The following is a 115,343-nucleotide window of genomic DNA, read 5'->3' on the forward strand; positions in this document are numbered from 1 at the left end:
GCCCTGCGCGCTCAACCTATATCGAACGGCTGGTGATCGCTTTGGAGGATGCGGGGCTGTCCTTGATCGAACGCTTGGTGTGGGCCAGCAATAAAGCACCCGGACCTGTTCAGTGGGCAAGCAAGACACGACAGCAGCTCAACGTCGGATATGAGCCGATTATCATTATGTGCAAAGATCCTTTGAAATTCAAGGGAGACAACAGGCGAGTTCTTGAACCGCACACGGATCGGCACCTAAAGCTGGTTGCTGCTGGCGGCGAAAAGCGAGCCACTTGTTATGCGGACGGAGCGTACCGCCTGCGTGTAGGAAGCTTCGGAAACCATACAGAAGGGCGTATCCCCAAAAACGTGCTCTCTCGCGGACTTCGCTGTGCGTACGGAAACCAATATCGAAAGGCTGCAGAAGGGTTGGGTTTGCCAATCCATGGAGCGGGCCAGCCATGGAGCGTGGCTGAGTTCCTAATACGCTGGCTCACGGATGAGGGAGATGTAGTTGCAGATCCATTCGCTGGCAGAAACATGACTAGTTTAGCCGCGGAAATGCTGGGTCGCATGTGGATCAGTGGCGAGCGCGCACTTCAGTATGTTAGAGGTGGAGCTGAGCTGTTCCGCGATCGGCCAGGCTTTCATTTGAACCCACAGCTTGAACACGCATTTGCTGGCGCTGGCCAGTTTTAAAGGATTTTTGTGACTGCACTCAACATCAGGTTTTTCCCGGACTATTTCCGCGCTTACAGCTGGGCCAACGTGAATCATGAGGCTCGTGGCTACCCGGGGGACACATTCCCTACATTCCCCTGGATCAAATCCCTTGAAGATCGCGGCGCATGGATTGCCCAGCAGCCTGTTGTCAAATCTGCTCCGGCCGACTACGTACGGGAGATCCTGTCTTGGGGCGCGGGAAAGAATGACCCCCGAATGCGATTCGAGGCTGGCCTTGGTAATGTCTCGTTGCTGGCGCTTGTCCAGCCGGTCATCCTGAATATTGACGATCCCCTCAAAGCAATCACAGCGGCTCTTCAGTTGCCCGGCTGTGGTCTCACCTACGCATCGAAGCTGTTGCGGTTTCTGAATCCCACCCTGCATGCGAGTCTGGATTCCCGGATTCGCGAGGCGTTGCTCAAAGCCGACTTGCTGCCGAAAATCCACGACAGCAACGAGTCGTCGATGGCGAAGGGGTATGTCCGGTTCCAGCAACTCTGCAACGAGCTTATCCAGCAACTCGAAAGTGCAGGAATTGCTCGCCCAGAATGTAGCCTACCCGCGGCTTCGTCGAGTACTGGGTGGCGAATAGCTGATGTCGAAATGGCGTTGTTCGTTTGGGCAGATCGCACGCTTCTGGCACGCGGCAATGGTGCTTAAGATCGTTGAAATGATGCTGCGTCAGTGACTGACATCATTCTTAAGATCCAGCGCCCATTGCCTATACAAAGGTTTGAACGATGAAAATGATCCATGGCCAGCAACTTCCACTGTCGAGCGTCGGTATCACTGATCGCCTGGAATTCTCGCTTTACCTTCGGGGACCATTTCAAATCGATTATGCGTGCTTTGGCGTGGACAAAAAACAGAAACTCACGGACGACCGATTTGTAGTTTTCTATAACCAGCCCAGCTCGCCGGCGGGTGCTATTTGGACGCTCAGCCACGATCCCTCCACCTTCACGATTAACCTTACCGCTTTGCCCTCGAGCATTGATCGACTCGTATTCACTGCTTCGATCGACGGCGAAGGGTCAATGAAGGATATCGGCCCCTCATCAATTGAGTTGACGACTTGTGGCGAGGTTGTAGCCACGTGCGAAATTTCGGGGAGCATGTTCGGCAAGGAAGCTTCAGTTATCGTTGCGGAAATCTATCGTCAAAAGGGGAAGTGGTGGGTCAGCAACACTCTGAAGGGGCATCCAGGCGGGCTTGCGTCATTGGTTGAGATGTTTGGCGGAGGCGTTGAAAACGAGCCGGCCTCGACCCCTGCTCCGAGCAGATTCTCGACATCCCTTGAGGACCGGGTCTCTGCTGTGGCCCCTAGCCTCAAAAGTCATTGCAAGAAGGCGCAAGTCAGCCTCGAGAAGAAAGGCCTGACTGAAGTGGAGGCACGAGTTCTGCTTGTTCTCGATGCATCGACGTCCATGCGACAACTTTACGAGAACGGACGAGTGCAAGAGGTGTTGACGCGTGTTCTGCCTTTAGCAGCCGCCTTTGACGATGAAGCCCGCGTTGAGGTTTTTGCTTTCAACGTGAAGGCTACTCGACTCTCGGAAGCCTGCCTGCGCACATACCGAGACTTCATCAATCTTGAGGCTGGCGGCTGGCCAGAGTGGGACGTCGGTGACGGTACGATCGATCACTCTAATGTGGTCAATGCGGTCATGGATTACGTTGGCAGTAGCAAAGATAAAACGCCGACTTTCGTCTTGTGTCTTACTGCTGGCGGTGTAAGCGAGAGCTCGGACCTACCAAAGCTCATGAAACGGGCTTCATCCTTGCCTGCCTTTTGGCAGTTCATCGGGCTTGCTGGCAATAGCTACGGTGGCTTGGAAAAGCTGCCTGATATCACTGGGCAAGCTGTTAAGAACTGTGATTTCTTTGACGTTGACGACCTCGATGAATTGCGAGGTAAAGCATTCTATGACCGGATCATGGACAAATTCCCAAGATGGCTGGAAGAGGCCGAGGCAAAAGGCATAATTGAGCTCGAGGACTGACCAAGCAGCGGTTAGTGTCGCGCATCAATCATCCAGGCGCGCTGGTTTCCCTGCAGGTGTGCTCGGTCATTCCACATCGTTCATTGCGATAGCGGTTAGGGGCGCATTCGACCCCTGACGCCGCCACCTCTCAGTCTCGGCCCGAGTATCTAGATGTCTTTCTTTTCCAATCTGTACTCCTACAAACAATCCCTTCAACGGGGCGCATTCGAGGATTTCCTGACGGAACTCCTAGCTGAGTGGCTCCGGTTAGCGGACGTTAGCGGCTACAGCGAGCGAGTGCTGGTACGGATCTTCAAGCTATCACCTGACCAGCTACCTTCTGGCCCCATCACCTGGTCGACACAGCATGTGATCCCAAGGGGATACGGAAAAGCCTCCAGACGCAAACCTGATCTTGCAGGCTCAGCACCTGGTTTTTTGTTTTTGATTGAGAACAAAGTAAGTGCAGGATTCACCTCACATGTCGATGATCTGGCTGGGGAGGAGACTCCACAGCTTGACCTCTACCAGAGCTATCTCGATCTTAGAGCTGAGAATGGAATCAAGGAAACCGGAGGGCTTTGCCTCCTTACCTTCGCTACACCTGCGCCTAAAGGTTGGGCCGGCCGGGTTTCATACTGGAGCGAGTTCGGCAGGGCTTTACGGTCTGACCTGCACCAGCGATGCATTGACCCCAATTCAGCATTCGGGTACCTCACCCGGGAATTAATCGCTTTTCTGCAGGAACAAGGTATGGGAAGTATCGAGCTGCACGAGGGTGATATGGTCGCAATGCCGGCTGTTCGTCGGCTTGAGAAAGCCTTTGGACAGTTAGCTGGACTGGCTGTCCGGGAGGCTGCAGGCGTTCTCAGCCTGAACAGGCTCGAGGTGCCTTTAGAGCCCTGTGGAAATACAATTGGTGATCGCGGCGACTTTCGTGCCCCTTGGTTCTATGGCGAAGTCCTGACGAAGGATGGTGCGCCATTCAATTCTTCTGCCTTTGTGGCCTGGGCAGGCGTGATGACGGCGGATGTCGATTGGATCTCGCCGTTGAACGATGACATTCCTGAAGTCACTGTCGGGCTCGCGATATGGTGTGATCGGGCTTCGTTTGACGGGCCTGACGATCTCCATCTGGAGGCATTTGAATTCGAGGTGAAGAAATTGTGCCCGGGCGAATGGAGTTGGCAACGCTTAGGCCGTACGGAGAACGGACCGGTAATGATTTTCTCGATTCGGATGCCGTTCAATGAAGTCTGGAGTGAGGCTCAGCTGATCAGCTGGGACGAATGGTCATCGCAATTCTTCAGATCACATCTGACAGCGCTGCTAACAGCCTTGAATTCTCCTTTCCAGAGTCGAACCTTCGGCGCGGTCCTCGAAGAGTGGATACACCGCTCCTAGATTCTCAGATGAAAGCCGGCCTCCGAATTTGGAGGCTGTGTTCTGGCGTGACTCCCCCATTCGCCTGTGATTATCTAAACAGCAGGAGCACAAGTAGCCCCTCGCGATCTTAAAGTCCGCTTGGTCTACCGGTTTTGTCATACAAAGCAACACTTTAACCGGTGTTACTGTCCGTTTGACTTACTGCAACCGCACCTGCCCCAGCCTCATAATGACCGCTCCTTGAACCTCAACGTTGCGCCGTTACTATGCGGGTGCGGGGATGGGCAATGCGTCCGTTGTTCGTTGGCTCACTCAATTTTCAAGGAACATCCATGATCTGGTTTTTAGAAGGGCAGGCTTCGCAGCGCGACATCATCCTGGGAGCCATCGAAGCTCTCCCTTCGTCTGTTCAAGTGTTGGCATCCCATCGTCGGGACCGACCTGAGATCACAGGTGTTGCGCACCTAAGCTTTGTTGAGCCCGAGGATCGCAGTGAGCGAATCGAGTGGGTCATCCGCACCGCGCTTGAACACTCAGTCAAAGTTGTGCTCGCCGGGCGTGTGGGCGGAGCCTATGAAGCACATCGGGCTGAGTTCGAGGCGGCAGGGCTTACACTGGTTACCGGCGGCGTGAGTACTCGAACTTTTGACCTCGTGGACGACAAGGCTCGATTCACGGCAGAAGCGGAGCGTGTTGGGCTTCCTTGCATTCCAGCAATCACTGTGAAGACGGCGGCTGAGTTGCGCGCAGCCTATGACGCTTTCAGCCCGAGCGGAGAAGTGTGCATTAAGCCGGTGGTTGGCATTTACGGGCAGGGCTTTTGGCGCTTCAAGGAAGGTGTTGATCCTTTCAGATGCTTTGCAAACCCAGATGCCCGCCAGGTTGAATTCGAAACCTATCATCGGATTTTTGGTGCTACCCCAGCGCGCGAACCAATGCTGATCATGCCGTATCTGCCGGGAAGTGAGTGTTCTGTAGACATGGTATGCGAGGGCGGCAAAGTCGTGGCCTTCGTAGGTCGGCGAAAGTCTGATGTCCACCAAACCTTTGAGCGTTTCTCCCCTGCAACCGACTTGGCGATCGCCGCGGCCGAGCATTTTGGCTGCGACGGCATCGTCAACGTTCAAACCCGTGACGATGCGGGCGGTAATCCGCACCTGCTGGAAATCAATCCTCGCTACTCAGGTGGGATCGGGTACACCCGCGAGACGGGTATCAATCTGCCAGGCATTTTTGCGACTCGCCGCCTCGGCTTGCCTGAGCCTTCCCAGAAATGGATCAGCGGTGTTCGCGTGAAAGCGATATCGGTTGCCGTTCCAGTGCCTTACTGATATTAAAATGCCTGTTAATTTTTTGGTACATTGTGTACCCAATTCTCTACATCTAGAATCGGCCAACTCAGGGAGCGAGACATGCTGACGCCAGGCGCGAACATTGCACTTAGTGCGCCTTCAATTTCTTGGACGTTGGAAAGCTCGCTCACTACTGCCTTTGGTTCGACGGCGGCTGTGGCTTTGATCCCTGTAGACGATAAGCGCAACTCGAAGGGCGAAGCAGCTCTGTTTCAAGTTGAGCAGTCTAAATGGATGTACTGGAGTGGAGATCCTTCCTCCATAGGCAGTACCGTCCATTTGGATCGATTGCCCATAGGTAGCGACCGGGTCCTTCTGGTCGTTTATCGCTACTCGAACCTCGGCCCCATCGGGGAGCTCAAAGCTCTCAAGTTGACTATCGATCAGCGCACCACATACGAACTGGATGTCAGCAAGTATGGCGACTCGGCCCTGGTGCTCGGCGAATTCTACGCGCGAAATGGTCAGTGGAAGTTTCGTGCGCTGGCCGAAGGATCCGCCTATGGGCTTTCAGCATTTGGCCGGAACATAGGGCTGGCCATCGACGAGTCGCACCCTGATCATCCTGCGACCGGCAGTGATAGTTCTCGCTCAGGTGGCTCCCCCTCTGGCGCTACGGGTACTGGTTTCGCCGTTTCCGAAACATCCATCATCACCTGTGCACATGTGATTGAGGGCATGTCCCAGATCGAGATCAACTCGTTCAACGGCCGTTACCGGGCAGAACCGGTCATGGTCGACGTGCGGAATGACATTGCACTGCTGAGGGTGCAGGGCGTGCAGTTGACGCCAGTCCGTTTTGCTCCAACGCCTCTCTGTTCTCTCGGTGATCCGGTTACAGCAGTCGGTTTCCCAATGTCAGGATTTGCTGGCGGCGGAGCTCATGTCACTCAAGGGGGCGTGTCAGCACTGTTTGGGCTGCGCAATGACGCCAGCCTCATGCAATTCACAGCTGCAATCCAGCCTGGCTCATCCGGTAGCCCATTGTTCGATTCACACGGAAGTGTTGTAGGCATGGTCACGTCGACAGTGCCCGATGCGCAAAATATGAACTTCGCAGTGAAGTCGAATTTGCTCGTTGCCTTCATGGACGCCTGCCACATCTCCATTTCACGTAATGAAGCGCATACCACTCTTACCGCAGCCGACATAGCAAGGGGCGTTCAGCCGTCGCTATGGAAAATCGAAGCTCGCAGCTAAGCCAAACCGACTCATTGAAAAATTCAGGGTGGGCGTTAGGTTCTTTTCTAACGTCCACAGGAACCTAGACATGGAACATATTGTAGTGAATCAAGAGTCGACCAAGCTCAGCGCATCTTTGATGCGAGGAGTGCTTGAAGTCGACGTGCATCTTTCTTCTGTATCACCAGAATCACTTTTCGGTTTTGCCGAACGCCGCAATCCAAAGCGCGCCTTTCTTTTCGTCTCCCGGGTCTTGGGCAAGCATATCCCTGTTAAGCCGTCGGTTATGGAGTTCACATACGAAAGCTTGGCGGCGAAGATTCCAGCCGACCTTCCCGGTCCGGTGCTGGTTATCGGCATGGCAGAGACCGCCGTTGGTTTGGGTGCAGGCGTTCACCGCTCCTATGCCAAGACTCGATCGGACACGATGTACCTCGTGAGCACTCGCCACCCAGTTGGAGACGAGATCTTCGCAAACTTTGTAGAAGAACACAGTCACGCGGCCTCCCACATTATTCACGTTCCGCGCGACCCAGAACTTCAGACGCTGATGCGAGCCGCTCGATCCCTGGTTCTGGTTGATGATGAAGCCTCCACCGGTAAAACTTTCGTTAACCTCCATCGAGCCTTGGCTGATGCCGGCCTGCGCAATCTGGAACGCGTCGTCACATGCGTACTGACGGACTGGTCAGCCGGAGCTGTTTGCTCGAATTTCGGTGGCGCTGCAGATCAGATTTCCCTGCTCAGCGGCGCGTACAAGTTCACTGAGGACCCAGAGGCACTGCTTCCAGAAATGCCCGATACAGGCGTTGTAGCGGTGGGCGACTGGCCAATCAACCCAGCCAATGACTGGGGGCGTTTGGGTGTGCGTGAGGTCGCTGATACCTTGGGGCGAGACATCCAGGTGAAGCCCGGCGAAAAAATCATCGTATTAGGCACCGGTGAGTTCGTTTGGAAGCCATTTCTGCTTGCAGAACGACTGGAGCGTGCGGGCGCAAACGTTCACTTCAGCTCCACCACTCGCTCCCCAATCGCGTTGGGACACTCAATCGAGCACGCCCTCAGCTTCTCTGACAACTATGGCCTTGGCATCGTCAATTTCCTCTACAACGTGGCACCAGGGCAGTTCGATCGTGTGCTGATCTGCAGCGAAACGGATGCGCAGGCCGTGCCTCAATCTTTGATTGATGCACTGGGCGCTGAGGTGATCGTCGATGGCATTTAATCGACCTCTCGTATTGATCGACCTCGACGACACCCTCTTCCAGACTGCACGCAAAATGCCTGAGGAGGATCAACTGCGCTATCCGGCGTCGTACGACGTCAACGGTGGCGTGAGCGGCTATCAAACACAGGTCCAGAAGGACTTTCTTGAGTGGCTGCTGCAAGTTGCTGACGTCGTGCCTGTCACTGCTCGCAGCGCCGAAGCTTTCGGCCGTGTGCGCCTCAACTTCACCGCAGGTGCAATCTGTTCCCATGGTGGCTTGATTTTGAATCCTGATCGCAGCGTCAATGAAGACTGGCACGCATTGATGAGCGACAAGCTGGCCAGCTATCACGACCGGCTTCCTATGCTGTGTGAAGCAGCGCTGGACCTGGGCTCTCAAAACGGCATCTCTCTGCGCGGCTGGGTCGTTGAGGAAGCGAACCAACGTCACTATGTGGTCGTGAAGCACAACACGGGCTCAGATGAGCACCTGACATTCGTGCTTGAACAGCTGCGCAGCGCAGGCCTCTTGGATGGGCTGCACACGCACACGAACGGAAACAACCTCGCCCTCCTGCCGGTTGGTCTTTCCAAACGGGCTGCCGTCGAGCACTACCTCACCATCGATCACGGCGAAAATGCTGTGCGCCCTGTTTTGGGTTTTGGGGACAGCATCACCGATCTGGGTTTCATGAACCTTTGCCACTTCTGGTCGACGCCTGCAAAGAGTCAGCTCGCCGCATTGGTGGAGGAGGCGATCAATGTTTAATCCAGCCCTGGCATCGCTAACAGTCGGCAGCGGCAGCTATCTGCACGACGACGTCCATTTTCTTTTGAGACCGGTCCAGATCGGTCTCACGGACGTTCTCGAAAAGGAACGACTGATCCAGACCAATCAAAAGCACTATTCCGAAATGATCAGCCAGGAGAGCGCACCTTCCAGCACCCACATGGCGCTGTATGAGCGCGCCATGGGCCAGAATGCTGTGCGCATGGCAGAGGACGTCCAAGCGTTGGCGTTGGCGCTTGAGGAGCGTTACTTGGGCCCTACGATCGCGCTGGTGTCGTTCGTTCGAGCAGGGTTGCCCCTTGGCGTGCTTCTACGCCGCGCACTGCTGGGGCTGGGCCGGGATGTCCATCACTACGGCATCAGCATTGTTCGTGATCGTGGAATCGACATGGTCGCCCTCGAGAGCATCATCGCTGAGCATGGTGCCGAGAATATCGTTTTCGTAGACGGTTGGACCGGCAAGGGCGCGATTTCTGGGGAGATCAAGCGTTGCCTCGCGGGAGACAACCGTTTTCCCGCTGAACCGCGACTGGTAGTGCTCGCTGACCCGTGCGGTCGTGCCTGGCTGGCGGCGTCGGCAGATGACTGGATCATCCCATCGGGCATCCTTGGTGCAACTGTCTCTGGACTGGTTTCTCGCTCTATCTGGCCGGCAGAGGGTGGGTTGCACGGATGTGTGGTGTACGACCACCTGCAGGAGCATGACGTCACCCGACAGTTTATTGATCGGATCGAGGCAGCTCGCACTTCTGTCGAGGTAAGCCCCGCGGCGCCCTGGACACCAGAGGAAGCGCTGGCACTTCAAGCGAGTGCTCTGGGTGTTGTCGATAGCCTCGCCGCTCGCTTCGGTGTAACGAACATGAATCGTGTGAAGCCAGGCATCGCTGAAGCTACACGCGCTGTGCTGAGGCGTGTCCCTGATCAGGTGCTAGTGCGTGACCGCGCTGACGCGGATGTTCAGTTGCTTATGCATTTAACCGACAGGGCAGGTATCGAAGTGCAGGAAGCGGGTGATGCCTTGGGGCCTTACCGTGCTGTCACGATCATCCGGAGTGTGAACTGATGACCCGCACATCTCCATACGCTCTCGGCGCTACGCTCTACATGCCCGCGACACGCCCGGACATCCTTGATGTGATTCGTGGAGCAAAACTGCCCGGCCTGCGTTCGGTGGTGGTGTGCTTAGAGGACGCCGTGGCGGCTGTTGACGTCGATGCGGCTCTACACCATCTGCGGGGGGTGTTGAGGGCTGTCGATGTTGACGGAGAGGTCAGAGGCTCTGGACCACTCGTTTTCGTGCGTCCCCGCGATTCGGAAATGGCCGCAATGCTGAATGACTGGTCTGAAACCAGTGCAATCGACGGATTTGTCCTCCCCAAATTCACTTTGGCGTCAATGCGTCAGTGGGTGGATGCGGTAACAAATCCTGAGTTTCTGCTGATGCCTACACTAGAAACCGCTGACGTTTACAGCCCTCAGGCGATGGTCGACCTGGGTGCGGCCATGCGGGCGGAGTTCGGTGATCGCATTCTGGCGCTTCGAATCGGCGGCAATGACTTGATGGGATGCCTGGGGTTGCGCCGCAATCCGTCAGCGACGCTTTACAAGACACCTATGGGCTATGTGATTCCAATGCTAGCCGGCGTGCTTGGTGCTCAGGGGTTTGCTTTGACTGCTCCAGTGTTTGAGCAGCTTGCAACCCCCGAGTTGCTCGCCGAGGAGCTGGATCTGGATATCTCTCATGGGTTGGTAGGCAAGACAGCCATCCACCCTTCCCAGATCGCCCAAATTCACGACGCCTTTCGAGTCTCTATCGAGGATCTCAACTGCGCAAAGTTAATCGTCAATGATTCGGCGCCGGCGGTGTTCAAGCACGATGATGCAATGGTTGAACCAGCAACCCATCACAACTGGGCTGTGAAGATCATCGAGCGCGCTCAATGGCACGGCGTCAAACCAGCCGACGTCCGACTGGCAGAGCCTGTGCGCCTCGCGGAGGTAGCGGGATGACCCAGGAGATGCTTGAGGCCGGACCCGCTTCGGGTCAGGTGCTCTCTGTCTTTGACTTCGACGGCACGCTCACTCGCCGGGACAGTTTTGTTCCCTTCCTGAGGTTTGCATTCGGGACGCGGACATTCACTCTTCGGATGATTCGCATGCTCCCGGACGCGGTTCGTTACCTCGGTAGGGGCATGACCCGGGACGAGTTGAAGGCGGTACTGATCGCCAAATTCCTTAAAGGTGTCCAGGTCGACTGGGTCGAGCAACGGGCGAGTGAATTTCGGAAGGCCTACTGGAGCCGGCTCATGCGCCCAGCCGGTTTACAATCGGTCGCGGCAGAGGTCGCCAGCGGTGCACAGGTGACGATTTGTTCCGCTTCTCCACGATTGGTTTTAACACCCTTCGCAGAGGAGTTGGGGATCAAGCTCATTTCAACAGAGCTTGAGGTTATCGACGGAAAGCTGACAGGCAAGATCAGCGGTAGTAACTGCCGATGCGAAGCCAAGGTACTTCGACTCGAATCCGTATATGGCCCGCTCGAAAAATTCAGGCTGCGTGCCTGGGGTGATACGCGTGGGGATCATGAGCTGTTGGCCGCAGCGCAAGAGCCTCACTGGCGTCACTTTCACCCGCGCTGGCAGCGCGGCCGGATGAAGATAGAAAAGATTGAAGCTCGCGTTCGTCAGGGCGAGGGTCACAAGAATTCAGTAACTGGCACTGCTGCCGACAAGCAGTAGACCAACGATCAACAAGGAGCGTAACGATGGCACTTACCCTTTCAAAGAACCAATCCATCAGTCTTGAGAAAACCGCAGGTGCGGGTCTGACCAAGATTTCCCTGGGCCTGGGTTGGGACCCGATGAAGACTGGCCTGATGGGAAAGCTTTTCGGTAAAAGCGGGGATATCGACTTGGACGCGTCCTGCATCCTGTTCGACGCCAATCTCAAACCAATGGATCTGGTCTGGTTCCGTCAGTTGAAATCCAAGGATGGCTCGATCCGGCATTCTGGTGACAACCGTACTGGCGAGGGTGATGGCGACGACGAAACCATTTTTGTCGACCTCGCTACTCTGCCGGCAGCGGTCACCCACCTGGTATTTACAGTCAACAGCTTCACCGGCGAGAACTTCGAGCGCATCGAGAATGCCTACTGCCGCATTGTTGATTCTGGAAAGAACAACGAATTGGCGCGTTTCAACCTTTCCGAACAGGGCGCACACACTGGCGTGGTCATGGCGAGCTTGACCCGCGGCGCTAGCGGCTGGGACTTCAAGGCCATCGGTAAAACCACTCGCGGCCGCACTGCTGATGACTTGGTCAGCTTGGCAGTCGAGGCGGTGCGAGCATGACGAGCCTGGTCCCGGGCGGTAATGCGCCGGTCGCCACCGGCTCTATCACTGTTGAAATCGTCTATTCGCCAATCCCCGGCGCTGATATCGACGTCTCTGCTTTTGCCCTTGCTGAATCCGGCAAGGTTCGCAGTGACAACGACATGTGCTTCTACGGTCAGCCGAATGTGCTGGGCGGGGCGGTACAGATGGCGGATGCATCGAACGGTCGTGCAGTCTTCAATGTGGACTTGAGCCGCCTTGAAGCGGCCGTCGATAAGGTTGCGCTGACTGCAACCATCCACGAGAACAAGGCCAGCTTCGACCGAGTGGCCAGCTTGAAGGTGACCGTCAGTGGCGGCGTTGAAGCTCAGATCCCGACGTCGGGCATGAAAGAAACTGCTTTGATCTTGGGTGAGTTTTACCGCCGGCAGGGTCAATGGAAGTTCCGCTGCGTAGCTCAAGGCTTTGCTGGTGGTCTTGCTCCATTGGCGACTCACTTCGGTGTGGATATTGCCGACGCACCTGCTCCGTCACCCGCGGCAGCTCCAACACCACCGCCAGCACCACCTGCGCCAGCAAAATCGTCGATAAGTCTGAGTAAGGTAACGCTCGACAAATCTCGCTCCTCGATCAGCTTGGAGAAGACTGCTGCGGGCTTCGGTGAGATCCGCGTGAATCTGAACTGGAACCGCGGCAAAAGCGGCGGCTTCTTTGGCAAGTCGAAAGCGATCGACCTCGACTTGGGCTGCTTGTACGAGCTGCAGGACGGCGAAAAGAGCGTTATCCAGGCACTTGGTAATCAGTTCGGCGACCTGGACTACGAACCTTTCATCAAGCTCATGGGCGATGACCGCACTGGTGCTGTTGCCGGCGGCGAGTGGCTGCACATCAACGGCAAAAAATGGAGCGAGATCAAACGCATCCTGATCTTCGCCTTCATCTATGAGGGCGCTCCTGATTGGAAGGCCACTGATGGTGTGGTCACCATCTTCGTGCCCGGCCAGCCAGAGATCGAAGTGCGCTTGAACGAGGAGGGCGGTCGTCTCGGATGCTGCGCTATCGCTCTTCTTGAAAATGACAAGGGTGCCGTTAAGGTCACTCGCAGGGTTGATTTCCATAGCAATCAAGAGCCAATGGACAAAGCCTACGGTTGGGGCATGCGCTGGCGCGCCGGCTCCAAATAATCTGATTCACGCGGGGCACATTGCCCCGCCTTGAGAGGTACAGGACATGCTGGAATGGCTCAAAACCAACGCTGAGAAGGCCCGCGCGGCGCTCACCACCGAAGTGACAAAATTCAAGAACCGAAACTTCATGGAGGCCACAGCGGCCGCCTGCGCGATGATTGCTGCTGCTGACGGCGAGGTATCTTCGGCTGAAAAGCTGAAAATGTCTGGTTTCATCAAAAACTCGCCAGAATTGAAGGTATTCAATCTGACTGACGTGATCGCCGCTTTCAATGATTCGGTCGGGAAGTTCGAGTTTGACTACCAGATTGGCCAGGCTGAAGCGCTGAAAACTATCAACAAGATCAAGGGCAACGACGGGGCTTCTCGCTTGCTGGTCCGTGTGGCCTGCGCTATCGGCGCATCCGACGGCAACTTTGATGACAAAGAGAAAGCGGCCTGCCGCCAGATCTGTCTCGAGCTGGGTCTCAACCCTGCTGATTTCGAACTCTAAGGTACCGCATCGTGGAAGTTACCCATCTCGGATTCCCCCCGCTGACCATGGCCGTATTTGTTGGCCTGGCCATTGGCGCAATGTTGCTCGACATGCTCACCCATCGTGGCGACAAACCTGTATCGCTTGCAAAAGCGTCGGCGTGGTCCATTTTCTGGATCGCGATATCCCTCGGTTTCGCTGGATTCCTATATGTCCAACATGGCCCACAAGTGGCCAGCCTGTTCGTCACTGGTTATGCGCTGGAGAAGGTGCTCAGCGTCGACAACCTCTTCGTCTTCATGGCTATCTTTGCCTGGTTCAAAGTGCCTGATGGCTTGCGTCACCGAGTTCTCTACTGGGGGATCATCGGCGCGATCGTTTTCCGTGGCATCTTCGTGGCCATCGGTACCGGCCTGCTCGCATTCGGCCCGTGGGTCGAGGTCGTTTTCGCAGTGATCGTCGCCTGGACGGCAATCATGATGCTCAAGGGCGGTGGCGATGATGAGGAAGAGGAAGACTATTCGACCCACATGGCATATCGCTTCGCCAAGAAGCTGTTTCCTGTATGGCCGAAGCTGTACAAGAACCAGTTCTTCGTGAGCCGAAAAGTGCTTGAAGGTGAGCTGCGTAAACCTGAAAACCAAGGTATGACTCTGGCGGCGAAAGGTGCGATTTTCGCTACACCGCTGTTCCTGTGTCTGGTCGTGGCTGAGATTTCTGACGTACTGTTCGCCTTCGACTCCGTACCGGCTGTCATCGCCGTAAGCCGCGAGCCTCTGATCGTCTATTCGGCAATGCTGTTTGCGATCCTGGGCCTGCGGACCATGTACTTTGTGCTGGAAGCGTTGAAGCGTTATCTGGTACACCTTGAAAAGGCAGTCATCGCGTTGCTGTTCTTCATTGCTGTGAAGCTCGGCCTGAACGCTACTGATCACATGTTCCACCACGGCTACAGCATTGATGCCAACACCAGTCTGATCATCGTCATGGTGGTCCTGGTCATCGGTATTGTGGCCAGTCTGATCTTCCCCGCAAAGGAAGAGCCGGCTGCAGAATCCAACTGAATATTACTAAACGAAACAAGGAGTTAAGTAATGGCATTGTCGCTCTCGAAAGGCGGAAATCTGTCTCTGACCAAGACGGATCCATCGCTGTCCAAACTCATCGTTGGCCTGGGCTGGGACCCACGAGTTACCGATGGAACTGAGTTCGACCTGGACGCCAGTGCGTTCCTGCTGAGCAGCACTGGTAAGGTTCGTGGCGAATCCGACTTCATCTTCTACAACCAGCTGAAAAGTCTGGACGGTTCGATCGAGCATACCGGCGACAACCGTACTGGCGCTGGCGACGGCGATGACGAAGTGCTCAAGGTTGACCTGAGCCGCGTTCCTGCTGATGTCGACAAAGTCGCGTTCACCGTGACCATTCACGACGCTGAACTGCGTAAGCAGAACTTCGGCCAAGTTGGCGGCGCTTTCATCCGCATCGTCAACGAAGTTACCGGTGCCGAGGTCGTTCGCTATGACCTCGCTGAAGATGCTTCCACCGAAACCGCGATGATCTTCGCAGAGCTGTATCGCAACGGTGCCGAGTGGAAATTCCGCGCCATCGGTCAAGGCTACGCCGGTGGCTTGAAAGCCGTTGCCAATGGCTACGGTCTGAACTTCGCTTAAAAACTATGCTGCTGTCGTTAATGAAGCAGTAGTGCTAACTAATTGATATGGAAGGTAATTATGGCGGTCTCATTGAGCAAGGGCGGGAACGTAAGCCTGTCAAAAGAAGCACCTGGTCTGACAGAGATTGTTGTTGGTCTGGGCTGGGATGCACGCAAAACCGATGGTGTCGAATTCGACCTTGACGCTTCGGTCTTCGTGACTGGCGAAAACGACAAGGTCTTGAACGACTCCAGCTTCATCTTCTACAACAACAAGCTGTCCGCTGACGGTTCGATCGAACACCTGGGCGACAACCGTTCTGGCGCGGGCGACGGCGACGACGAGCAGGTTAACGTCAAACTGACCGGTTTGGCCGCTGACGTGAAGAAGCTGGTTTTTGCGGTAACCATCCACGACGCTGAAGCTCGTAAGCAAAGCTTCGGTCAAGTCAGCAACGCCTACATCCGCGTTGTGAACAAAGCTGACGGCAAAGAGATCGCACGCTTCGACCTGAGCGAAGACGCTTCGGTTGAAACCGCGATGATCTTCGGTGAGCTTTACCGTCACGGCGCCGAGTTCAAGTTCAAGGCCATCGGCCAGGGCTACGCCGGCGGCTTGAAGCCACTGGCTGAAGCTCACGGCGTCAGCATCGGCTGATCAGCCGATTCCAGAGAAGCCCTTGCCTTAGGCAGGGGCTTTTTTATGTCTCCCTAAATGCGTTCATCTTTTGTTTTGACCCTCGGCCGGATTTGCACACAGGGCATTGGTCATTTTGGAGTAGTTCGATGTTCCGAAATTTTCTTATTGCGGGTTTGACCGGCGCACTCCTTGCTGGGTGTGGCCAGGCAGTAAACGACGCACGGCTGACAATGGCGCGGCAGGAGCTGCGCGAACAATGCTTTGGCAATGACACCTACAGCTGCCGCAACAAAACGATCGATTTCAACATCATGGTGATCAAGCTGACTCCATTCAAGAATGACGCTGACAAGGCTCAGGTCATCCAGATGTTCGGCAAGAAAGGATGGGATGTTTACGAGAAGGTTGTTGACGACTTCGTGGAGCAGGGTGAGGAAATTTTCGATTCCGCACGGCCAAATATCTTTGCTCGATGGTTTATGGGTGACAGCCAACCTGTCTCCCGAAAAGGCTACGTCATGGAGTACAGCCCCCAGGACATGGTGGGTGCTGGTGAAGAAATTCAGCGCCGGTTCTTAATAGCGGCGAAGAAGGAAGGCCTGAAGCTCACCGACGAAGGTCAACGGGCTTTGAGTGCTGCGCATCCTCAAACAGGGACCGCAGCCACTCAAGCTCCTGCGCCGGCTTCCACTCAAACCATTGCTCCGGATCAAGTACCGCCATTGCCCGGAGGTCCAGCCACCCCTCAAATAGAACCAGAGCTGTCTAAGGCCATCGCAAACTACACTGCTGCCCTCGACAAGGATGGTGGGGCTGAAAACTCAGATTTCAGGAAAGTTGTTCGACTCGATTTGAACAATGACGGTGTTCCTGACGCTGCCGTGCTTTACGTCATTGAAGGTGAGGGAGGTGCACAAGCCGGTTACACGTACATTGCCGGATTCTTCAACGAAAACGGAAAGTGGCGCGCTGCCCGCGAACGCACTCAGATTGGTGGAGCGATTGAATCAATGGCCTTCTTGAAGCCAGGCATCGTTTCCGTCGACACCCTGACTGTAGGGCCAGATGATCCGGACTGCTGCCCTTCAGTGAGCGAGCATTACCAGTATGTCTGGAACGGCGAAAAATTCGTGGAATTGCCAGCCAAGATCTGAGCATAAACAGATCGGCAAGGCTAAATTTGAGCCCCGGATACGGGGTTTTTAGGGAAGACAGGGGAGTAAGGGATAGATGCAATACTGCAGCGCTCTCGCCAGAATGATCTTGGCGGGGTTATCACTCATCGCTGTCGACGCTGGCGCCACTAGCTTCGATTGCGCGAAGGCATCTACATATTCTGAAGTCCAGATATGCAGCAGCCAATCTATGCAGGTGCAGGACGAACAGCTCAACTCTCTATACGTTCAAGCACTCGCCATAGCATCTGACAAGACTGCATTGAGAGCCGAGCAGAGGGCTTGGATCAAACAGCGTGATCAATGCTCGACGCCAGAGTGCATTTCTCAAGCAATAGAATCCCGTAGTAGAGCACTCTCGGATGCTCGAGCGCCTCAGCCCGCGCCACAACCGAAGGTTGCACCGTCCAACGTGCATCCAACTCGGAAGGCGCCCCCTAAGGTTGCTGCACCGGGATTGGACGCAGGCGCTGGGGATGAACAGCGCCTTGGTCAACCGCGCACGCAGGTCGAGAATCCAAAGGGGTCTGGTAGAGCGGCTGAAGAAATCGATACCAGAACGCTCAAGATCGGATCGTTCGTAATGGCGGTTTTACTGCTTATCTGTATCTGGCTGCACAGCCGTGGCTCGATGGTGATCTACAGCTGCTACACCGACGCGCTCTGGACTACCTTGACTCCGTTCCTCTCAATTGGCTCCTACTTCATCGCAAAATCCTGGCTGGAGCTTTCAACAGATGTCTCAGTCATCACTGCGGCTGTCGTCGCGGGTTTAATGTCACTGCAGATCATCGTCCAAACCTTCCGGAGCAATGGTTTCTCGCTGTTCTTCCTCCTGGCGCTGTACGCAAAGATCATCCTGTTCTCCATTTACTTCGTGTCCATGGCGGCATTGATCCTCGGAGGAGGGCGTACAGCCTCAGATCGTCGCCGACGCCGTAACTGGGCATTGGCTGGGAGTGTGTTGTTCGCAGTGCTCACTGGATGGATGTGTCGGAATCGCCAGTTCTCACACATCGACGACTACATCGCCGGCAGAACCTGAAGGATCTGTTTCCAATGTCAGGCTTTTGCCTGGCCATCAAGGTATGGGTGCAACGACCATGGGATTTCGTTTCAGTAAACGTATTACGATCATCCCTGGTGTTCGGCTGAACATTAGTGGATCGGGCGTGAGCACTTCGATCGGGCCGCGCGGCTTAAGCATGACGATGGGCCGTAACGGTACCTACCTCAATGCCGGGCTGCCTGGTACTGGGCTTTCTTACCGACATAGGCTCGACGGGGCTCGACAAGGGCGTCCAACCCCCGCGTTCGACCCCGATGACTACAGCGGATCAATCAGGATCAAAGTCGATGACGATGGTGCTCTCCTAATCACTGACGAAGATGGCAACGACCTTCCTCCAGCGCTGGTACGACGGGCGAAGACAGAGCAAGCGGAGGCTATACAGGAGTTGCTTGAGAAAGCAGCTGAAAAGGTCAATCAGGAGCTCGACGCGTGCCTGGGGGTTTACTTGGCCACCCCGGGGCCAGGCGCAACGCCAAAGCTTCCACCATCTTTCGTTGAGGATCCGCCAGTCATGCCTACGGCACCCACGAGCGGGATGATGGATCGTCTGTTCAGGGCCGGAAAGATTGAATCTGATCGTCTCAGGCTGGAAGCGCAGTATCAGCAGGATCTGGCAGAGTGGACGGCCGCCCGAGACGCGCAAGAAAACGTGATCAATGAAACCCGAAAGGCGTTCAGGCTGGCTGCCCAGGGTTTTAGTGCCCAGATGGAGAAAGCCCTTGATTACGTGCTCAGCGGCATCGCTTGGCCCAAGGAGACAATCGTTAACTATGAGTTCTCGCACGACGTGACTGGCGTCGCCCTCGACGTCGACCTACCAGACGAGGACGACATTCCTCGGCGGACAGCGGAAGCTAAAGGCAATGGTAAGCTGAGTTTCAAAAATAGAAGCGATGCCCAGGTACGCCGCGACTTTGTGGGGCTCAGCTACGGGTCATTGTTCAGAGTGGTGGGCGAGGTGTTCGCATTGCTGCCGGCGATCGACAAATGCTTGGTATCTGGTTATCTGCAGCGGCCGAATCCAGCGACTGGACGGGTGGACGAGCCGTATATCCTGTCGGTGCTTGTTTCGAGGGCGGAATGGGAGACGCTGGACTTTTCGAGGTTGGAAGACATCGATCCAGCCGCGACTCTCAACAGCTTCGGTGCGGTCGTAAGCCTCGACAGGTCTTCACGGTTCCGCGAGATCGAACCGTATGGCATTGCGGCGCTGGGATGATTTGGTGAGGTTCCCGCGGCTAACGTGCCGCGGGAATGAGATCTGCTGTCAGGCAATGATTGCCTTAGCCTTGGCTTCCTTCAACCAGCCCGGAAATTCATCCATCAATTGGTCGTACAGCTCTTCTTCTGTGAGGTCGTGCAAGTCATCGACCGCGAAGAAATTGCAGTTGTCGACTACGCGGCCGGGCATGTCATCGAGCTTTTCAAGGATTCCATAGCTCGAGCCGCCCAAACCGACGAACTGCCAGAAGAACGGCAAACTGGCAGCCTCAGTCATCAGCTTCGTGATTGCGCGATTCTCGTGCACCCCACCATCACTGAGGAACATGATGTATACCGGCGTCTTGTCACCTTGGCGACTGTAGTAATCCATCACCATCCGCATGGCTTTAGGTTCATCGTTGATACGAGAGCCGACGTCCCATTTCTTCCAGCCGCCGTGATCTGTATTCACGTAGTCGCTGTAGTTGGAGAGTGTTGCTGGTGAGAGCTGCACTGGCTTGGCCCCGAAGCCGAAAACATCAAGCTCTCCGTCGAGGTCGAATGCAACGGCGAGCGGGATCAGGCGATTCAGAACTTCTTGGACTCGACCTTTGCTGTACTGACCGTTCATGGAGCCCGAAACGTCGAGAACGACTGCGACCTTTGCCTTGAGCTGGGTCAAGTTTTTCTTTTCGAGCGTGATCTGGGCCTTTTTGGCCAGGCTGATCAGCGCCGGCGCCGCGGCCGCGACTTTCTTCTCAAGCGAGAATGTGGCTACGACAGGCGCAGGTGCTGGTGGCGGAGTCGGGATGGGTGGAGGAGGACTCGCATGTGCTTCTTCAGCGACTTCACCGCCAAAATGACGTACCAGAGCATCAAGGCCTTGGTTAAAGCCTTGCAGGTTGGACTGCAAGCGCCACGCTCCGTCTTTGCGGTAGATATCGGTAACCATGATGCCCTTCTCAGCGCTGAAGGTATCACCGGAGAACTCACAGGTGGCCGCAGGCACTTCACCCGGCGCACTCAAGTCAAAGCTGCTTGCGCCTATGTCTTTCATTACGCCAGCGCCGTCAATAGACGCGGTAAACACCAACCGGTCGATCGTAGCAGGTAGCGCAGCCAGGTTGATCGAGAACGCTCCCTTTCCCTTCAGCACGACAGCGTCCTGAGGAGCGTTCGGCTGATTAAAGAAGACCATATAGCGATCGTCCGAGAGCTTCTGATTAGCGTCCAGGCCAAAGCAAACGTAATCGATGACGTGAGATGTCTGCAGGGCGATATCGAGACTGAAGCGATCGGTCAGTCCGATGTTGGCCAGAGGAATGCGTTGGCCTTGAGTGATCTTCATGGGCATCCTTGAAGTGTGCATGTTTTTGGTGAGCTGCGCGGGGGAATTCCTTCACAGCAGGGCGCTAGTCAGGATAACGGCGTTCGAGGCATTTTCTATACCTCGCCTCACTGGAAATTACCTCGGTACCATGCCGCGTGTGCGACGACCAACCAATCGCCTCATGAACACGCCGGCCAACACTACAACGATGGCCAGAGCGGCAAAGAAGATGGTGTTGAATAGCGGGAAGGGCTCGAGTCGATTGTCAGTGGCTTTGATATCCGTGACGTTTGGGAACATCGAGAAGATCTGAAAGCGCCATCCGTAGTAGCGGATCACAGCCAGCTGCTGGGCATCACGTGAGTAGCCCTGAGCCTTGGCCTGAATGTCCGCGGAGTCGAATTTGAAGTACCAGGGGAAGCTCCACCCAGTGTCCTCATTTCGATAGACCGCTACGTCTTTTGAGTCCGGGTTTTCAGTGTTGATGAAATACACATCCCGGGTTGGGCCGTCAGCCGGATTCTCGGCATTGATGACTCCATCTGCATCCATCCTTTTGACTTCAACACCAGTCACCAGCACCACCTCGTGCCTGGGCAAAAAGTAGTAGAAGGCAAGCGCGGCACTGCACACCACAAACAGACAGAGCAGGCCAACAGAGCGTTTTACCCAGCGCATCAAGTGATCACCGTAAAGGAAAACCCTCACTATGTCTGAGATAACCCCGCGCTGCCTGCGACAGTTGTTGCAAGCTGCTACAGCGCGGGAGCTACCTGCTTAGTTTCGGCCGCCGATAATGTCGCCCAGCCCGCCAAGGATCGAACCCTCACCTTGGCGTTCACCTCCGCCCTGAGGGGCTGAAGCCAGCATTCTTCCCGCAAGCCGCGAGAATGGCAGGCTCTGAAGCCAGACAGTCCCTGGCCCTGTCACTGTCGCGAAGAACACACCTTCACCCCCGAACAGCATACTTTTCAGCCCGCCGGCACGGCGGATATCAAAGTCAACGCTCGAAGTCATTGCCGCAAGGCAACCAGTATCTACATCGAGGCGCTCGCCAGGTTTAAGGTCGATTTTTCGGATCGATCCGCCCATGTGAACGAAAGCGATACCTGTGCCCTCAAGTTTCTGGAGGATAAAACCTTCTCCGCCGAACAGACCGGTAAGAATTTTGCGCTGGAGATGAATCCCGATCGTGACACCCTTGGAACCCGCAAGGAAGCTGTCTTTTTGGCAAATGAGCTTTCCACCATAGTCAGCGAGGCTCAGCGGCAGGATAGTGCCCGGGAAGGGCGCTGCGAAGGCCACCACGCCTTTTCCAGGTTCTTGTTGGGTGAAGACGGTGGTGAACAGGCTTTCCCCTGTCAGGAGGCGTTTACCGGCCCCAAAGAGTTTCCCCATGACGCCCGAACTGGTCTCGCTACCGTCACCAAAGATGGTGTCCATTTCAACAGAGCACGACTTGAACATCATCGCCCCTGCCTCAGCCACAGCGCTTTCACCTTGGTCAAGTTCAACCTCCACAAACTGGGTTTCATTCCCGTAGATGCGGTAGTCGATGCCGTCGGTGCGCTGATTAGAACCGAAGCCAGATGATGAATGCCCCACGGGTGATTGAGTGCGATCCTGGGAAACTGGAGAGGTCGCTGGCGCGGGTGCATTTGCTGAAGGTGTAGGGGCACCTGATTGGGCAGGTAGTGCATGAGGTTTAGGAAACCGCATATTTTCGGGAGGAAGAGGCAGCGGGGTGACCTTGTCCTTCTTCATGGGCCGAATGATGGAATTGTCAAACACCTGCTGCCAATCGCTCATGCCCGGCTGCCAGCACCAAGCGCCCGGGTTCTCCCGTGCCGCTAGCTTGGCTTGTTCATCATCGAGCGGACCCAATACTGTGCCGCCAGCGGCGATGGTCCAGTTACCCATGCAAAAGTGCCCCTTAATGAAATATCAGTGCGTAACAGGCCCGCACTGTTAGCCTGCGGGCTCAGTTTAACGCATGAAAAGGGCGCTCCGCAGGACCTGGCGTACACCGAAGTGGGAGTGGGTATGGGTGATCAGCCCTTGGTCTGACCTTCTTTTGTAACTACAGCAAGGGTATGCAATCCATGCCCAATCGCGGCAAGTCCACATCCTACAAAAGCGCCAGCAGGGATGATTTCACTGCTCGACCAGATCGCGGAAATAACGCCAATGCCGAGCAAGGCGAACGCAAACTGAAGGGGTTGAGATGCCATTTTGACCGTCCTTAAGAGTTTCTGTTGTGTTAATGAATGTTGCTAAGGGGATGCCTACGAGAGCTTGTTCAGCGCCCAGGATGCCCATACAAACTGGGCATCCTGGGCCGGAAAACTATGGGAGGCGAGGAGGGCGATTGAACTCAAGGCACTCGCCCAAGGTAGTGAATTGCGGGCTGCGGCATAACCACACCGTGAATGCGGTGTAGGCGGCGGAGATTGCGGCAATGGCTGCGATCGTCTTTTTAGCTTCTCGACGATTCCGCGCAGCTGCGCGCGCGCGTGACTCCCCCTTGTAACGGGTACTGACAAAGAGTGAGGCGATGAGCATGCCGATCACGGCAAAGAACACGGAGATGAGAGTGAGCTTGGCGACGATGGAGAGGAAAATACTCAATCCGCCACGGTTGCTCTTCACCGTTGCGTATACGGCATAGGCGATCGACAACGCGAATCCGATAACCGCAGACACGACTGTCACTGCCCAGGGCATTTCAAGCCAATGGCAGATGGCTCCCACAAGCACGCCCACTGCCGGCAGCGCGTTCGTGATCAGGGCATCCGTGTAGTCGCTGTAAATTGTCGCTGCACCGCGGTGATGCCGGAACACAGCCCAGGCAGAGAAAAGCGTGCCTACCAGCAGCAGGTATTTCCAACCAGGACCATTGATAAACCATTTCACAACAGGGTTTGGCTGAGAGGCTTGTGCGACAGGAGCTGGAGCTGCAGATCTGCTGGGAGAAGCTGCTACTTGCGCTGGTGCTGCGGTAACAGCGGGGGCTACCGTGCTGGAACTATAGGTGCCTTGACGGATTGCTTGATCCATCTTAGCCATTCGCTCAGCAACTACCGCTTTGCGTTGGCGCTCTTGCTCGGCAGCAACTGCCGCAGCTTCGGAGGCTTGTCGGTCCTGTTCATCACGTTCAGCCTGGCGTCGTTCGGATTCAAGCTTGATCTTGGCGTCGTACGCTTGCGTACGTTCAGTCTGAGCGAACGCTTCAAGAGCTTGGATGCGAGCGCCAATGGTCTGATCTAAACATTTTTGCGTTGTGCACTCGTTACGTACGGCTAGCCATTGTCTTTGTGACTGACGCAACGACTCCGGATCCCTGGCATCCTTCAAGGCCTTGGCATATGTCGAAGCCAAAATCTCATCAGTTTTGGACAGGAAGCCGTCTTTACAAATCTCGAGCTCTACGAAGTTTCCGGCCTTAGAACAGTCAAAGCTGGCTGCTGCTGCATTACCAGCCACAATCGAAAGCCCTAAAGCCAACCACCATCTTGATTTCATTTCAGCCACTCCTGAACTAAAAATTCCCTGTGCCGGCTATATCGGCTGAACATCGCATTGCCTTATGCCTAGGCTGATCACTTTTTCAAAGGCGCAAAAAAGCCAGCGATAATGTCGCTGGCTTTCTGGTGCCGCGACCGAGCTTAGGCGTTGGCCCAGCTCTTTACTTCATCAGCGCCATACTGCTGCTTCCACTCGTTCAGCGTTTTGTGGTTGCCGCCTTTTGTTTCGACGACTTCACCAGAGTGCGGATTGCGATAGACCTTCAGCGCACGAGGTTTGCGGGCGATAGCCTGGCTCGATGCACCTTTGGAGGCTTTCTCGTTCAAACGCTGCGGATCGAGGATGGCGATGATGTCGCGAAGGCTCTTGTTGTATTCGCCCAGCAGCTCACGCAGCTTGGACTCAAACTCGAGTTCCTTTTCCAGGCTTGGATTGCCCTTCAGATCGTTCAGGCGAGCCTGCAGCTCGGCGATGGCTGCTTCAGTCGATTTGTATTCTTGGATCAGAGACATGTTTTACTCCACATGACGAAGATATGATTCGCTAGCGCGATAACGATTCGAAGGTGTCTACCAGCAAAATAACTTATAGGTGCAGGTCGTATTGAGCTGCGTGAAGCTTAGCAGTCTGTATTCACAAGATGCACCATACCAGATGGTTTTAAGAGTCAAACCCAAAACCATGCTTTGAAACTCGGAACTCTTCAGAGGCCATTCAGAGCTTTGTTCAAACGATCGGAACTGAAGTCGAGCCCGACCCTTTTCTCACCGCTTCCCGGAAACCTGCACACGATGTTTTGCCCGGGAAATTCGTGACAATCGCCACCTTCTTTCTGCGCGGCCGATACAGTCATGGCTGCATTTTCAGCAGATAGGCCCACATGCTGCTCCCACCGAACAGGTGTAGATTCGGCGATCTTGACGTCGAAAGTCTCAACCGGAACCACAACGTTTTGCCCGGCTAGTGCGGTGCTTGAGATGAGGGCAATGAACGTGGCGGCAATGATTCTTTGCATGAGTTGTCTCTTGGATTGAAGGCGTGGTTCAGCCTTTCCAGTCAAAGTATAACGGCGCCCTAGCACGTTTCTTTAAATCCAGTGGGCGCAAATGAAAGAGTGGTGATTTCGCTGAGACTTTCAACCTTGGACCCCAGGTCATCCGAGGGCTTGTGATATCTCAGCCATCAGTCTCTAAATCGCCAATGCTGTTTTGAGCTCAGAGTAAGATTGAGTGATGAGTAGAGTCCTGGAGGCGCCGTCGGTAGTGTATCCATCGAGGGTCAGTTGGCAGAGGGCGCCGCTCAGCGAATCAGAAGTATCGCGGAGTGCTTTGATTCCGGCGAGTCGCACCAGCGTTACCGAATCGCGACTGGGAATGCTTGCAATCGAATCGGACAGGACGCTGACTTGATGCCACATACTTGGGTCCGTGAGCTTCGAGCGCACGTCCTCATATCTGTCTCGAACCCTTATAACTCGGCTCGCTCGGTTTTTCGAAACGGTGTCCAACACCAAAATGGTCCCCGTGCCCATTACGAGATCGTGATAGGGGGTTAGAGAACGGATACCTGTTTCTTGAATTGCGATCCGCTCGCGTTCGCTGGCGGGTAAGCGAGCATCTGAATCAAAGCAGAGCTCAAGTTCAATCCATGCCTGTGACATAAAACAATCCGGTTGTAAGGTTGGGGTGGGGATAGCCGTCAGCATCCGGCGGGCAGCGAAAATATAAGTTTTTGAGAGCCAAGGCCAGCGGATGACTTCCTCACCAAATCACGCTGGTGGCAGAAGGCATCGCGAACTGATCCATACGCTTGTGAGGTTGCATAGGTCTCCAGGCAGCTATACGGACAATTATCCACGGTTAAGTGTCCGTTTCACTGCTTTGCAGGGTGAATATCAGCCCAGATTATCTGGAATCGGGCCAGGAATTTTCGAATCCGGTCAGAGTCATTGGCTGTTGCCTTCGTAACGCGCGACTGCGCGAACAGTTTTCTCCCAGCATCGGCCTGATTCTCAGCCCCGCGGCACACGTCGAGCACAGCTTCCAGCTGAAGGCGATCGAACAAGTCGAGATCCAGACCAGCACTGACCAGATGCCGAGTTAGCCAGTCATCACCGTCAGTGATCGACCAGTCCCTACGCAACCGGCACAACTCCATGTCGACCAGCTCCACGTCGATACGGCCACTGTCTGCCAATGTGGCCATGCGGGTAATGGATGACGAAAGCTCCCGGAAATTTCCCGGCCATGCAGCGTCTCTGGCGGTGGCAAATGCCAGATACCGTTTGCGAGCTTCGGCATTGAAACCGACTAATCGCCCTTGCTCCTTAGCGTGACGTTTAAGCTCAAACTCAATATTGGGCTCAATGTCCTCAGGGCGCTGCGCGAGCCCGGGCAGTTCGAATGACCAAACGTTGATTCGTGCCAGCAGGTCTTCTCGGAATAGCCCCTCAGATACACGTGCACGAAGGTCTTGATTGGTGCCCGCAATCAGAATGAAGTCAGATTCAACTTCTTTGTCCGATCCCATCGGTAAGAAGCGTTTCTCCTCGATCGCCTTGAGTAGCATGGCCTGCTCATCAAGTGGCAACTCCCCTATTTCATCCAGAAATAAAGTCCCTTTATGAGCTGCCCGGAGCAGGCCTTCGCGGGCGTGTTGTGCGCCGGTGAAAGCCCCGCGCGTATGCCCGAACAGCGTCGACATGGCGGAGTCACCTCGAAGTGTGGCGCAGTTCACCTCGACGAGGCGGCCGTCTACTTGATGCCGGCCGCGCTTGAGTTCGAAGATCCGTCGGGCCAAAAATGTTTTACCCGCTCCCGTTGGACCGCAGATCAAAATCGGCGCCGTAGACCGCACTGCAACCCGCTCGATCTGATCGATAATTCGGTTGAACGGGGCGTTTCGAGTAGCGATCCCTGACTTCAGCAGCTCTGTACCTTGCAGGTGCTCCGCCTGGAAACGCTTGGCGATCTGGTCATAACGCTGCAGGTCCAGGTCGGTGACGACGTACTTGCCCGCTGGCGTGGAGATGTCATCCCGGAACCCAGTGGGCTGGGTCTGTACGAGCCTTGCCGGCACATGTCGTGATTCAGCCAGAAGGAACCAGACAATCTGCTGCACGTGGGTGCCGGTTGTGATGTGAGTCAGATACTCCTCTTTGTCGGGGTCAAAAGGGTATGCCGCCGCGAAATCATGCAGTGAGGCGTAAACCTCTTCGAAGTCCCAGGCGTTTCTCATGGTCATAGGGTGCAAGCGCACATCGGTCTCTGGTGAGATCAGTGCAATGTCGTCCCGTACTTTCAAAGCCAACTCAGCGTCCCAGCGCCCGTCTGCGTGGATCAGCTCAAGGCGATCGATCACTAGATCCGGTTGTTGGCACAGTGAGACCGTGGGACGCCATCTGTTCCAGCGCTGCTCGCCTTTGCCTACTCGATCGAGTTTTGATCCCAAAATACCGATGGCTACCGTTTTCTTAGCGTTCATTACCGCTATCCATAATTCTATGTACCTATCTGTGAGTATAGATTATCGGCTAATTATGTAGTGATTAAAACGTGCCTCAAGCGTCTCAAATAATTTAAATATCCATATAGATCAACAAGATGAGTCAGTTTTAACTTAGCTGTTCTAGCAGCTGGCACGACGCTCGCTCTATGAGTTCCCACCAGGAATTCATAGGAGCGATGAAAATGAGCACTCACTACCAACTGTTGGAAGTGGAAAACGGCAAGCCGATCAAAATGTGGACACAAGGTGTCCCTGTCGAGCCTGAGGCCAAGCAACAACTGATGAACACTGCGCAGATGCCCTTCGTGTTCAAGCACATGGCTGTGATGCCTGACGTACACCTGGGCAAGGGTTCGACTATCGGGAGTGTGATCCCTACCAAGGGTGCCGTTATCCCGGCTGCCGTTGGTGTTGATCTCGGGTGCGGCATGTCAGCTGTTCGCACCTCGTTGATGGCCAGCGACCTTCCAGACAGCTTGTTTGGTCTGCGCACTGCGATTGAGAAAGCGGTACCTCACGGTCGCACCTCAGGCCGGAACGGCCGAGACAAAGGTTCGTGGGAGAACACTCCGGCGATCGTTGATCAAGCTTGGTCTGCACTGGAGGGTCGATTCAAGCTCATCACCGAGAAGCATCCTGCCATCGAGAAATCGAACAACCATAAACACCTCGGCACTCTCGGTACCGGCAACCACTTTGTGGAAGTCTGTCTCGATGAAACCCAACACGTATGGGTGATGCTGCATACAGGTTCTCGAGGCGTCGGAAACATGATCGGCTCATATTTCATCGAGAAAGCTCGTGAAGAAATGCGCGAGCACATGGTGAACCTGCCCGACCGAGATCTCGCTTATTTGCGCGAGGGCACCACCAGCTTTGACGACTATGTGGAGGCAGTCGAGTGGGCGCAAGACTTCGCCAAACAGAATCGTGCCGTGATGATGTTGGCTGTCCTGGACGCGGTGCGGTCGATCATCAGCAAGCCCTTTGAATCGCGTCTTATCGCGGTCGACTGCCACCACAACTACGTGGAGCGGGGCACCTATTTCGGAGAGGATATCCTTCTCACTCGAAAAGGTGCCGTATCGGCGCAGAAAGGGCAGATGGGGATCATCCCCGGATCCATGGGCGCTAAGAGCTTTATCGTTCGCGGGTTGGGGAACGAAGAGGCATTCTGCAGTTGCTCCCACGGCGCCGGGCGTGTGATGAGCCGTACCAAGGCAAAGGCCGTATTCACCGTCGAAGACCAGGTGCGAGCTACCGCTCACGTCGAGTGCCGTAAAGATGAGGCTGTCATCGACGAAATTCCGATGGCCTACAAGGACATCGATGCTGTCATGGCAGCGCAGCGCGACTTGGTGGAAGTGGTACACACCCTGCGCCAAGTCGTATGCGTGAAGGGGTGAGGCCATGACCCAAGATCTGATATTGATCAATGGCGAAGATGGTGGAGGGCAGATACTCCGAACTGCGCTTAGCTTGTCGATGATCACAGGCAAGAGTTTTCGTATGGAGGGAATTCGCGGAAAACGGTCCCGTCCGGGCTTGCTCAGGCAACATCTGACGGCCGTCCGGGCGGCCGCTGAGATTTGCGGCGCTCAAACCTTAGGCGTGGAATTGAACTCTACGGAGATTGAATTCCGACCTGGGCGTGTTAAGCCGGGCACTTATGAGTTTGCGATCGGGACTGCCGGCAGCACCATGCTCGTGCTTCAAACCCTCCTGCCCGCGTTACTGCTGGCCGATGGTGAAAGCTCATTGCGAATTTCGGGTGGTACCCATAACCCGGCCGCGCCGCCATACGAGTTTATTCAAAACGCCTGGCTTCCTTTGCTCCGACAGATAGGCGCGGTGGTCGACCTCAAATTGCACCGGCATGGGTTCGTCCCAGCGGGTGGTGGGGTTGTTGAGGCCAAGGTTCGATCATCCACATTGAGGCCATTCCATTTCGGTGTTGATGGTCAGCAAGCGTCGGTTTCCTCGGTGGGTGTTGTTTTAGCGGCATTGCCTGTCTCTGTTGGGAATCGGGAACTCGATCGGCTTGCATCGCGACTCCAGCTTGAGCGGCGTAATCTTTCTGTGACTGACTTGGGAGAGCACTCAGGGCCGGGAAATGTGGTCTTGATTACTGGAGAGCGAGGAGGGGTGGTTGAGGTGTTCACAAGCATCGGTCACGAGAGATTGCGGGCAGAGCAAGTAGCTGATTCAGCTATCGATGACTTCAGGGAGTGGGCCCAGTCTTCAGCCACGGTTGGTCGTCATCTGGCGGACCAGTTGATGTTGCCAATGGCACTTGCCGGCGAAGGTGAGCTAAGCACTGTTCGACTAACAAACCACATCAAGACGAATGCAGCAGTCATCCAGCAATTTTTAAGGGTCGCTGTACGCCTATCGCCCGGTAGCAACTCTGTAAGGGTCAGCGTTTCTAGCAGCGAACGGTGAATGTCATGGGCACAATCCCAATGCACAGGAGGGTGCCCATAGCACCCTCGGCACAATGTGTTTAGTCGGCTCTGCTAGACAAACCACTTGGTAACCCAGATCTGTCGGCGTTTGGGGATCTGGGCTCCCGGGCGCGGCTGATCGAAGGTAGTTGGACATTTCGGATGTCATTAGCGATCCTGTTCCTGCACTCATTGGGCGAATACCCAGTTGGAAATAGGAGAGGGATGTGGCGAGTACTCCGAAGATTCATGCCTGCCGCAACATCGTTAACGCGAAAAACTCATCTGATGAGGCTGAATCGCTAGGGCGGAATGGGCGTCGGGGTGCTGAGTGTGGGCGCGCAGGCGCTCTTTCCACTCTACGGGACGACGTAACCTGTAAGCACTGCTTACGCCGCGTCGCTCGTGCACGTTCATGACTAAGGTGCCCTCATGGCCCGCAAAAAACGCAATGATTTGACCCAGGCATCCGGGATCACTGCTGATCTAGTTGCCCAGCTGGGTACCTATTACAGCGCTCAAAGGTTGCGTACGGTCCAAACTGGACTGACAGTCGCATCACGCGAACTCCGTACACTGACCCAGATCGGATCGCTGGAAGGTCGGCTGGGGGAGAGGCTTACCCCTGAGCAACGCGAGTTATTGAACAACGCCGCAGCGCTTTTAGATTCGATTAAGTACAACGTCGAGCATGCAAAAGAGCGTAAGGCGCGCGACGAGAAGGCTTTGGAGAAAAAACGCAAGCTGTGGGAGCGGCAAGCTGAACATTTGGTGAAGACGCATTTTGAATTGCCTTCGGACACCGTGGCGCAGCAAGTTCGGATCCTTGAACTCTGCTTATTGACCAGTGAAGTGTTTGGCCATGCTTATCACTTCAAAGATCACCTGTCACTGAGAAGGATGATGCAAGCAGAGCCACCTAAATGGTCTCAGCTTTCCGTTTCCGACTGGCGTCGTAGCGAGGCTTCCAGTCTTTTAGCTGACATCAGATATGCCGTACGTGGTCACTTGAGCAGCAACCTCGACATTACGCCAGACAAGCAACTGGCTGAGTTGAATCTTAATTTTGAAGCTCGGCGTGCTGGAGTGCTCGCCCAACCTCAAGCTGTTGAAACGATCAGGATCTGGACTGAGGCGCTCGAGGGCGCCGCCTTCATCAAGAGTGTGATGCCCACGGGCAGAGCCTCTGGTTAGGAAAGTACCTGGTGCCTGAGCCGAGGGAGTGGTCGGTAAGACGGTCGAATTGGACCGTCTCAGGAAATCGCTCCGAGGCGGACTCGATATTTCCCCGGTGGACTGGGGGCACCTCAAGTGCCTGAGGGCAGTCCCATCCTTAGTTGAAGCTGCTTCTCGTTGATTCCAGCTGCGACAAGAGAAGCTTCGCTTTTGGTTGAGCGGCCTCATCATCTATCTCGGAAAGAGACGGGACCTGCAGAGCAAAGTCCCCATCCACGTACATCGCGCCACCCATATCGTCATCATACTCCTGCCTATCGCCTTGGCCTCCATCATGGTATGCACGAAGGTTTTCAGCAGTTACGTCAGACCCCAACAATCTGCTCAGATAGATCCACGTCCAGGTTTCTACGGATGGGCTATGTGCCGCATCCTCAACTAAACACCGCATCGACTGGATGTGCCCGAGAGAGGCAGCTTTCGTTGCCCAGTATCGAGACTCTACGATCATGTCTCTGTCCATAACGAAGGTTGAAGCTTCCCAAACGATGGCCGGTGCGCCGCAAAGCACCAACTCGTTCAAATATGAGCGCGTAGCGCTCAAATCACCGGCATCGAAAGTAGTTCGCATCGCGTCGAGGATCGCATTTGGATGGCTGCCGGCTAAGGCAAGCGCGGTGTGGTGCTGGTAGCGGCGAAAAGCATTATCAAAATGCTGTGCGTCTCTTGGAGCGACATCTCCGCTATCGGATGCGTGCGAGCAGCACCTTGCTGGCGCAGCCAATAATCAGGGTCTGCCCGTAGGATCGTTTGGTAGATCTGTGAAAGGGGGTAGTAAAGTGCGGGTATGCGAGTACTCGCGGCCTCAATCATTGCGACTGGCATGGCCAGCTCGGCCGCATCTGCGTCCTCGATTAAATCCGCTCACAGAAAAGGGCAGACAACCCAAAATGAACGCCTCGAATTTCCGCCAACTCTCATAGGCGGAAATTGCCATATACATGATTTAAAACAGAAATACGCCATTTTCACGCTTCTCTAGGCGTCAAAAAAGCCCATAAAACGCTTCAATCCAGCGTGATGAATGCAGTCGTGATGCCTGCGTTTCGAATGCATGTTTTGGGGTGACAACCTGATCTGCATCGTTAAGCTTGTGTCATCAATCGTTGACGAGAAGAAAGACCTCTCAGCGAAAAGCCTTAAGCAGTTTGCAGGTCGGCGCACGCAAGATGAATACGATTCCGGAAGAATTTGCTCGGTTGCTTGGAAAGGTCTCGGATAGAGAGCTCTCTAAACGATCAGGTATCAGCCCTTACTACTTGAAGATGGCACGACAGGCAGCAGGAATTGAAGCCTTCAGCCATGAATACAGCCTGCCAACGGACGTTGTTAGCCAACTCGGCAAGGTCCCGGATGCACTACTCAGTGATCAATATGGAATCCCTGGCACCGTACTGCATCGAGCACGGGAAGCCCGTGGAATTCCCAAGTATCGAGGTCCTCGGGTTGCTAAGGTTTTTCTCAGTGTTAGTTCTAACGCATCGATGCAGTCTCCAATCCAGCCAACCATCGACATCTGGACAGCAGAAATCGTCGCACAGCTTGGGGTGAAATCGGACGCTGAGATTGCGGAGATGGCTGGGGTCAGTCTTGGCGCGGCACGCTCAAAGCGGTTGTTATCAGGCATCAAGCCAATACGGTTAGGTAAGTGGAAGCGAGAGTGGAGAGACTTGTTGGGAGAGGTGCCTGACAAAGTCCTGGCTGATTTTACAGGCGGCGTACTTTGTCTCGCGACCGTACGTGCGGCACGGCGGAGCTTCAAACTTCCAGCGTGCCCACCTTCAAAAGCACCACCTATAAAGTTGACAAGTGACTGGTTGGAGTTGCTTGGAAAGATCTCAGACAAAAAATTGGCTGAAATATCTGGGGGCGTTCTCAGCGTGAGTGGTGTGAGGATTGCCCGTCTTGAAAGGGGTATTCCGTCATATACCGCGCAAATGCAGCAGCGCGTAAGCTGGACAGCTGAGTGGCTGGATTTGCTTGGGAAAATTTCAGACAAAAATCTGGCTGTGCTTTCTGATGGTGTTCTTACTGTGCATTCAGTGAGGTTAGCCCGGATTGAGAGGAATATCCCGTCTTATAAAGACTCAAAGACGCACCTCATAAAATGGACAGATGAGTGGCTGGAATTGCTAGGAAAGGTTCCTGACACGGTATTAGCTGAAAAAACTGGGGGGCTTCTTAGCACGTGGTCTGTGCGGCAGGCCCGTATCCAAAGGAATATTCCTCCTTTATCTAGTGGGTGGACTGAGGAGTGGTTGGAGTTGCTGGGGAAGATTTCGGACAAGGATCTGTCCAGTAGGACTGGGGGCATTTTCAGTCGTAAGCAGGTAGAGAGTGCACGCAATAGGAGAAATATTGCTGCCTACAAAGCCCCAAAACCACTCCCCGCAAATTGGCTTGAAGAATGGGTAGCGTTGCTAGGAAAGGTAACCGATCAACAACTAGCCGAGAAATCTGGCGGAGTGATAAGCATAAAGGAAGTGCGGGAGGTCCGCGTCAGTCGGCGAATTCCGATCTGCCACATACAGAAGGCTGTCCGTGGCAATTGGACTTCCGAGTGGTTAGATTTGCTGGGAAAAATTCCGGATAAAGAATTAGCTGAAAGGTCTGGTGGGGTTCTGAGTGTTGAAAATGTGGCAAGAACCCGTAGGAGACGTCGAATTTCTGTGTGTCCCGCACCAAGATCACCTTCTGGCGGTAGCGCCAATCGATCTGATGTCGTTGTATTGATGGGGACGGTGAGCGATTACCAAGTTTCCAAGCTTACTGGCGTTAACCGCAGTGAAATCACGCGCCAAAGGCAGAAATTAGGTATCCCGGCGTTTTCAAAGAGTGGTCGGCCATCTAAAAAATAGCACTGCCATGAGAATTGGTCGCCGGGTGGTGACCCTGGCGCCCTTTCATTTCTCATTTAAATTTGAGGTATGCTAGGTAATTGTATGATTTATATGGGATTTCCGCCTAAACCTAAAGTCGGAAATTCGCTTTGTGGACATTTGGTAAGATATGGGGATCGGGCAAGCTGCCCTATTGGTACTGGATTCTTTCAATGGCTTTGGTGCAAGACCGTGATCAGGCGTTAATCGCGCTGGCCTGTAAACTCGATTCATCCCCTCTTCCGGCATCTGAACGAGCCTGCACAGTCAAGCTTGCAGATGGGACAACAAGGCTTGGTGTCACCCAGGTTGTCCAATACGTCAACCATGGGGGTGAGTTCGCAGGCGCCCTCTTCTGTCGAATCAGTTTCCGCTTCGCAGGACAAGACTCAGTCGAGGAAGTTGCCGCTTACTCCTCCACACATGATGTTGCTTGGTTCATCGTTGATCACAAAACGGGGTATGTACAGTTTGGTCCGCTTAGCGGTCTCAAGGTCAGATCCCGCGGCCTTGGCATAGGCTCCTACATTATCGGTCAGCTGGTGCGATTGCTCCACGGAGGTTCAGTTCAGGGTAATTACCGTGTGAGAACGATGAATGTCCCACCTGACGTTTCAGGCGCCCTCCCCGCCGGTGATCTTGAGGCGAATGATGCGATGGTGGAGTACCTATTCGATAGAGCAGGCTTTTACGTCTCCAAGGCTGCAGGTAAGCGAGTGGTAGGCGCTCGCCGAGCTGCCGATCTTCGCTCGCAATGGAATGGGGAGAAGGTCCGGTTCCTGAACCCTGGCCAGCTCATTGATACGGCCGCGAATGCACTTGCTGAAGCAGCTGAAGCCAATATCAGGTCCGCCTCCTATGAGCACGAGCATGCGGCTCTGCAGGTCGCTAGAGATCGAAAGAGCCGTGATCTTGAGAGAGTCACTGGGGAACTCTCTGCGGCGCAGGGGCAAATCGCGCAATGCGAACAAGCTGCCCGCATCAGGGAGGCTGATTTCGCCGTCGAAGCAGATGGTTACAGAGTCATGATGGCGGACCTACGCAAGCAGCTCGAGGCAGCTGTATCGGGTACCCTCCCACCAATTCAGGATTCAAGTGACGGTGTTGCGATCAGACCTTCGGGGTCTCAAACCACGATGGTTATTGAGCTAGGAGCTACTGCGAAGCTCGCAACCTGGGCTGCGATTGTCGGCTTGGCTGTCTTGTCCTGCGCTGTTCTTTACGCATCGGTATTTCGGTAAATTGCTCGCCAAGCAGCTACCGCCTCCAGCTCCACCCTGCATAGGGTTTTGTAGAAAAGGATGCCATGTTTTGGCTAACGCCACGACATGGCCATCAGCTATGCTCGCCGCCTTGAAAGTCGTGGGTTGCCCGTTATACCGGTCAACTCTTCTAATGAAGCAGGATTGAGCATGAAACGCATTGCAGGTATCGCAGCAGCAATCACTCTGGCCATGGCTGCATCAGGGTGCACCACTCACTTGGCCGAGGGTCAGAAACAAGAACTCGCGGTCTACGAGAGCAAAGGTTTGGTAGTCCATGAAAAATCGCCGGGCCTTGCAGCGGCACTCGGCATCCTGCCTGGCGCGGGTTATTTTTACAGTGGACATCCAGTCCTCGGCGTAACAACCATCCCACTTTGGATCGTCTCGTTGGGGCCACTTTGGATGCCCTTCGACACTTATGCCGCAGCTGAGGTGCAAAATTTCTACAGTACTCGCCAGCAGGTAGAGCGTGATAAGGCCCGAGATCTCCGCGAGCTTGACCACAGACTAGAAGACAAGCAGCTCACCTACGAGCAGCACCTTCGTGAGCAACGCACGATCGAGCAAAAATACTCGGCCTACTAAGCCACATGGTCCGGCGAGCCGGGCCCCCTGCCCTGCGTAATTTGGTGAAACCCTGATGAGCACAATTCTCATTGTCGACGACTCCCCCACGGACACTTATCTCGCCAGAAAATGCGCAGAGCAACTCTTCTCAGAGGTCAGTTCAGTTCACGATGTTGACGGTGCATTCCGTGCATTGAAAGACTCCGCGCCCAGCGTCATACTCGTTGACTGGCTGCTCAACGATATGAGTAATGGCATATCGTTGATCGCAGAAATTCGCGATGCCCAGGATGATTCCAGCATCATCCCGATCATCGTGTGTTCAAGTCGATCGATGCCTGCAGATAAGCTGATCGCGGCCAATGCGGGCGCATCTGACTACATCGTAAAGCCGATCACCGTTCAGGCTCTGAAAGAGGCTTGCTCCCGAGTGGTTCCGGGATTTGTTCCAATCGCTGACTCACCTGCTGCCTGATGAAGATCGGACAACATTGTCACTGCGCTAATTGAATAGGAGAATGGAGATGGGTTGGTATTCGCACCCGGATACAATGTCAATTGCTGCGGCACATCGCCAAGCAAAGGACGCCGCAGGTGAAACTGGAACCCTAAAGTACTTGCGGGCATACCGTGGCGAGTACGAGAACGAAATTCGGAGAAACCCCATGTCTGGTGGTGCTGATTATCTTTCGAGCCTCGATGCTGCTATCGAGCAGTGGGAGCAGGGTAAGATCCCTGACTTCTCAGAGCTGGCTTGCCCTGGCATGCGGGATATTCGGTCATAGATCCGGCGACGCTAACGCTGTTCTCATCGTTTCCGTCCTGATACTTATGCTAGGCGCACTGCTTATTTAAACCTCGTGCGCCAACTTCCCATTGTCCTTTAGACGTCCACCTTGTAAAGGACGTTGCATGCTTCGGCAGGCGTGGGAATTTCCCATTTGAAAAGCATCCGCTCGATGTCCTTATTCCTCAAGCTGGTATCTCTGGCCGAATTACGTCGGTAGATCTCCCGCTCGGGCTGTTCGACATAGCACAGCGTGACCTCAGCGCCGTAGGCATATAACAGATCGAGTGTTTTCTTCCGCATCTGCCGTGACAGGTGAGTTGCGTTCCAAACGAAATCCTGGCGGTTGCGAAGCAGCTGCTTGGCCTTCCCGATCGCGGCAGCTCCTACCTTGCCCTCGTTTTTTCCATGAGCGAGGCCCAGGTCTTCGCGTGCATCGTCAAAGGAAACCACTGGCAGGCGCGGATAAATTGCTTCCACTAAGGTGTTCTTGCCGCTAGCAGGCATGCCGGACATAACGGCGACCTTAGAGCCCTCGAATGATCTGTAAAGCGAGTACTCAGGAGACACCCTTGCTCCTCGGAAATACGCCATTCTTGTGTACGTGTCTGGAAACACCTTGGGCAAGTGAAGGCAGCCCTCCTCCTCGGCCATCAAGCGAAACACCTCGATATCATCCAGAATGGCTTCTTTGCACGCATACCCCCGGCCTTGCATATCGGCGGTGGCCACCGCGCATAGCATCCACAATGGCAGTTCCCAGCTCAGGCGATGAATCATGAACTCTGGAGAGTTGCCGCTTCGATCGCCGGCGAGAGCGAAGAATGGGAGCTGGTGCACCGCAATCAGCCTACAGATCCTCTCACGGGACTCGAATGGCACACCCGCGCGCCAAAGCATCAGTCTCGCATCGATTGCCCCCCTGGCGGAGTGACCAGGTTGGCGAATACGCCCAGTGTCTGAGTCCACTACGGTAGTCGAGAGCTTGGCGATGTCGTGCAACAGGCAAGCCATAAACAACACGAACCTGTCCTGCGTGGACGATCGCTCGTACACCGGGCCGTCGAGCAGCGCTTCAACGACCATCCGCGTATGGATGAGTACGTTGCCTTCGCTGTGATAAATCGGATCTTGGGGCGCATGCGCCAACTCAGCGAGTCCTGGGATCACCGTTTCCAGGGCAGACCAATCTGGCTCTTCGCCTGGTCCTGGGACAAGCCCTGTAAGTAGTTTCATGTCCATGATTTGTTCCTCGACCCAGCCATTAGCGTGTCCCAAGTGACTGTTGGCTGTGGTGTATAGAGGTTTACGCCAGCTGCAAGCCCATTGGGTATATACGGCTGGCGAATATGGTGCTCGCCGGCCTCAGTGATAGTTTGTACAAAATCCTGTCGAACCCATTTAGCACGATCAATTGCCAAGTCCCCTTCTTCGACTTTGAGGTAAAGCCCTTCCATTAGGTCTGAACCGTCGAGCCTCTGGAGTGCCCGTGGGTAATCATGACCTTCTCTCTCGACTGCCTGTTTGAAGTTATCTCTCCACAGTGGAGACTTCGCAGAGGAGCGTTTCACCTCCGCAAGCACGTCGCTGAGAGCCTTTGGAGCGAGGCCGCTGTAAAGAACTGGAACGGAGACAATCGGTCCTTCAGCCAATAGCGTTCTTCGTGCTGCGGTGGATAGGAACACGCACTTCGACCTATCCCAGACATCAAATTCCAGAAAGAGATGAGGCAGGCGATCGTAGAAGCACGAGTGGACTTTGGACATCACCTCCCCAAAGACGACGTAGCGGTCCTCTAGCCTCTCTAGCAGCCAGTCCTCATGAGCTTTGGCCCATTGTTTGAACCGAGCAAACTGTCGCTCTCGAGAGCCACCAATCAGGTAATGACCCCGAGACTGAAGCAACATCTCGCCGCCGGAGCTGAATGAGATCCCCGAGTTTGCACCATCGAGTTTTTCTTCGATGACTATGTATCGTCCGCGCAGCTCTCTGTATTGGAGCTGATCATGATCTGAATCGCCGGGTTGAAGGCGTGAGGATTCCAGATGCCTGGTTCTAGGATATTTGCGTAATTCTTGCGCATTAGCGCGATGATCGAGCGTCATGATGTCGTCTCCAAAAGAGGAAGAACCGACAACGCTCAGAAGGTATGGCTGCTGCAAGCAGGAGCAGGCCAACAGTTACTAGACCGTCGTCGGGTTAGATGTGTTGGTTAGTCCGGGTCACTTGCTTCACCACTTTGGGATAGATTTGAAGAGGTGGCGGATTAAACACGTCGGGGGCATAGCAAGTCAACCTGGCTGCTAGAGAATTTGGAGTAGGTGTTTTGGGGAGTGTGTTGAGCGATCAGTCGTTAAAATCCCTACAAAGGCATCAAAGGCCTAGCCCTGTAGGAAACGAAGGTACGTATGTTGGCATCTCTTGAATTGTTGAGGTTTTACCCCGCAACGTTTGCAACGTTGATCGGGATTGTCGGTTTGTTGATCGGCAGCTTTCTCAACGTGGTTGTCTATCGCCTCCCCATCATGCTGAGTCGAGGTTGGCAGCGTGATGCCCGTGACATCCTTGAGCTCGAGCAACCGATGCCATCTGTGTTCAACCTCGCCACTCCAAACTCACGCTGCCCTTTGTGCACAGCTGCAATTCGCCCTTGGCAAAATATCCCGGTAGTAAGCTGGATTGCTTTGGGAGGGAAATGCTCGTGCTGCAAATCCAAGATATCAATTCGGTACCCAGCGGTAGAATTGGCCACGGCCCTGCTTTCATTCCTGACAGCATGGCACTTCGGATACGGTGTGCATTTGGCTTTTGCCCTGGTGTTGGTTTGGGGAGCGATTCCTCTATTCTTGATCGACGTCGATGAGATGTTGCTGCCGGATGCGATTGTCTTGCCTGGCATCTGGATTGGTCTCACAGCATCATATCTGGGTTTGTTCTCAAGCTTAGAGAACGCGTTCATTGGCGCAGTCGCCGGGTACCTGGTGCTCGCCCTTCCCGCTTGGCTTTTCATGGCAGTGTCCGGCCGGCGAGGCATGGGGAATGGGGACTTCAAGCTCCTCGCTCTCTTTGGCGCATGGTTGGGATGGCAGGCACTGCCCATCGTCATTCTGATCTCGGCCGTAACTGGTTCTATGTTTGGTTTGATCGAGCTGAGAGTCCGAGCAAAGCCCTATCCATTTGGTCCATTTATCATTGCCAGCGGTCTGCTGGCCCTATTCTTCGGCCATGAGTTGTATGCTTTCTACGGCGCTGTGTCCGGCGTAAGAATTGGAGCGAATTTCTTTGAATAAGCGTGCTCATACGACCCCTCCCCGCCCTCTGTTTGATTCTGCAGATGCTCTGCTGGGGGATCAGGCGGAATATCGTGAAGATCGACCCGATCTGGTGAGCTACCTAGCTTCTTTTCCGGCTGAGATCAACGTTGAGCAGGATTTCAAATACGCTCGACGCTTCCTGAAGTCCTACAGTGATTCACCATCTACGTTTAAAAACTATCGCGGGTACATAGAGCGTCTTCTCCTCTGGTGTTGGATTGTCGAAAGCAAATCTGTGCTCGACTTGGTTCGAACCGATGCTGAATCCTTCATGTCCTTCAACAGCAAGCCGCCGGCGGACTGGGTTGGCGACGCGGCGTTAAGACGGTTTATCAAGAAGGCGGACATGTTCGCCTTCAACGATCGCTGGCGGCCTTTCGGGAGGAGAATTCCGAAAGCTGAACGAAAGCGAGCTCTGGAAACGGATATGAAGCCCTTGCCGGCTAAAAAGCCTGCGCAAGGAAGCACGCAACTCCTCTTTTCAGTCTGCACGTCGTTTTTCGACTATTTGCTACAGGACGGTGTTGAGATCGCCAACCCTTTTAAATCGATCAAGGCACCCAAAAAGAAAGAGGTTAAGATTCGGCGCAAACCAAAGGCTCTGACAAAACTCCAGTGGGAATTTCTGGTCGGCGAGGCCGAGGCCATGGCCAACGCCGACCCTAAGCACGAGCGAACCCTATTCATTGTCGTGGCTTTGTTTGCGATGTACCTCAGGGTGGGCGACCTCGCTGGACGGGCGGATTGGGAGCCGACTATGGGCTCCTTTGAGCGCCGAGGCGATTCCTGGTGGTTTGATGTTGTGGGGAAAGGCAACAAGGAACGCGACATTACAGTGAAGGATGACTTCATCCCTTACCTGAAACGATACAGGGAGAGCCGCGGCCTCTCCCCGCTGCCCTATAAGGGAGAGGAGACCCCATTACTCTCGACGCTCAAAGGGCGTGGCGGACTGACTGCAAGACAAATTCGGAACATCGTTCAGCCGGTATTCGATCGAGCCCGTGAGCGAATGAAGGCGGAGAACTGGAGTGACGATGAAAGCCATCAGTTGATGGAGGTGACATTACACTGGCTGCGCCACACGGGGGCAACCTTCGATGCCAAGCACAGGGATGCTAAGCATCTGCAGATGGACCTGGGGCACGAGAGCCTTTCAACGACCCAGGATATTTACTTCAACGCGATCAATGAGGAGCGTGCCGCCAGCAACAAAGGACGAATCCGCGGGCGCTGACGGTTCTTCAAAGCGCCCCCAGTGATCGGGCTGGTTTTCAGGCATCCTGTTGGGCGCAAATCGATCTTAAATAACGCGAGCATGCAGAGTTACGCTGAATCTCATCGCTGACTCAGGGCATCGGAAAGGGGTTAAAAATGGTAGCTGTATTCGAAACAGTGATGACGTTCGGGACTGTTTTGATCTTGGGCGCAGGTATCGCGGCATATGCGAGCATGGCCAAGCTCAATTCCGCCGATCGTCTGACAATGGTACGTGGGGAGTTGGCTCACGCCGCACAATGGGCCCGCCACTACAATCGTGAAGCCATTGATTACCGCAAGAAAAGCGATCACATTGCTTCAGCTCGCGCGTTAGTAAAGCGTGCCCAGCGCATGCGCACAGCGCGCAAACTTGCGACAAAGGCTCATGCACTGGAGCTTAAACTGGCTCGCACTCACAAGCAGAAGGCATTGGTAAGCGTGTAGGGCCATCCTCGCTGAGAGGATGGCGGAACGTGTGTATCTGCTGTCAGGTAGTGTGTTGGCCAGGTTATGACGGATACATCGGTACGACCAGCCAAGACAGAATCACACTGCCGAGCAACCAGCACAGCGCGTAGAGACCCTGCTTCCGGGTCTCCGTAAAAAACAGCCCTTTCTCTCGCTCCATTTCCCTGAGATGAAACTCCTGCAGCTCAGGGGTGCTAAACCCCTGTCTGTCGATGATCTTGAACCCTACGTACCGTAAGGTGAAAACAATCGTTTGGGCGAAAAAGGCCGCGAGCATGAGCGTGCCAATCAGGTATGCCGCGGTCGAGGAAACGAAGGGTTCTACTTCTGCCATGTTCAAGTTCACGCTTGTGTTCCGTTCGTGTCCACTGGTCAGTTCTGCTTGAATGCACCCAGCACGGATGCCCGGACAGAGACTGCACTCTTGGTACGTTTGAGATGTTTTGCGCATTCCTCACGTCGCAGAACATGTACGTTGTCCAAGAGCCATTGGTCCTCTTCAGGAGTCCAGGGAGGAGAGACCTTATTGGACTGGATGCCGAGTGCCTGAGCTTTGCTCTGAACCCTGTCAGCGTTAATTCCCAACTGTGCCGCACACCAAATTGAGCCTTTATGTGGGTAGTTTTTGGTAATGAGGTCAATCTCTTTTTGAGTCCAATGGTGTCGCTTGGCCTGGGTCGGCCTGACTGCTAGATAGATCAGTCCATCGACCCATTCGGGGCCTTTTGCGGCGAATAACCGCTTGAGCCCTGCGCGCGAAAACTCAAAATCGTCATCGCGAAGAAATCTCTCTCGCTTCTCAATCGTGTAGGCGGGACGACCGATTTTGGCCCCGATATCTGCGTGAGTAAGCTTCCCGAAGTATTTGAGCAGCACCTGGTCATCATGACTGGTCCAGCCCGGGAAAATGCCTAGCTGTTTTGGGCGCAGGTTCACAGCGACGATTGACCGTCCGAGTTGCTCGGCTACCCAACGCAAAGGTTCCGTCTGGATATTCTCAAGGAGGAAAATGGTTTCCTCTCTCGACCAGCTGGTAATGCTGTTCGAGACCTCTAAGCGCCTGGCCCGCGCCGTCGTCTGGTAGTAGGTCATTCCGAGCGCGTTCGCGGTCGCTTCAACTGATTGCTGGTGGTAGTGGGCCTTGAGGTAGCGATCTTTTGCTGGAGTCCACTTTGTTGGCTCAGGGAGTGGTTCGATCAGCTCATCGATCGCTGGCAGCTCTAGCGACTCGACGAATTTGTTGAATAGATCCAGTGCCTGGCCAAATTCGATCGCTCTCAACTGTGCCGGCGAGACCCAAGGCTCAAGAGTTTCAAGTTCAGGATGGCTCGAAGCCCTGGTCTTGCCGCTGGCAGGTTTGGGCACCGCCTTATTTTGAACCCGAGAAACGGCTTTTCCCGTTGTAGATGGCACAAGAGTGAGCTTGGGAGGCTGGGGTCTTTTACGTGTAGGGTTTTGGGGAGGTGCTGAGAATTGAACCACTAGCTCTAAAGCGGTGGCCATGTCCTTGACCTCATCCTCAGGTCTGTCGAGGAGCTCGGCGATATAGGGAACAGAAGGTGGTCCCATGAATTCTTGGCGAAGTATGTGCTCATCTGCCGCTGGCCAAGATGATTTGGCTCTTCGACGTGGCCATGGGCCTAACCCGTTAGGTGGCACGTATCCCATAGCGAGCGCCTTGACATAGGTTTCCCGAGGCGAATGGTCGACTTGGTGCGCCGCTTCTTGCACCCCCTGGGGCGTAAGCCGCTGCTCTAACGTTAAAAGATCCTCAGCAGACCACTGTGCTTTCATGCTTGCTCATCTCCAGTCACCCTTTGTAGGGCATCGTTTTGGGAATACTCCCACGCTTTTCATTTCTGATCTGAGGATATTAGCTCAGGCGCCGAATCAGATGTACGACAGGCTAGTTAGTGCCATGAAATTTTGCGCTGGTTTCGGTCACTCCACCGGGCAGCCATAGAGTGTGCAAGTCAGTGGCCGGGAGATTTATCGAAGGTGAGCAACGAAAGCCTTCCGCACTGGTCGCCCCTTCTTGGCCGACCAGCCCGGTCTCCTCACTATTGGACAAGATTGCGGTAGTGGATGACGCAGTAAACCCTCAGGTCGGCATCCACATACAGATCCATAGCTAGGAATTCACTGAAGTGTTAAGTGCTGCGCGGGGGTGGTGTTGACCTGAGTACGAGGATCTCTGACTCAAGCTCTGCCTTTGCCTGCTCAAGGTGTTGAATACGGACCTCGTTAGACTTCACCTGCTCCGAGGTGGCGCTGCGGGCCGCGATACAGTCCTCGAGCTGCTTAGTCAAAAGAGCAATCTGCCCTTCCGCGCTTGCAGTGGCCAATTTCTGAGATGTTTCAGCCTCGCGGAGACTGTCAGACTTCGCTCGCTCAGCTCTCAGCTTGTCTTCAAGTTCGTGAATTCGCTTGTCCTGTCGACCTACCTCGCCCGATAGGCGTTCGGCATCGCGATTCAATGCGAGATTTTGAGTAGTGGTCTCCTGGCGGGCAAGGTTGGCAGTAGAGACTTGGTTGCGAGCCTCACGCAGCTCGGTCTTCATTCCTTCTAATGCCGACTCGAAGGCATTGGTGCTCTTCGCTCTGTCGTCTGCAGCGTGTTCTTGGTACGCAGTGAAGGCGTCCTGCGTCTTGGCCAGGCTTTCCTCAAGGGTGAGAACACGCGACTGAAGAAGGGATCTGGCCTGCTCAGTCGCCTGCAGGCTTACCGCCTGTGCAGAAATCGTCTCGTTCGCTTTGTTGAGCTTGTCGACGGTTTTGGCAAATTCGGCGGACTGCTCGGCAATTTTAGCATTCGCATTCGCGAGCTCCAGTTGCAGGGCGGCGAAATCCTGCTGCACCACCTTCAGATCTTCTTTTGCGGCGTCGACCACTTTTTGATTTTTGGCAGCCTCTTTCTCAGCCGTGTCCTTGGCTTGTTTCTGGAGCTCGGCATGAAGTTCATTTACGAGTTCCCCCAGCCGCTCCTGAATGCGGAGCCCAGGTGTTTTGCTCTCTTCGTCCAATTCCCTCATGAAGAGGTTTACGCGGGTCATCGAGCCGCCGGTGATTGCGTGCACATTCCGCTGTGTCGGCGTTACCCCATCAGCTAGCAACTGTTCCCGGGCTGCACGGACCGTCTCTTTGGTAGCCGTTTCACGCGACATAAATAACCCCTAATAGCCTCTTGACAAAGAGCTTAAACCATGAATTTGGCGAATTCGCCGAGGCCTTTTAGAATACCATGTTATCCGTAACGTGTTATCGGTATCTAGCGATAGTTATAACGTTCGGTTTAGAGGCTGGAGACACACGCAATAAAATCCATTATGGAGCAATACTTTTTTTCAGCTGAAAAAAAACCGCCTAAGCGGTATTTGTCTAGTTAATCGCAAGACAGGTCTAGCTAATCGCGTGAACGCTGACTAATCATGAGCTTGCGTGCGGCGTTTCGACTCCCTAGCCTGTCTCTCGCGATTAGCTACCTTGGCGGGGAGTCCTGCCACTAAAAGAACGGCTGAATGTCTTGCTCTGCATGTTCCTAGACTTGGCGGCAGACACCAGGTTGATCATTCCATATCCCAAGCGTAAAACCACACGATGGGGAGCTTCAGTTCCTGCGGGCATCCTCTCCTGAATATTCTTTGAATAACAGATGGTTGTGCCGCAAAGCGGTTTGCGTTAGCGTGAGTACACGTCGCTACATGGTCGACGGGCTGCCCACCCCTAGAGGCCTCACTGGCCGCAGCTAACCTGAGAACCATGATCATCGCAACAATCTATTACCCGAGTCTCTTCCGAGCATCGGGGATGGCGGGTGGGCGTCTCCGATGTTGCTCCTTTCGAGCTGTGGAGAACTTTATGGTGCCGAGTACACCCCGCGAAATCATCAATGCGCAGTCCAAGCGGCTACGCGACCTGTTCAAGATCAATTTGACGACTGCTAAACATGTTCTAGCCCGCGGCCCCTACGGTTGTCGGGACTGGGGAGATCTTTGCTCCCGATTAGACCAGAAGCTACCTTTTCAGGGTGCTTTGCAATTGGCGAGTGTGCAGCAGTCGCCAGCAACTGCAGCCTATTTGGCTAAGAATCTACGATCTCTTGCTGCATCTGTAAGCCAGTTGATCGTCACCAACCGTACTTTGCCTGAGCTTTGCGAATCTCTTCGACAGGTGTTCGCTATCCCAGGCGAGCCTGTGTCGTTGGCAGATGTGTTGCAGCCCATCGAACTGGGTGAGTGGTTACCCACAGCCATTGGGCCGGACCCACTGGCGGTTATCCAAAATCGTGTTTGCGTAAACGGGGTTGAGCTACTTCTGCTGGGAACCCGGATTTTCTGGCCGCGATTATTTGTCTTTGATGCCGACATTACTATCGAATCATTGCATGCAGAGCCAGACGGGGTTCCACTAAAAATCATGTGGGAGGTGGAGCCTTGGTACCAAGCAAGCCGTGACTACCTACTGGATTATCAAAGTGGAAATGAGTGGGATGACCTTCCAGATTTCGTAGAGCCGCTGATTCCGGAGTGTGAGCGGATGCAGCACCATACGCAGTGGCTTGCTTCATGCCTAGAGTGGTTGCATGAAGGCAATTACAGCCAAGGCGAGGGCGAAGAGTTCCTTCCATTTGTCTACGAGGGTAACGCCTATCTAGTGTTCGGCGTGCCCTGCCCTAGCGCGGTGAGTCAAACCCCATCGCGCCGGCAGTTCGTGCAAATCCCCGGAGAGGGATCAAACCGATATCAGGTGATTCGAGCTAGCGGACAGTTGATTCAGATCGAAGTAGTGGAAGTACCAAAATCGGTCCACTACCAAGATTGGGAATTTGCTAGATACCATAACCATTTGTTGAGCGGGCTGTTTGGTGGTGCAGAGTCTGCGGGCTGGATCACCCAGCCCCGAGAGGGCTGGGGCGATCTCTTGTTTCTTAGCCCCGCCAGTCACTTTGCACTGGAAAATCAAATGGAGGTCAAAATCACGCCGGAGCCTAATGAAACACTACTTACCCTCCAGACCGACAATCCAGAGCTGGCCTTTCTGCTGCTCGAAAGGTTATACAGGGGAGATTTCACGCGCGCTGAGCCTGACAGTTCCGCCCCTAGCTATGGAATGCGTTTTGAGTTTCCGCCTTCTCAAGAAAGCGTGGATTTGAATTTATTAATGAGATATGTCGACCAGTCAGGTTGGGGTGCTTCCAACTTGATCAGTTATCGGCTCTACCAGCAAAAAGACGGTGAGCAGAAGCTGTTCTGCAAAATCGCTCCGGGATTAATCAAACTGGTTGAACGTCAGCCCATCAAAGTGCTTAAAAAAGCCATCCGCGATGGCCAAATTCTCCGCATCCAGGGATGGTTCGAGCAGATGGCCGGCCCTAACTGATACAGCCCAGCGAAACAATGGACGATACGACTTCCCATGATGTGAACAGCATCAGAGGCTAGCTGGTTGACCTCGATCGGAGGACGGCTTTTCGAGCCTGCCACGCTTGGTTCTTGCGGAGCCGGTCCTCGAAGATCTTCAGCAGCGCTCTCACTGAAACCCAGTTATGGATGCTGGGTGCGTATTCAAGCCATCCACGGACCATTGTTGCGCACGGCATCATTGTCTGATTGAAGCCGCCCATGTGAGTTTCAGAACGCGTGAGCCCGTAGCAAGGCTGAGCAATTCTGATGACTCCCTCATAATCGAACGAGGCCTGAAGCTGTCGCTGATCGGCCTGGCTACCAGATAAGCAGATAATGAAAAGATCCTGCCGCGTCGAGGAGCACAGGTAGGTTGCGAAGTCATCCGCAGGTAGGTCATCTGCAAGTCTGAACCCAAAGCATTCGTCATCGCAGGACAGAAATTCGCATGCGTCGGCTGCATCGCGGCCGTTACGAGCACTGATCACAAGGGCTTTAGAACGCAACTTCTTTGCTAAGTCTTTCCAGGCCGACTCCGAGATTTTTCGATTTCTGGAAAAAAATCCGTTGATAGGGTCACTGGTGCCGAAGGGAAAAATGACGGAGGGGTCGAACGGTAGCGAACGATAGAGTGCCGAGGGGCCAATCAGATCATCACAGCTGATGTTTCTGTTCATGCGACTATTTCCAGTGCTCATAATTTAAAGCTCTGTGCCGCAGGCATTAGTACGACACCTGAGGCTGGGGCTTTGAGATTATGCGCCCGGCCTCGAAATTTGGTGAGTCCTAGTCCTGAGAATAGACCAGTTCGGGCTAGGCCCCTTTCTGCGAAAAAAATCTAGAAAATGGGCAAATTTGAAACTTCCTCGCCCTAAAACGCGCAACTTTGAAACTCTGTCGCCCCATGCCTGGGCGGCTGTGGATCAAGCTACTGTGTGGATGTGAACTCCCGATAGGTGATTTTGTATCCGATTGATCGACCCCCGAGGTGATTGGCCGGTCAGGGTTGATCGACTATGCCGGCCGATTCCGGAGGCTCGCTGTTTTCGCAAGCCATGAGTCGTCGTTGATCAGTGACTCATGGACATAGGTAATGAGTTGATTCACCGAGAACCAGTTATTCACGTTAGCTGCGTTCTCAAACCAACTGTAGATCAGCCTGCAGCAGGGCTTGTCCAGGGTGATAGAGCCCTCATAGTCAAAAGCGTTTTTCAGCCGCTTCTGTTCGAGCTCGGCACCTGGCAACCCGAGAATTACGAGCTTTTGGTGTTCTGAGGAACACAGGTACACCGAGAAGTTGTCATTTGGATTCCCGTCGTTGAGCCTGAACCCAAAGCTATTCCCATCATTGAACAGGAATTCACATGCGTCAGCAGCGTCACTACCGTTTCGTGGAAGTAGGACGAGCGCACGTGTTCGCAGAATTAGTTCCGCCGTCTCCCAAGCATGCTCGGACAGTATGCGGGTCTTGTTGAAGAACTCCTCGACCAGGTAGCTGTTACCTGCCGGAAAGAAGATCGAGATGTTGAAGGGGAGCGAGCGGTAAACGGCCGAGGCGCCGATCAGGTCGTCACAGCAGATTGTTTTTGTCATTTGGGCCAGATCCAACCCGTTGCTGGGAAATAAATCGAAGCCGGTTGGGGCGCCGCGTCACCATGTCTGCGAAGCCTGCGGGCACATGTCCTTATAGTACAGCGGACTTAAACGGCGCAGCACTAAGCATTTGGGGCGCTCATTTTGGGTTGCGTTTGGGGTCAGGAGTATTACCATTTTGAACCTTGGTGCTTCCGGGAATCACTCGTAACGGGTGATTAGGATCAGTGAGCGCCGAGGATTGAGGCGATGATGAGCCCTGAAGAGTTCAATGACGTTTTGAGTGTCGCGACTCCCGATCAACTGAGGGATCTTGAGCAGGCCCACTGGCGCTATATGACCCTGATCGGAGAGGCCGAAGGTGTTGTGGACCAGGCAATCGCCGATGAAGATCGCGCAGCCTTCCCTAATTTTGCCAGTGCACCCGGCTGCAAGAGGATCTTCAGCGAAGACAATTGCTCTGTCTTTATGGTTTCGATAACCGGTCAGGAGGCACGAATGTGTGACGCCTGGGCTGACCAGGAATTTTTTACCCTCCATGGTCAGTCAACATATTTCCCCACAACCGCACTACCCTTGTAGTCATGGCCGTACGGCCTAAGGATTTGTTTTATGTCACACCTTACGGGCCAATCGATGTACGAGGTCGGGCAAGAAATGGAACCGAGCCTGCGTCAGAAGCTCGGCCAGCGTGCAAGTGGGGTCAATTCCAGGAAGCTAGAAGCAGTTGATGTACTGCATTTTACTGCTGGCCAGCTAAAGACAGCACTGCTGCTCCAAGACCTTGATTCAAAAATCTACATCGAGGCGGTTCGGACTCAGCTGGGCGACTATCCGGAAGCTTGTGCTCATGTGGTGAACCAATTGAGTTTCACCAAGGTGCCGGCGTTCTTATTCTCCCTGACGACCACGCTCGAACTTCACAAGGCTGAGGTCCTTATGGTTGGCCGGGGAGGAATGCTTTTCCGGAATGTCACCGCCTGTGGGGTCGGTCCTTCAAAGCAGTATGCAACCCAGCAGGCTTACGTAGCCTTTGTCGATCAACTATGCGCGCAAGTTTTACGCGGCCCCTCCCTCGGCGATAAGGCCATGCAGGCGCTTCGCCGGGTTTTCTTGAGGGGTAAGCCCAGGCTGAAGTTTCCGAGGCCTTAGTGATGGAGTTGTCGAGGTAGGTACTGCCACGCAAATGGCCGAGTTTCAATGGCTCCTCATTCAACGAGGACCGTCCTATGACAACCGCTTCCCTTCCTACCACTACCTTCAATCGTCCGACTGCCGAGGCAGCGATCGCCAGCCTCAAAGAGGCATTGGGTGGCGTTGATATCGGCTTTGAGTTGAACGTAGGGCGCTGCAGTTTCTCGAGCAACGAAGTCACGGTTCAGTTGAAGATATCCGCTCATGGCGCCAGCCCCGACCGAGCAATTCTGGAAAATATGTGCAAGCTCTTTGGGTTCGATCCGGATGCTGATTTGCGTTCCAGCAGCTTGGGAGCTTACAAACTTGAAGGTTATCACTCGCGGCGGATCAAATACCCGTGGACTGTGAAAACTTCAGACGGGAAGCTCTACAAGCTAACCCATGAGCAGGTCGAGGACGCATACGCACGTGCCCGCCGGCACTGATTCATACTCTGCCTATGCGCAATCGACCCATTGCAGCGCTTAATCAAGCGCTGCAATGGGTCAACACGGAAGCAGTTCGTCACTCCGAGGTTAAATCGATAGCGCGCATCAGGTCGTCGTTACTCCCCTGACCAGTCACGCGTTGGCCCACAGCTTCCACGCCATTTTGTTGGTAGAACTGCAGTGCCGGCGGTCCGAGCTGTCCGTTCATCGCCATGAGATCGCGAGAATCCTGGTCATCAACGGTGACGTCAACCCTTATGAGCTTGAAGCCCTGCAGCTCCTGAGCTGCTGCGGCCGAGCGTTTAGAAAAAGCCTCGATCGGTTTGCAGCCTACGCACCATTTTGCGTCCCACTCCACTACTGCGGGCACTCCAGCAGTCTTGGCTTCTAGGAGCGCACCCGCTAATCGCGATGGGGTTGAGACTGTGGTCCAGGTCAATGGACTGGTCGCTGCTCCTGAACCCCAGGCTACCCCGAGCGGGTTCAGAGGATCAGTCTCACCTTTTAGTGTTCCCACCAAAGCGGTAAGCCCGTATAGAAAGACTGCTATCCCCAAACCTTTCTGGCCGATCAGCTTTAGCTTCCTCTGAGTGTCGAACACCCCTAAGTGGATGCCGACGAAGACTGTGAATAGGCACGTAATCGCCAAGGCCGCCTGGTCAGGGATGATGCGCGCAGCTACCCAGATACCTACGATGGCCACCAGTACCGCGCAGGTTCGGCGCAGCGCGGAGAGAGCGAGTGCACGACGCGCTGCCACGGAGACAATCATGCAGGTAACTACAACCATTGGGATGGACAACCCCAACCCTAAAGCGAATATCTCAAGCGCCCCGCCAATCCAATCACTGCCGGCGGCGAGTCCAGATATGATCCTTGCAAGTGGGGACGAGACCCAAGGGGCAATCACAACGCTTGAGCTGAATCCAAGTAGGCAGGCTGCTGCAAGAGCCATGTACCTTTCTAGCGACCCCGATTTGAATGCATGTACGGCGGCAATCCAGAGCATGCCGATGGTTGGGATTAACAGCCAAGCCGACTGCAGCTTACCCATTACGTTGTAATGCGGGCCGAGGTGGCCAGTGATCGTTGACGCGATGGTGTATCCAGCAACCATTGAAAGCCCGAACAAGGCGCCTCGAGCCAAAATGGAGGGTCTCGTTACAGGGCCGATCAGCCCGGTGAGCCCCAGAATTGGAACAACCATCAGCGTTATAGGATTTATACAGAGCGCCAGGCCGGCAAGGAAGGCGAGTGCAACACTCGACCAGCTCCAGACGAACATTCCGGCGGTACCGGCCCCACGGCCGATCTCAAAAGACTGGGAATCAGGTGGATAGCACAAACCCTTTTCAGCACAGCCTTGAAAACCAACCTTGAGAGTGAACGGCGAGTGACCAGCGTTACGGATTGGGATTCTGACGTCGACGGCGCCGTGGTAGACAACCACGTCACCAAAATATGGATCGCTCTTTTCTTCGCCTGCAGGAAGAATCGCCTGTCCAGCGGTGACGTCGCGACCGAGGGCTTCAACTCCAAGCTTCGACTTGTAGAGATAGTACCCAGGCGCTGCGAGTACGTGGACCATGACTGCATCAGGCATTTCCGTAAACGACATGCTGAAAGCTTGGTGAACCGGTAGGAAGTCTGGGTCTGTACGCGCATTCAAGGCGAGAGCTGGGAGAGCTATGGCCATGGCGACGACGGCCAGAATGCTGACTAGAAATTTGCGAGTCATATGAATTGCGCGCGTTGAGGACATGCGCGCAATCATAAGGTACTTGGATTCTCGAGACCGCCCAAAATAGGCTCCCCTTTTTCGGAGAGCCCTGCATTTTAGGTGATGGGTAAGAGAGGTTTGGAAAGGAGCAAGAAAGCAAGCTTGCTCCTCCCAGTTCCAGCTTTAAAGCGGGGCTTTGCACATCTGATATAGGTCAAACTCGAAGTTCCGGCCCGAGTTCATGGTGCCGACCTTCGCGCCTACTGTATACCGATAGCCGTTAAGGTCGTATGGGCCTCTCCAGCCTTTGCCAGCGCTAATAGTTGAGCCTTTGGGACCAACATCGTAAAGACTCCACGTACCGTTGTTTGTGAGGTACGTCCAGCCTTGCCGGCTAAACATATCGTTGTTGTTGAACTGGCCTACCCACGTACAAGCAGCCGGCGGGGGTGTCGCTGGAGCCTGAGTACCGATCGCAGTCTGCTGTTGGGTGATGACAATCGTTTGATACATCGGTACCGGACTGCCTACATTGACGACCTGTCCAGTAACAAGGCTCTGTTGTCGGTCCTGGCGGTAAGCAATCTGGTTCTGATTGCAATTTTGCGACTGGGTAAAAGCGCTGCCGGCAGCAACTGAGCTGGGGCTTGGCGACCACCCGGTGCAACCATACGGAGCGTCATAGTTGGACCAGCCGGTGTAAGTCGGTGCGATCGCTGCCCATGCGTCTGTAAAGGGAACAAATAGTGATCCCTGCCCTTCATTGGTTACAGTTGCAGCTGTGACAGTCGCACCACCGATCTGATTTGACGATCTCAGGGTGACGGTTGTCTGGCCATTAATATCGGTAACGGTCTGAGGCGCGCCGAGCGTGCCGCTGGTTGTACTCCAAGCCAGGTTGGTACCCGCTCCGACGTTGCCACCGAAATAGTCAGTGACGGTTGCGGTGATCGTGGTGACCTCCCCCGTAGCTGCAATCGACGCCGGATTTGCCACGAGAACGACCTTGAGGCCCATCTCGCAAGAGCGCCATCCGTTGTTGGCATTATCGCAAACAACTGATTGCCAGCCCGCGGGGCCGGCAGTTGTCCTGATGGGTGCCCAATTTGAGGCTTCAGCTACTGGCGCAGCAATTGCGATAATCGCCAATGCTCCCGCTTTTAGACTTCGCTTTACCTTTGCAAGCTTACACAGCCAGGGCTTTGCATTCCCTGCAGCTTGGGGAAGGTGAATACCAGCAGATGATGCTGCTTGTTGACCGGTGGAGATCATCCCCCCTCCGCGGCCGGGGTATTGGTTCGTTGAGGTGTAACCCATGAGTAGCGCCGCCTAAATTCTGGAATCGAATGGAATTGAGTACTGCCTGTGCATGCGCGGATCAGGGCGGGCGCTTAGGCATGCGGCGACTTAGAGCGTAGAGGTAGGAGAGTGTTCCGGATAGAGTCTCGATCTGCTCTGAACTGCTCGAAGACGATGATTGTGCCCGGGGAAACGGACGCCAGGCAGTCAATGCTGATCTCGCATGCATGACACCTCATACGTGTACCCATAATCGTCATCGTGACGCTGGCCTGAATGCGCCCCGGCTTTCAACTCGGCAATTACGGGAGTGAGCAGCCTGACGACTTGGCTACGCCCTGTAGGGCGGATCCCCTGCAGCTTGACCGTTAGTAGGAGCGAATCACTTAGCGCTTCGATTTCGGTCTGGGGTGGCGACTTAACGTCAGCAGGAGCTTCGAAATAGCTCAGGTATGGAACCTGATCTAGGTACTCGAAGTTGAATTGGAGACGCGGGAGGGAGACAGCTCCAGAATTTTGGCCGTTAGCAAGTTCATGATGGATTGCTTGAAGGCTGTGGATTGCATCCTGGTTGGCAGTCTCTCCGAAAGCTCTGATTTCTATCTCGAGTTGCTTAAGGGGGTATGCGTGTCGAATCCAGCTTGAGCTCAGCCCTGGGGTGGTTAGGTACACAGGCTCGTGCTCTGGAGTCCCTTTGATCAATACTTCGTCTTCGAGATTAAGGGTGTTGGGGGCTGCGACCGCGGAGGGTGTGCGTACCTTGCCGATCACCGCTTTGATAATGTTGGCGAGCATGTCGATCCTCATTTCTCAGGGCGGACCCCCTTACTTACAGATGAACATCTTTCCTGAAGAGTCGAATGCAATAGACCCTTTGGCGAAATCGCCACATCCCTGACCGGCACTGACTGTGCCTGGGTTGTAGGCGACCTGCTTGATCCACTTACCACTCGTGCAATAGAGGGGATTGCCGGCAGCAGATCTGCTTACCAGGCCATTTGGGGAGCACGCGGCTGACTCGGTATTCGTGGTGGAGATTGCAAGGTCACCCACCGTCGTTCTGCCCGTTGAGTTCAGTGTCTGTGCTGAAACCGCGCCGCTGGCGGTGACGGAGACCGTGTCTAGGTTGTTCACCTCGGTGATGTTGTTGTTACCCATCAACAACGTGGTTCGCATCCTGTTCAGCTCGGCATTTGCTTGGGCTGTACGTGACAGTTTGTCGCTCAGCGCTGCCTCACTACCTGGAACACCCACCGTGGTGCGAATGAGGTGAGTGCTTGCGGAAACGACCGTAGTTCCTGGGAGGATGTTGGCTACGACTCCGTCCCAGTCAGTGATGATGTTCTGGTCGACGCTGAAGGTAGTGGTTGTGCAAGAGGTCGTTACGGGAGAGTTGTACTTGTTAACCGCAGAGACACCAGAAAGGTACGGGGGCGTTGTCCCCTTCAGGACGGTTATCGCATTCGCGCAGAGAGTTGCATCAGGCCAAGCGCCCTTTTCAGCCCGAAAAGTGCGCGCCGCATCCAAAATGGTTTGGGTTTCCTGAGCCGTCAGGTTCGCCCGCTTTTCGTTAATGCTCTCCATATACGAAGGCACGGTGGCAGCCGTAACCATCGCCATAATCGCGATGGAAATGGCCAGCTCCAGAAGGGAAAAGCCTGACTGACGGTTTGGGAACATGGCAAAACTCTAGCTATCAAAATTGACAGAATGCCGCATCATTCCACATTGATTTTTAATCACAACCCAAAATAGGTGCTCGAAAATCATATTGCCGTCTGTCTCGTTTTTTGGACAGGAATTGCCACATTTCGGTGCGCTGTCGCCGCTGCGAGGGGTTGTTCTGAGAGTAAGCGCAGGCCATTTGTAGACCTGCGTTGCTCAGAAGTTAGGGGGCAAAAAAGGACTTGAACACAGACCCGAGTTGGTAGGCCCAAGGCTCGAGATTCAATCCCCACTTGAGCACGATGCCCAGTTGCCCATCACCATTGAAGAGGAAGCTCGCGATCTCACTATGGTTGTCAGGCAGCAATGCTGGAGCGGTTGCGATCGACAACACCAGGGCGACCTTTAGCGGCCACGGCCCTACAAATTTCACAAGTGCGAGCAATGAGAACGCTAGGCTGAAGATGATCGCAATTGGCGGTACCAGCAGTGCACGTACGGCATTTCTGCCTTGATCGGCAAAAGTCCGACCATCGGCCAGCTCGGCGACTGGCGCGGTGAAGGTTTCCACCAGCTTGCGTCGATGCTTTGTCAACTCAGGATCGATGCACTTCGATTTAAACTGGGCAGCTGACAGGTAGGCATTCCCTCCTGTGCACGGCGCATCTGCAAGCTGCTGTGATAGCGATTTCTGAACGCTGTTGAGACGGCTGAATGACTCTTCACTAATGTCCGGTGAGACAACTACTCCAAAGCGCTGTTTCGTACGCCGGTCCCATTCAGCCTGGACCTTATCTTGGCGCTTGCCGTCGATAGCCTCCGCGACAGCCTTTTCATTCTCAGGGCACCAATTTGGCGAGACCGCAATGCCTTTTCCGCGGACACGCTTGGCTCCGTCGCGACATATATCTGGTTCGCGTTTGAACGCCTGGAGGGTGAGGCCCGGTGGATGCCCAATCTTATTCTGGAAAAGCACGTTCTGATGTTTCTCATCCCCGCGCGCTACAGATTCGGGACTGACCTCGGAGATTGAGCGAGCGCTCACTGTGTTCATGACTAGGGATGCAAGGGTGAGGTTGTAGTTGTTCCCCTTGCGGCTGACAGCATCCGCTGCAGTCGCCTCGCGCTGGGTGACGAAGTCAGATTGCGGCGGTGCGAATCCGTATATGGACTTCATCCCGCGCTCATAGTGTTCGGCAGCCCTATTGATGCATGACTGGTTGTCACATCGGGAGGTATCACGGCCGACCGAGCTGACCAGTTCGTAGACCCTCTTACGCCTGGTCTCGGTGTCTGCTTTCAGCGATTGCTCCCTTTGTTGGTACTGAGCGTATGCTCGTTCTGATTCGGCACGGATCTGTCTAACTGCGCCCTCTGATTTCCCGCTCGTCCGACCCATTTCTTTATCAAACCGGTCGACTGAGCCCAGGAAGTCGTTATAGGAGGCCGTCACTCCGCCGCGAACCTTCTGATACTGCTCCCAACTTCGCTCCCCATTGGTTTTAGCGGACTGGAGCACTAGGCGATTCAGGATCTGGTCTCTATTGGATTCAAGTGAGGCATTCACCGATTCGTTGTTTACGGCCAGCGGCCCGAGCAATGCGAGAAGTACTTTGTCCTGGACCGACGAGCCAACGACTGTTTGGCCGAACACAATCGCTCCATTCCCCGCGGCGTATTTGAAGAGGTTCATACTCAAAGCACGGCTTCGATCATCCGCATCGGTGGTTGAGACAACGCGATCTATGATGGCAGGCTGCATCCAGCGCATTAACGGAATGGTACCGGCTAGCAAGGCCGCGAATAGAATCAGGTTTGCCCAGGTGCCTATGCGGACGCTTAGCTTGGTCAGGTATTCCAGGACATTGATGAGCAGAAAGGCCAGTCCGATGCCTGAGAGCGTTTCGCCAATCAGTGCCACCCGATCGAGCGACCCGCTTTCCAACTCAACCGAGCTGGCCACGTCCACCATGTAGGCATTGAAGCCATATTCGGCAAGGATGTATCCGGCTGACATGCCTCCAATGATGATTGCCCAGGCAGGAGCCGACTTCATCCTGAGGAGCGGCTTCATCGCCCTGCCCCTTTGGTAATGTCAACTGCACTCGGGACCGTATCGAAGACCATGACCTCGTTCGTAGGCTTGGCTCGTTGCTTTTGAGGGCGGTGTGATGGATTACGAATCACAGCAGCCGGCCCCCTCGTTTTCTTGGGCTGCTCTGCGACCACTGGGTCTGGGGGCGTTGGCAAGGCGGACGGGGTTGGCGAAGGCAACGGTTTCACAGATCCATCCGGAAGCAGGTAGAGACCTCGGTTAACCAATTCGAATTGACGATCCATAGCAGAGAGGTCTGCATCGGGCGGCAGTCTGAGAAGCGCTGATTGTCGCTGGGCTTGCGAGATCGCAGGCTGCTGGTACGGATTGGTTGAACAAGCTGCCAGAGAGGTGAGAGCAACCACAGTGAAGGTGAGCATCGCCGCCTGGCGCGAGTGCTTCATGAGCATAACCGTTCCTTGAATTTCCACTTTGGGTGGGGATGTTCAATCCCCAAGCTAGGGTTCGAACTGAAGGTTAACGGTCGGGAAGATTTATTCCCGCCAAAAAGCCCGCCCGGAATTCAGCTTTGTTCTCTAAAGTGATTTCACCTCCGCGGCTGTTAACCTATTAGGTACCCTATTTGAGGAACAGAATGCCAGATGGCTATTCCCGAGTACGACAGCGTTTCTATCCTGAGCTACAGCCCCATAGCTGGCATCCGCCGAGCCACGGGTGTCCCTTTTTCGTTGCTGAGAGATGCAGATTCACGATCAGCAAACTTTATGGCTGACTCAGAGCAACTCACCGCTCTTACCAAGCAAAGTGATCCCAAGCTGCGACTTTCCTTCGGTCTGTGGGCTATCGACAGGGCACCCAGCCCTGACCTTCGCGATCGGATACCGTTGGAGGTGATGATTGTTCACTTTGCCAGGACCTTGCCAGCGTGGTCCATGCTTGGGCGAGCTCCAGCTTTAAACATCGTTGTGCTGGACTGGCCCGTCGAAAACGGATACGAAACACGAGCCTATCTATTTGGGACGGCAACTCCCTTCCCGCCTGAGCAACTACGCTTTTTCTACGAAGAGCAGAAGTCGAAATTCCGGCCGGACATCGCCAAGCTTATGCCGGATCCTGGGCCCCTGAATTGAGTCGCCGCCGATTGAGGTTTACTCCTGTTATTCGTCCGTGCTGGCCTTGAAGCGGCGCCTGAAAAGCAGGTATCCGCCGACGACCAAATCCAGCAACCACCCAGGAACGACAACGAGGACCAATCCACCGACTATGGCAAGGCTCACGACCTGAACTGAACCTGCAACGCACAGTTGAATCCCGAACGTAAACCAATTGGCAACTGCGGCCGGGTAACCATGACGTGTCAAATCGAAGTATGAAGACAAGATCTCATTAGCGGCCGCGCCGAAAATGTAGGTGACGCCGAGGAGCAGCAGTCCTTTGAGTCCCACTCGTACGTCGGCCCAGCTTGGGATCGAATGCATGGCGATGGCTAGGAGAGTGATGGCGAGGATTAATCCCACAGTGCCGCTGGTGCCGAGCGACAAAATGGATGCGATCGCCCGGGTGCAGATCTCTATACACCAACCAAACAGCCGAGGCAGTTCATGTGGGATCTGGGTCGGCGCTGGAGACTGCAGGACGTAGCCGGTAATCGCAGCCCCGGCTATCAGTGGTGCAATCCCTTGTACGGCCATTCCGACATTATTGATGATGGAGTGATGGTTGGCGCTAAAGGCAACATGTCCTAACGACCCGTCAACGCTGCGTGGGGTGTAAAACGCTACATGGTGCACGGGGAGACGAAAGGCGAGACAGGCCGCTAAGTGCGAGAGCTCATGCAATGGCGCACCTATCGCCCCTGTGACTTGATATGCGCGCCAGGTGTAACGGCTCATACGAGAAAGCGCGAGGTGCCAGGCAGTGATCGCTGCAGTAGGAATGAGTAGCAGCGCTAAAAACATCAGTAGCATCAACAGGTCCGAGATTTTGAGACGAGCCAAGATGGGAGTATGCCGGTATTTGCTCTCGCATCCCCAGCCATTCTAGGGTATCAAAGCGCACTCAAATGCTTGCCTCGGGCGTTCAGGGCGTTAGGTTGACTTCGGACGTAACGGTCAAATCGCCCGCTCGACATGGAGAATTCAAATGTTTTCACCGATACACAGAGGCTTTCTCCTTAATCAAGTGCAGTTAGATGCGCTTGTTCCTCTGCTCAATGCGGAAATGAATTCACAGCATGAACGTACCCGTGAACAGCTTGAAGATGCAGCAGACGCTCTTTTCAAGGCTGCTGGCTGTGAAGTGAATGACGTCAACAACAAACGAGTAACCCCCGAAATGCTCCAAAGCCGTGGTGCCGTATGAGGCGCTTGTTGATGCTCAGCGCTGTATCTGGGCTGCTGGCGCTAGCTGGATGCACAGGCATTCAAACTACAAACCCCGGGGTTGTCGGGGTTGACCGAACTCAGTACATGTTTGCCGGACTGTCGGAACGTGATGTAGACAACTCCTACGCCCTCTCCTATCGGAATGGCGTCAAGAAAGCACAGGCTGCTGGGGTATTGGTCACTGATACCCCGCTTGGTAAGCATGTGCAGTCAATCGCCGTTCGCTTGGTGATGCAGACCCACGTGTTTCGTCCTGATGCAGAGAAGTGGGGTTGGTTTGTTAATGTGATCGATTCGGACATGGTGAATGCTAATTGCGGCCCCGGCGGGAAGATCATTGTCTACACTGGGCTCATTAAGCGTCTCAACCTGACTGATGATGAATTGGCGATGGCTTTGGGCCATGAAATCGCTCACGCCCTTAGACTGCATGGGCTCGAACAGGCTTCCTCGAACGCGGTGTTTGAACTAGCTGGTGGTGTCGGTGCGAATGTTCTCGGTGCTGGGTCGCTGGGTAAAACGGCCATCACCAAGGTATTGAACACCGGGGTCGGACTGCCCTTTAGTCGTCGAGACGAAGAGGAAGCGGATCTTATCGGTCTCGAGCTTGCTGCACGTGCCGGCTACGATCCTCGCGCAGCACTTACCCTCTGGCAAAAGATGGGCGCGCTCAGCAACGGATCGTCTACACCGGCGTTCCTCAGTACCCACCCAAGTGACGCAGATCGCATGAAGGTGCTCGCCGCGGCAATCCCGAAGGTGATGCCGCTTTACCAGGCCACCCTGCACTGACTACTGCTCAGCGGTTCTCCCGGGCCGCTGTCTGACCACGCCGCTGGCTGCGTCCGCTCGATTGTTTTGGCGGGCAATTATGGGTAGCTATTCCTGCTCAGCTGGTTATCCTCGACTGAGAACACCCCTCCTAATCAATCATTTACCGCAGCTTTGCTGCCGGCGCTGCCGCGAATGTGGCAACGCTTCATGAGTGCGCCGAATGGAAACGGCCGCTTGTTGATCAGCCTGGCCACGTGAGACCTGGCCCAAAAATGGAGCCACGCATGATTAAGCTACTAGCAGCCTTCTTGGCGACGACAACGCTCTTGACCTATATCAGCTTTCGATTCGTACGCCTTCCACCGACCATCGGCGTGATGGTTACCGGCCTCCTTTTTTCACTCTCGGTACAAGGTTTGTCACTGGCAGGATTTCCTGTCGTTGAGAAACACACGTTGGACCTTCTGGGTCAGATCGACTTCGAATCGGTTGTTATGGAGGCATTGCTGCCATTCCTACTTTTCGCGGGCGCTCTTCATGTAAAAATCAGTGACCTTAAGGCTTACCGGTGGCCGGTTGGGTCACTCGCAACTGTCGGCGTAGTGGTCTCTACGTTTGCAATTGGTACATGCACTTATCTAATCCTTCCTCATTTTGGGTGGGAAACCAGCTATCTGTTCTGCCTGCTTTTTGCCGCAAGTTGCGCCTCAACAGACCCAATTGCCTGTGCAGCAGCGTTGAAGACTGCCGGTGCCCCGATTGGTGTTAGGTCAATACTTACGCTCGAGGCCATGGTCAACGATGGAACTTCGATCGTGGCATTCACTTTAGTGGCTGCGGTGATTCATTTAGGAACGGTCCCGACTTTCAACGAGGTTTGGTCCTTGTTTCTCGAAGAAGCTGGTGGAGGTGTCTTGCTGGGCCTGTGCCTTGGATACGTGACGGTCGGCATGATGAAGTCCATCGATCAGTTCCATATCGATGTGATGCTCAGTCTATCTGTTGTGGTTGGCGGTGCCGTGCTTGCTTCAATGCTTCATGCTTCGGCCCCTCTCGCGATGGTCGTGGCGGGGCTCATTGTCGGCAACCTGGGAGTTAATGAGGGAATGAGCCCTACCACACGGGCAGCGTTTGTTCAGGTTTGGGAGGTGATCGATGAGATACTCAACTGCGTTCTATTTTGTCTTATCGGTCTCGAGCTGATGCTATTGCCCTTCTCGATGCTGCACATTGCTGCTGGCATTGCACTGAGCGTCGTTGTCATTGCTTCTCGGTTCCTCACGGTGGCACCTGTTGCAGTCTTCAAGCGCCTCAGCGGCCGCAGGGCGATCCCTAGAGGTACAGTTCGTGTACTTACCTGGGGTGGATTACGTGGGGGAGTTTCGGTTGCTCTGGCCCTGACCATTCCAGCCGGCGCGGAACGTGACCTTTTGCTCAGTCTGACTTACACCATTGTGGTGCTTTCTATCCTTGGTCAAGGGCTCACGATCGGGCCGCTGGTGTCCAAAATCTACGGGCGCAGTGATGATCCTGCTCTGATCGGGGAACCAGCCGAAAGCTCTCTAGCGCGTTGATCTACAACGCTGTCCACAATGAAGCCCGGCCCTGTGCCGGGCTTTTTGCTGCTGGCCATGACCTCAAGTGAAGCCAGTTGTTGCCGATACTCCAAAGCTCGCCCTCACCATTTCATGGAAGACCCCGGTTGAACAAGCTCCTTGTCATTGCTGCGTCCCTCTCTGTGCTCGCCGCTTGCTCGGATGAAAGCGGGAAAGCCGAAATAAAGCAGATCCTTGAATGCTCCATGGCCGCCAAGCTGGTCGGCCAAGCTAGCAGAATCGATGCGATCACCGAGCACGCAAACTGGGCATCCGCCAAGAGTGGCTATAAGCCTGACTACGCTCAAACCAAGCAGATGCATGACGAAATCAAGGCGAAATGGAACCTCAAGTCGATGCCTCGACACGACCAGGATGTTTTGCTTGTAGGGGTGTACAACTCTAAAACCTGCAGGGCACTTCACAGAGGTGATCCTATATCCGCGGCAGATGTTCCGCCTGATGCCTGACGTCTGATCGCGGCTTGCGCATGGAATGACAGAAGAACGCTCTGCTGTTAACGAACGCCATAATACTGTCCTATCGGCCGCCCTCCTCCAGCCTTGGCAACTTGAATGAATTCCTAGCCAACACCTGCATAAGGGGGCACGAATGCGCTTCTCTCAGCACTGACCTGCAAATTAGAATTTGGATCGCCTATTTTGGATGGAGTCCAAGTCGGATCGCGTGGAGAATGTCGCGTACTAGGCACCCTGCCTGGTCGCCATTCAGGCGTGAATCTTTGAGGTGATGGAGCGCTATGCGAGCCTTATTGAAAAACTTGGCCCAGGTAGAAGGTGACGAATCTACGGTCAACGTCAAACGGACAACGCTGGTGACCGTTGCCGTTATCGTTTTTGTCGTGCTGCTGGCGTTGGTCCTTTTAGCGTTCTACGCATCGTTCAAGGCGATGAGTGCCGCTAGCGCGGTGGATGACGCTTGGCAGACGCAACGCGCACGGATCCTCAACATCGAGGCCAAATCTGTGCAGGCCAGCACTGATGCTGGAGTAGTGATGGCTGGCCAGGCGGTCCTTCAGCAAGGCCTCCTCGACGCAAACAAGCGCATCAGCGGGCTCCAGCAATCAGTTGAGCAGGCGATGTCTTACCGCTCGGCCAAGGATGCAATCGATGCTGAAAAGGCTGCGGTTCAAGCAAAGGCAGACGCGGAAAAAGCTGATGCACAGAAGCAGGTTGAAGCAGCAGAACATAAAGGTGTCGAAAACTTCGACCGACTGGTGGTTGCACGTCTTCACGGCCGCTGGGTGCGTCCTGAGTCTGCTGCACCTGGTACGACCGTCGAGGTACTGGTTCAATTCCTTCCGGATGGGACCATTACTAACGCAACAGTGCCGAAGTCAAGTGGTTCGAAAGAGCTCGATGACTCGGTGGTCAAGGCGGCAGCTGATTTGGCCAAGATCCCCGAGATGGCCACAGTCAACCGCGCGATCTACATGAAATACCTTCAGCAGCGGACCCTCAAGTTCGATATCTAATCGTGCTGTCGGCAAAAATTGAAAAGCCCCCTTCGCTGGGGCTTTTTTTATACAAGTGGGGCTGGCGCTGGAGGATCGGCCAATAAAGTCGGCTGGTCAGCGATAGACTCGCCGTCCTGAACGCGGAAGTGAATCCCTTCGTAAATTGCTTGAGCCTTCTTGGGGCCAATACCCTTCACCTCGCAAAGGTCATCGACAGAGGCGTTGATCACGGCATGAACCGACTTGAAGTGCTCTATCAATTTACGCGCGGCGACCGGGCCGCACCCATTCAGGCCTTCGATGGTGAAAAGCGCTTGGCCGATCCCTGCCGGTACTTTCCCTTTCCTCATTGGAGGGATGTAACCTAGTCCCTCTGTAGCGTGTTTAGTCATCCGGTACAGTATGCCGGCTGCCCGCTTGGGTGCCTTGTACCATATGACGGTCTGGCGCATTATCACCGCTAGATAGCTCAGGGCTCCGTCTAGCGCATCTGGGTGAATCTGGGCGCGAGTTGAAAAAATGTCTCCCTCAATGAGCCAGATTACTGTACGGAAATTCAGCGCCATCTTATTCGCCTGGTTCAGGAACCGCGAATCGAGAATACTGGCAACGAAGTCTGTCGCGGTCTTTCGTTCGACCACAATGTCGGCGCTCAGCACGTAGTCTCCCGTTTCGAGATTTCCAGTTTCAACCACGGCTCCATATTCTCGAAGCGCTTCGGGAATTCTCGACGGCAGCTCGCGCGCGTCTACAAAAATCTTGACCATTTCGATTCCAGGTCCAATTAGGGTAGTTACCTAATATAACGGCTGCTCACCAAACCGCCATGACATCTGATCACTTTGAATGAGTACTCCTATCATGGAATTCGGAGACCCCATTTTGGGTTGGAGAATTTGGAGATATCGGTAACCTGTACTCACCAGCAGAGAGGTAATTGTGGTGAGTGAAAAGCATCTGGCGCTGATGGCGTCGACAGTGGCACTGGTCTTGGCGGCAATGTCCGCAACAGCGTTGATCATGGTCAACTCTGTGCGCACAGAAATGAACGCCCAGCAGGAGGCCACTAAAAGTCAGACCCAAGAGATTGCTCAACTGCAGTCAGTAGTGACTCAGTTGAAGGAAAATCAGCTCGCGATGCTTCCTCTCCTTGATCCTGGACGTCGCGGCGTCGCCGAGCCAGGTAGCAGATCACTGATTGATGAAAAGGCCCCATCGATCACTGAAGGTAAAGCCACGCCGGCAGAAACGTCAGACGCCCACGATGCTGGATCGGTGCATCCAGCGCCCTCAACCCCGGCCGACCACGCGGCCGAGCAGACGCCTTCTGCCACTCCAGTAGCTGAGCAGCCTAGGAACCCGCCGGTTGCTGTGGCCAAGCCAGTTCCAATGGGACCCAGTGCCCCGACCCCGGCCGGTGTGAAAATCTTCCCCACAGGTGACACTCAGTTCATCGCACCAACGCCTGCGGCTGAGTCGGGTGCGCCTCAGGCGAGCCTGGCGCAGCCCGAGGAGACCATTCTTGCGGCCATTCAGACCCCAACCATGGGAATGAAGGCTCATCCTGTGCTCGATCAGATACAAGAGGTTTCGTACGCAGAAACTCCAAAACCGGCACCGCCACTGAAGAAGCTGGAGAACGTCGACAGCATTCTTGTTCAGCGGATCATTGCAAATTGGAAGCGCCCCGATACAGCACGCAACGGTATGGCAGTGGAGATCCTGATCAAAATGGCTCGAGATGGAAGCGTCAACTCGGCTAGCGTTGTGACTTCTAGCGGTGACAAAGGCTTCGACACATCCGCCACCTCCGCCATCCTGGCAGTTAAAGGGGTGCCTGAGATGATTCAAGTCAGTGACGCCACCTACAAGAAACTCTACAAGGAGCGCCGTATCCGTTTTAGCCCTGAAGACCTTTCTGGCTGAAGGCGACCATCTCTGATCAAAACCGGCCTAATGCCGGTTTTTTTGTGGGTGAATTTATGCTGGCGCTCAAGGCGCAACCCGTTATCCTTGCTCCGATTGAGGAGTAACGACATGCCAGTGACTTTTTACGACTGCCTAATGGCCTGTGCGGGCAATGATGATCTTGTCCGGGAATACCGTCGTCTGAGTGGCCACAGCTTAGGTCGCGACCTTCGCACGCCGTTGGAAAAACTCATCGACGCCAACACAGGTTACGAGGCAATTATCCAACAGCGTCTTGACGATGAGGCCGCCGGATTCGTCCGCTTTGCTTTTGACATCTGGCAGCGGATGCCGGCAGGTGAACGCGCATGACCGACCTTCTCAAGGCGGATGATAAGCAAAAAGCGAATCTAAGCGTTGCAGAGCTGAGGGCGGCGGGCAAAAGCGACAATACAGCGGCGGCCTACAAGTCTGCCATTCGTCATTACCAGTTCACCTGGCAAGGACGATTGCCGGCAACACCTGAAAAGATTTGTGAGTATCTCGCCGATTACGCGGAAGAGCTTTCGGTTCGTACATTGGAGGTGCGCCTGGCAGGTTTGGCCCACTGGCATAGAAGACAGGGAGCGCCTGATCCAACGAAGCACGAGTCTGTAAAAGAGACCATGAAGGGTATCAGGGTTCATTACCTGCGCGAGCCCAAGAAGGCTACTCCCCTCTCACTGAACGCCATCCGTAAGATTGTCGAGACGTTGGATGCTGATGCAAGAGTTGCCACCCTAGATCTGCAGGGCATTCATGAGGCTAGTTCGCCCGCCTACCGGGACGCTCGCAAGCGACAATTGAGAGCGGTGCGTGATAAGGCAATGCTGCTGCTCGGCTTCTGGCGCGCTTTTCGGAGCGATGAGCTTTCAAGGCTCGAAGCCCAAAACATCACGGCGGTGAAGGGTCAGGACATCAGTATCTTCTTGCCTTTCTCAAAGACTGACCGCGGCGCAAACGGCAAGAAATACGAGATGGTGGCGCTGAGGGAGTTATGTCCAGTCCAAGCGTACGTTGAGTGGTTAGAAGAGTCCGGAATTCGTCATGGGCCAGTCTTCCGTAAAATTCATCACTGGGGGGTGGTAGGAGAATCTGGGCTCTCATCAAAGAGTATCGGACCCATACTGGTCGATATGTGCGTGCAAGCTGGGGTCAATCCTGAATCAGTATCCACGCATTCTATGAGGCATGGTTTTGCTAACTGGGCGATTGATTCGGGTTGGTCTCTAGCCTCTTTGATGCAGTTTGTTGGGTGGGCGTCGGTTAAGAACGCTGTTGGCTACGTCCGCCAACGTTTGGAATTCGGAGAGCTCGCCCTTCAACAACCCGGTCAGAGTCAGCGGGTGCATACAGACCGTGAGTTTCGAGATGGAATGACGGTTCATGTAATACCGACTCAGAACGAGAAACCCTAATTCCACACCTGGCGGGCGCTTTCAACGCGCCCGTCGGTTGATGCGATTACTGCTCTGTATGTGGGTTGCAGCCGTCCGGCGAGGCGCATCTCTGACCCCGTCTGATCTGATCTACCGCGGCATCAAGCTGCTGGTAGAAGCAGGTCTTAAAATCACCGCCTTGGGTGCGCTCATTCTCTTTGCACTGCTTGGCAACCTCAACGATCAAAGCACGCACGGCTTGATCTGTGGATTTCGGTGAGGTTGCTGGAGGTGGTGCTGGTACATGGGAGGCGCAGGCTGTGAGTGACAGCAGAACCAGCGCCATTGATACAAAATAGCCTTTCTTCATGATTAATCCTCGATGGCTGTGCCGTTACCTGTAAATTTATAAACTCAATCACTGGACTGCGATCGCGGGTAAGCCGCGTCGTGACATCAGTTTCGAAAGCCTTCAGCGCCCTCCTGGGCTTCCATTTCAAGCAAATCCATGACGGTCTGAGCGTCGATGTGATCGACAGTGCCGAATTCGGGAATCGACCCATCGGCCCTCATCAACGTCAACGTCGGGATCTCAGATACTCCAAATCTTGCCCGTTGAGCTGATGAACCTGGTGAGGATGTTTCAACCCTGATGAGTCTGTAACCCTGCAGGCCTGGGTTGATGCTCGGATCAAGTACGCTTAGCTCGAAAGACCTCTGGCATCGATCGCAATCCCGTTGCCCCCAGAACACGAGGGTCTTTTGATGTGCATCTTTGGCCGCTTGGATGAGTGACTCGGCTTCCTGCTCGGTCTTTGCGGCCTTCCATGGGCTCACCAGGGCGCTGGTTTGAACTGATATGACCTCGAGCGGCGTGGTTAAGCTGAAATGTCCTAAAAACCCTCCTGCAACGGCGCTCAAGCCATAGGCAACCATGATGGAGCCGAGAGTCTGGCGTAGAGAATTCCAAGATCTGGAGCTAGTGCCCCAGAACAACAACCCGCCGGCAGCGGCCGCCACGGCGCCTACCCCCATCAGTAGGGCCGAAGTTTCGCTATTGGAGGGGGCAAGGCTGATTGCAGCGGCGACGACGACGGTTAAGGAAAGTCCAGCTTTGGTGGCGGCGGTTCTAATCTTGAAAATGGGAGCCCGGTGGTACAACTCGGAAGGAGTCATGAATTGAGTATCTTCGTGTTGCTCAGAGAGTTCTCCGATGCTTCCTGACTTTTGAAGTGATCAATAAGCTTCTGGTCATTGCATGCCCATTCGAGAGCCTGTGACATGAGCCTGAATACACGCAAGCTTGGGTCCCGCTTGCTGACTTTGCTTTGAACCTTATCGTCGATGAGAGTCCATGTGTAACGTGTCTCGCGGACAATCTTCACTGCTGAAACCGTGCCACCTTTGGATGCTAAAAGCATTGGCGATTCCTTTGGGTGTGGCCGTCAGGGGTCATATTCTGCGCTGCCGGCGCTCCCCAGATCGGACTCGTGTGTTACGGGCGTTGGAGATACTAGCCCCGGCCTTTCCAGGCCTGCAATCCAAAACAGAGCTTCAGAATTTAAGAGATTCGACCACAGGTAATCATGGAAACACCTTTCGACTCGTGGCTGGCCCCGATTGGTTGGCAATCTTGATCAGGCGGTGCGCGAGCATTGCCCACTTAAGGTAGGCATCCAGTTTCAACGCATAGGTGGCCCCAGGCTTTCGATTACTGAGCCCGGCTTTGAAGAGTTGGCGTTCGACATTGCACAGAGAAATTCTCAGGACGAGATTAGCCCTGATCAGCTTGATTCGGTCATGAGCGCTTTGCTGGCAAAGATCTGCAAGCCCAAACAGGGGCATATCAGCGTAATGCTGAGATTTCAGATTAATGCCATTCCACATCAGCGACGCTGCCCAAGGATAACGGGTAGGTTCACCTCCGCTCTTCAGACACATCAGGCATCTAACTTGCCATCGCGGCTGAGGCCGCTTCCCTTCTACTTCGATAAGTCGTGGCAAGTGAGTGCAGTGCTCACATACGGCCAGTCCAACCTCGAATGGATTGTGGTTGCCGTAGGCGATTGTGGGAGTCGCCGAGTAGTGTGTATCTGAATTGAGTTGAGAGAGGAGCATCTCCCTCTGTTCAGTGAGGCCCGATTTCCTTTGGCCCTTGTGCATTCCAGGCATAAAGCTTTCCTTGCAGCCGACTCCTGTCGGGGTACTTACCGCTCCTTGCAGAGCAATGGTGTTGTCGAAAATTGATTCCAGGCTGCGTCGTATCCATCAAGGTGAGTAGCGTTTACTGCGACGATTTCAAGGCATTCAGCATCGAGCTGGATGCTGTAGGCTTGCGAAACGGACGCCGGAACCACTGTGTCCTTCATCCCCACCAGATGGCGCTGAGGTACGTCTCGAAGGCGTTCCTTGTACATGAGGGGAGTCACTGGGTCTTTGAGCGGGGTCAGTTTATGGAGGTTGGTCCAATAGATGGGCTCCACGTTGCCGGCAATCGTCTGCACCTGAACAACGTCATCGCGCATACCAGCTAACACCAGAGCGACCTCTCCTCCCCCGGAGTGACCGATCAGCTCAAAAGACTGAACGGCAAAGCGGCGCTTCAGATCCGATAGCGCTGTGTTCATCGCGTCGATTTCCGGCCGAGCAAACCGAGAGGCAGTCCAGACGTCGATTGTGCAAGCTGTCGCTGTAACGAACTGACATGGACGAGCCAGATATGCGGCAGCGCCCCGATCCTCGGCAGCGAGGCGAAGCATGATCGATGTGTGAGGTGTGGGGTCAGTACTTGGTTGCGAAGAAGTCGCCCAAGCATGCCCATCTCCCTCAATGTAAACCCGAAGCTTTGAGTAGCTACCAGGTCTGGGGAGCATGCCTTGAATGGGGAACGTGCCAGTTGCCACAACTGTCGGCTTCAAATTACCGGCAGGATAGGTATTCAAATCGACTTGAGAAGCGCATCCGCTCATGAGTATGAGACCAGCGACCAGCCCGGAAGCTAATATCGATTTGAACATTTCCTACCCCAATTTGATGCAGCTCTTGATAGCGGCCGCAGGGCGGCTATCGACAGATGCATAACCAGTAAAATATCGGCCAGAAAACTGGCCGATATTCTTAAACTATTGATTCTAAACGATTAAAAATCGTATCTCGCTCGAATCGTGAAGGTGTCGGCATTGAAGTCGGTCTTCTTCAGGTAGCTGTAAGAAGCACCCACGGTTACCGCACCAATCGAGTAGTCCGCACCAAAGCCCAGCTCGTAGCTGTTTCGAGCGGTGGACGCACCACTGCTCACGAAAGGCGTACCGCCGAGGGTGTAGGTGCTGGTGGAGTTCGCTTTGTCACCGATGAAGTCGTGGTAGACCATCGCGGTGGCATTTGGCTTCAACGTACCGTTCAGGATGTTGAAGTCTTTCGCCACGCGAACACCACCGCCCAGTTCGCCGACTTCGATACGCTGGCCGCCGACGCTCAGGGCTGCGCTGGAGTTTTTCTCGGTGTAACCGTCGATACGCAGGTTGCTGTAGCGCAGGGCCGCACGAGGCTCGACCAGCACGCCATTGTCGATGTTGAAGCCGTAGCCGCCCAGAACGTTCACGCCGAACAGATTGCTGTCGTAATCGCCCTTCGCAACGGTATCGGCAATGTCACGCTTGCTGGTGTTGTCGTTCTTGCCCACAGTCACGCTGGCATCGACAAACGCCGGGCCATGTGTCCAGCTGCCGTAAGCAGTCAGGGCGTGCGCGTCGACATCAGTCTGATTGTACAGACCGTTTACTTTGGAGTTGATGTAGCTGTAGGCCACGCCCAGGGTCAGGTCAGGGGTCAGCTTGCCGTCAGCACCAACCACAATACCGCTGCTGTATGCGTTATAGCCGGCAACGCCGTCACGGGAACCCTGGTCAGCATCAGAGTACAGACCTTTGACCCATACGCCGGTGTCTTTCAGCACATCGCCGGAGGACAAACCACGGACTTCTGCGTTGCGAGCGTTCAGAGCACTGGAAACCAGAGTTTGGCCACCCAGAGCTGCTTGGGTCGAGCCGCCGTTCACGTTAGGCGACAGTTGCTCGGCCAAGCGGGCCAGCTCTTTTTCATCAGCGTTGGCGAATGCTTTGAAGACACGATCGTTTGCGTCCAGCTTACCCAGTACGCTGTCAGCAAATGGGCGAATAGCGCGGGAAGCGTTGCGGGAAGCGCCGAGCTTGCCGATCTGATCGGCAACAGTCGAACCGGACTTGCCAGTGACGGTCGCGGTTACGGTGTCACCGTTAACGTTGAAGCCGGTGATGTTCAGCAGAGCGGAATTGCTCACTACAGACAGGCCGCCGTCGGTAAGGGTGCCGGCTTTGACGAGCGTGTAAGTAGTGCCTTGGCTGTTGCCGGTGAAGTCGCCCGGGGTAGCGGTCACGCCGATCTTACTACCGCTGGCAAAGGTAGCTTCGCCACCGACCGTGACGATCGGATTCGCAGGATTGGTTTGATCGCTGACGCGGACTTGCAAAGTGCTGCCCGATGCGACGTTCAGATCACCAGTCAGGTTGGTGTTCTTCGAAGCCAGGTAGAGGGTGCCCGAGTTCACATCAACAAAAAGAGCCTCGATTTCCTTGCCGTTGAAGGTGCCGAAACCGTCGACCTTTACGACGTTCATCGCTTCCATGTCGCCAGTGATGGTGCCGGCAGTCCATTCCAGCTGCGTTTGGAAGTTGCCATTGATGGAGGTGTCACCCCCGGTGATCGAGCCGCCGTCCTGGTGGATCACGAACAGGTTGTTGGCGTTGTCGTCACCACCTTCGCCCGGGTTGTAGTTCACGCTTTCGATGCTGATAGCGGTGCCGGTAGATACGATGTTGCCGGTGTTGATAATGCCGTTGACCCGGGACTTGACCTCTGGGGCCAGAGAATCAACCACGCGGATACCGACGGCGTCAGTACCTGATACCTGAATGTTGCCGGAGTTGTTCAGGGCATTGAAGTGCAAATCGTTGACGACGATGCCAGAAGCATTGGCGCCCGTTGCGGCGATCGAGCCTTGGTTGAGCACGTCATGGCCGAAGTTGATGTTTTTCAGGCTGATGCCGGCGGCGTTATCACCGGCGACGCTGATCGAGCCTTTGTTGATGACGTCTTTACCGATGGTGCCCAGGTTCAGAGTGCCTTGGGAGGTAAAGGCGTAGATACCTTTAGCACCAGTACCGGTGACCGACAGAGCGCCGGTGTTGATCAGGTCGCCACCCAGTTGCACGTTACCCAGCTCGATTGCGTGAGGGGTATCGGAGTCGATGTTATTGGTCTCACCGACGAGGGTGATGTTGCCGTTGTTCACCAAGCTGCCACCGATGGTGGCGCCATCGGCGATGATGCCGACTGGAGCAATGCCCGACAGGGTGAAGTTACCATTGTTGATCACGCTGCCGCCGACAGTGGTTGGAACATTGTCAGCGTCATCGGACGAGTCCAGGTCCAGGGCGTCGACGAATTGACCGTGCGCATTGATGTTAGCGTTGTTGGTCAGATCGCCGGAGATAGCTACACCTTCGAAGCCTGTGCCGTCTTGATCGGCAGATCGGGTGGCGTCCCCCGTGAGCGTCACATTACCGTAGCTTGTTCGAGAGTAAGCGACTTCGTTCGCGCCGCTGACGTCCTTGTTCAGGTCAATTGGAGCGGCGAAGGTGTTTGCGGTAGCGGCGGTGATTGCTACGGCCAGAATGGTTTTGCTCAGGGTGTGTCGGCTCACGTCATGAATCCTTGCTTTGTTTGGGGGGGCCGTATTCCGGGGGGTAAAAATGGCCTCGGATACCGGCTGCCGAAAAGAGCATAACGGCCAAAATCCAATCGACCAGTCAAAATGGGGGTCCCAATTTCTCTTTATCAGCAGGCTTTGTAGAAATGCTGATACGTCTACAAAACGGGTGCTTAGGTAGCACACTACCGTTCGTCTGACAAAGGGAACTTAAAAAACATTCGCAACTCGTTGTATTGCAAAGGAAAATAATTTGGCGTCAAACCCAAGGCATGGATCCAAATCCTCAGTTGGGAAATTAATCGTCTGTGAAGGGTTTCACAGATGCATATGGCAATGTACTATCGCTCCCCGAAGCCAATAAATTGGCTCATAAAGTTTGGCGTGCTGGGAAGTATCCCGCCGCCAGACACACGTGTAGAGGGGGAGACCAGGTCTCTCTGCCAGTAGTAGACGGCGATGACGGCCGGGGCTTGCCCCCTGCTATGCACTAGGGAGGGTCGTACTCATTTTTTGGGTCACGGCCCCCATCCTTAAGCTTGTCTGCTATATGGCTCGGGCCGGTCACGGACAACCCCTCACAACCAAATGTAGGGGGTGTGTAGTGAGCAACCAGGTTCTGAATCTGAATCCGAAGTTGGCGGAAAAGGCAAAGGCAGCAGACGATGCTGCCCTAGAAGTTTTCCACAATAAGGCCGCCAAGCTTTCACGATTCTTTTCCATTAAAGAAACGGCCCGTCTCATGCGGGTGAGCACGGGATACCTCAGAACTCACTCAGAAAAACACGGCATCACCTTTGCCGATCGCGATAACCGCTCCCGCCTCCGTAAGCGCCGCATCAAAAAGGTTTGGGACTATTATATGATCCATTTCGACCTCCGCCGGGTCGAAAAACCAGTTCCTCCTGTCCAGCTGGGTGATATCAAAATCAATCCAGGGCTCGAGCTCCAGAGTCGCAAAGCATGGTTCTCCGGCCGCAACGTATTCTTCGAGCGCTGCTGCGAGCTGGCAGAGCTATTCACCATTTTAGAAGCCTCTGAAATCCTCGGCGTCAGCCACCGGTTCCTGCTGAATTTTGCCTACAACGAGCAGATTACGTTCGTGGGTGAGCCATCGCTCGATGTTCAGAACGAGTTTTATTTCCGAGCTGAGGGTTTGGCCAAAGCCTCCACTCCCATTGCTGTAGCTGCCAAAGCGCTAGCTGTGACCCCTCGCTTCCTCATCGGCTACGCCAAAAACTGGGATCTGCCATTTGAATTGCCAGAAACATCTGTCGTTGCGGCAAGCGGCGAAGCAGTTGATACCGGCGCCGACACCTCCTTCATGGAAGATCTCTGCATCGATCCTGATGCTTCTGAAGACGAGGCAGGCTTGGTAGCTTCAGCCGAAGACCCCTCCTTCACTTCGACATATTTTGAACCTACGACGGCCAAGACAGCTTGCGGCGCTTCTTACGCCAATTTCTAGTGCTTCCAATGCCTTGGAATTCAGGAGCTCAACGTTAAGTTGAGTTCCTCCCTTCCCTTGTAGGAATTATCATGGAAGTAGCTGCAGATACCTTCGATCCAGGTGCGCCTGAATATTGCATCGACGCCGCTGAGGCGCCGGCCCCGATCTCGCCTGACAGCTCAGTTGCAGCGCCTACTGCAAAGCGATCAATGGTCAACTTCATTGTGCCGGCGGCTTACAGGCAACCCATGGTTAGTCTTTCGGCCTGGGGTGTGTGGTACGGCTCTCAGAAAGCTGTAAACGACGTTGCAGACACCCTTTTGCGTCTGCGCAGCCCAAAACTCTCGGCAGTTCGTGCCATGGCCACCATGAACGCGCCGAAAGGTATATCTGTCCCAGCATCAAGCATAATGCTCAGCTATCTCGGCGTAGCTGAGCATCGTCATCTCGTTGCCGATGTCATGGGTGATGGCTTTGAGCGGATAGATCTCGCCTCCAAACTTGACTTCAACCTTGGCCAACTGATCGGTAACGATGGTCGCGACAAGCTGCGCATTCAGGCTCAAACAATGCCTGCGCCTGATTTGGCTCGCGCAATCCTTGATTACTTCCCGATCCTTGGGAGCCTCTTCCAAGCGGGCGCTTTTTCTCGGGTCACGGCCTTGCCTCTCCTCTACCTTGGTGCGCTGAATTTGCGGCTGGTTGATTCGTCATCCAAGCTGTCACAGCCCGAACGGTACCGGATTGAAATGGCGGTCAACGTTCTCTTCACCATGCTTCCGCCCTATTACCCTGGGCTGATCTACGCGACATGTGAACAAATCCTCAAGCTGTTCCCTGAGCATAAGGCTCAAGAGTCAGAACTGGTGTCGCTGCGGGGGCCAATGAACCCGGCGCAGCCGCTTTCCGAGCAAATGTCCGAGCACGATTTTTCTCGCATCACTCAAGAGGTGATATGCAGCCAATGGGAAAATCAAGCAAAGTCCAAGCATCGGATGCCCCAGCTGCTTGATCTAGCCGAAGCCAGTGCTCTTTCCTTACGATCAGGTGAGAATTTGCTGTCCATCGTGTACAGCCAATTCTGTACCGAATTCGCCTTACCGCGCTGGTCGACCTTGGTTGAAACGCTAGCCAGGCACGCCGAGTCGATGGAAGTACCCTTTGAGTACCGTTCTTTTCCACGCGACTTGGTTGGACGCCAGCTAGATCAATACAAAGGTCAGCCTACTGAGGCAGTTCAGCTACTTCGTAATTTGATCAATGCGTCGTACGCGCAGCTGGATCCCGACGCTTTCATTCAGCGTGCAGATCGGCAGCTTAAGAAGGCCCGAGAGCTCGAGGCGCAGATTGTGAATCTGGGAGCGAACCTTACCGCCAGCGCAATGATGAAAATTGCCAGCCTGGCCCAAGCTGGCAGTGCCGAAATCATTGCTAACCGCGGCTGGTTCAAAGACGAGCTCGACAATCTGACACCACTGGTTCGCGCTTGGCAGCGTTTCTATGAGGAGTGGGATCGCCTTGTTAGAAAAGCGCCGGCGCCCTCGCAGAAGCAACCTACCTCGCTGACTGTTGTTGAAAGACTCCCGGTCGCTCCTGTGCTTCTTGCTCCTGACGTCAACAACCTGCAGGAGCAGTTAAATGACGCCCAAAGTAAGCTGAAGACGAAGGATGTGGAGTGTGCTGAGATGCGCGCCGAGCTCTACAGTCTGCGGACTTTCAAGGAAAGCCTGGCCCTGCCGGTGCATCGTCCAGATCCGCTTTTGGTTAACCTCGACCTCATGCGTCGTATTGCAGCGCGTGAATCGATCACGCCAACTGACGTGCTTCTATTTGTAGAAACAATTGGTGACGGACGCATCGTGGTGCTGGATTCGGCTTGGAAATCCGCGAAAGATGCCGCGACCTTCCAGGGGGCCAGTCGTATGCTGGACGTCATCATGGCGATGGCTTTCCCCTATTACGACTCCCTCATGGCTGGGAATCCAGATGCTGTAGCCCGCGCAATCCTTGGTAATGCCTACTCAGCCAACGAGTCAGAGACCGTGAGCTCTCATCGACGCCTTCGCTCGCAGCGGGAGTTCGAATATTTGGGTAAAACCCATTTCTTCGAGCGGCATTTGAAAGCTGGCAACGGTGCGGGCCTTGAGGGTATGCGCATTCACTTCGATATCCTGGACGGCAAAGTTGTTATCGCTTACGCCGGGCCTCACTTGGAGTGCTCCTCCAGCAACTGACAGCCACATGCTTTGTGCCGGCCGTTGCTGCCTAGCTATCTGAAGGCGGCAACGGCTTTTTTTTTGTCCGAATAGTCGGAGAAGCATTCACCACCGGGCACATAGGTGGACTCACAGGAGTGGGAGTAGATATCACCAGGCCGCGTTCAGATTTGGCTGGTCGTGGTTTGCGAGGACGCGACTGAGTGGATTTACTCCCTTGCTCCGCTCGTTTCTTAGCCTTTCGAGCTTTCTTACGGGTGATAAAATTCCCTCTCCCTTTGTACTCAAGGAAAAGTGGGAGTATTTCTTCCGCACGCACAAGCGCGATGTACGACTTGGGGATCATTTTCGGAATCTTCTCTACGCGTGTAGCGCCCAGAAGGATGCATTTCCGATCATGGTCAACAATCTTTCCCTGCAATGCCCTACCCGAATCCAGGTAGACCTTGATCAGGATCTCGTTCCGCTGACAATAATCCAGGAACCTGTCCTGCTCATTGATTGAGCGGTCATACTGCGGGATTGGCCGATCAATTTGCTCATTACTCATGCGGCCGTCCTGGTCGCTGTTATTTGGTGTCATCAGTCATAGCAGCCTACCGGTGAACGCTAATGCACACATTCTATGGGTGAAAATGATGGCATAACAATGCAAGAATGCCACTTCGGTCGGCTTCCTGTCCGAAACGCCACAGGTGCAAAAAATCAAGAATTTGGAAATCGCCCAAGCCGTCGGGTTAAAGCTAATCCGTAGCAACAAGCGCTCTAGGGCGAGCCTTTGGGCTGGTGATCGCGATTAACTGTCTATTGACAATATACGCGATATTGGGTGAAAAGCCCTACACTCAGTGGGCAAAATTCAGACACTGCGTTACTGCGCAGGTTTCATTTGCTCAGATTTGACCTGATCGAGCGGCTGCAAACGAGCCTGTGAGGCCGTACGGTCAATCCGAGGTAGCAACGTGGAAAGCGCTGCTTCGGTAACACACCCCTCCCCGTACTTCCGGTACAAGAAAGTTTTCAGGGATGCTGGCCATGAGTCCACAAGGTACATAGCCAGATTCGATATCACACCTAGTCGTCGTTCCGTCTCGATCGCATAGAGATCGTTCTCCCCAATTGCTGCGTGGACCTGAACCCACAGCTCTCGAAACGAATTTTGATACTCCTCAGGTGCAGCATCAAACGGTGTCCATGGATGAGATAGAGGAATATTCCGGCTCTCCAACTGCATCGACGGCGCCACGCGCGACTGCTTTTTAAGCGATTGCTTTGACCGGCTGCGGTCAAGATACGGCTGGAAGTCGATGATCATCGGAGAACCTTGAATAGCGAGGATTGGGCCACGATGTGGCATTCGGCTACCGACAATTCTCCTTGATCGTGCCGCCTCTGCAACTCATAACCGGCCCTCGGAATTCGTAAGGCTGTTATGACTTGTATCGCCTATCCCGACGGTTATCCTCCCTCTGTCCCTGCTCAATGTGGGCAGGATCTGAGGTGGAAATGCCATGACTAGCACTCCCTATTTACGGAACCAAGATGCGCTGCGATGACGTCATTGCTTTGCTGGAGCAAAGCATCAATCCAGACCTTTTGGTTCTGCTCGATGACGGTGACTTCTTCATAGAGCACAACCCTGCTTGTAGTTTTGATTCCGGCGGAGGGTGGCTTCAGCGGCGTTGGCCCAATGACATCTGCTACCAGAACGCGCACCAGGTACTGGGTACCTACCAGAAGGGCGAGGATGGTTTCTGGTTGGCGACCATGTCACCAGCACCAGGCGTCACTGGAGCCGGGAAACATCAGACAAAACATCCCACTCGAAACCGGGCTATTGCGTCGCTTTGGCTGAACCGCCATAAGGCCACCTGCTCAGCATAAGGAATTACCGATGTTCGCTTCGTTGATTGCAAGCTTCACTCCGCCGCTCGCAATGGCAATGACGTTGTATGGTGGCGTGCAAGCCGCATCTACCGAGTTAGCCAGTCTGCACCCTGATTACTCAGTAATCCAAACTGAATCAGCCGCGATGCCCAAGAATGCGGCCGGCACATCATCAACAGCAGGCCTCAGCCAGATCATGACCGCGAATGGGAAGGCGTCATTGTGTGCCTCGATGACAAAAACCTTAGGCGCAGACCCTGCGAATCTGGCATTTCAGGAGTTCACTCAGGTCTGTATGCCCGCGTCTAATGCTCAGCCCGATGCGCAACCTGGCTCTGTGAATGCAGATCCAATTCTGTAGGCTGAATTGATGAGGGGCCACGGAGTGTGGCTCCCACCTGTTTAGTGACGCGTATGACGTTCATTGATGTGCCATTGCACTGGCCTGCCGGTCGCCAAGACGACGTTTAGAAGTTGTAACAACCTTGCTGTTCGGACTCTTTGGGGCGGCTCTTTCGTCAATCATGAGCGCGTCCTGCATTCCCCTAGGCATCACCTGCTTTTCGCGGGCATATCTCTAATAGTAGCCCGAGGCGAATCTACCCTGTTTGGGGTTTGAGTGCTGTCAACGCGACTGCAGGCGACAAGGTGTAAGCTGGCCACCCCTGGGTAGATTCGGATCGCCTTTATGGCTACCTTCCCGCTGTATACCAATGGTCCATCTCGCGACTACGTTCTGTCAGCCTATAAAACACTGCTTGAAGCCTCTTCGGTTATTCGGCTGGCCGCCCCTTATTTCAATCGCTCTGACGAGATACTTGCGGCCGCGCGCCGTGGCGCAACCGTCCAGTTGCTGGTCGGCTTGAACTCAGCCACTCATCCCGGGGAGTTGGCCAAGCTCCTGGCCGAGCCCAATTGCGCCATCCACTACTTCACAGACAGTTTCCATTCAAAGATTTTTTTAGGGGACGACAATGTGGCGATGGTTGGCTCTGCAAATCTCACACAGGGAGGTCTGGTGCAGAACCGCGAGGCGACCATCGTTCTTGATCAGCCGCATGATGAGGGGCGAATTACCGCTGTCCAGGTCCACTTTGCGGAGCTGTGGGCGGATGCAGCGGTTCTGACGCAGGCAGTGTTATCTAGGTTCAAGACCATCTGGGATGAAACCAAGCGACTTCCATCCCCTGATGGATTGTTTGATAAGGGGTTGGTCGAGATCTCCCCGAGGACAGTTTTAGTCGGGAGCGAAAAGAAATCTCCACAACGACTGTTTTTGGGAGACATCCAACGGATGGTTTACGGGCAATACCTTCCGGCTTTTCGGGAAGTGACCTCATTCTTGCAGAATGGCGATTACCGTAGACCCGAGCTTGCCTTGTTGCCGGTCACGGCCGAGACCAACCGATTTCTAAACTGGACGAGGCTCACCAAGATACTGGACGACAATCAATGGCAATCCGCTCCCCTTCTTACCGCGTCACAGCGGGAGGATAAGCTCAGAGCCTTAGCGGCTGAGTGGGTGTCGACTGACAGATCGCGCATCGATGAGGGCTATGTCGATTCTCAGCTACTCCTGAGTCGAGTATTTGGTTCCCCGGAAGCAATCTCCGCATGTGATGGTGACTTGCTGATGAAGGGGCTTTTGAGCGTTCATGCGTTCTCCGAAATTCTACGATTCGTCAAAGGCGGCCTGGCCCAATTGCCGGTTGTCTTCTGGAAAGAAAATAACAATGACGTGGAGAGAGTGAAGGCAAGCCTCACCCATCTGCTGTACGGAAAGGAAGACTTCGCGGAGAGGATCTGTGACCTGCTCTGGGATGAGAGGTGGCGCGTGGCGAAATTCGGAAAGTATTGTGCGCTGGAGCTGGTGGGTACTGTGAAGCCTGACCAAGCCCCGGCGATCAACAGCCGAATGGCCAAGGCACTGAAGTACCTGGGCCATGATGTCCGGGTTTAAGAAAGCGCCGGTGTCACGGTGCTCTCCGCTTTCCGCTTAGCGGCCGCATAAACCCGATAACCATTGATGATGTCCACGGTGTCCTGCCTGCGAGTGTTGGCGACTATCCCCTCAAGCTCATCGTCAGATAAGTCGTGGAACTCCCAGCCGGCGTGGGGGCCAGTAAGCACGGTCCCTACAATCTCCCCTCGCGACAGGTTAATCCGGATTTCAACATCCTTGCTGGCCAGCACCGAGGTCTGAGGGATGATGCCGTGTCTACGCAGCAATCCCACTTCACGCTCGAATCGGCGACGCTCGATCCGATCGATTCCATTAGCGGCGTCATCAGCTGTGGACTCAGAAACTATGGAAGTCACTACTTCCAAGATGATGAGGCCGATGACCGTTGGTACCGGCGCTACGAAAAGCCCGACCAGTGAGCTAAGGCCTGCGACACTGGATATGAAAGATGATCCGTTGTGGATTGCACCTGGTACGAGATCTTTTGCATCCAGAACGGTGTCCCGGGCCGTAACAAACGATGCGTCGGCTGATGCGACAAGCGCCCTACCCGCAGTCGAAGCAATATGAGAGGCGGCACGGCTGGTGTCTGTGACCACATTTAACGCGTCACCTGCAGCATCCATGGTCGCTGTTGCCGTGGCCCGCGCCCCGTTAACCAGCGCGCTTACCCCGTCGCCCGCTAGACCGCCGGCGGTGCCGGTAGCTGCTTTGACTTTCTCAAAGATCTTCTTCATGACTGGCTCCGGGGCTCAATACAGCAGTGGGGCAACGTAGAAACCAACCTCAACAATGCCAGCCGTGAGCACTCCAAACCCGAGCATCCCTTCGAGCACTGGATGTAGTCTCCGTTTGAATCGCAAAACGCCGTTAAAAACCAGCCTTCCGAGGCGTGGGCAGATGTACTCAACAGCGTCCCAGCCCCAGATAAACAGTTCAACGAATACCCGGCCAACAAATCGCAGCAGATGGTGCGCGCCATCATCAATCATGAAAATTCCTTAGCCCGGCGAGTCAGGCCTACTGTGATCAGAACGAGTCAGAGGTGGAGACACTGTCGGCAGAGCTACCGATAGAGTCGCTAACGTTGAACGAGTCTCCGCCACCGCCGATCGAGCCGCCGCTGCTGTTATTCCAGGTAGTGGGTTGCGGAACAGACTCTCGGTGACGCTCCACGGTGCTCTCAACGGATGACAGGTTCATATTCCCAAGCATGTAGCCGAGCACCAAGTTGTCCATGTTCAACCCGCGGTCATATTGGTAGTCGCTGCTGACGTACCGGCCGCTCCGGAGGGAACGTTCCAAGTCCTTTGCGCGGTTGTAGAGCGCCTCAGCCTTATTCCTTTCCTCCTCGAGGAGCGGAACAGTCTTGTGATGCTCGGCCAACTCGCGCTGCAGGACAGCGATACGTGCGGCGGCGTGATCATCAGCGGAAGAGGTACTTTGCTTCACGAGCGCCTGGATTTCATCGAAGGTTCGAGTGCGGAGGCTGCTAAGGATCAGTTCCTGTGCTTTCTTGCTGTGGTCATCGGTCCTAAGCGCGAACTTGCAAAGGCTGTTGTGGAACCAATTTGCAGATCGCTTGTGGGTGATGATCTTCTCGCGCACAGATTCCAGTCGGCTTTGCATGGCCAACAGACCGGCCGCATCGTAAGACCGTTGTACCGCAGACTTGACCACTTCTTCGGCGACATCTGCTTCGTGCTTGAGGTCTGAGAGCCGAGTCTGGTTAGCTTCCTGCATTGCCAACAGCATTCGATAGTTTGCCGCGTTCAGTGAGTAACCGATCTGAGCCGCAAGCCAGCCATCTATCGCTCTGACCAGGAACCTGCTGCCGTACTGCTCTGTCCCGTAGTGGGCATTCCACAAGTAACTGAACACACGGCTTTGGGTGAATTCAGCCAACTTGGAATGACACTCTGCCGCAATCTCGGCCTCTTGAGTTTTATAGGCCTGCAGCTTTATCCGGGCTTCCTCATGGCGTTGGAGTAGGACCAGGTAGCTGGCATCGACTGCGAGTGCTCTGTTCACATCCGCAGTTACCGTCTCAACCCGGCCGGCCAGATCGCTTGCAATTTCGTTGAGGCTTCCAATCGAGATCTCGACATTTTGCAGATCCTGACGCAGCTTCAACTCTTCCTCCCTGCGCTGGCTTAATTCGCGGGCCACGTCATTCGAAAAAGCGTCAGGGCTGTCCAACTGCACAGCCGCAACCTCTCGCAAGCCATCAAGAATCCGGTGCTCCAGTTGCAACGTACGCTCGTGCGCTTCGGACAACTGCAGCTCAGCTTGACGCAGCTCACGCTCGTGCTTACGGCTGTTTTCTTCCACTGAGGATGTAATTGATGACGGGTTCATGTGAATCACCAGTTAGAGATCGTGGAAGGGTTGCTGGATAGAGTTCGAGGCGCCCACTTGATGGAGAGTGAATTCGCTGGTTTGTCTCCGATATGAGCGTCATCAATCTGGCCATCAGCCTTATCAGCTTTGAGGCGCAGGTACTCCTCGTGAGAAATACGTACCCCGAACTTGGCGGTCATCAATCGATTACCGGAGTAAGCATCCGTAATTGGAGCCTTCAAGACGTTTCCGCCTGCATCCGTTGCCTGGGCGATGGCGAACCAACTCTTGCTGGATTCACTCATGCTTCCCTCAACTCCGCCAGGGTAGAACGTGCGCTCAACACCAGACTGGCCCTGGCTAACGATGTCGATCGACAGTGCTTGTTGTGCGAATGGGACCATACCCGTCAAGAGGTCGACCTCCTCACGCGCTTTGTCGACGTTCAGAGATTTAATTGCGGCGCGAGCTGAAGAAATCAGCGCTTGCACTGTAGCGTTGTCCTTAGCACTGAGGCCCATTTTGGCGTAAGTAGATTCAAGGGCTGCTGTTTTGTCGGTCAGGATATCGCTGGACATCAGCTGACTCAGCGATGAACGCAACGCCTCAATTTTCGCTTTCGCCACTTGAGCACCGCCTGCGTCCGCGGCTTTGAGTGCTTGGCTCGCCTCTTCTGACATCACCGCCAAGCTTGGGTAGCGAAGCAGGCCGTCCTTGAAGGACTGAGTGCCGATGAGTTGGTGATAAGAGTCTGAAGCCGAGTAGATGTCAGAAGCTGCAGCGAGGACATCGCGGTTGCGCCAGAGCAGACGCTTTGCCTCTCTGAACTGCCCGTTGTAGCCGTTAATAGTTGCTTCTGTTTCGACGTAGTTCGACTTATCGATCCGTTCAGGCAAACGGAAATCCAGCTTCTGGCCGACCTGCTGGAGCCGGTCGAGCACTTCAGCCAGTAAAGGTGCCGCCGCAGGGACGTCTTGTGGGTTGTGAGTCGCAGTCAAGGCGTTGATTTGCTCACGTTGGAGCACGGCTTCACCTCGCAATTGCTTGACTCCAAAAGCAGCCTGATCTGCCAGCTCTTCAACGGAGGCCACCTGGTAGTGATGATATCCAACATTGAGCACGCCACCGGCAGCCCCCAGCACTGCGGCGATCAGTGCACCCCGAGCAAGACCTTTCATCAGCCCATTTCGATTGGACATTAGGGTGAAGACCAGCCGGGTCGACAGGCTGAGTTTTGGAGCTTCGAAAGACAGGCGCTTCGAGAAGTGCTCGCGAACTCCACGGTCTATCAACTCATCAGTCGCAGCAATTCCCTGCTGTTGATAGTAACTGCGCAATTTCTGCGAAAGTTCTGCCCGGCGCTGATGGAGATCGAGATGCTCCGAGACCAGCAATTCTCGGTGCCGGAGGCCATCCACGATCGCCATCGCCCCCATCTGGTCAGAGAGTGTGATTTCGCTACGCATGCGTTAGCCCACCTTGGCTACTAGCGCAGCGTAGGCGCGTTCATTTTGATTGGTAGCTTCTTCCATCTCATTGGCTGCATTGGTGGCCTTGACGCGGTTGTCAGCAATGAGTCCGTTCATATCGCTTTGGAGCTTAACGATCGCATCACCGAGCATCTTCACTGGATTTGCATCAAGAGCTGGACCATACCCCATCTCAATGGCGTCACGGATCTGGACGTTACCGGTTTTGGCTAGCGCTTCTATTGCTGCTTCAGTGCCCCGTTTCTGGGCTTTCATGACGTTCGTTGCCACGGCTAATCCGTTGCCGGCCGAAAAGGCTGCAGTCAGTCCTGAAAGAACACCCTGCTGAGCGGAGAAGAATGATGTCATGCGGGATGACAGCCGGTCCTTGGTACCGGCTGCCTGTTCCAGGTGAGCCATAATCACCTTGGTGGTCGAGTAGCTAGCTTTCTGGTCTTCTGCGATGTCCTTTGCGATCTGGTAACACTTATCTTCCTGCTGAAACGCTCGCAAGGCTTCATGCGCTTTGAGCTCAAGCTCGGCGGTTCGGACTTCGTCGCCGTTGGTGCGCGCAGATTCCAGATCACTGTTCGCAGTTTCTAAGGCCAACCGCTTCTCCTCGAGCACAGTCGTAGCAACCACCAACACTTGCTCTGCCAGCACTTTCACGTCAAGGATGGCCAGTTGGTAATCCTGCCAGGCGGAGCGGATCACGGTCTCTCGATCGATTTCCTTATTTGCCTGTGTGATCGAGGCTAAGAAGTTTCGCTCAATGGCCTCGAATCGATCTGGAATGCTTCCACGAATGACCTTCATGAACATCATTTTCACGCGTTCCATCAGGTCTAGCTTACCGTCAGCAACCCACTCCGCGATTCGGGACGAGTCTTCAACGATCGAATCGAAGTCGTCGATGATTGCTTGGTAGAGGTGGCTGACATCTAAGCCGCGCGACTGTTCGCGAACGATCCTGTGGAAAGGGCTTGCCTGCTGTAACGTCGCAGCTATCCTCACTACCTTAGATTCATCGTAGTGTTTGATCGACTCAAGGAGCCTGAGCACAGGCGCAGCCTCAACCTGGCCGTTGATGTGAATTCCCACGCTTCCAAGAGTGGTAATGGCACGTTCGAGGTAGTTGGTAACGGCTTGAGTCATTGGTGCTGATCCTTGAGTAAGCGGCCGACGCGGCCCAGGTACCAGCCCAATATAACGAGTCTGTGAACAAGTTCACGCCAAAAGGGCGCCCCCAAATTCCGACATTGAATTGAGACGCTCGCACACCTGTCAGGTCAACAGCAGATTTGACGACTGAGCAAAGCGGGCATTGAGCCGCTAGGAAATGTCTGGATGACTGTCTCCTGTTAGCTCAAGGCCAAGGGGTTGAAGCCCATGTCACAAATTAAGCCAACCTTCCGAGGTGAATCAGAGAGTGAGGTTTGAGAAGACTCTCCCGAAGATGGCCTTGAGCAAGGCGCCCGCCTTTCGATGAAGAGTTGTTGACTGCACGTGCCTCGTTGCATTCGCAGTCCGGATCAGATTCATGCCGCGCTCTGACAACGAATATTGAATCACAGGAGCGTAGGGCTTCACCGGGTGGTAGCGCTGGATTACTGAACGCGTGACCAACCCCAAACGTTCGATTTCGACAGCCGCTTGGCGTATTTCGGGCCGTGGAGACTGCATCGACCATTGCGTGCCAGTACGCCACAAGATTTCAGCGTCAGTGCACCAAGATTCTTTAGAGAGCGATCGAAGTAGTCGGAACTGAACCTTCGTGAGTGAGGACCGGCGCTTTCTTCTGAATATCTCAAAAATTCGCTTTTGTGTTGGCATGGTCGGCTTATCAACGGCAAGGGTTGTGTTGTGATCATTCCGATCAGGTCGGTCTATTGCAACCCAAAAGGCTGATTCCAATTTCATGCGCTCAGGTCGGTGAGGTTTCTGGCCAGCACAAGCATTTTTTGCGGGAGGGGGTTTGCGATGGTTGTCGAACGCCAGCCGCTTGCTAGTGAGAGCAGATGGGATGAGGGCGAAGACGTTGATCCGATCCAGACGGCAATGTTGCGTTGACCAGACGATCAGCCGTACTTCACCCCTTCCCTCAGTTCAGCTTTCGATGGTGTACCCGGACAGTCGCAAAGTAGCTGCGTTGAGGCTGGATAGATCGAGCTCGAGCGCAGCGTTTGGACTCAGAGTGAGGAGCCAGGTCGCAAACGGGCTAAGTCCTGCATAGAGATTTTTCTCCGAGAAGTCCGCGCGAATGATTGGTTTGGCACCTGTAAGGCTCGTGAAACCGCGAAACATGACTGACCGGTGGCTGAACCTGACAGGATCACCGTTCCCCAAGTAGATGGTCTCCAAACCCCCTTGCGCCATTCGCCATGGAATTTGCTTCTGCCCCTCGGCCACTTTTGCTCCATCCAGAACGAGCTCCATTCCGGTGATCCGAACACCTGGGAGGTTCTCCCACATTGCACTGTAGATAGGATTGTCGAATCGGATGGTGAATGAGAGGACCAGGTCAGTCAGAAAAGCATCCCATTGCGCAGGCGATACTTGATCTTTGAGACTCAACTCCACCTCGCCAGGCTCCAGTTCGCGGCGAGCCTCATAACGCTCTTTCGCCGCCACCCAGTCCCTGATCAGCAGCTTCTGATGGGCATAGCTGATTGTGGCCACGTTCAAGGCAGAGAGTGGCGCATCTGTCGGTCGCCCAAAGGTGTAAGCGAGAGCTTTTGTTTCTGCGTGAACCATCGAAGCGGCCAATGAGAGGGTATCCAGATAAATCCTGCTCATAAGCACTTTGATGTAGGGTTCGGCGGGGTCTGCAGCAGCACTCAATGTCGACTCTACGGACGCTACGGCTCGGGCGCCTGCAAATATCTGCGCCTGCATCTCGGTCAGTTGAGCCAGCAATCCGTTGTAAGCAAGGATTGCCGCATTCCTGGTCTCAACGCATTTGAGATATTCGTACCCAGCCTCCTTGTAAAGAGCGGCTTGAGGCAGATCTGCATAGTCCCGAGCAACTTTGTCGAAGCTTTCCCGCTCCATCGTAAAATGGGGAACCTGATCTTGTTTTTGAGCATCGGTCAGTTTGTTGTATCCGCTTTGTATTGCGGCAACTGATTCAGCGACCGTCTTCGCCCCCTTCCCTAACTCTTGCAGGTCATCCTGAAGCAGCTTTCTGTTGTCCCACAGTTTTTGGAAGCTGTCATCATGCGCTGTGAAGTCTCCGTACAACTTCATACCTGCTGATGCTGCCGCAATGAAGCCCGCTCCACCTGTTGAGACGCCGGCAACAATGGTTGCAACTGCCGTTAGCGAGGTGACGAGATCGCACCCATTGTTCTTGGAGTTGATCGCGGCGGTGAGCTCGGCTTCCCGCTGCATCAAGATCTCTTTGGCGGCTTCGATTTTGTGATCGAGTATCGGGATCTGATCGAGCTGGGCCTGAGCTTCACTCGTATTTCTCTCAAATTCCAACTCCAGTGCCAGTTTGCGATCTGTCGCCGTGGAGAGGACCGTTCGGATCTGGTCGCGTTTTTTGTCAGCGCTCTCAGCCTCTGTCCAGTACCGATTGAACGCGTCCTCAATCAATTTAGCCTGGTTAAGTACAGACATATCAATGCGTTGGGAGTAGGTTTCGAAAGCCAGCAGCGGAGCTCTCTCTTTGGAATAACCATAAAAGTCCAATGAGAGATTGATCTTTCTGGCCATCGCGTAAGACCTTGCCATGACCTCTTTTTTGATCAAGCTCGGTGACCCATCATTGACGCAGACATCAAGCAAAAATTGGATCTGTTCTTTCAGCTCGGGTTTGATTTGAAGCCCTGCACTGCGGTACTGATCCTCGATGTACAACGTGAGCAGCTCAAGGAACGTCCCATCAAATAGATCGGCGATTGCTGCTTCGCTTGCAGGATCAGTCTTTATCGAACCGGCAGCACTGACTGGATCAACCTGCCTGGCTTGGACCTCCAACGTTCTTAGATCGCCACGTTGACCAGGCTCCCCAGCTTTCGCGCGCACAGTTTCGTACTCGCAATCACGGTACAAAGGTTTCACCTCCCCAAGGGACATTGCAGCCAACTGAAGATGGTTCAAATCAAGCAATAAAGTCTTGGGAAGCGCAGCGCCTCCATGTTCCTGCAGTTGGACCCTAGGCCCTACCGGATAGCAGCCGATCAGAACACTAACCTCTCCCCCCGGGCCGGGCTGTCCTCCATTTCCCGGGACGCCCGACTGTCCTGCTTCCCCATGTCGGCCGTGGCTAATATCAATTTTGCTTGCGTCGACTTTGAATTTTTTATCTACGACAGCGACTGTGACTACACCACCATCACCGCCGCGCCCCCGAAAACCGGGTAGTCCAGCACGACCTCCTGTACCGCCATTTCCCCCAATGCACTCTGGAGGGTGGGTAGAACCTCGACCAGCATTTCCATTTTTACCTGCAGGGCCTGGAGCACCATCTTGCCCATTGCCTCCGTCCCGAGGCCTTCCGCCAGGACCTCCAACTGCGGAACATTGAAACTCACCTGATACACCGAAAGCCCAGACGGTTAGGTTGCCACCAGGTGCACCACTGCCTCCATCCTCCCCGTCTGGACCGGCTTGGCCAGGGTTGCGTGGAGCCTCAATCCGCTGATTGGGCGGAAAGTTAGGTATGCCAGGAAGTCCATCCGTACGGATGACACCTCCATTTTCAAAACGGAGGGACCTGCATACCAGTAAAAGGTCATGCCCGTCGGTGAGAATTTCGGAGCTGACGACTATTTCGTCGGCAAATACAGCCGTGGACTTATCCTTGGCGACTACCTCGCCAAGATTCACCGGCAATGCGGAGAGAATGGTTCGCTCAGTTACTCCGTCTTGAGAGATGAACAGCTGGTTCTTTCCTAGGCCCATGCTTTTCTCCAGTCAATCAGGGTGCAAATGTGCAAAGAAGAATGTAGCAGGCGTCTGTACATCCTCCAGTCGCGTACCGATCCTGGCCCCTGGGCACTGGCGAAACGTTCTCTTTTGGAGGCGTACTCCCTCATGGATCGATTATGTCGTTCAAAAATTAGCGTCTTTGAGGCGTTGGCGTATGTGGCTTTAAAAATCGACTATCTTCAAAGCCACATGACAAGATCATCCCATTTCCCTGTAGTTATTGGGCCCGTCGCTACTGCAGGAGTGCCCCATGCGTGACAATCGCGTCTATGGTCTCAGCCTCGTTCTCTACGCAACCCTGGCCACCTGCTTTACAACGCCGATCACCTATGCCGATGAGCAGGAGGACCAGCTAGCTGCGCTCAACAAGCGGCTCGCAATACTTGAGGCCCAAGAGAAAGTCAGTCAGCTCGAGAACAAAATCGCTGAGGCGCAAGCCAAAGCTGTGACTACCCTTGCGACCTCCGCAACCACAGATGCGGCGACGATATCGGGCAGCAAAAGCAAAAAGGCCACGGATGATGCGACTGCGAAGTACGCCGACGTGACGGCACTTCAGAAGGTCCTTGGCGATACTAAGGACATAGGGGTGGACGGCACCATATCCTTCAACGCCGCCGACGCTGCAGTGCTGTTGCAAAGTCGGCAGGGTGGAATCCTAGCTGCGCGTGCGGCCGCGGACGAGTTATGCGAGGCACTCAGATCGAACAAGGTTTTGCAGCTGGCCATCAAGGGCAAGCCGATCGTGCCCGTCAGTGAGCAACGTCTAGAGCAAATCGTAAATGCCAAGCTACGCAATCTCCGCTTCAACGAGCTTTTCAAGGCGATAGAGGAAGCGTCGCTTTACCCTGTGACGGTGTCGTCAGGCAGCAAGCCGGCCTTGATCGAAGATCTATTTGGTGGCGGATCTAAGCCGTATTCGGCAACCATACTCATTGCGGGGCTGGCCCAGGCACAGCACATTGTTTCGGCCGTCGATAATCTTGCCGGCGTGGCGCGAGTCAACAAAACATACAGTTTGCAGACCACCGCGAGAGAGGATCTTTTTGAGTCAAGGTTAAGCACCTGCTCCGGCGTCATGGACGCCCGCTCGCTCAAACGCCGTGCTGACAGGGAGCGGCTCAGTACATCGCTCGCGGCGTATTACAAAAAGCTGCAAAAGATGCAGGCATTTGTCGCAACTGTCGTTTCTGAGCGACATAGCTTCGACGCGCTACCCAAAGCCTCCCAGGACGATGCAACAAACGTCGCGATCAAGGCCCGGGAAGTGCTCGCGGCTCGTGTAAATACGATCACATCTACGGAAGACGGCGTAGTGTCGGACCTCGCGTTGGTTTCAATGGAGGCTGCAATTTCTGACAAGCCGATCTTGACCTACACTCTTGCCATTCAGGACACCCAGATCAAGAAAGACAGGTTCCTGTTAAACGACAAGCTTACATATCAGGGAACGGCGGAGGTGGTCTATCAAGTCACCAATTCTGATGGGGTCATCCTTGATGGTGACGCGATCTCAATCACCAGCAAGGCATACGATGTGGCCAGCACCTTCAGTGTGAAGGCTCTCGCCAATAACAGAGATAAGAACTAACGCTTCGTCCCGGGCCATCGGCTCAAAATACGGGTTTAACACGCAGACCATTCATGGATATGGGGTGCCTTGGATTTTGTGACCCTGTCGACTTGCTTTAACAGTTCAGTGAGAAACAGAGCCTGGCTTGAACAGCGAGTCATTAGCTCGCCTAACCGCTCTGGCAAATGCCACCTCGTATTCGTACTCCGGCAACCATAGATCGCCAGGTTCTCGGGGGTATGGGATATCTGAGAAACGAAAGCAGTCAATCGCTGGGTCATAAACAGCTTTCGTTTCGGTCAACTCGCCATGCTCACGTAGACGACCAACGCGCATAACGGTTTCAACGGACACGGACGGCTTACCAGACTTGAATTCGGGCAGGATATGCTCGGCTCTGACACCAAGCCCCCCGTCATACATGGCACCCATCTGAACGCCCCTGACTGTTGCCCCCATTTGAGCCTGCTGTGCGCGCTCAGAAACAACGAAAATCAAATCGAGGGCACGAATCAGCTTTCTAAAAATTTCCACGCCGTTTTCCCACTTACTTGGACGGTGCGCCCTCGGCTGGTGCCTGAGCCTCGGTTAGTACACAAGACTGGTGATTCACAACCCAACCATACCGATTTTTGTCATCTGTGTTTGCTGCCCGCTTCATTGTCAACATGCATTGTTGATCGAGGATCTCGACCTTGACGATTGCGGTGTCACCCTCGATTACTGGCTCGGTCACGACAGTAAACTTGGTCATCAAATACTCAGGTGCCAAAGCTTTAGCTGCCGCAGCAGAACCCGGCTCGGCAATCTCCAATCGCACATATTTGGTTTTATAACTATTCATCACAGCAATAGTAATAATCCCCACACCTACGACCAGCGTTAAATACTTAGCTGCTGTGTTCATTCATTTCTTCCCGCTCAATCCAGCGCACGCTCACCGTGCCCCTCTACGGTCTCGGCCCAGCGAGTGGCTGGGCTTCGTGTGAAAATGGCGCGGTTTCCTTATCATTCCGAAGGTGTGCGTCCCCTACCAAAGGTAGGGGAACAGGAACTCGATTGAGTGCCGCGAGAGGTTCAGGGATACCGGCTTGCGTCCGTCGAGAGTGATCAAGCCCTCTTTGGCCATCTGGCTCAACAAGCCCCTGGTGGTGCGCTCCCCAACGCCAAGGCTGGCCTGAAGTTCCGCACGTGGCTGGTCGCCCATATGGAGCAAGGTTTTGTAAACGTCCCTGGCCTCAATCCTCAGCTCTGGCAGTGCATTGCCCTTGCCATCTGAAAGCGCTCCACGACTGCGCATCTCGAAGTACACATCGATCCGCTCGCCCAGTTTCTCCGGATCAAGTTGCGTGCTGAAGTATTGAACCTGATCCAGCGCGGTCTCGGTGAAATACTGGGTCCAGCGCATAAGGCCGCTATCCGACAAGATGCCGCGACCGTCCTGGTCGCCTTTCCGAGGGTGGTCGGCTGCATTGAGCATGTCGTAATACATGGAGGTGTTTCGGGCGAAGCCACGGCTCATGGACCACAGCCCATAACCGCCAAAACCGGCGGCCTTCAAGTACTGGTCAGTAAACAGACGCCCTGTGCGGCCGTTTCCGTCCATGAAGGGGTGAATCCACATCAACCGGTGGTGCGCAGCTGCGGCCGCCAGGAAGCGCGAGAGTCCGTGAATCCGATCCAGTCGGTAGACACGTTCGAATTGACCTAGGTGGGCGTGCATCTGCTCAGCGGTCGGGGCGATGTGCTGGCCAACCTTGACGCCGTACTCGCGGAATACGCCTGGAACCATGCGGACGACGTCGCCTTGTTCGTTAATTTGGATATCCAGCATCCCCTCTGGCACTCCGACGTAGAACTCACGGTGCAGGCGCGAAATGCTGTCCCGAGTGCATACGTCCACCGGGTTGATCGGGTCGTCTGTGAGCCGTCGCTGCGCTTCAATGTGGCGCTTGACCTCCAAGAAATCTTCACTGGGTTTGACCTCCTGGGGCGCGTCTACAACCTGTTCAGCGCGCAGAATGTCAGCAGGAACAGTGGAGTTACCCTCGATCTTGTTGCTGTAGTACGAGTTAACAACGCGCAGGAGGTTGGTCATCGGCACACGCAGCGGGCGCGGAATCTTGCCGTGGAGCTCCGCATCGAGACGCATGACCTTGACGATCTGGTCCTGTAGCTCCTCGGAAGCTTTGTCTTGAGGAATAAATGGTGTGAATGACATTTGCCGCTTACCTACTTTGCGCTATGCCCTATGGATAAAGGCTTTCATCAACTCTAAGGTACATATTTTGCCGGTTCGTCTGCCGGTAGTATAGCACCGGCTTACGGGGAGCAGTAGCGGCCCAAAGTGAAGCCACCAAAGCCCGCCTGCGCCGCCGGTCCATTCCGCGGCCTTGTATCCAGCAACAGTTTCTATTTAGCCCGACAGTTCTTATTCCGTAGAGCCACCACATCCCAAAACGGCAGTCCACATATAAATAAATAACATCATGATAGAGCGGACATTTTGCCAGATTCAAACCGCGTAACTTCAGACACATCTCCACTGTTAACCCTTTCCTTTAAAAGCGCCCTCCTCGACCGGTCGGGGTGCATGCCCGCATAGGAAAAGGTGGGGAAAAGATAAGGAAAGGCCGGCAAAGCCGGCGAAAGAAAAGAAGAGCGGTTGGACAGGATGGTGGGTACTTTCAGGCGCCGCGAACCTGCGATATAAGGGTTTATTAGAAGGTAAGCGTATGATAACTAAGCAGTTCTCCCGCCGTCATGATGTTACTAATTGGGTCTGTTTATTTGGGATGGCTCGTTTTGAAATTTTGGAAACTTTGAGAATGGCTCTAGGGCCGGGCTTTTCGGCCGTTTTACGACCTGCAGCTTGCGGCGAGCTTGATAGGGATGCCGTTCAGGATATTAACCCGGATAGGGTTCAAGCTCATAAATATCAACAGTTTAAGGCGCTTAGATTCAATTTTGCGATGAAGGCAAGTTGAATTCTGAGCAATAGTTTTGGGTTGATGACCAATCGAGACCAATGCTTAACTTTTAGGCCCACTCCACCACCCAAGGGAATGTAATGCGAAGCCTATTTAGACACCTCAAAGACGAGGCATCAAAAATGAGCGTCATCGCCCGTTGGACAGTCATTCTTCTGTGCACGCTGCCGGCGTTTACCCTGATTCCGCTTACGCTGTTCGTCCAGGCCTACGAGGTGCAGCTCTATGCCCAGATCCATCTGGTTGACGTGGCCCTTAAGCTCGCAAATGCAGATCAGCGGCCAGAGGTCGTCCAAACGTCGGCTCAGATGTTCCAGATGCACACCTACCTGGTTCTGGTTTTTGCGGTGTCGATGGCTGGTGCTTTGGTGGGCGCGGCATTCATGTATCCGTGGCTTCCCAAGAAAGATCCAGTAAACCCCGCTGCACCTGTCGGTACCGTCTAAACCTGGCCGCCCTGCCCGTTCGGTGCGAAAAGCATCGAACGGATTCCGGTTCATCCCCCTTCATGTAGAAAGGCTGATCTGCGCTATAGTCTTGGCCGTCTCATGGCCCTATCCGAAGGACTCCCGTTCAATGCCTAACATCAAACCCGGTTCGCACTTGATCGTCAGGCGTTGGGGCTACAGCCATCACGGCATATACGTAGGCCGAAATCGAGTAGTGCACTACACCGCTACATCTTCAAACCCGAAGCTGGCCATCGCGTCGACACCGTTCGAGGAATTTGCTGCCGGCGGCCGCTGGCGTGTCAAGGCCTACAACAAACCCTATTTCACCGGTCCCGAGATTGTTCGCCGAGCCCGGGCCAGACTCGGCGAATCGATGTACAACCTGGTGTTCAATAACTGTGAGCACTTTGCTTCGTATTGCGTCACTGGGCAGCATCTGAGCTCTCAAGTGAACATGGCAGCTGGGCGCATTGGAGCAGGTGTGCTTTCTCAGTTGCTGGGCGATACAAGCCGCGATGGTGCCGCACGGACTCTGGCCGGAGCCGTGGGGAGGCAAGCAGCAGCAAAAGCACTTGGCCCAGCATTGACGGCCTCGGCCGCGAGTAAGGCAGGAACAACCGCTGCAATGAAATTGGCGGCCCAGGGTTTGAGTGGCGTTGCAGCGACGAGCATTGTCTCAACAGGAATTGCAGGAGCGACTGCCGGCGTAGTAGGCGGCAGTCTAACCGCTGTTGCCCTCCCCCTTGCTGCTGGCTTCGTAGCGATCAAAGTCGTTGGCAGTTTCCTGAACTGGGTGAACTGGCTGGACTCCTGAAACGAGCGGCACTCCTACCCGACGGTGTCTGGTAGGCAAACTTTATGTGCACTCAGCCGTTGTCTGGCTTGAAACCTTCAACCTCCCCCTGTCCGTAGCCTTCTCGACCGCTGATTGCAGAAGATCCATAGTCTTGGCGCTCATTCTCGCTGGCGCAGCGGTATCCACAACCCAGGCGGACCAGGCAGCGAGGGATCGGGGGCCATCACCGTCACCAGCTCAACTTAAGGCCTGCGAAGGCAAAGAACGAGGTGACCGCGCCAGCATGCGGCAAGCAAACGGTCATATTCTCAAGGGGTTCTGCAGACCCTATCGCGGGCAGCTCGCTCTTCACAGTCCGGCGCACTCGAAGTAGCGACCGGCCCGATTTCCATTCCTCCAGGTTGTGACAGATGCGCATCAGCTTGACTTGCGTTCCCAGGGCTGGTCCTAGTCCCCGCGCGCTATTGGTCTACACTTCCCCCAGCAAACTCTAGGTCGCAGCTATGCTTACCCAGCACCTCACTACCGCTGTGAGTTGGTACCTGTTCGTCAGCCAGGATTGCCAGGCGGTCCGCGTAGAGCGGGCGATTGATGCAGCTCAGTTGCCCCGCTTGGGGCTACGCCCGGTCGTGGTGGTTACGCTCGCTGTAGAGAAACTCTCAATTTACTGGCAGAGGCTCTATTTCGCAGACGAACCAATCCCCTTAGCCTCCTTTCTTTACCTCGCGTGGGTGGAATTCCCGGAGCTTGGTGGTATACCCAAGAAGCTCAAGGTCGACGAAGAACTCTTGACCAGTTTCCCGCTCAAGCGTTTGCTCATAGAGCTTGATCCAGAGACCGTTTTACGCTCAGTAGAGGCTGGGCACGATCGCTGGTTCGGCGCGACTAAGCGGGCGAACCAAAGGCTCCCGAAGCACTGTGTGGATGTTGCCTTTGAAACCAAGTCACCCTCGGGACCTTTACCAGATCAGGCCGCGGTGCTGGCACGGCTGAATCAACGCCTCGAGCATTATCACCGAGCACAGCAGGAGAATCGTAAGGCAAGCCCCGAACGCACCGCTCACCTAGCGGAGGTCAGCCATAGACCTCGCTGGCCACATAGCACTTATGCGCTGACTGATGCTGCTTGGCTCATACGGCCCTCACAGTCGTTCTTCGGATCTGAATATCGGCTCCATGTTGTACGCGACCTGCAGTGGTGCGTGATTGCAATCGGGCACCACGCCGATTGTCCGCCGGAACGTGGTCTCTCCGTAACGACTGGTGCCCCGTTTACCACGCCTGCTTCGGGCTTAGCTATGTGGCAATGTTACCCATTCAACGCCCCGGACTTCGCCAGCACAGTATCCGCGCTTCCCTTTCCTGCTTCCCAACTGCTCGGGTCGATAATTACTGACAGCGAATTGGAGCAGTTCTTCGATTGCACGAGGCCGATTAGTTCCGCGCTGCATTTTGAATTGGCTATGGCTCTATACGAAAAACACGATGGTTTATTTTTCATCGCGTCCAGCCGGGAGATGTTTGCTGACGTTGCCTCTTTCTTGGGTGGAGACGGCTCCGAACGGCGTAGCGCCGAGCTTTTTGGCGGAAGCTTTCCATTCAGGTACAGGGTGTTCGCTCACGACAACGGAGACAAGCTCAATTTCCTGGTTGTCCTAAGGGGATCAGCGGCCGACAGGTCTGACCTGGCCTTCGCGTTTGACCGATACATTGGCCGGATCGATTTGGGCATTGCTGCGTTCACTGCTATTGACCACTGTGTCGGCTATTTGCTGGAACAGGCAGCTCTTCAGGCACACGCGCCCGTCATTGCGATGACTCGGGCGATCTTGGCGACATGCCCTGCATGGCACCTGCATCAAGCGTCCAATGACGACTAATGCCCCCTCCTTCCACGCGAAGGATCATTCTCGGCATCACAAGCCGTTACGGGCTCACGCATTGGCAGAGGAGCACAGCCTCGCGAACTACCATATCCCTATGACCCTCGGCCGGCCTGCCTGGGGGGCACCTCTAGGTTTAGCACAGTACAGCGCACGCATCGCGCCCTGACAGGAAGGCTGACCAACGGTGCGGGAGCGGTTGCTAGATGCATTCACTGCCGTCTCGCCACGATTGGCGCACTCGGCGAGGTCTTAGTGCCGGCTGCGGATGAACTGAGCTTTTACCTTCGCCAGCATGCCATCGACTCGAGTCTGGACCTGCTCAGCGACAATGCTTTGCGGGCCTGCAGCAATTTGCTTTTTTTACTAATTCCACCAGCTTGGTGACCGAGGTATTGACCTTTGTTGCTCCTGAAACCTGCTGCATAGAACACCCTTCGCTTAGCTTTGATTGTTGTAAACATAACGGAGGTCTCTTTAATTCCCAGGCATTCGGGCATCGGTTTCGGAGTTCCAGCATGGCTGGCAGATATCACCGGGAGCAAGGCGCTTCAGGCACCATCAAGGCGTTACTAGGCCCACATCTGTGCAGGGATACTGCGTTTATCGGCAGTTCAAAGTGGTACAACACGTAAATTTGAAGGCAGTCAAACGGACATTTGCGGAGGAGCAGTGTCCATTTGACTATGTGAGACGCAGCAGTTTGCCAGACAGCGCGCTAGCCTTTCTGGTTGCGCTTAAGGGCATCAAGCAGTTGGGTCGGCAGTTGCTTGATGAGAAGCGTACCTGCTGATTCGTCATACTCGATCTTGGACCCGAGATGGTGGGCCTCAAAGGTTATCGATAGCCCTTCTGCTCGGCCGGTGAAGCGCCGGAACTGATTGAGCGTGCGCTTATCCGCCGGGATTTCTGGAGAGAGTCCGTAGTCTTTGTTACGGATGTGATCGTAGAAGGCTTTCGGACGATCTTCATCGATCAATGAGGACAGTTCCTGCAGGCTGACAGCCTCCCCCAATTTCGCCTGTCCCGAGGCATAATCCAGCAACGCGCTTGTCTTCTCACGGGTGCTTTCCTCAGGCAGGTCTTCACTCTCCACAAAGTCACTGAAAGCCTTGAGCAAGGTTCGAGTCTCGCCTGGGCCGTCGACGCCCTCCATGCACCCGATGAAGTCCTGGAAATAGCCAGATACGCGGCGACCGTTCTTACCTTTGATGAACGAAATGTACTGCTTGGACGCCGAGTTGTTGCGCCACTCTGACAAATTGATCCGAGCGGCCAAGTGAAGTTGACTGATGTCCAGGTGTCGAGCAGGCGTAACTTCAAGGTTTTCGTTCACTGCGACACCCTCACTGTGGTGGAGCATCGCGATTACCAGGTACTGGGTGAGGCCGGACTGGTGATGTGCAAATAGCACATGGCCCCCAGTCGACAGATTCGACTCTTCCATCAGTTTTACGAGGTGCTGTACCGATTGATGGGTAAAGTCGAGAAAGGGTGTGGCCTCATCGAGGTAGCTCTGCAGCCATCCACTGAACGGGTGAGCACCGGAGGCAGGATGGAATAGACCCCACGCCTTCCCTTGCTTCGCATTATAGGTCTCGTTGAGATCCGCCAGCAGGTTTTCAACGGCCTGTGAGTCCGTAGGCAACAAAGTATCTGCTTGATGCAACTCAGCGGGGCTTCCATCAGGCCGTTTCAAAATTCTGTGGAAAATACTGCTGATCACTGCCATGGACATACCTCTGGTTTGAATGACAGCCCGCGTAGCCCAATCGGAGCGGGCAATTCGGAAATGATTATTTAGGGTGGGATTCACAGCTCAGGTGAAGAGCGCCTCGTACGGCAATAGCAAAATCGTCAAGGTCACGGTGCTCGCCCCACGCGGCTACGAGTGTCGACGCTGTAGGTACTGACCCAGTCGCAATCAAGCGGCCGACCTCCGTTGCAATCACACGTTGCAAAGGATTCAACGAAAATCCGGTAGCAGCCTCCAACAACGACAACACCCCATCAGGATCTGCCAAGAAGCCCGCGAACGCGCTTAAGCCAATACCCGGGTGCGTGGTAACAGGCGTCTGACAGCTAATATCGTTGTGTGCATCTGTCATGTGCGTGGCTCGATGTCTCTATCTTGACGAAAGACACAGCTTAACGAGTCGAGCTCATTTGCCCAGCCAAAAGTGGGTTGGCGAAACAGGTGCTGGGTTCGCGGCGCGCGGAACAGAGTGGATGTTCGAGTCCATTCTGAATTCTTTAGGACCTTGAGGCGCGTGCCTTTCTTCGAAGCAAGGGATGCAGCCGCTCTTGATCATTTGCAAACCATGGCACTACCTTGCTTGCGGTGAGCCACGCTGCGCCAAATGAGAATAGACCCGCTGACTCGGCCCAGAATACGAACCCATAGAGGCAATGACCGATGCCAGCCACCCAATACAATCCCATTGCGGCAATTGAGCCCAACATTCCGATCGCGCAAACGGCATACACGGCCATTCGCCTCCCTGACTTCGGACACTTTGACTGACCTGGCCTCGATGGCGGAGCACAGTCGCGCTTTCGCTTTGCTCGCAGGTAGAAAATTCGGCAGAACAATGCCAGGACTACAAACAGCGTCCCTGCACAGACTCCATGGAGTTTGGGCAATGATCCAGTTGAGGTGGTCGCCACCTCGCAGGCAGCCTGTGCACCCCTCGCAACTACCACGCAATCACAGGGGAATAGCGCAATTCCGAACCCGGCAACCGCGGCAATCCTACTCAGCCAGGCTTCACACCGAGAACCGCCCAAATACGAAAGCAAGAACACCGAGATCGCAAAAAGTGACCCAACGAAAACGTCCCGCGGCCACCCGCCTCGGACGTAGCTCTCACTAATTGAATCCAACCAATCTCCGGCGAGAAGTGTGCAAACAGCGCCCAGTGACATAGCGATGATGCCAACGATGAGCTTCATGGTTCCTTGGTTGATATCCTCAGGCTCATCAGCCTGGTCACGCTCAGCGTCAATCGGGCATCGTCCGAGCAAAACGGATTCGTGGGGTTCGGTGCTCATTCCTAAGCGCTCCATTCGGACAATGTCCGATCACCAATATGCATGCATGGCGCTTTGATTTCGATCGCACCAAGTCAGGCATCTTCAGACCAGGATCTACTGTCGAACTTCACTATCCCACCGCACCTGCCCTGTTGGGGTCAGAGGTCTGGTAGGTGTAGCACAAGCGGGGAAGTGTAGTGATGTAAGGTGGGTGCAGCCGGCAAGGGCCGCACCTGACAGCGCGGCTTACAGATCTTCGCCCAGTTTCTTGGGCTTGGCACGGGGGAGTACCTTGCCAACGAACGCATAGCGATGATCGCTGGCTTCCTTTCTGCAGGCGGTATCAGCATCGAGCGCTGCATCAATTGCCTGGATTCGCTCTTGCTGACTGTTCAGCAGCTCAGAATAGCGATGGTAGATCTCTGCAACGCTTTGCACCTGTTCAATCCCAATTCGCCCCTCGAACCAACTCTCAACGGCAACATCTACAGCGATCGGATTGAAAACCCGGATCGGTGTCGAACTGACGTATGCGGACTGAAGCATCACTACAGCCTTGAGGATGTCGACCAGCTCGACATTGCTCAGATCGGAGCGCGCCAATGCACTGCCATCGCAAGCCAGCAATGCGGCCGCATTGAGGGTGAGCGCGCCATAGCGAGCTAAGACGGGGAATTGTGAAACCAACGCGTTCGATACAGGCAGAGCTTCCTTATCAGAGAGGTCGGCACCCGGTGCGCCTCCCATAGAGAGCTGCACGTTAGCCACCATCAGTTCAAGCTCATCCGGTTTGATTGTTGCCCGGCAACGATTGGCGAGGACTCCCGCGATCGCCGCCTGAGCCAGCCAGCTCTTCGCGTTTTTGCTATTACGCTCGAGGACGCTCTGAGCTCGCTGATGGAAATCGATTGCTCGGCTGGGCAGGAAAACCTGCTCGCGGATTTCGCCAAAGAAGGAGTCGGGGGCGGTAGGTTTAGTCAGCTCGCGGTCCGGGAAAAGAAGGGGCAGATCGTCCTCGCAGAGCCAGGCCACGCTTTCGAAATAGGAGTTGCCGAGCGTGCTACTGCGCGCCTTCGATCCTTCGACGCTTTTGCCGCCTAACAGCCATGCTTTATCTCGCGACCCAGGCGGGTTGGTACTCTGTCGGGCGTCTGCGAACAGGTTGGGCACCAGTTCAAGATCGCCGATATCAACCTTGGCGCTGTTGAATACACCCCCTTCAGCTTGCGGCTCCTTGGCACCGGGTTTCAACGTGAAGACGGGACCAATAGGGTCACGAGTCTGGAAGTATGGTTTGTAGATCGACGAACCAACTTCCAGGTAGATACCCCGCATTACCCAGGAAAGCCCTTCACAAAGCTCCTCCTCGTTGAGGAACAGACGCGGAGCGAAACCTCCATGGGCCGTGTGACGAATCGCCTTCCCCATACACTCTCCCTCTTCGGAGAACAGCCACACAACATGATGATGGGGGACCTTCAACCCGCCGCGAATGAGCTGAGCCAGTGGAATCCGAGACTGGGGAATCAATTCCTCACGCAGATAGCTGTCGACGGCCTTAGGAGTGCCCGCTGCGGTGAGACCCTCGATATCGATCACGTCGTGCGCAAACTTTGACTTTCGGATGGCGTCATAGAGCTCAATAAACGCCAGCCATGAAAAGGCTGTGCCGTCACGCCAGACGACCAGGTCAAAGCTTGGTGCGCCGGCTTCGAACAAACGCAGTTGATCATCATGCCACTCATGCGCGGCTTCGAGGCTGGCCATCCCGCCAGGCTTGAGTTCAGCGCCAGCAATCAGCACCTTATCGCGCTCTTCGCGCTTGCGTTCCAAAGTGAGTTGGTCAATGGCGAGGCTCGGCAGCCTTGCACGGCCGGTACGAAGCCAAGCGTCTAGCATCGGCACCTTAAAGTGTTGATTGAGACCAACAGCAATTGTGAGACGAATATCGGACCGGGAGATGGGGCCATTGAGCTTGTCGATTGACTCAGCCGCGCAAGCGCGCAACTCATGCATGTCGGCGTAGCTGGAGACCCTGGCCACTAGCTCACGCGTTTTATCAGCGTTCTCAGGATTGAAATCCTTCAGACCACGAAAAAGGTGGTGACCAATGTTGGACAGTTTTTTGATGTCTGAGATGACATAGGGGACGCGACTCATCACGATTTCCTCGAAGAAAACTTAGCCGTTAGGGCTAGCCTGCTGTTCTGCGCGGTTGTTCGATGGTTGCTGGCTGACCTGGTCCGAGCGCAAAACAGAAACTTCTCGGTGTGACGTGTTCCCAATGAAGCAAGTGTTCCGGATGTTGCTGTGTTTCAAATCTATCTCGGGATACCCAGTACCAAGCCACTGCCAGCGGCCGCCTCCAAGACGCCAAAATCATAGAAGAAGGTCGCCTTGGGTTGCAAGCTTGATTTCGTAAAGAATCCAAAGTGATCGAGATGACTCGGCTTTACTGCCGTCGAGAATGCACATTCGGGATGTTCGGCAGGCAGTCGAGCTTAACTGGGCATGCCCGCGGCTCTTAACGTCCGTGACATTTTTTGAACTTGTCCCCTGAACCGCAGAAGCAGGGGTCGTTGCGACCTATTTTCACATGTACATCTCGGCCACTTGTCGCCGGCGATGAGGGCTGCCCCTGCAGAGGCGATGGTGATTTGGGGAGTGGTTTCATATCCAAACAGGCTTCCTTCATGAGCAAGGTGCTTGCGGCGAGCGCGTTACTCCCTCCTAACTCTTGGACGATGGCCACCAACTGTGCTCGCCTTGCATCACGATCAGCAAAAGGGACGCAACTACAATCGAAGAACGCTGCAACGATCAGGTCATTCCCGCATAAGCTTTGATCGGGGCCCTTTTCGTTCAAGTGCGCTCGGATCTTCCCTACGACGTCTTTACAGGCTGAAAGGCATTCGTCCCTCAACCCATGAGGATCACCATCACTTAGGACGCCGGCGTAGCAAGCCTGGAGGTACCCAGCCGCCCGCATCAGATCGTTCATCCCTACTCGCTCAGACGCTATGAGTCTCGCAGCATAGAGTGCAGCGCGGGATCGGTACCTGGTGTTCCCGAGCACACGTTCAAACTCAATTATCGCATCCTGCGGTGGACGCCCTGGAACCTTGCCATCCTCAATCTCGCAGGCCAGGTTGTAGATAGCACCCGGGTGACCTTGTTCAGCAGCCTCCTGAAGGCACCTGACAGCATCTGAATCACTTTGCGGAACCCCCATCCCTTCACGGTACATTATCGAAAGATTGAATTGAGCCTGCGGAATACCAGCTCGAGCGGCCTCCAACGTATAGAGCGCAGCAGCAACCAGATCCTTAACACCTCCCCGGCCGGCGGCATTCATGGCACCCAGTTGAGACCACGCATGTGGATGACCTTGACGTGCTGCATCCATGAAGACGCTGCGGGCATAGGCTTCGTCCTTAACGAATATGCCCTCACCCTCCAATGATGCGTTCCCTACGTAATCCAAGGCATCGGCGTGATGCAAATTCGCCGATCGAGCGATGTAGGTCTGCCCCAGTTGAAATTGATCCTCGCTCACTTTGTGATGCTGAGTCAGGTAAAGACCGTATTGGTAGAGCGCGCTGGGAAAATCAGCGTCCGCTGCCTGTTTAAGCCAGAAGATCGCTTGCTCGATGTCATGCCGCACGGTCAGGGGATAGCCGTCTTGAGCAAGCGCTACGTTGACCTTCGATTGACGATCGGCGCGCTCCTTGAAGAATTCTCCCGCCTGATTCATCGCCTCAACGTCCCGCTCGAGCATGGCCCGCGCGCACATGTCCCTCAACGCGTTGGATTCGACCGGCGCAACCTCATACAGAGGTATGCGCCCATCTCTAATGACGTGGATTTGTTCAACCAGGGCAAGAGCGTTCTCCATGGCCTCTGATGCTAACGCTGGAAAGTCGAGCGTCGAGGCCTCGTACTCCTCTGGATGCGCGGCCTTGTTTCCGCTGCCCTGCAGCTTCCGCAGGAGGCGATATTCACGCGGTTTCGCCAAACCAGAATCCTTCAGGTCTTCGATCCTCTTTGACAGACTCTTATCCGCGCCCTCCTTGTCCAGACATGCGCAGTAGGCGACGGCCAGACCTCGAAGGTGAATGAGCGCCAGCACTGGGGCTTCAGCTCTGAACGCCTTTGCGTCCCGGTATAACCGGCCAATCTCGTGAGAAGCGCCTGCAGCGAGTTCTAAGTCGTCCATGTTGAGCCTGGTAATGAATTCGTTTGTTTCCGGCTTGACCTAGGCAGCACGGGCCGCCGGCGGCAAGGAGCATGTGGGCGGCGGTCAGTGCGCCTTGCCCGGGTCGCCGCGGTCGTCACGTGGCCAGGGTTGTGGCTCCCCCATGTCCTGTCTGAGGTTCATGTAAAAATTTTCGAGCAAGACGCACAGTTCTTGCTCAAGCCCCCGCAGGTCCGCATTGATGGCCTTGATTCTCCCCTGTTGTTCAGGACTTGGCTGATTGCCAAGGACGTCAAGTAGATCCATGCCGATCTTCAGTCGCTCATTACGCAGTGTCACGATCGGAACCCGGAGCGAATCAATGAGGGGGATAAGCCTTGTGCAGTTTGCGGTCAGTGTGACCTGCCGTTCTTGAGCTGCTGGATCCTGATGATTGCGACTTTTATCGCTAGACATAATTGCTCCTTGTTGTACGGCCGGACCCGATTCTAAGGTCCGCATGGTGGGGGTGCAGGGCTAGAAAGCCAGCCTACACACGAAGATCGCCCGTCTGATTTACTAAGCGCGGAATTGACCGTCGTACCCGATCAGGATTAACTGTATGTCTATACAGTTATGAAGCTACCATCGTGATCGTCACCAGTTTACGCCAACTCACACAATCCGAGCTTCCAGGCATCCTGTTTGTCCTATCAGGTCGTGTAGCCGGGGGCTTTCCGAGCCCTGCCGCCGATCATTATGAGCCGCCGATATCGCTCGACGAATTGGTCGACCTTCGAGCTCCGCACGTTTGGCTCGGTGAGGCCGAAGGCGAAAGCATGGCCCCAGCCGGCATTTTGACCCGAACAAAGCTCATTATCGACCGAGCGCGCGATCCGATGATTGGGAACATCGTCGTAGCATACGTCGACAATCAACCTGTTGTGAAAAGATTGGATCGTAGAGCTGGGTTAAACGGCGGGTTAATACTTAGTTCTGATGACCCTAAATATCCACCGATAGAAGGGCTCGAAAACATTGAGGTCTTTGGAGTAGTAACATGGAGCCTAACATCTCATGTACTATGACAGGCCAAGTTACGCACTTATTGATTGTAATTCTTACTATGCATCAGTTGAGAGACTATTCAGACCAGATCTCAAGACTACACCAATAGTAGTATTATCTAATAACGATGGCTGCATAATTGCTCGTTCCGATGAGGCCAAAGCACTTGGGCTAAAAATGGGTGATCCATACTTCAAGATCAAAGGTTTTTTAAGAGAACAAGGCGTCGTTGCGTTCTCGAGCAACTACGCACTTTATGGTGATGTAAGTTCCCGGGTGCAGCAAACTATTGAAAGCATGGTCCCTCGAGTTGAGGTGTATTCAATTGATGAGAGTTTCGCAGACCTAACCGGCATGCCTGAACCACTAGGCGAGCTGGCGCGAACGCTGCAGGCGCGAGTGAAACAATGGACCGGAATGCCAGTTGGTATCGGCATTGGCCACACTAAAACGCTCGCGAAGGCCGCTCAGCACGCCAGCAAGGTCTACAAAAAGCAAACAGGTGGCGTTGTTGATCTTCGCGCTGACCATGCAGTTGAGTGGCTGCTCAAGCGAATGCCCACAAATGACGTTTGGGGCGTAGGCCGCAGAATTTCTGAAAAGTTGCTGCAAGAGAAAGTGACCACCGCCTGGGAGCTGGCCAACTGCGACCCAAAAACAATCCGACAGCGTTATGGAGTAGTTTTGGAACGCACAGTGCGAGAGCTTCGCGGTGAGGCATGTCTTGAGCTACAGGATGCAGAGCCCGATCGACAGGCTATTTGCACATCAAGAATGTTCGGAGCCCGAGTCACAACACCAGGGGAAATGCGCGAGGCGATCGCGGCTTACATGCACCGTGCAACACAAAAGTTGCGCAAGCAGCGCTCGCTCACTGCCGTCTTTCGACTGGCAATACGAACATCGCCATTTGGTGACGAGCCAAAATATGCCAATGCGGTGACTGTTACGCCACCCTACCCAACCGACGATGTTCTACTGCTGACAAAGCTCGCCAGCCAGGCGCTGGACGCAATTTGGAGGGACGGCTTCAGATACAGCAAGGCTGAAATTCTGCTCATGGATTTGAGGAAACGTGGGGAGTACACAGAGGATCTGTTCACCCCCTCCCAGTCGCCCAGATCAGACGAGTTGATGCGGGTGGTCGACAAGGTCAACGGGCGATTCGGGAAGAATGCTGTTCGATCGGGACGCATGCGACTGGAAGCCGCGTGGGAAATGAAACGAGAGCTGATGTCCAAGAGCTTCACGACATCGATTCACGACCTCATGAAGTTTTCCGCAAATTAGTCCCCGACGAATCCATCCTTGAACGACTGGAAATTCACCGGCGCCGTACGTTTCGAAAGAGGATGAAGATTCAACCGCAACACTTCCACTTGGCGGTGGCTTGGCTCACAGCAGGGCTGGCAGGGATCGCACTCTTCAAAGCCGAGTTCCTACCGGCAATCTTTCTATCAGCCGGCGGGGGTATGGCGCTGGTGCACTACAAGGCGATCAAGACTGGCCTGATCGACCTCTGAGGTGGAGTGCGTCGAAACTGGTGTGTAGGCCAGATTGGCCAAATCCAGCACGGAAGGATCTGCCTAAACTGACAGCAGGCTCAGCTGGCCGGCGTTTTAGGATCTGCGATCTTGCTCATATCCACATCTGCTGGATTGAGTGGACGGCTTTCAGTAATCGACAAGCACTCTGGGCTGTTGAATACAGTAATCAGATAAGCGAGCTGATCGGCTTTACTTTTGCTTTTACCCTGCTTGAGCCATCCCTCGCGGATTTCATTATGGAGCTTAATAGCTTCGTCAGGGGTGACTGAAATGCCTTTGGACTGTTTGACGATGACCGACTTGGCCAGCGCAGTTCGTGATGCCGTGTCCTGATTCAGAACCGCCGCGGCAATCGAACAACTCATGAAGGGCTTGAGGGGTTCCATTTTGTCCGAACAGCCGGCAATGAAAACGCAAGCGATGACAGTTGCAGCAATTTTGAGCATAGGTTGAATCTCCTTTCGGAGTTTTATCGGCCGTAGTTGTTTGCGCTTGAATGCTGATCGACAAGCCTTTCCTGGCCCGCTACTCGCGGCTTTGAAGAATTAGAGGTAACTGGTCTGGTTACCCACGGTTCCGTTGACATCGCACATTTTCGTCTGTTGAATGCGGCCGGTCGGCGGGGACATTCCTTTCCGTCCCTTTCGTGTTGCGGAACTTCAAGCATCACGATGAGGTTATCAATCCTGTGGCGGGCATTGATAAGTCTGGCCGACCGAGGGAGGTGTCAAAGCCTCCCTCACCATTCACTTTCTACGCAGAGGTGCATCGCCAGCTAACGGCGATATTTGGCGAGCGCAGCTTCGAGCTCAGCCTGCATGAACTCACGAAGGTAGGCCGGTTCAACGACCTCGATTCCGTTAGCGTTGCTGAGCAGAAATAGCCGGAGACCTTGTGTGTCCAGTGTCTTACAAGTCAGCGTCCACCCTTGCGGCCCGCTCACAATTTTTTGATCAGCCTCGAGCGCGTTTTCACTGAGTCGGTTGAACAAATTGTTAGAGAGGAGAATCTCCAACGAGATCTTTTGATCGCTGTGCACGGTCAGCAGATCCTTCTGGATAACAGGTGACAGGACGTCAAAATCCTGAGGTTCAGGCACATCCTCTCTAGCCAGAGTAACGCTGACCATACGATGGAGCATGAGCGCGCATGTCGTGCCAGGACCGTTGCTACTGTATTTGCCCCGTGTGGAGTCGGAGCTTGGCTCTTGGCCATGCCATTCTTCCCGGCTCACATAGGCGGATAGATAGATGTTGCTGTCCTGATAAGACAGCACCAAAGGTCGCAAGGTATACGTGCACTCGACGTCACCAGATCCCCTCGGGCGGTATCGGACCTTCAGTGACTCTTCGTTGAGCAGCGCAGTTTGTATGTCAGCCAAATGTTGAGGATTGTGTTGACCTGGCTTGAGGACAGTGAAGCGCGTCCCCGTGGTGATACGACCTTCAGCCAATAGTTTTTGGTGAAGCGGGCTGCGCATCGAGCCGGCGGCATAATCCTTCAGCTTTTGGAGCTCAGGCGAACCCAGCCAGAATCCAAAACGCTCTGCATGCTGAAGAATCGCGGTGATGGTCATTGACTCCTGGGGTGAGAAAGCCAGGTTGAAGCTTTCTCTTCCTAGCTCCCAGTACCAAGAGCGGTGGTTTTCAGACTCCTCGCTTTTAGAGCGAATCACATAGCCTACCTTCGCAAGGTTTTCCAGATCCCGGCGCGTCGTCCTCGAGTTCACAGAGTTAGACCATTTGGTCGCTAACTCCTCATGGATCTCTTCCGTGGACATGCGCCTACGGTTGCGGGTCAAAACCTTCCGAATATCAAGACGACGGCTCTCGGGGTGCGCCGTATTCCTCTCCCTTGGTGTTTTTATCATGCTTCAAATTTGCTCGCGGACAACTAACGGTATCGACGTGCGAAATCATAGCCTTACTGGCACGCGATACCTAATTTAATAGCCAGTCCACAGGTGCGAATGATGAAAACTAAACAGCCGTACGCCGCCCTCCCTCACGTTGAAAGCTTCATCGAGTGGTTCGCCATCCAGCTCGACCCGAAGGCGATGTTCTCTCACCGCTACGTTAACCGTCGCACTGGGGTTGAGTGGCATTGCAGCAGCCTTTACGACGCATATGCCTCCTACATGTGGAACCACCCTGGAAACGAGCGTCTTGCCTACAACCCAGGTTCCAGCACCGCCAGTAATGACAATGCATTGGCGGCTCTGCGTACCGATCTGATCGCTGCCGGCACTGACGACAACAAGATGCTGCAAGCCACGATCGACATCATGGGTTGGGGCGGCGTCACTGCCCGTAACGTCAGTTGGCTGAAGGAACACAAAGAGGGGCTCGGCCGCATGGTTAACGAAGTGGCTGCAGCCTTGGCAAAAAATGATCCGGATGTAGCGGTGCTGAAATCCAAAGAGTTGCGCTTCAACTCGGGTATGACAAAGGTGTACAGCCTCATATGCAAGGACTTCGTCATCTACGACAGCCGCGTAGCGGCAGCACTTGGAGCAATGGTTGTTCGTTTCTGTCACGAAAAGGGTCTGACGACCGTACCTGCCGCTCTCAAGTTTCCGTGGGCCGCAGCCAAAGAGTCTGAGACCTCCGTCAAGCCCAAACGACGGAACCCAAGTACAGGGACCCTCAAATTTGGACGACTTCGCGCAGGCGCGCACCACGCGCGTTGGAATTTGCACGCGAATTGGGTCTTGAGCCAGGCAGCGAAGCATCCGCTGAGCGAACAAAGCCACTTCCGTAAATACAAAACTCATGCTGAGACACTTCGAAGCATCGAAATGGCCCTTTTCGCTATTGGCTACGACCTTGCGTAACTGACATGGCCAGCAGGGGCAGGTCTACGCGCGAGGCCTGCGCACTGCAGGACGCCCAGAAATTCATCGGTGAACCATGAGAGCCAGAAATGAATGATTTGACACGTGTAGAAGCCCTGATTGTCCAGCTGGCAGCCAACGGGATATCAGGGGCCGACCTGAGAAGTGGGGTGCTTCTTGAAAATCCATCGTGCACAGAGGGTCAGCTCTTTTCCGCCTTGCTGGGGTTGCAGGATAGAAAACAGCTCCTGGCCGAAGAGATGGGCGGGACATGGGTATATACCAGTATCGATCCAAGTGAGGTTCGGCAACCCGAATGTAGCCCTGCCTTTGCGGAAATGCTTCACGCCGCAGATTGCGGTGAATGGACTGAGATCGACGTGGATGAGTTTCTTGCCCTACTTGATTGGATGATTGCAGAGGCAAAGGATCATCAACACCCCACCTGATGCGGGATCTTGCACAGAGCCCAGTCTGACAGAGAACAAAAAGAGGCCGCCGAGTAATTTCGGCAGGTGGTTTTGGATTGTTCGGTATCGCACTAATTAGGCATAGTACAAGGAGTATTAATAAACCAGAGCACCATCCATGAGAGCAACCGATTACGGACAACGCGCTGCAGAACGCGATAGCAGCGATTCTGCATCGCAAACGGCGAGGTTGCCTCTATCAGCAACCACACAATCGCCAAGTAAAATGCCAAGCCAGACTCCTCAATGCGGAGGTGCGCTGCTCCAATCGCTCCTTATCCTGAGCCTGCTCCGGCCCATGCTCAGCATCCTCAAAAAAGGCGCAAATGGCCGATTTATTGCCCTCCTAGTGTCTGCGTTAGCGTTTCTTCTCGATGCCTCAGCAGCAAGCGCTTCGAATTGGCAACGGATCAGGACGGGAACCAACACCTCTGGATGGACTGCCGTTACCTGCGATACGGGCACTACAGGCTGGCGTTCATGCGAAATGCCCCTGACGATTGTCATTACCGCATCACCAGCAGCTATTGCGGCAGTAGGCGAGCAATCGTTGCTGACCGCGACAGTAACGGATTACGCCGGCAACAATGCCGGGGAAGGCATTCTGATCGTGTGGACCACCACGGACGGGACACTGAGTGCAACGTCTTCGCTCACAGATGTAAACGGCCTCACCCAAGTTGTCCTGACGTCCTCCCACCAGATCGGGGGAACCACAGTAACGGCTACCTCTTCGGCTGAGGGTGGATACGGCTCAATTTACGTACCCTTCACAGACAAATGGGTTCCCATTGCACCGACCTATACTGCTTGGGCCAACAATGGCTCTCCATACAGTTGCAGTGCGTGGACTCCGGATGCATCAACAGTCGCCGCGGGTGTCGCTTTCACCCAGACAGCAACTTGCTACCAGAATCAAATCGCATACCAGCAGAACCGAGAGCAGAGCTCAGTGACCGGACAAATCCGTAATGTCGGGGCACCGATCGCCCTTGGCCAAACCGTGCTTGTCACCGCGTCACAAACTGCCGTGGGAACTCTCAGCCCTCCGCCGGCAGCAACTACTTGCTACTACCACTACGAGCTACATAACGGTTACTCGCGAGTCCATGCCTGGGCTGTTTACACGGGCGGTGCCTATAGCAACCAGGCCCACCTTTACGTTGAAGGTGAGCTGCCAAATCGTGACTTCATGATGGGTACCAGTGGCCACATCGATTACAACGGCTATCGATACACCGTTGGCGCTCTCCAACAGAAAATCACAGCAGGCGGGAACAGCGGGATCGTGACCTCCTGGTACTCGTACTGCAAAACTCCACTCTGAGCAGCTGCCACCAGCCTTTCGATGCGGACGTTTACGAACGTCCGCAACGACATGGCGCAATCAAAAGCGGGAGGGCTTTTTGGATAGATGATTTCGAGAGCCGTAGACACCCGATCTAGTGTTTTTAAGGATGCAATAATGACTGATCAAATCGACTTCACTGTAGACCTGGGGCTGGCCGACAATCCTGAACCGAGATGCCCATGCCTACTCATACTGGACATTTCAGGCAGTATGCGCGGTGCTGCGATCGAAGCACTCAACGACGGACTGGTGCAATTTAAAGATGAACTGGCGTCTGATTCGCTGGCAATGCAGCGCGTCGAAATCGGTATCGTGACGTTCGGGCCGGCAGAGATTCACACTCCTTTCATCACCGCGAATGCGTTCATTCCGCCGGTTCTAACAGCTCGTGGGGATACCCCCATGGGCGAAGCAATCCGGCTGGGCCTAGAAATGCTTGAAGCCCGCAAAGAGGAGTATAAGGCAGCAGGCCTAGGACGTTTTAAACCTTGGTGTCTGCTGGTGACAGACGGAGGACCAACTGATGAGTGGCAGCACGCTGCAGCACTTGTTCGTGACTACGAAGCCCGCCAAAAGGTGGCTTTTTTTGCCGTTGGCGTTGAAGGGGCGCGAATGGACGTGCTTTCTCAGATCAGTGTTCGAGAACCATTGAAACTGCAGGGTCTTAAATTCAGAGAGCTATTCGTGTGGCTTTCCGCCTCAATGAAGTCCGTTTCCCAGTCCTCACCAGGTACCGAGGTGGCTCTGACGTCCCCAGCAGGCTGGGCCAGCGTGTGATGTGGGAATGCGGCAGCGCGGTAGCGATCGGCACCGCACATATTGAAAGCGGTGGCGTCTGTCAGGATCGGTGCTCTTCCCGGCTGTTTGATCAGGCAGGAACAACATGGGCAGCAGTCTTCGTTTCCGACGGAGCTGGAAGTGCTTCGTATGGCGAGCTTGGGGCAGAGATGGCAGTGAATGCTGCCAATGAAACTGTATCCCAGCTGATGCAACTGGCGGAAATCCCTTTGGATGAAAGCCTGGCTGTTCAAATCATTAGCGACATTCAGCAATCGATCTTTCTCGCGGCAGAGAAAGATAATCAACCTGCCCGATCTTATGCGTGCACATTCCTCGGCGCGATTTCGTCGCCATACGGTGCAATCGCGTTCCAGATAGGTGACGGTGGAATTGTTGTTGACCCCGGTACCGGGCTTGAACTCTCGATCGAGCCAATGAAGGGTCTTTACTCCAATATGACCACATTCATCACAGACACAGATGCGCTTAAACGCCTAGCTGTTAAGACATATCCTGCAGGCGTAAAATCCATGACGTTATTCTCCGATGGTCTGGAGCGCCTGGCTCTGGACGTCGCTGAGAATAGACCACATCTCCCCTTCTTTGAGCCGATTTTGCGAAAGATTGCAAACCTGAGTGACGCTAGCCGACCGCAGCTTTCAAGCGCCCTTCAAAGCTTCCTGTCGAGCGATAGAATCAACGAGCGCACCGATGACGACAAGTGCCTGGCCATTGCTGTTCTGAGGTCCTGAGATGGCAAGGAGGCTCTTCAAGGCTGATGGACAGCCAGTTGACCTGATCGATGAGCTTGGGAAAGGTGGGGAAGGATCAGTTTTCTCGCTTCAAAGTAGTCGCGACGTCGTAGCCAAGGTCTATCACACACCTATCGACGATGAGAAGCAGGCCAAGCTGGTCTACATGACCGGCAACAGTGACGAGCAATTGCTGAAGTATGCTGCTTGGCCACAGTCGACTCTGCATGAGCGTCCCGGTGGCCCTGTTGTTGGATTTACGATGGAGAAAGTCGGAGGTATGAAGCCCATCCAGGCTTTGTACAGCCCTGCTCAACGTAAACAAGAGTTCAGCCAGCGCGGGTTCGACTTTTTGGTTGTAGCCGCTCGCAATACTGCAGCTGCTTTTGCCGTGCTGCATCAGCGCGGAATCGTGGCTGGAGACGTGAATCACGGCAACCTGTATGTCAATGCAAAAGCTGTTGTGAAACTCATAGATACTGACAGTTATCAGCTCAATGACGGAAATCGAACCTACGGGTGCCCAGTCGGCGTCGGAACTTACACTCCCCCGGAGCTACAAGGGAAAAGCTTCCGCGGGGTGATTCGGGAATTCTCTGCGGATACCTTCGGATTAGCGTTACTCGTGTGGCACTTACTTATGGGCGGCCGGCATCCATTTGCAGGTGTTCCGCAACGGGATGGCATTGGTGAAACGATTGAAGAAAACATTGCCCAACTGCGCTTCGCCTACAGCGCAACGGCAAAACAGCGCCTGCTGCTGCCCCCGCCTAATGCCCTACCGGTCACAACAGTACCACCATCAATGGTGAGTATGTTTGAAAACGCATTTACCGAACCAGGTCTGGCAGGCGGCCGGCCAACTGCTAAGCAATGGCTGGACGAACTAGATCGATTGCGTAATAGCCTGCGCCCCTGTGCAAAGTCGAAAATGCACACATTCCCATCGCACCTTGGGTCATGTCCTTGGTGTGAAATGGATGTCAAAGGCGTCATGTACTTTGTCAGCACGCCAGTCTACACCCAGGTTTCAGATACTCCCGGAACCCCGGTAAAAATTGGCGAGATCTGGGCAGCAATCTGCGCTGTTCCCAGGATGGCCGAAGTGCAAATCCCTGGAGCCAGCAATCCAAATCCTCAGGGTGAAATGCTTCCCCTCGGAGTTTTCAGCAGGACTGCAAAGCGCATCATCAGCCTAGCGCTCACCGCATGCATATTCGCGATTTGGAGCGCTTTAGGTGGTATACCGACCATTTACTTCGTCGTGACCGTAGTCACCTGGCTGGCAGTTGGGGCCTTTGGCGCAAGAGCAAGGGATGAAGAGAGAGAGCGTAGATCTGCCGCTCGGGAGTTGGCTCGAAAAGACTATAACCGTGCCGTGTCCGCCTTGAAAATTGATGCCGGCGGGGAGAGAACTGCAGCAAAACGAGAGCTGCTCACTCGGCTGAAGGTCGAGTTCGACGGACTAGCGACGCGCGAGCAAAAAGACCTCGCATCACTTCGCGCCAACGCTGAGAAAAAGCAGCGCACTGCATACCTTGAGAGATTCTTTCTCGACCGCGCTAACCTGCCAGGCGTCGGGCCCGCAAAGCGCGCATCTCTACAAGCGTTCGGTATTGAAACCGCCGCAGAAATCGATGCGAAGCGCATTCGTCAGGTGAAAGGTTTTGGGGAGAAACTCACCAACGTTTTGTTGGATTGGCGGGCGAGTCACGAGAAGAATTTTCGATTCAACCCAACTGCAGCGATTACTCCTACAGATACCGCTAACGTCAAGCGCGCAATCGCCTCTAGAGCATCGGAACTTGGAGCTCTCTTAGCCAAAGGCCTACAGGACCTGCAGCATGCGCCGACACTTCGTGATCAAGCCTTGCGGCGTCATGCCTCCGCGGTGCAACTGGCCGCTGATAAGCTTGCCCAAGCAGAAGCAGACTGGCGGGTCCTCCTCTGAGGTGTAGGAAGACCACGCCACTTCGACCCCCACCTCGAGCTAAAGCGCCGCTGAATGCTCGAGTGAGGCGATGACTACAAGTCTCTCCGCCTGCTGGTATGGGTCAACCTTGAATCCGCTGTCTTCACACATCTTAGCCAGAGCGTGAAGGTGTGCGTCGACATCTATTGGCCTTCCCTTCTGCCAGGCAAGGACTTCTGAGGCCAGTTGTTTAAGGTTGGCTATCGCGAACGCTCGCGCGGCTGAAAAAAGTGCTGACTCCACTGATGACTCCGGATCATTTGACTTCCAAATCATAGGCTAACGGACCTCCTATTTGTATCCAGGGAAATCCGCAGAAAACAGGCACCTATTTTGGATAGCGTTGAATCGATGACTGTTCGATCATGTCGAATCTACTCCAAGGATTGAAAATTAAATGTCCCTAGCCCAGATTCGCGAGCGCCTTAGCTCAATATCGCTGATGCCAAGCATCGCAGCCTTGCAACTTGCCCTGCGCTTCATCATCCGGGCGGGAGTTGTTTACCCCGCGCTCCTGGTGATAGGTCTGACACTCGTGGTCTGTCTGCAAGGCCGGGGTTTTGCCGAAATTCCATACCAACTGCTTTCGGCTATGGAGTCTGCGCAGAAGCTGGCAGCGACATACTCACCGAACTCCGGACAAGTGCTGATTGAGCGCTGTGCTGATGTACCACCAGCGCAGACCGTACCGATGCGCCCAGTATCGTGTTCCCGCGAGGAGATCGCCTCAGTCAGCGTTGACACGTTAGCTGAGCATCAAGGGGGTATCATCCGAGCCACATACACCGTGCTTTTTGGGGTTTTTGCATTCTTTGAGAT

General features: G+C 54.5%; 108 protein-coding genes and 1 pseudogene. 63 read left to right on the forward strand and 46 right to left on the reverse strand.

Going from position 1 to position 115,343, the window contains the following annotated elements:
- The 21 genes and pseudogenes from AC07V9_RS04890 to AC07V9_RS04990 all read left to right on the forward strand — a co-directional run.
- Positions 1-680 (forward strand): DNA methyltransferase (locus AC07V9_RS04890; protein WP_495014583.1); only part of this gene is annotated, 680 nt, incomplete at its 5' end.
- A 9-nt stretch (positions 681-689) separates the two neighbouring features.
- Positions 690-1,364, forward strand: coding sequence for a hypothetical protein (locus AC07V9_RS04895; protein ID WP_495014584.1), 675 nt, complete (start codon positions 690-692; stop codon positions 1,362-1,364).
- Positions 1,365-1,444: 80 nt separating this feature from the next.
- Positions 1,445-2,707, forward strand: coding sequence for a VWA domain-containing protein (locus tag AC07V9_RS04900; RefSeq protein WP_495014585.1), 1,263 nt, complete (start codon positions 1,445-1,447; stop codon positions 2,705-2,707).
- A gap of 153 nt (positions 2,708-2,860) precedes the next feature.
- Positions 2,861-4,093, forward strand: coding sequence for a hypothetical protein (locus AC07V9_RS04905; protein WP_495014586.1), 1,233 nt, complete (start codon positions 2,861-2,863; stop codon positions 4,091-4,093).
- Positions 4,094-4,407: 314 nt separating this feature from the next.
- Positions 4,408-5,406 (forward strand): ATP-grasp domain-containing protein, encoded by a 999-nt coding sequence (locus AC07V9_RS04910; RefSeq protein ID WP_495014587.1) that lies wholly within the window; start codon positions 4,408-4,410, stop codon positions 5,404-5,406.
- A gap of 81 nt (positions 5,407-5,487) precedes the next feature.
- Positions 5,488-6,627, forward strand: a complete 1,140-nt coding sequence (locus tag AC07V9_RS04915; protein ID WP_495014588.1) for a trypsin-like peptidase domain-containing protein — start codon at positions 5,488-5,490, stop codon at positions 6,625-6,627.
- 70 nt (positions 6,628-6,697) lie between these two features.
- On the forward strand, positions 6,698-7,834 hold the full coding sequence (locus tag AC07V9_RS04920; protein ID WP_495014589.1) for a phosphoribosyltransferase domain-containing protein: 1,137 nt from the start codon (positions 6,698-6,700) through the stop codon (positions 7,832-7,834).
- The gene (locus AC07V9_RS04925; protein WP_495014590.1) at positions 7,824-8,585 is read left to right on the forward strand and encodes an HAD family hydrolase; all 762 of its coding nucleotides are present in this window, start codon (positions 7,824-7,826) and stop codon (positions 8,583-8,585) included. Before AC07V9_RS04920 ends, AC07V9_RS04925 begins: the two co-directional genes overlap by 11 nt.
- The gene (locus AC07V9_RS04930; protein WP_495014591.1) at positions 8,578-9,669 is read left to right on the forward strand and encodes a cysteine protease StiP domain-containing protein; all 1,092 of its coding nucleotides are present in this window, start codon (positions 8,578-8,580) and stop codon (positions 9,667-9,669) included. The genes AC07V9_RS04925 and AC07V9_RS04930 overlap by 8 nt, the downstream gene beginning before the upstream one ends.
- The gene (locus AC07V9_RS04935; protein ID WP_495014592.1) at positions 9,669-10,616 is read left to right on the forward strand and encodes an HpcH/HpaI aldolase/citrate lyase family protein; all 948 of its coding nucleotides are present in this window, start codon (positions 9,669-9,671) and stop codon (positions 10,614-10,616) included. Before AC07V9_RS04930 ends, AC07V9_RS04935 begins: the two co-directional genes overlap by 1 nt.
- The gene (locus AC07V9_RS04940) at positions 10,613-11,344 is read left to right on the forward strand and encodes an HAD family hydrolase (protein WP_495014593.1); all 732 of its coding nucleotides are present in this window, start codon (positions 10,613-10,615) and stop codon (positions 11,342-11,344) included. The genes AC07V9_RS04935 and AC07V9_RS04940 overlap by 4 nt, the downstream gene beginning before the upstream one ends.
- Positions 11,345-11,370: 26 nt before the next feature.
- Entirely contained in the window at positions 11,371-11,958 is a 588-nt protein-coding gene (locus AC07V9_RS04945) for a TerD family protein (RefSeq protein WP_495014594.1), read from the forward strand.
- On the forward strand, positions 11,955-13,124 hold the full coding sequence (locus tag AC07V9_RS04950; protein WP_495014595.1) for a TerD family protein: 1,170 nt from the start codon (positions 11,955-11,957) through the stop codon (positions 13,122-13,124). Before AC07V9_RS04945 ends, AC07V9_RS04950 begins: the two co-directional genes overlap by 4 nt.
- Before the next feature lie 46 nt (positions 13,125-13,170).
- Entirely contained in the window at positions 13,171-13,620 is a 450-nt protein-coding gene (locus tag AC07V9_RS04955) for a tellurite resistance TerB family protein (RefSeq protein WP_495014596.1), read from the forward strand.
- An 11-nt stretch (positions 13,621-13,631) separates the two neighbouring features.
- Entirely contained in the window at positions 13,632-14,666 is a 1,035-nt protein-coding gene (locus AC07V9_RS04960) for a TerC/Alx family metal homeostasis membrane protein (protein WP_495014597.1), read from the forward strand.
- Between the two features lie 30 nt (positions 14,667-14,696).
- Entirely contained in the window at positions 14,697-15,275 is a 579-nt protein-coding gene (locus tag AC07V9_RS04965) for a TerD family protein (RefSeq protein WP_495014598.1), read from the forward strand.
- Positions 15,276-15,335: 60 nt separating this feature from the next.
- Positions 15,336-15,914, forward strand: coding sequence for a TerD family protein (locus tag AC07V9_RS04970; protein WP_495014599.1), 579 nt, complete (start codon positions 15,336-15,338; stop codon positions 15,912-15,914).
- A gap of 128 nt (positions 15,915-16,042) precedes the next feature.
- A complete protein-coding gene (locus tag AC07V9_RS04975; protein ID WP_495014600.1) occupies positions 16,043-17,050 on the forward strand; it encodes a hypothetical protein in 1,008 nt (335 codons plus the stop codon).
- Between the two features lie 103 nt (positions 17,051-17,153).
- Positions 17,154-17,366: pseudogene (locus AC07V9_RS04980) on the forward strand (lysozyme inhibitor LprI family protein); the annotation flags it as partial.
- A 288-nt stretch (positions 17,367-17,654) separates the two neighbouring features.
- Entirely contained in the window at positions 17,655-18,116 is a 462-nt protein-coding gene (locus tag AC07V9_RS04985; protein WP_495015111.1) for a hypothetical protein, read from the forward strand.
- Between the two features lie 58 nt (positions 18,117-18,174).
- Complete coding sequence (locus AC07V9_RS04990) at positions 18,175-19,362, forward strand: DUF4236 domain-containing protein (RefSeq protein ID WP_495014601.1); 1,188 nt, start codon at positions 18,175-18,177, stop codon at positions 19,360-19,362.
- Positions 19,363-19,410: 48 nt separating this feature from the next.
- On the opposite strand, the gene AC07V9_RS04995 is transcribed toward AC07V9_RS04990, so the two are convergent.
- From AC07V9_RS04995 to rtcR, 9 genes are all read right to left on the reverse strand, one after another.
- Positions 19,411-20,694, reverse strand: a complete 1,284-nt coding sequence (locus AC07V9_RS04995; RefSeq protein ID WP_495014602.1) for a VWA domain-containing protein — start codon at positions 20,692-20,694, stop codon at positions 19,411-19,413.
- A gap of 117 nt (positions 20,695-20,811) precedes the next feature.
- Entirely contained in the window at positions 20,812-21,354 is a 543-nt protein-coding gene (locus AC07V9_RS05000) for a DUF1523 family protein (RefSeq protein WP_495014603.1), read from the reverse strand.
- Positions 21,355-21,453: 99 nt separating this feature from the next.
- A complete protein-coding gene (locus tag AC07V9_RS05005) occupies positions 21,454-22,596 on the reverse strand; it encodes an AIM24 family protein (protein ID WP_495014604.1) in 1,143 nt (380 codons plus the stop codon).
- Positions 22,597-22,727: 131 nt separating this feature from the next.
- Positions 22,728-22,907, reverse strand: coding sequence for a hypothetical protein (locus AC07V9_RS05010; protein ID WP_495014605.1), 180 nt, complete (start codon positions 22,905-22,907; stop codon positions 22,728-22,730).
- A gap of 115 nt (positions 22,908-23,022) precedes the next feature.
- A complete protein-coding gene (locus AC07V9_RS05015; protein ID WP_495014606.1) occupies positions 23,023-24,198 on the reverse strand; it encodes a lysozyme inhibitor LprI family protein in 1,176 nt (391 codons plus the stop codon).
- Positions 24,199-24,341: 143 nt separating this feature from the next.
- Complete coding sequence (locus tag AC07V9_RS05020) at positions 24,342-24,713, reverse strand: histone-like nucleoid-structuring protein, MvaT/MvaU family (RefSeq protein ID WP_495014607.1); 372 nt, start codon at positions 24,711-24,713, stop codon at positions 24,342-24,344.
- 191 nt (positions 24,714-24,904) lie between these two features.
- Positions 24,905-25,216 (reverse strand): hypothetical protein, encoded by a 312-nt coding sequence (locus tag AC07V9_RS05025; protein WP_495014608.1) that lies wholly within the window; start codon positions 25,214-25,216, stop codon positions 24,905-24,907.
- A 174-nt stretch (positions 25,217-25,390) separates the two neighbouring features.
- A complete protein-coding gene (locus tag AC07V9_RS05030; protein WP_495014609.1) occupies positions 25,391-25,861 on the reverse strand; it encodes a hypothetical protein in 471 nt (156 codons plus the stop codon).
- 212 nt (positions 25,862-26,073) lie between these two features.
- Positions 26,074-27,684, reverse strand: coding sequence for an RNA repair transcriptional activator RtcR (gene rtcR, locus AC07V9_RS05035; RefSeq protein WP_495014610.1), 1,611 nt, complete (start codon positions 27,682-27,684; stop codon positions 26,074-26,076).
- A 206-nt stretch (positions 27,685-27,890) separates the two neighbouring features.
- On the opposite strand from rtcR, the gene AC07V9_RS05040 reads away from it, so the two are divergent.
- From AC07V9_RS05040 to AC07V9_RS05050, 3 genes are all read left to right on the forward strand, one after another.
- Entirely contained in the window at positions 27,891-29,114 is a 1,224-nt protein-coding gene (locus AC07V9_RS05040) for an RtcB family protein (protein ID WP_495014611.1), read from the forward strand.
- 4 nt (positions 29,115-29,118) lie between these two features.
- Positions 29,119-30,150, forward strand: coding sequence for an RNA 3'-terminal phosphate cyclase (rtcA, locus tag AC07V9_RS05045; RefSeq protein WP_495014612.1), 1,032 nt, complete (start codon positions 29,119-29,121; stop codon positions 30,148-30,150).
- Between the two features lie 434 nt (positions 30,151-30,584).
- Positions 30,585-31,346 (forward strand): hypothetical protein, encoded by a 762-nt coding sequence (locus AC07V9_RS05050; RefSeq protein ID WP_495014613.1) that lies wholly within the window; start codon positions 30,585-30,587, stop codon positions 31,344-31,346.
- Between the two features lie 139 nt (positions 31,347-31,485).
- On the opposite strand, the gene AC07V9_RS05055 is transcribed toward AC07V9_RS05050, so the two are convergent.
- The gene (locus AC07V9_RS05055) at positions 31,486-32,112 is read right to left on the reverse strand and encodes a hypothetical protein (RefSeq protein ID WP_495014614.1); all 627 of its coding nucleotides are present in this window, start codon (positions 32,110-32,112) and stop codon (positions 31,486-31,488) included.
- Between the two features lie 445 nt (positions 32,113-32,557).
- Here AC07V9_RS05055 and AC07V9_RS05060 point away from each other — a divergent pair, with 445 nt between their 5' ends.
- The 4 genes from AC07V9_RS05060 to AC07V9_RS05075 all read left to right on the forward strand — a co-directional run bounded on the left by AC07V9_RS05060 (position 32,558) and on the right by AC07V9_RS05075 (position 36,574).
- A complete protein-coding gene (locus AC07V9_RS05060) occupies positions 32,558-34,246 on the forward strand; it encodes a hypothetical protein (RefSeq protein WP_495014615.1) in 1,689 nt (562 codons plus the stop codon).
- Positions 34,247-34,440: 194 nt separating this feature from the next.
- Complete coding sequence (locus AC07V9_RS05065) at positions 34,441-35,508, forward strand: hypothetical protein (protein WP_495014616.1); 1,068 nt, start codon at positions 34,441-34,443, stop codon at positions 35,506-35,508.
- Positions 35,509-35,679: 171 nt separating this feature from the next.
- Positions 35,680-36,117 carry a hypothetical protein gene (locus AC07V9_RS05070; RefSeq protein ID WP_495014617.1) on the forward strand — a complete coding sequence of 146 codons (438 nt, stop codon included), beginning with the start codon at positions 35,680-35,682 and terminating at the stop codon, positions 36,115-36,117.
- A 55-nt stretch (positions 36,118-36,172) separates the two neighbouring features.
- Positions 36,173-36,574, forward strand: coding sequence for a response regulator (locus tag AC07V9_RS05075; RefSeq protein ID WP_495014618.1), 402 nt, complete (start codon positions 36,173-36,175; stop codon positions 36,572-36,574).
- Positions 36,575-36,982: 408 nt separating this feature from the next.
- Here AC07V9_RS05075 and AC07V9_RS05080 read toward each other — a convergent pair whose 3' ends face one another.
- Both AC07V9_RS05080 and AC07V9_RS05085 read right to left on the reverse strand, forming a co-directional pair.
- Complete coding sequence (locus AC07V9_RS05080) at positions 36,983-38,128, reverse strand: AAA family ATPase (protein WP_495014619.1); 1,146 nt, start codon at positions 38,126-38,128, stop codon at positions 36,983-36,985.
- Entirely contained in the window at positions 38,119-38,991 is an 873-nt protein-coding gene (locus AC07V9_RS05085) for an RNA ligase family protein (RefSeq protein WP_495014620.1), read from the reverse strand. Before AC07V9_RS05085 ends, AC07V9_RS05080 begins: the two co-directional genes overlap by 10 nt.
- 306 nt (positions 38,992-39,297) lie before the next feature.
- On the opposite strand from AC07V9_RS05085, the gene AC07V9_RS05090 reads away from it, so the two are divergent.
- The 3 genes from AC07V9_RS05090 to AC07V9_RS05100 all read left to right on the forward strand — a co-directional run bounded on the left by AC07V9_RS05090 (position 39,298) and on the right by AC07V9_RS05100 (position 41,904).
- Complete coding sequence (locus AC07V9_RS05090) at positions 39,298-40,176, forward strand: prepilin peptidase (protein ID WP_495015104.1); 879 nt, start codon at positions 39,298-39,300, stop codon at positions 40,174-40,176.
- Positions 40,169-41,437 (forward strand): tyrosine-type recombinase/integrase, encoded by a 1,269-nt coding sequence (locus AC07V9_RS05095; protein WP_495014621.1) that lies wholly within the window; start codon positions 40,169-40,171, stop codon positions 41,435-41,437. Before AC07V9_RS05090 ends, AC07V9_RS05095 begins: the two co-directional genes overlap by 8 nt.
- A 137-nt stretch (positions 41,438-41,574) precedes the next feature.
- Positions 41,575-41,904 carry a hypothetical protein gene (locus AC07V9_RS05100; RefSeq protein WP_495014622.1) on the forward strand — a complete coding sequence of 110 codons (330 nt, stop codon included), beginning with the start codon at positions 41,575-41,577 and terminating at the stop codon, positions 41,902-41,904.
- Positions 41,905-41,968: 64 nt separating this feature from the next.
- Here AC07V9_RS05100 and AC07V9_RS05105 read toward each other — a convergent pair whose 3' ends face one another.
- From AC07V9_RS05105 to AC07V9_RS05115, 3 genes are all read right to left on the reverse strand, one after another.
- A complete protein-coding gene (locus AC07V9_RS05105) occupies positions 41,969-42,262 on the reverse strand; it encodes a hypothetical protein (protein ID WP_495014623.1) in 294 nt (97 codons plus the stop codon).
- Between the two features lie 38 nt (positions 42,263-42,300).
- Entirely contained in the window at positions 42,301-43,722 is a 1,422-nt protein-coding gene (locus AC07V9_RS05110) for a hypothetical protein (protein ID WP_495014624.1), read from the reverse strand.
- 356 nt (positions 43,723-44,078) lie between these two features.
- Entirely contained in the window at positions 44,079-45,092 is a 1,014-nt protein-coding gene (locus AC07V9_RS05115) for a DNA-binding protein (protein WP_495014625.1), read from the reverse strand.
- A gap of 694 nt (positions 45,093-45,786) precedes the next feature.
- Between AC07V9_RS05115 and AC07V9_RS05120 the strand changes: the two genes are divergently transcribed.
- On the forward strand, positions 45,787-47,307 hold the full coding sequence (locus AC07V9_RS05120; RefSeq protein WP_495014626.1) for a hypothetical protein: 1,521 nt from the start codon (positions 45,787-45,789) through the stop codon (positions 47,305-47,307).
- A gap of 58 nt (positions 47,308-47,365) precedes the next feature.
- Here AC07V9_RS05120 and AC07V9_RS05125 read toward each other — a convergent pair whose 3' ends face one another.
- Both AC07V9_RS05125 and AC07V9_RS05130 read right to left on the reverse strand, forming a co-directional pair.
- The gene (locus AC07V9_RS05125) at positions 47,366-48,007 is read right to left on the reverse strand and encodes a hypothetical protein (protein ID WP_495014627.1); all 642 of its coding nucleotides are present in this window, start codon (positions 48,005-48,007) and stop codon (positions 47,366-47,368) included.
- Positions 48,008-48,344: 337 nt separating this feature from the next.
- The gene (locus AC07V9_RS05130; protein WP_495014628.1) at positions 48,345-48,923 is read right to left on the reverse strand and encodes a hypothetical protein; all 579 of its coding nucleotides are present in this window, start codon (positions 48,921-48,923) and stop codon (positions 48,345-48,347) included.
- Positions 48,924-49,172: 249 nt separating this feature from the next.
- Between AC07V9_RS05130 and AC07V9_RS05135 the strand changes: the two genes are divergently transcribed.
- From AC07V9_RS05135 to AC07V9_RS05145, 3 genes are all read left to right on the forward strand, one after another.
- Positions 49,173-49,505 (forward strand): hypothetical protein, encoded by a 333-nt coding sequence (locus AC07V9_RS05135; RefSeq protein ID WP_495014629.1) that lies wholly within the window; start codon positions 49,173-49,175, stop codon positions 49,503-49,505.
- 30 nt (positions 49,506-49,535) lie between these two features.
- On the forward strand, positions 49,536-50,075 hold the full coding sequence (locus AC07V9_RS05140; protein ID WP_495014630.1) for a hypothetical protein: 540 nt from the start codon (positions 49,536-49,538) through the stop codon (positions 50,073-50,075).
- Between the two features lie 77 nt (positions 50,076-50,152).
- Entirely contained in the window at positions 50,153-50,545 is a 393-nt protein-coding gene (locus tag AC07V9_RS05145) for a hypothetical protein (protein WP_495014631.1), read from the forward strand.
- 79 nt (positions 50,546-50,624) lie between these two features.
- On the opposite strand, the gene AC07V9_RS05150 is transcribed toward AC07V9_RS05145, so the two are convergent.
- The 5 genes from AC07V9_RS05150 to AC07V9_RS05170 all read right to left on the reverse strand — a co-directional run bounded on the left by AC07V9_RS05150 (position 50,625) and on the right by AC07V9_RS05170 (position 57,306).
- On the reverse strand, positions 50,625-52,286 hold the full coding sequence (locus AC07V9_RS05150) for a protein-disulfide reductase DsbD domain-containing protein (protein WP_495014632.1): 1,662 nt from the start codon (positions 52,284-52,286) through the stop codon (positions 50,625-50,627).
- A gap of 165 nt (positions 52,287-52,451) precedes the next feature.
- Complete coding sequence (locus AC07V9_RS05155) at positions 52,452-53,540, reverse strand: Ig-like domain-containing protein (RefSeq protein ID WP_495014633.1); 1,089 nt, start codon at positions 53,538-53,540, stop codon at positions 52,452-52,454.
- Positions 53,541-53,774: 234 nt separating this feature from the next.
- Positions 53,775-54,362: a hypothetical protein gene (locus AC07V9_RS05160; protein ID WP_495014634.1), complete on the reverse strand. Its 588-nt coding sequence runs from the start codon at positions 54,360-54,362 to the stop codon at positions 53,775-53,777.
- 30 nt (positions 54,363-54,392) lie between these two features.
- Positions 54,393-55,247 (reverse strand): type II secretion system protein, encoded by an 855-nt coding sequence (locus tag AC07V9_RS05165; RefSeq protein WP_495014635.1) that lies wholly within the window; start codon positions 55,245-55,247, stop codon positions 54,393-54,395.
- A 208-nt stretch (positions 55,248-55,455) separates the two neighbouring features.
- The gene (locus AC07V9_RS05170) at positions 55,456-57,306 is read right to left on the reverse strand and encodes a hypothetical protein (RefSeq protein WP_495014636.1); all 1,851 of its coding nucleotides are present in this window, start codon (positions 57,304-57,306) and stop codon (positions 55,456-55,458) included.
- A 623-nt stretch (positions 57,307-57,929) separates the two neighbouring features.
- Here AC07V9_RS05170 and AC07V9_RS05175 point away from each other — a divergent pair.
- Positions 57,930-58,418 carry a hypothetical protein gene (locus tag AC07V9_RS05175; protein WP_495014637.1) on the forward strand — a complete coding sequence of 163 codons (489 nt, stop codon included), beginning with the start codon at positions 57,930-57,932 and terminating at the stop codon, positions 58,416-58,418.
- Positions 58,419-58,445: 27 nt separating this feature from the next.
- Here the strand turns inward: AC07V9_RS05175 and AC07V9_RS05180 are convergent, their stop codons facing one another.
- Entirely contained in the window at positions 58,446-59,285 is an 840-nt protein-coding gene (locus tag AC07V9_RS05180) for a hypothetical protein (RefSeq protein WP_495014638.1), read from the reverse strand.
- A gap of 145 nt (positions 59,286-59,430) precedes the next feature.
- Between AC07V9_RS05180 and AC07V9_RS05185 the strand changes: the two genes are divergently transcribed.
- The 5 genes from AC07V9_RS05185 to tolA all read left to right on the forward strand — a co-directional run bounded on the left by AC07V9_RS05185 (position 59,431) and on the right by tolA (position 63,536).
- Complete coding sequence (locus AC07V9_RS05185; RefSeq protein ID WP_495014639.1) at positions 59,431-59,649, forward strand: hypothetical protein; 219 nt, start codon at positions 59,431-59,433, stop codon at positions 59,647-59,649.
- On the forward strand, positions 59,646-60,464 hold the full coding sequence (locus AC07V9_RS05190) for a M48 family metallopeptidase (RefSeq protein WP_495014640.1): 819 nt from the start codon (positions 59,646-59,648) through the stop codon (positions 60,462-60,464). The genes AC07V9_RS05185 and AC07V9_RS05190 overlap by 4 nt, the downstream gene beginning before the upstream one ends.
- Positions 60,465-60,730: 266 nt before the next feature.
- On the forward strand, positions 60,731-62,020 hold the full coding sequence (locus AC07V9_RS05195; RefSeq protein ID WP_495014641.1) for a cation:proton antiporter: 1,290 nt from the start codon (positions 60,731-60,733) through the stop codon (positions 62,018-62,020).
- Positions 62,021-62,148: 128 nt separating this feature from the next.
- Complete coding sequence (locus tag AC07V9_RS05200) at positions 62,149-62,511, forward strand: hypothetical protein (RefSeq protein WP_495014642.1); 363 nt, start codon at positions 62,149-62,151, stop codon at positions 62,509-62,511.
- A gap of 290 nt (positions 62,512-62,801) precedes the next feature.
- On the forward strand, positions 62,802-63,536 hold the full coding sequence (gene tolA / locus AC07V9_RS05205; protein ID WP_495014643.1) for a cell envelope integrity protein TolA: 735 nt from the start codon (positions 62,802-62,804) through the stop codon (positions 63,534-63,536).
- A gap of 47 nt (positions 63,537-63,583) precedes the next feature.
- Here the strand turns inward: tolA and AC07V9_RS05210 are convergent, their stop codons facing one another.
- Entirely contained in the window at positions 63,584-64,285 is a 702-nt protein-coding gene (locus AC07V9_RS05210) for an ERCC4 domain-containing protein (protein WP_495014644.1), read from the reverse strand.
- A 175-nt stretch (positions 64,286-64,460) separates the two neighbouring features.
- On the opposite strand from AC07V9_RS05210, the gene AC07V9_RS05215 reads away from it, so the two are divergent.
- From AC07V9_RS05215 to AC07V9_RS05225, 3 genes are all read left to right on the forward strand, one after another.
- Positions 64,461-65,444 carry a TonB family protein gene (locus AC07V9_RS05215; RefSeq protein WP_495014645.1) on the forward strand — a complete coding sequence of 328 codons (984 nt, stop codon included), beginning with the start codon at positions 64,461-64,463 and terminating at the stop codon, positions 65,442-65,444.
- A gap of 111 nt (positions 65,445-65,555) precedes the next feature.
- Complete coding sequence (locus AC07V9_RS05220; RefSeq protein WP_495014646.1) at positions 65,556-65,798, forward strand: hypothetical protein; 243 nt, start codon at positions 65,556-65,558, stop codon at positions 65,796-65,798.
- Positions 65,795-66,883 (forward strand): site-specific integrase, encoded by a 1,089-nt coding sequence (locus AC07V9_RS05225; RefSeq protein ID WP_495014647.1) that lies wholly within the window; start codon positions 65,795-65,797, stop codon positions 66,881-66,883. The genes AC07V9_RS05220 and AC07V9_RS05225 overlap by 4 nt, the downstream gene beginning before the upstream one ends.
- Positions 66,884-66,929: 46 nt before the next feature.
- On the opposite strand, the gene AC07V9_RS05230 is transcribed toward AC07V9_RS05225, so the two are convergent.
- The 4 genes from AC07V9_RS05230 to AC07V9_RS05245 form a co-directional block, all read right to left on the reverse strand.
- Positions 66,930-67,214 carry a hypothetical protein gene (locus tag AC07V9_RS05230; RefSeq protein WP_495014648.1) on the reverse strand — a complete coding sequence of 95 codons (285 nt, stop codon included), beginning with the start codon at positions 67,212-67,214 and terminating at the stop codon, positions 66,930-66,932.
- A gap of 86 nt (positions 67,215-67,300) precedes the next feature.
- A complete protein-coding gene (locus tag AC07V9_RS05235; protein WP_495014649.1) occupies positions 67,301-68,020 on the reverse strand; it encodes a hypothetical protein in 720 nt (239 codons plus the stop codon).
- A 1,031-nt stretch (positions 68,021-69,051) separates the two neighbouring features.
- Positions 69,052-69,471, reverse strand: a complete 420-nt coding sequence (locus tag AC07V9_RS05240) for an alpha/beta hydrolase (RefSeq protein WP_495014650.1) — start codon at positions 69,469-69,471, stop codon at positions 69,052-69,054.
- A 512-nt stretch (positions 69,472-69,983) separates the two neighbouring features.
- Positions 69,984-72,584, reverse strand: a complete 2,601-nt coding sequence (locus tag AC07V9_RS05245) for an autotransporter family protein (protein WP_495014651.1) — start codon at positions 72,582-72,584, stop codon at positions 69,984-69,986.
- 610 nt (positions 72,585-73,194) lie between these two features.
- Between AC07V9_RS05245 and AC07V9_RS05250 the strand changes: the two genes are divergently transcribed.
- A complete protein-coding gene (locus tag AC07V9_RS05250) occupies positions 73,195-74,058 on the forward strand; it encodes a hypothetical protein (protein ID WP_495014652.1) in 864 nt (287 codons plus the stop codon).
- 71 nt (positions 74,059-74,129) lie between these two features.
- Positions 74,130-76,274 (forward strand): hypothetical protein, encoded by a 2,145-nt coding sequence (locus AC07V9_RS05255; RefSeq protein WP_495014653.1) that lies wholly within the window; start codon positions 74,130-74,132, stop codon positions 76,272-76,274.
- A 31-nt stretch (positions 76,275-76,305) separates the two neighbouring features.
- On the opposite strand, the gene AC07V9_RS05260 is transcribed toward AC07V9_RS05255, so the two are convergent.
- Both AC07V9_RS05260 and AC07V9_RS05265 read right to left on the reverse strand, forming a co-directional pair.
- On the reverse strand, positions 76,306-76,806 hold the full coding sequence (locus AC07V9_RS05260) for an RNA chaperone Hfq (RefSeq protein WP_495014654.1): 501 nt from the start codon (positions 76,804-76,806) through the stop codon (positions 76,306-76,308).
- Positions 76,807-77,127: 321 nt separating this feature from the next.
- Entirely contained in the window at positions 77,128-77,571 is a 444-nt protein-coding gene (locus tag AC07V9_RS05265) for a hypothetical protein (RefSeq protein ID WP_495014655.1), read from the reverse strand.
- 227 nt (positions 77,572-77,798) lie between these two features.
- On the opposite strand from AC07V9_RS05265, the gene AC07V9_RS05270 reads away from it, so the two are divergent.
- The 3 genes from AC07V9_RS05270 to AC07V9_RS05280 all read left to right on the forward strand — a co-directional run bounded on the left by AC07V9_RS05270 (position 77,799) and on the right by AC07V9_RS05280 (position 80,103).
- Positions 77,799-78,140, forward strand: a complete 342-nt coding sequence (locus AC07V9_RS05270; protein ID WP_495014656.1) for a hypothetical protein — start codon at positions 77,799-77,801, stop codon at positions 78,138-78,140.
- A 10-nt stretch (positions 78,141-78,150) separates the two neighbouring features.
- Positions 78,151-78,504: a hypothetical protein gene (locus tag AC07V9_RS05275; protein WP_495014657.1), complete on the forward strand. Its 354-nt coding sequence runs from the start codon at positions 78,151-78,153 to the stop codon at positions 78,502-78,504.
- 327 nt (positions 78,505-78,831) lie between these two features.
- Entirely contained in the window at positions 78,832-80,103 is a 1,272-nt protein-coding gene (locus AC07V9_RS05280) for a phospholipase D family protein (protein ID WP_495014658.1), read from the forward strand.
- Here the strand turns inward: AC07V9_RS05280 and AC07V9_RS05285 are convergent.
- The 7 genes from AC07V9_RS05285 to AC07V9_RS05315 all read right to left on the reverse strand — a co-directional run bounded on the left by AC07V9_RS05285 (position 80,100) and on the right by AC07V9_RS05315 (position 88,453).
- Positions 80,100-80,843 carry a hypothetical protein gene (locus tag AC07V9_RS05285; protein ID WP_495014659.1) on the reverse strand — a complete coding sequence of 248 codons (744 nt, stop codon included), beginning with the start codon at positions 80,841-80,843 and terminating at the stop codon, positions 80,100-80,102. The genes AC07V9_RS05280 and AC07V9_RS05285 overlap by 4 nt on opposite strands.
- Positions 80,844-80,858: 15 nt before the next feature.
- Entirely contained in the window at positions 80,859-81,098 is a 240-nt protein-coding gene (locus AC07V9_RS05290) for a hypothetical protein (protein ID WP_495014660.1), read from the reverse strand.
- 37 nt (positions 81,099-81,135) lie between these two features.
- Entirely contained in the window at positions 81,136-82,464 is a 1,329-nt protein-coding gene (locus tag AC07V9_RS05295) for a hypothetical protein (RefSeq protein ID WP_495014661.1), read from the reverse strand.
- Between the two features lie 5 nt (positions 82,465-82,469).
- Entirely contained in the window at positions 82,470-83,912 is a 1,443-nt protein-coding gene (locus AC07V9_RS05300; RefSeq protein ID WP_495014662.1) for a DUF6384 family protein, read from the reverse strand.
- 3 nt (positions 83,913-83,915) lie between these two features.
- Positions 83,916-85,070, reverse strand: a complete 1,155-nt coding sequence (locus AC07V9_RS05305) for a merozoite surface protein 3b (RefSeq protein ID WP_495014663.1) — start codon at positions 85,068-85,070, stop codon at positions 83,916-83,918.
- A gap of 951 nt (positions 85,071-86,021) precedes the next feature.
- A complete protein-coding gene (locus AC07V9_RS05310; RefSeq protein WP_495014664.1) occupies positions 86,022-88,028 on the reverse strand; it encodes a hypothetical protein in 2,007 nt (668 codons plus the stop codon).
- Positions 88,029-88,243: 215 nt separating this feature from the next.
- Positions 88,244-88,453 carry a hypothetical protein gene (locus AC07V9_RS05315; RefSeq protein ID WP_495014665.1) on the reverse strand — a complete coding sequence of 70 codons (210 nt, stop codon included), beginning with the start codon at positions 88,451-88,453 and terminating at the stop codon, positions 88,244-88,246.
- A 647-nt stretch (positions 88,454-89,100) separates the two neighbouring features.
- On the opposite strand from AC07V9_RS05315, the gene AC07V9_RS05320 reads away from it, so the two are divergent.
- Complete coding sequence (locus AC07V9_RS05320; RefSeq protein WP_495014666.1) at positions 89,101-90,441, forward strand: hypothetical protein; 1,341 nt, start codon at positions 89,101-89,103, stop codon at positions 90,439-90,441.
- 105 nt (positions 90,442-90,546) lie between these two features.
- On the opposite strand, the gene AC07V9_RS05325 is transcribed toward AC07V9_RS05320, so the two are convergent.
- From AC07V9_RS05325 to AC07V9_RS05335, 3 genes are all read right to left on the reverse strand, one after another.
- Positions 90,547-90,957: a hypothetical protein gene (locus tag AC07V9_RS05325; protein ID WP_495014667.1), complete on the reverse strand. Its 411-nt coding sequence runs from the start codon at positions 90,955-90,957 to the stop codon at positions 90,547-90,549.
- 13 nt (positions 90,958-90,970) lie between these two features.
- The gene (locus AC07V9_RS05330; protein ID WP_495014668.1) at positions 90,971-91,330 is read right to left on the reverse strand and encodes a hypothetical protein; all 360 of its coding nucleotides are present in this window, start codon (positions 91,328-91,330) and stop codon (positions 90,971-90,973) included.
- 123 nt (positions 91,331-91,453) lie between these two features.
- Positions 91,454-92,644 carry a Fic family protein gene (locus tag AC07V9_RS05335; RefSeq protein WP_495014669.1) on the reverse strand — a complete coding sequence of 397 codons (1,191 nt, stop codon included), beginning with the start codon at positions 92,642-92,644 and terminating at the stop codon, positions 91,454-91,456.
- A gap of 514 nt (positions 92,645-93,158) precedes the next feature.
- On the opposite strand from AC07V9_RS05335, the gene AC07V9_RS05340 reads away from it, so the two are divergent.
- From AC07V9_RS05340 to AC07V9_RS05355, 4 genes are all read left to right on the forward strand, one after another.
- The gene (locus AC07V9_RS05340; protein WP_495014670.1) at positions 93,159-93,410 is read left to right on the forward strand and encodes a hypothetical protein; all 252 of its coding nucleotides are present in this window, start codon (positions 93,159-93,161) and stop codon (positions 93,408-93,410) included.
- Between the two features lie 125 nt (positions 93,411-93,535).
- Positions 93,536-93,859 (forward strand): hypothetical protein, encoded by a 324-nt coding sequence (locus AC07V9_RS05345; RefSeq protein ID WP_495014671.1) that lies wholly within the window; start codon positions 93,536-93,538, stop codon positions 93,857-93,859.
- A 130-nt stretch (positions 93,860-93,989) separates the two neighbouring features.
- A complete protein-coding gene (locus tag AC07V9_RS05350; protein WP_495014672.1) occupies positions 93,990-94,679 on the forward strand; it encodes a lecithin retinol acyltransferase family protein in 690 nt (229 codons plus the stop codon).
- Between the two features lie 485 nt (positions 94,680-95,164).
- On the forward strand, positions 95,165-96,541 hold the full coding sequence (locus AC07V9_RS05355) for a hypothetical protein (RefSeq protein WP_495014673.1): 1,377 nt from the start codon (positions 95,165-95,167) through the stop codon (positions 96,539-96,541).
- 721 nt (positions 96,542-97,262) lie between these two features.
- On the opposite strand, the gene yejK is transcribed toward AC07V9_RS05355, so the two are convergent.
- From yejK to AC07V9_RS05375, 4 genes are all read right to left on the reverse strand, one after another.
- Entirely contained in the window at positions 97,263-98,276 is a 1,014-nt protein-coding gene (yejK, locus tag AC07V9_RS05360; RefSeq protein WP_495014674.1) for a nucleoid-associated protein YejK, read from the reverse strand.
- A 1,547-nt stretch (positions 98,277-99,823) separates the two neighbouring features.
- On the reverse strand, positions 99,824-101,737 hold the full coding sequence (locus AC07V9_RS05365) for a hypothetical protein (protein WP_495014675.1): 1,914 nt from the start codon (positions 101,735-101,737) through the stop codon (positions 99,824-99,826).
- Positions 101,738-102,101: 364 nt separating this feature from the next.
- Positions 102,102-103,793 carry an SEC-C metal-binding domain-containing protein gene (locus AC07V9_RS05370; RefSeq protein WP_495014676.1) on the reverse strand — a complete coding sequence of 564 codons (1,692 nt, stop codon included), beginning with the start codon at positions 103,791-103,793 and terminating at the stop codon, positions 102,102-102,104.
- Between the two features lie 84 nt (positions 103,794-103,877).
- Positions 103,878-104,228, reverse strand: coding sequence for a hypothetical protein (locus AC07V9_RS05375; RefSeq protein WP_495014677.1), 351 nt, complete (start codon positions 104,226-104,228; stop codon positions 103,878-103,880).
- Positions 104,229-104,401: 173 nt separating this feature from the next.
- Between AC07V9_RS05375 and AC07V9_RS05380 the strand changes: the two genes are divergently transcribed.
- The 3 genes from AC07V9_RS05380 (at position 104,402) to AC07V9_RS05390 (ending at position 106,342) form a co-directional block, all read left to right on the forward strand.
- Positions 104,402-104,839: a LexA family protein gene (locus AC07V9_RS05380; protein WP_495014678.1), complete on the forward strand. Its 438-nt coding sequence runs from the start codon at positions 104,402-104,404 to the stop codon at positions 104,837-104,839.
- A complete protein-coding gene (locus tag AC07V9_RS05385; RefSeq protein ID WP_495014679.1) occupies positions 104,829-106,109 on the forward strand; it encodes a Y-family DNA polymerase in 1,281 nt (426 codons plus the stop codon). Before AC07V9_RS05380 ends, AC07V9_RS05385 begins: the two co-directional genes overlap by 11 nt.
- A 62-nt stretch (positions 106,110-106,171) precedes the next feature.
- A complete protein-coding gene (locus tag AC07V9_RS05390) occupies positions 106,172-106,342 on the forward strand; it encodes a hypothetical protein (protein WP_495014680.1) in 171 nt (56 codons plus the stop codon).
- 80 nt (positions 106,343-106,422) lie between these two features.
- On the opposite strand, the gene AC07V9_RS05395 is transcribed toward AC07V9_RS05390, so the two are convergent.
- Both AC07V9_RS05395 and AC07V9_RS05400 read right to left on the reverse strand, forming a co-directional pair.
- A complete protein-coding gene (locus AC07V9_RS05395; protein ID WP_495014681.1) occupies positions 106,423-106,812 on the reverse strand; it encodes a hypothetical protein in 390 nt (129 codons plus the stop codon).
- 329 nt (positions 106,813-107,141) lie between these two features.
- Positions 107,142-108,146 (reverse strand): helix-turn-helix transcriptional regulator, encoded by a 1,005-nt coding sequence (locus AC07V9_RS05400; RefSeq protein ID WP_495014682.1) that lies wholly within the window; start codon positions 108,144-108,146, stop codon positions 107,142-107,144.
- Positions 108,147-108,338: 192 nt separating this feature from the next.
- Here AC07V9_RS05400 and AC07V9_RS05405 point away from each other — a divergent pair, with 192 nt between their 5' ends.
- The 6 genes from AC07V9_RS05405 (at position 108,339) to AC07V9_RS05430 (ending at position 114,503) form a co-directional block, all read left to right on the forward strand.
- The gene (locus tag AC07V9_RS05405) at positions 108,339-109,199 is read left to right on the forward strand and encodes a hypothetical protein (RefSeq protein WP_495014683.1); all 861 of its coding nucleotides are present in this window, start codon (positions 108,339-108,341) and stop codon (positions 109,197-109,199) included.
- Between the two features lie 89 nt (positions 109,200-109,288).
- The gene (locus AC07V9_RS05410) at positions 109,289-109,648 is read left to right on the forward strand and encodes a hypothetical protein (protein ID WP_495014684.1); all 360 of its coding nucleotides are present in this window, start codon (positions 109,289-109,291) and stop codon (positions 109,646-109,648) included.
- Positions 109,649-109,967: 319 nt separating this feature from the next.
- A complete protein-coding gene (locus AC07V9_RS05415; protein WP_495014685.1) occupies positions 109,968-110,996 on the forward strand; it encodes an Ig-like domain-containing protein in 1,029 nt (342 codons plus the stop codon).
- Positions 110,997-111,134: 138 nt separating this feature from the next.
- Positions 111,135-111,797, forward strand: coding sequence for a vWA domain-containing protein (locus tag AC07V9_RS05420; RefSeq protein ID WP_495014686.1), 663 nt, complete (start codon positions 111,135-111,137; stop codon positions 111,795-111,797).
- Complete coding sequence (locus AC07V9_RS05425; protein WP_495014687.1) at positions 111,797-112,552, forward strand: PP2C family serine/threonine-protein phosphatase; 756 nt, start codon at positions 111,797-111,799, stop codon at positions 112,550-112,552. Before AC07V9_RS05420 ends, AC07V9_RS05425 begins: the two co-directional genes overlap by 1 nt.
- Before the next feature lies 1 nt (position 112,553).
- Entirely contained in the window at positions 112,554-114,503 is a 1,950-nt protein-coding gene (locus AC07V9_RS05430) for a helix-hairpin-helix domain-containing protein (protein ID WP_495014688.1), read from the forward strand.
- Positions 114,504-115,343 lie beyond the last annotated feature (840 nt).

It is taken from the genome of Pseudomonas sp. GW821-FHT02A11, assembly GCF_059421985.1.

Coding starts and splice junctions, on each gene's coding strand:
- AC07V9_RS04900 (WP_495014585.1), top strand. CDS start 1,445: ATGAAAATGATCCATGGCCAGCAACTTCCACTGTCGAGCGTCGGTATC.
- AC07V9_RS04905 (WP_495014586.1), top strand. CDS start 2,861: ATGTCTTTCTTTTCCAATCTGTACTCCTACAAACAATCCCTTCAACGG.
- AC07V9_RS04910 (WP_495014587.1), top strand. CDS start 4,408: ATGATCTGGTTTTTAGAAGGGCAGGCTTCGCAGCGCGACATCATCCTG.
- AC07V9_RS04915 (WP_495014588.1), top strand. CDS start 5,488: ATGCTGACGCCAGGCGCGAACATTGCACTTAGTGCGCCTTCAATTTCT.
- AC07V9_RS04920 (WP_495014589.1), top strand. CDS start 6,698: ATGGAACATATTGTAGTGAATCAAGAGTCGACCAAGCTCAGCGCATCT.
- AC07V9_RS04925 (WP_495014590.1), top strand. CDS start 7,824: ATGGCATTTAATCGACCTCTCGTATTGATCGACCTCGACGACACCCTC.
- AC07V9_RS04930 (WP_495014591.1), top strand. CDS start 8,578: ATGTTTAATCCAGCCCTGGCATCGCTAACAGTCGGCAGCGGCAGCTAT.
- AC07V9_RS04935 (WP_495014592.1), top strand. CDS start 9,669: ATGACCCGCACATCTCCATACGCTCTCGGCGCTACGCTCTACATGCCC.
- AC07V9_RS04940 (WP_495014593.1), top strand. CDS start 10,613: ATGACCCAGGAGATGCTTGAGGCCGGACCCGCTTCGGGTCAGGTGCTC.
- AC07V9_RS04945 (WP_495014594.1), top strand. CDS start 11,371: ATGGCACTTACCCTTTCAAAGAACCAATCCATCAGTCTTGAGAAAACC.
- AC07V9_RS04950 (WP_495014595.1), top strand. CDS start 11,955: ATGACGAGCCTGGTCCCGGGCGGTAATGCGCCGGTCGCCACCGGCTCT.
- AC07V9_RS04955 (WP_495014596.1), top strand. CDS start 13,171: ATGCTGGAATGGCTCAAAACCAACGCTGAGAAGGCCCGCGCGGCGCTC.
- AC07V9_RS04965 (WP_495014598.1), top strand. CDS start 14,697: ATGGCATTGTCGCTCTCGAAAGGCGGAAATCTGTCTCTGACCAAGACG.
- AC07V9_RS04970 (WP_495014599.1), top strand. CDS start 15,336: ATGGCGGTCTCATTGAGCAAGGGCGGGAACGTAAGCCTGTCAAAAGAA.
- AC07V9_RS04975 (WP_495014600.1), top strand. CDS start 16,043: ATGTTCCGAAATTTTCTTATTGCGGGTTTGACCGGCGCACTCCTTGCT.
- AC07V9_RS04985 (WP_495015111.1), top strand. CDS start 17,655: ATGGCGGTTTTACTGCTTATCTGTATCTGGCTGCACAGCCGTGGCTCG.
- AC07V9_RS04990 (WP_495014601.1), top strand. CDS start 18,175: ATGGGATTTCGTTTCAGTAAACGTATTACGATCATCCCTGGTGTTCGG.
- AC07V9_RS04995 (WP_495014602.1), bottom strand. CDS start 20,694: ATGAAGATCACTCAAGGCCAACGCATTCCTCTGGCCAACATCGGACTG.
- AC07V9_RS05000 (WP_495014603.1), bottom strand. CDS start 21,354: ATGCGCTGGGTAAAACGCTCTGTTGGCCTGCTCTGTCTGTTTGTGGTG.
- AC07V9_RS05005 (WP_495014604.1), bottom strand. CDS start 22,596: ATGGGTAACTGGACCATCGCCGCTGGCGGCACAGTATTGGGTCCGCTC.
- AC07V9_RS05010 (WP_495014605.1), bottom strand. CDS start 22,907: ATGGCATCTCAACCCCTTCAGTTTGCGTTCGCCTTGCTCGGCATTGGC.
- AC07V9_RS05015 (WP_495014606.1), bottom strand. CDS start 24,198: ATGAAATCAAGATGGTGGTTGGCTTTAGGGCTTTCGATTGTGGCTGGT.
- AC07V9_RS05020 (WP_495014607.1), bottom strand. CDS start 24,713: ATGTCTCTGATCCAAGAATACAAATCGACTGAAGCAGCCATCGCCGAG.
- AC07V9_RS05025 (WP_495014608.1), bottom strand. CDS start 25,216: ATGCAAAGAATCATTGCCGCCACGTTCATTGCCCTCATCTCAAGCACC.
- AC07V9_RS05030 (WP_495014609.1), bottom strand. CDS start 25,861: ATGTCACAGGCATGGATTGAACTTGAGCTCTGCTTTGATTCAGATGCT.
- rtcR (WP_495014610.1), bottom strand. CDS start 27,684: ATGAACGCTAAGAAAACGGTAGCCATCGGTATTTTGGGATCAAAACTC.
- AC07V9_RS05040 (WP_495014611.1), top strand. CDS start 27,891: ATGAGCACTCACTACCAACTGTTGGAAGTGGAAAACGGCAAGCCGATC.
- rtcA (WP_495014612.1), top strand. CDS start 29,119: ATGACCCAAGATCTGATATTGATCAATGGCGAAGATGGTGGAGGGCAG.
- AC07V9_RS05050 (WP_495014613.1), top strand. CDS start 30,585: ATGGCCCGCAAAAAACGCAATGATTTGACCCAGGCATCCGGGATCACT.
- AC07V9_RS05060 (WP_495014615.1), top strand. CDS start 32,558: ATGAATACGATTCCGGAAGAATTTGCTCGGTTGCTTGGAAAGGTCTCG.
- AC07V9_RS05065 (WP_495014616.1), top strand. CDS start 34,441: ATGGCTTTGGTGCAAGACCGTGATCAGGCGTTAATCGCGCTGGCCTGT.
- AC07V9_RS05070 (WP_495014617.1), top strand. CDS start 35,680: ATGAAACGCATTGCAGGTATCGCAGCAGCAATCACTCTGGCCATGGCT.
- AC07V9_RS05075 (WP_495014618.1), top strand. CDS start 36,173: ATGAGCACAATTCTCATTGTCGACGACTCCCCCACGGACACTTATCTC.
- AC07V9_RS05080 (WP_495014619.1), bottom strand. CDS start 38,128: ATGGACATGAAACTACTTACAGGGCTTGTCCCAGGACCAGGCGAAGAG.
- AC07V9_RS05085 (WP_495014620.1), bottom strand. CDS start 38,991: ATGACGCTCGATCATCGCGCTAATGCGCAAGAATTACGCAAATATCCT.
- AC07V9_RS05100 (WP_495014622.1), top strand. CDS start 41,575: ATGGTAGCTGTATTCGAAACAGTGATGACGTTCGGGACTGTTTTGATC.
- AC07V9_RS05105 (WP_495014623.1), bottom strand. CDS start 42,262: ATGGCAGAAGTAGAACCCTTCGTTTCCTCGACCGCGGCATACCTGATT.
- AC07V9_RS05110 (WP_495014624.1), bottom strand. CDS start 43,722: ATGAAAGCACAGTGGTCTGCTGAGGATCTTTTAACGTTAGAGCAGCGG.
- AC07V9_RS05115 (WP_495014625.1), bottom strand. CDS start 45,092: ATGTCGCGTGAAACGGCTACCAAAGAGACGGTCCGTGCAGCCCGGGAA.
- AC07V9_RS05120 (WP_495014626.1), top strand. CDS start 45,787: ATGGTGCCGAGTACACCCCGCGAAATCATCAATGCGCAGTCCAAGCGG.
- AC07V9_RS05125 (WP_495014627.1), bottom strand. CDS start 48,007: ATGAACAGAAACATCAGCTGTGATGATCTGATTGGCCCCTCGGCACTC.
- AC07V9_RS05130 (WP_495014628.1), bottom strand. CDS start 48,923: ATGACAAAAACAATCTGCTGTGACGACCTGATCGGCGCCTCGGCCGTT.
- AC07V9_RS05135 (WP_495014629.1), top strand. CDS start 49,173: ATGATGAGCCCTGAAGAGTTCAATGACGTTTTGAGTGTCGCGACTCCC.
- AC07V9_RS05140 (WP_495014630.1), top strand. CDS start 49,536: ATGTCACACCTTACGGGCCAATCGATGTACGAGGTCGGGCAAGAAATG.
- AC07V9_RS05145 (WP_495014631.1), top strand. CDS start 50,153: ATGACAACCGCTTCCCTTCCTACCACTACCTTCAATCGTCCGACTGCC.
- AC07V9_RS05150 (WP_495014632.1), bottom strand. CDS start 52,286: ATGACTCGCAAATTTCTAGTCAGCATTCTGGCCGTCGTCGCCATGGCC.
- AC07V9_RS05155 (WP_495014633.1), bottom strand. CDS start 53,540: ATGATCTCCACCGGTCAACAAGCAGCATCATCTGCTGGTATTCACCTT.
- AC07V9_RS05160 (WP_495014634.1), bottom strand. CDS start 54,362: ATGCTCGCCAACATTATCAAAGCGGTGATCGGCAAGGTACGCACACCC.
- AC07V9_RS05165 (WP_495014635.1), bottom strand. CDS start 55,247: ATGTTCCCAAACCGTCAGTCAGGCTTTTCCCTTCTGGAGCTGGCCATT.
- AC07V9_RS05170 (WP_495014636.1), bottom strand. CDS start 57,306: ATGAAGCCGCTCCTCAGGATGAAGTCGGCTCCTGCCTGGGCAATCATC.
- AC07V9_RS05175 (WP_495014637.1), top strand. CDS start 57,930: ATGGCTATTCCCGAGTACGACAGCGTTTCTATCCTGAGCTACAGCCCC.
- AC07V9_RS05185 (WP_495014639.1), top strand. CDS start 59,431: ATGTTTTCACCGATACACAGAGGCTTTCTCCTTAATCAAGTGCAGTTA.
- AC07V9_RS05190 (WP_495014640.1), top strand. CDS start 59,646: ATGAGGCGCTTGTTGATGCTCAGCGCTGTATCTGGGCTGCTGGCGCTA.
- AC07V9_RS05195 (WP_495014641.1), top strand. CDS start 60,731: ATGATTAAGCTACTAGCAGCCTTCTTGGCGACGACAACGCTCTTGACC.
- tolA (WP_495014643.1), top strand. CDS start 62,802: ATGCGAGCCTTATTGAAAAACTTGGCCCAGGTAGAAGGTGACGAATCT.
- AC07V9_RS05210 (WP_495014644.1), bottom strand. CDS start 64,285: ATGGTCAAGATTTTTGTAGACGCGCGCGAGCTGCCGTCGAGAATTCCC.
- AC07V9_RS05220 (WP_495014646.1), top strand. CDS start 65,556: ATGCCAGTGACTTTTTACGACTGCCTAATGGCCTGTGCGGGCAATGAT.
- AC07V9_RS05225 (WP_495014647.1), top strand. CDS start 65,795: ATGACCGACCTTCTCAAGGCGGATGATAAGCAAAAAGCGAATCTAAGC.
- AC07V9_RS05230 (WP_495014648.1), bottom strand. CDS start 67,214: ATGAAGAAAGGCTATTTTGTATCAATGGCGCTGGTTCTGCTGTCACTC.
- AC07V9_RS05235 (WP_495014649.1), bottom strand. CDS start 68,020: ATGACTCCTTCCGAGTTGTACCACCGGGCTCCCATTTTCAAGATTAGA.
- AC07V9_RS05240 (WP_495014650.1), bottom strand. CDS start 69,471: ATGAACACAGCGCTATCGGATCTGAAGCGCCGCTTTGCCGTTCAGTCT.
- AC07V9_RS05255 (WP_495014653.1), top strand. CDS start 74,130: ATGGAAGTAGCTGCAGATACCTTCGATCCAGGTGCGCCTGAATATTGC.
- AC07V9_RS05260 (WP_495014654.1), bottom strand. CDS start 76,806: ATGAGTAATGAGCAAATTGATCGGCCAATCCCGCAGTATGACCGCTCA.
- AC07V9_RS05265 (WP_495014655.1), bottom strand. CDS start 77,571: ATGATCATCGACTTCCAGCCGTATCTTGACCGCAGCCGGTCAAAGCAA.
- AC07V9_RS05270 (WP_495014656.1), top strand. CDS start 77,799: ATGCGCTGCGATGACGTCATTGCTTTGCTGGAGCAAAGCATCAATCCA.
- AC07V9_RS05275 (WP_495014657.1), top strand. CDS start 78,151: ATGTTCGCTTCGTTGATTGCAAGCTTCACTCCGCCGCTCGCAATGGCA.
- AC07V9_RS05280 (WP_495014658.1), top strand. CDS start 78,832: ATGGCTACCTTCCCGCTGTATACCAATGGTCCATCTCGCGACTACGTT.
- AC07V9_RS05285 (WP_495014659.1), bottom strand. CDS start 80,843: ATGAAGAAGATCTTTGAGAAAGTCAAAGCAGCTACCGGCACCGCCGGC.
- AC07V9_RS05290 (WP_495014660.1), bottom strand. CDS start 81,098: ATGATTGATGATGGCGCGCACCATCTGCTGCGATTTGTTGGCCGGGTA.
- AC07V9_RS05295 (WP_495014661.1), bottom strand. CDS start 82,464: ATGAACCCGTCATCAATTACATCCTCAGTGGAAGAAAACAGCCGTAAG.
- AC07V9_RS05300 (WP_495014662.1), bottom strand. CDS start 83,912: ATGCGTAGCGAAATCACACTCTCTGACCAGATGGGGGCGATGGCGATC.
- AC07V9_RS05305 (WP_495014663.1), bottom strand. CDS start 85,070: ATGACTCAAGCCGTTACCAACTACCTCGAACGTGCCATTACCACTCTT.
- AC07V9_RS05320 (WP_495014666.1), top strand. CDS start 89,101: ATGCGTGACAATCGCGTCTATGGTCTCAGCCTCGTTCTCTACGCAACC.
- AC07V9_RS05330 (WP_495014668.1), bottom strand. CDS start 91,330: ATGAACACAGCAGCTAAGTATTTAACGCTGGTCGTAGGTGTGGGGATT.
- AC07V9_RS05335 (WP_495014669.1), bottom strand. CDS start 92,644: ATGTCATTCACACCATTTATTCCTCAAGACAAAGCTTCCGAGGAGCTA.
- AC07V9_RS05340 (WP_495014670.1), top strand. CDS start 93,159: ATGATAACTAAGCAGTTCTCCCGCCGTCATGATGTTACTAATTGGGTC.
- AC07V9_RS05345 (WP_495014671.1), top strand. CDS start 93,536: ATGAGCGTCATCGCCCGTTGGACAGTCATTCTTCTGTGCACGCTGCCG.
- AC07V9_RS05350 (WP_495014672.1), top strand. CDS start 93,990: ATGCCTAACATCAAACCCGGTTCGCACTTGATCGTCAGGCGTTGGGGC.
- AC07V9_RS05355 (WP_495014673.1), top strand. CDS start 95,165: ATGCTTACCCAGCACCTCACTACCGCTGTGAGTTGGTACCTGTTCGTC.
- yejK (WP_495014674.1), bottom strand. CDS start 98,276: ATGGCAGTGATCAGCAGTATTTTCCACAGAATTTTGAAACGGCCTGAT.
- AC07V9_RS05365 (WP_495014675.1), bottom strand. CDS start 101,737: ATGAGTCGCGTCCCCTATGTCATCTCAGACATCAAAAAACTGTCCAAC.
- AC07V9_RS05370 (WP_495014676.1), bottom strand. CDS start 103,793: ATGGACGACTTAGAACTCGCTGCAGGCGCTTCTCACGAGATTGGCCGG.
- AC07V9_RS05375 (WP_495014677.1), bottom strand. CDS start 104,228: ATGTCTAGCGATAAAAGTCGCAATCATCAGGATCCAGCAGCTCAAGAA.
- AC07V9_RS05385 (WP_495014679.1), top strand. CDS start 104,829: ATGTACTATGACAGGCCAAGTTACGCACTTATTGATTGTAATTCTTAC.
- AC07V9_RS05390 (WP_495014680.1), top strand. CDS start 106,172: ATGAAGATTCAACCGCAACACTTCCACTTGGCGGTGGCTTGGCTCACA.
- AC07V9_RS05395 (WP_495014681.1), bottom strand. CDS start 106,812: ATGCTCAAAATTGCTGCAACTGTCATCGCTTGCGTTTTCATTGCCGGC.
- AC07V9_RS05400 (WP_495014682.1), bottom strand. CDS start 108,146: ATGTCCACGGAAGAGATCCATGAGGAGTTAGCGACCAAATGGTCTAAC.
- AC07V9_RS05405 (WP_495014683.1), top strand. CDS start 108,339: ATGAAAACTAAACAGCCGTACGCCGCCCTCCCTCACGTTGAAAGCTTC.
- AC07V9_RS05410 (WP_495014684.1), top strand. CDS start 109,289: ATGAATGATTTGACACGTGTAGAAGCCCTGATTGTCCAGCTGGCAGCC.
- AC07V9_RS05415 (WP_495014685.1), top strand. CDS start 109,968: ATGCTCAGCATCCTCAAAAAAGGCGCAAATGGCCGATTTATTGCCCTC.
- AC07V9_RS05420 (WP_495014686.1), top strand. CDS start 111,135: ATGACTGATCAAATCGACTTCACTGTAGACCTGGGGCTGGCCGACAAT.
- AC07V9_RS05425 (WP_495014687.1), top strand. CDS start 111,797: ATGTGGGAATGCGGCAGCGCGGTAGCGATCGGCACCGCACATATTGAA.
- AC07V9_RS05430 (WP_495014688.1), top strand. CDS start 112,554: ATGGCAAGGAGGCTCTTCAAGGCTGATGGACAGCCAGTTGACCTGATC.